Origin of the sequence: Streptomyces tirandamycinicus, assembly GCF_003097515.1 — a bacterium.
GTDB classification, from domain to species: Bacteria; Actinomycetota; Actinomycetes; order Streptomycetales; family Streptomycetaceae; genus Streptomyces; species Streptomyces tirandamycinicus.
The window spans coordinates 1031841-1145188 of the sequence record NZ_CP029188.1 but is presented as its reverse complement, the minus strand read 5'-3'; the positions used below and the strand labels follow the sequence as shown (position 1 = coordinate 1145188).

Sequence of the window (113348 nt, the reverse complement as noted above, 5' to 3'; positions counted from 1 at the left end):
GACGTAGCGGACGACGTCGCCGAGGAGATAGCCCACCATCGGCGCCGGCCGCCAGATCGGCAGAGTGCGGAAGCGGTCGAAGACGCCCTTGTCGATGTCGGTGTTGATGGCGACTCCCGTGTACATCGTGATCATCACGACGCTCATCACCAGGATGCCGGGGAGCAGGAACTGGATGTACGCGTCGACCGACCCGGCCAGCGCCCCTCCGAAGAGGTAGGTGTACATCAGCACCATCATGATCGGGAACGCCGTGACGTCGAAGAGCTGTTCCGGCACATGCTTGATCTTCAGCATGGCGCGCCAGCCGAAGGTCATGGACGCGGAGAGGGCGCTCGGCCGTGCCGGGCGTTCCCTGGCGACGAGCAGGGCCGCCAGGGACTCCGTCCTGGGAGCGTTGCGGGTGAGGTCCTCGGCTTCCCGGGTGGTTGCGGTGCTCATGCGACGGCTTCCTTCTCCGTGTCGGGCGTGCGGTCGGTCAGGGCGAGGAAGACCTCGTCCAGGCTGGGCTGGCCCAGCGCGAAGTTGTCGACGGTGATGCCCTCGCGGGCCAGCTCGGCCAACGCCCGGGCGGCCTGCTCCGCGGCTCCGAGCTCCGTGCTGTGGCCGTTGACCCGGGCCGTCAGGGCGACCGGGTCCGTGTCGAGCTGGACCGTGGCGTTCAGCGCGACGGTGAGGACGCGTTCGGCGTCCGGGCGCCGTGCGGGATCGCGCAGCCGCACATGGACGGCTCCGGCACCGACGGACGCCTTCAGCTCGCCCTTGGTGCCCTCGGCGATCACCCGGCCGTGGTCGATGACGGCGATCCGGGACGCCAGCTGGTCGGCTTCGTCCAGGTACTGCGTGGTCAGCAGGACCGTCGTGCCCTGCGCGACGACGGCCCGCACGATGTCCCAGACCTGGTTGCGGCTGCGCGGGTCGAGACCGGTGGTCGGCTCGTCCAGGAAGAGCAGGTCGGGAGTGTTGAGGATCGACGCGGCGATGTCGATGCGCCGCCGCATCCCCCCGGAGTAGTTCTTCACCTGGCGGTCGGCGGCCTCCGCCAGCCCGAACGCGTCGAGCAACTGCCCGGCCCGGACGCGCGCGGCCCGCTTCCCGTGGCCGAGGAGCCTGCCGAGCAGGAGCAGGTTCTCCGTGCCGGTCAGGTCCTCGTCCACCGAGGCGTACTGTCCGGTGAGGCTGACCCGGCCGCGTACCGTGTCGGCGTCCGCCAGCACGTCGCTGCCGAAGACCAGCGCCTCGCCGCCGTCCGGCCTGAGGAGGGTGGCCAGCATCTTCACCGTGGTCGTCTTTCCGGCGCCGTTCGGCCCCAGGAGGCCGTAGACGGTGCCGGCGGGCACACGGAGATCGACGCCGTCGACGGCCCGGTTGTCGCCGAACACCTTCACCAGGCCGTTCGTCTCGATGGCCAGATCTGTACTCATCGCGGGGTTCCTTCGGTTCCTTCGCTGCGGCGGCCGCGGTCGAGGTCACGGGCGTGGGCACGGTCGCGGTCCGCGGGGTGGTCTGGGGCTCTGGTGGCTCTGGTGGCTCTGGTGGCTCTGGGGAGGGGCAGGGGCGTGGGGTTGCGCGAGGTCGGATGACGGGGCGGGGCGGGAGCGTCCTGGACACCGTTCAGGAGATGTACGGGCGGGCGGTGCGGGCATCGCGGAGGGCGAGGCCCCACCAGGCGAGCTGGTCGAGCATCGGGCCCACGGACCTCTCCGGGTCCGGCCCGGACAGGTCCTCCAGGAGGTTGAGACCGACGCCGTTGCGCAAACTCACCGCATGCAGCTCGGTGAAGACGGTACGCAGCTGCTCGACCGCGTACAGTCCGCGCGAGCCGTGGCCGTAGCTCACGAAGGCGACGGGCTTGGCCCGCCATTCGTCGTAGGCGTAGTCGATGGCCTGCTTCAGCGAGGCCGGGAAGGAGCGGTTGTACTCGGGGGTGACGACGACGAACGCGTCCGCACGGGCCACCTCGTCGGTGAACTCCCTGATCCCGGTGGTGGCGCGGTCCGGGTAGTGCGCCGGGAAGTCGTAGTCGATCAGGTCGACGAGGGACAGCCGCAGATCGTCACGCGATGCGGCCCGCTCGGCGAACCAACGGCCCACGGTCTCGCCGCAGCGCCCCTCACGGGTGCTGCCGATGATGACGGCGACGCGCAGCGGCGCCTCCGCCTCACGTATCTCGCGCCCCCGGTCCTGCCGGTCGGGTGCCCGGTCCGCCCGGTCCTCCCGGTCGGGTGCGCGGCCCCGGTCCTCCCGGGCCTCCCGGGCCTCCGGGACCGCCCGATCCGGGCCGCTGCCGCGGTACCGATGCCGGTCGTGCACGAGGCACCTCCTCCCGTCCGCCTCCGGTGACCGGCCGTCTCCCCGGTCCCACCCCACAGGCGCGAGACCGCGAGGCGCGGCCGCCAGATCGGATCTGGCGGCCGCCTCGCGAGGTGCCTCATGAGCGGGGACGTCACTCCTCGTGGACGTAGAAGGTGTAGAACATCACGCAGAACGTCGCCGCCGCGATGATCACGGACAGCACCACCGCGGTGAGGATGCTGTCGCCGGACAGGCTGTTGAGGTAGCCGACCGAACCGCCGACGAGCACCGCGTAGGCCACCGCGCGCAGTTCCCGCGGGAGGCTGTGCTGGTAGCGGCCCAGGGCGTAGCAGAGTCCGGCGAGCACCAGGCAGGAGACGATCCCGATAGCGAACTGCGCGCCCGCGGACTCTCCGGACATCCGGGCGATGAAGGACGTGTAGAGGCCGTAGATCACGCCGATCACGACCGGCAGCACGATGCCCAGGGTGGTGCCGTGGTGCCGCTCGGGCACCGACGCGTGGGCCATGACAGAGCTCCTTCCGCTCCGTACCCCCGGCTCCCCTTCCACCAGCGGACACCCCGGCGGCGGGTGCGGCAAGTGGATCAGACGGGGGGAGACGGGGGTACGGAGCGGGAGAGCCACGCACCGCGCCGGGGGCCGCCTCGCCGTCCCGGCAGAGCCACGCACCGCGCCGCGCGCACCGCCGCGCCGTCCCGGAGAACGCCGCCGCGCCGTCCCTGGGGAACCGGGGGACCCGCCGCGCCGGGCGAGCCGCCGGGCCCGGCACCGCCGAGCGGGGCCGTAACCCGAACGGACCCGCCGGCATGCCGCGGCGGGCCGTGCGCCCCACGATTGCGCCATGAGCCAACACACTGCACGGAGCGCGTCGGGGACCGGCCCGGACACCGGCTGGGCGGCGGGTGGCACCCTGTTCGCCGGCGTCCTGATGCTGGTCATCGGTGTCATCAGCATCCTGGAGGGGATCGCCGGCATCGTCGAGGACGAGGTCTACCTCCGGGTCGGCGGCTACGTCTTCTCCTGGAACCTCACGGCCTGGGGCTGGATCCATCTGGTCCTGGGGGTCCTGGTGGCGGTCACCGGCTGGGGCATCCTCAGGGGCATGGAATGGTCGCGCTACCTGGGTGTCGCCCTGGCGTCGCTCAACATCATCGTCCAGTTCCTGTTCCTGCCCTACCAGCCGGTGTGGGCGCTCTTCTCGATGGCCGTCTCGGTGTTCGTCATCTGGGCGCTGGTGTCCACGGAGTCGCACCGCCCCGCCTGATCCGGCCCGCCTGATCCGGGCCGCCGGGGAGGCGGGCCGCCTGATCCGCCCCGGCCCCGGCCTCGCGTGACCCGGCGCTGTGGTCTGCCGGCCCCCTTCACCCGCCGGGCCACCGTTCACCCGCCGGGCCACCGTCCGACCCGGTCAGGCCCCGCGCGGGGCGCCCCGCCTCGTCCCCGCGCGGAACCGGTCCCGAGGGCCGGTACCTCAGCCGCCGTTCGCCATCAGCTCGAACTCGAACGGATCGTGCGAAGAGAAGATCCGCACAAGGCGGGGATGGGCCCGGCGCAGGCTCCTCAGCCGCTCGAGCTGGCCCAGCCTCATCTCGTGGTCGTCGGCGACGAGCCGCTGGTGGAGTGCGAGCGGCCGGGGGCAGCGCGGGCGGCGCAGGTCGATCTCGCCGTGGAAGAAGTAGGCGTCGCCCGCGTGGAGCAGCCAGCGGTCCGGCTCCTGGACGGCGACCGCGCTGTGGCCGCGGGTGTGTCCGGGCAGCGGCACCAGCAGGATGTCGGGGGCGCGCAGCACCCGGGAGGCGGGGAAGCCCATCCAGCCCGAGTCGGCGTGGTCGTGGACGACCCAGTCGACGCCGTGCGCCCACTGGGCGGGCAGGTAGCGGCTCGCCTCGAGCCGGGTGTCGCGCCGCATCGCCGCGCGGTACTCGTCGGCCATCACATGGACGCGGGCGTGCGGGAAGTCCGCGAGACCTCCGGCCCGGTCCAGGTCGAGATGGGTGATAACGATGTCCCGTACGTCGTAGGGGTCGTAGCCCAGTGCCCGGACCTGGTGGACGGCCGTACGGGACAGGTCCAGTTCCGGCCGCATGGTGCGGCGGAACAGGGTGCCCAGCCGCCGCGGATCGGAGACCTCGGCGGCGCCCAGACCGGTGTCGACGAGCACGAGCCCGCTCCCGGTCGCGATCAGCAGGCAGTGCGCCACGAGCGGCGCGCCGCCCAGGGGGCGCATCGGCCCGCAGTCGAGGTGGTGGATGGTGATGGCCGAGCGCCGCTGACGGGCCGGGGTCGTACGCACAGGCATCTGTGCCTCCTGCTCACAGGGGGACACCCGGCGCGGGGCGGCCGGGCTGGGAGAGGATGGTGGCCGTGCTGTTGTGCTCGGCGGACCGTCCGCTCGTGGCTCCCGGTCCCGGAAGGCGCTCGTACGGACGGCCGCGTCGTGTGCGGCCGTCCGTCTGTCATCTCGCCCTGCCTCCACAGCAGTTGCGCCACTTACACCGTAAGTACGAGACAGGAGAGAAGCACTTACGCTGTATGTCGTCAAGCGTTACCGCACGTAGCCACCCGAAATGAGGAGCCGTCGCTCATGGCCCGAGGAGCACGACCCGAAGTACCCGGCCCTCGCGAGCCCTTGAGCCGGGACCGGATCATCGGGGCGGCACTGGTGATCATCGACGAGGAGGGCGTGGAGGCACTGTCGATGCGCCGCATCGCGGCCCGCCTCGGCGTCCAGGCCATGTCGCTCTACAACCATGTGCGCGGCAAGGACGACATCCTGGACGGGGTGACCGAGTTCATCACCGACGACATGCGGATGCCGCGCCGGATGGCGGGTGGCTGGGAGGAGGGCATCCGCGACCTCTCGTACGGCTTCCGCAGGGCGTCCCTGCGCCACCCGCGGGCCTGCGAACTGGTGCTGATGCGGCAGCTGTCGACCCCCACCGCCCTCGCACCGGTGGACACGATGATCGCGATGATGCTCGACCACGGCTTCGACGAGGAGGTGGCCGTGCATGTGCTGCGCCTGTTCATCTCCTTCCAGGTCGGCACCCTCCTGCAGGAGGTCCGCAGCGGGCCCGGGTCCGGCCGCGAGACCCGGAACCCGGAGGAGCGGCTGGCAGCCCGCGCCGCGTACTTCGCCGGCTCCGGCTTCCCCGCCGTGGCCAAGGTCGCACCGATCCTCGCCGTGAACGACCACGAGGCCGAGTTCGCGTTCGGTGTCGAGCTGCTCATCTCGGCACTGCGCGGACTGGCCCCGGTGGCGCGAGACTGACGCGGCCCCGGCCGGTGGGCCCCGCCGGGCCGCGCGGCCCAACCCGCCCCACCGGCCGGGGCCCCCACCGCACCGGGTGGCCGAACCCGCACACCGGACGGGGCCCCGCCGGGCCGAGTGGCCGAACCCGCCCCGGGGGCGCACCCTGGTGCGTATGAGATCGAGCCATGGCATACGGAACGCCGTCATGGCCGCCGCGACCGCCGTCGCGCTCGCGGCAGGGATGACCGGCTGTACGAACGACAGTGGCGAGACACCGAAGTCGGTGGCCTCCGAAGCGGGTGCGGCCGTCCAGTCGGCAACCGCAGCGGCGGCCTCCGAGATAGCCAAGATCAAGGGCGGTCTGGACGCCAAGTCCGATGTGAAGGCCGGCCCGACGGAGGCCGAGAACAACCGCCTCTTCAACGAGATCACCGCGACGAACCCCACGGACAAGGCCGTCGACTACACGGTCCTGGTCAACTGGAAGGACAGCAGCGGGAATCTGCTCGACGCGACCGTCGTGTCGATCGACGCGGTCCCCCCCGGCGGCACCAAGTCGGCGAAGGCGCAGACCCATCGGGACCTCTCCGGCACGCCCCCGGCCGAGATCGGGCAGGCGATCCGGCACTGAGCACCCCTCCCGGCGGCACTGAGCACCCTTCATGGCGGCGCCGATCACCGCCGGTCCCGCCGACCGTCGCCGGCGGGACCGGCGGCTATCGGCTGGGCATGCAGATCGGCTGGGCGTGCAGATCGACCACTCACTGCCGGTGAGCGATGATCCCGGCGTGGGCGGCGCCCGGTCCCCCGGCCTCCGGCGGGCGGACCACCGCGCCCCGATCGTCGGCCTCGAACCGCACCAGGGGTGACCGTGAAGGAGCGAGTAGGGCTGGTCCCGCCGGCATGGCTGGTGTCCGGACTGCGCCCGCAGCGCACACCGGTGAACTGGGCGGCGGTCGCCCGCGCCTCCGTCGCCCTGTCGGCTCCCCTCGCCGTGGGCTTCGCCCTGGACCGGCCGGCGTTCGGGGCGCTGGTGTCGATCGGCGCCCTCTCCGGGGTCATCGGCGACACCGCCGACGCCTACCGGATGCGCCTTCTCAACATCGCCGTACCCCAGGTCTTCGGGGCCGTCGGAGTCACGCTCGGCACGCTCGTGTACGCCCGCGGATGGCTCACCGTCGCCGTCCTCACACTGGTGGCCCTCGTCTCCGGAATGGTCTCGTCGATCGGCGCCGTGGCCTCGGCCTCCGGACTGCTGCTGCTGCTCAACGCGGTCATCGGGTCGGGACTGCCGCTGCCCCGGCCCTGGTGGGCGCCCGCGCTGCTGCTGGGCATCGGCGGCCTGCTCGTCCTCGCCCTCGCACTGCTCGGCTGGCCGCTGCGCGGCGGCGCGCCCGAGCGGTCGGCGGTGGCCCGCGCCTACCGGGCGGTCGCCGACCTGCTGGACGCGGCCGGCGCCGGCACGTTCGGCGAGCGCCGGCAGGCCGTCACCCAGTGCCTCAACGACTCCTACGACCTGATCCTCGCCCGCCGCACCCGCGACCACGTCCGCAATCCCACGCTGGTCAGGCTGCTGGCCCAGCTCAACGCCCTGATCCCGGTCGTCGAGGCCGCCTTCGCCGCCGACCAGCGCGGCCGCCCGCTCCCCCCGGACGTCGCCGCGCAGGTCCGGGTGCTCGCCGACGCGGTCGAACGCGGCTCCGCGGGCCCGTACCGGCCGGACCTGGCACCCCCCGCCACACCCACCGAGCGTGCGGTCGACCACGCCCTGCGGCATGCGGCGACCGTCGTCCTGGAGCAGGACCCCGACCCCCACAACGTGGACGACCGACTCGGCCGGCCCGCCGCGCTGGGGGTCAGAGTGCGCCGCACGGCACGCGAGGTGCTGTTCTCCGAGGCGTCATGGCGCTACGGACTGCGCCTCGCGCTCTGCATCGGCCTCGCCCAGGCGCTGGTCTCGGTCGTGGAGCTGGACCGGTCCTACTGGGTCCCCCTCACCGTCACCTTCGTCCTGAAGCCCGACTTCGGCTCGGTCTTCTCCCGCGCGGTGGCGCGCGGACTGGGCACGGTGGCGGGCCTGGTGGTCGCGGCGGCGGTCCTGGCCGAGGTGCCGCGCGGCTGGTGGGACGTGCCCGTGATGTTCGTCCTCGGCGGGCTCATCCCCGCGTTCTCGGCGAAGGGCTACGCGTTCCAGACGGCGGCGATCACCCCGGTGATCCTGCTGCTGTCCGACCTGCTCAGTCGTGAGGGGATCGGCCTGGTCGGGGCACGTCTGGTGGACAGCCTGATCGGCTGCGCGATCGTGCTGGTCGCCGGGTACCTGCTCTGGCCGGAGAGCTGGCACAGCCGCATCGGGGACCGCCTCGCGGACTCGGTCGACCACGCCGCGCGGCATGTGGCGCTGGCCTTCCGCACCGACGCCGACCAGGCCGAGAAGGCACGGTCCCGGCGCCGCCTCTACCGGGATCTCTCGGCCGTGCGCTCGGAGTTCCAGCGGGCGCTCACCGAGCCGCCGCCCGCGGGCACCCGGGCGGCCGCGTGGTGGCCGCTCGTCGTCGCGGTCGAACGGATCGCGGACGCCACGACCGCGGCCAAGGTCCGCGTCGACCACGGCGCCGCGCCGCCCACCCGGGGCGAAGTCGACGAGGTCGTAGGGCAGTTGCACGAACTCGCCGGGGACATCCGCTCCCGGGAGAAACCCGCCGGGATGCGTGCGGAGCCGGAGGGCGACGAGCGGAGCGTCCTCGAACCGCTCCGCCAGGAGGTGACGGCGGCCCGGACGATCGCTTCCCCGTCCACCGTGTCCGGCACGCCACCCGGGCAGTGACGTGGCGGGCCGCGATGTGGTGGGTTTTGACCGGGCGGGCCGCGAAGTGGCGGGCCGCGACCTGGCGGGGCTTGACCGGGCGGGGCTTGACCGGGCGGGCCGTGACGTGGCGGGTGGTGGCCGCCCGGGCGACGCCGCCCCCGTCAGCGGGGCGACGCGCGGCCGTGAAGGCGCTCCATCTCCCTGCGGTCGCGCTTCGTCGGCCGGCCCGCGCCCCGGTCCCGCACGCCCGTCGGGGCGGTGAGTTCACGCGGCGGGGGCGGCGGGCTGTTGTCCACGTAGCACTGCGCGGCGGCGGGCGCCCCGACGCGCTTGCGGATGATCCGGGAGACCACCACGATCCGCTCCCGGCCCGCGTGGAAGAGACGGACCTCGTCCCCGGCCTTCAGCGCGTGCGCGGGTTTGACGCGCTCGCCATTGATCCGGACATGACCCGCACGGCAAGCCGCCGCCGCCTGTGAGCGGGTCTTGGTCAGCCGCACGGACCAGATCCACACGTCGACCCGCACGGTCCCATCAGCGGCCCCGGGGGGCCCAGCGTCATCCGCCATACCACCGAGGGTACGGGGGGCGACTACGATGCGCTCCGTCCCCCGTCGCGGAATCGCCCGTTCAGCGCGGCTGACGCCCCTGATCCGTCGCCATATGCCCTGCCACACAAGGACATCCGATGAGCAGCAACACCGGCAGAGGGCTCCAGCCCAACGTCCTCGGTACGTTCGACACCATCGTGATGGCGGTCGCCGGGAGCGCCCCCGCCTACTCGCTCGCCGCGACCACCGCCGTCCTGGTGGGCTCCGTGGGACTGGCCGGTCCCGCCGCACTGCTGTACTGCGCGATACCCATGCTCGGCATCGTCCTGGCGTTCGGCCGTCTCGGCCGGATCGACGTCAGCGCCGGAGCCAGCTACTCCTGGGTGGGCCGCACGCTCCACCCGTTCCTCGGCTTCCTCTCCGGCTGGGCCCTGGTCGTCTCCGCGACGATCTTCATGGTGGCCGGCTCGCTGCCGGCCGGTGCGATGACCCTCGCGCTCTTCGACCCGGGCCTGGCCGACGACACCGCGCTCGCGGCGCTGGTCGGCGCCGGCTGGTTCCTGGTGATGCTGCTGGTGGTCCTCGGCGGGGCGCGCCTGACCGTGCGGGCTCAGTTGCTGATGACCGGCGTCGAGGTGCTGCTGCTGGTGCTGTTCCTGCTGGCCGCCCTGCTGCACAAGGGCGCCGCGACCGCCTTCGACTGGTCCTGGCTGGGCTTCTCGCATTTCGACGGCGCCTCGGGCTTCGCCTCGGGCGCGCTCATCGCGGCGTTCTACTACTGGGGCTGGGACGTCACCAGCAACCTCAGCGAGGAGACGCGCAACAGCCGCCGGACGGCCGGCGTCGCCGCCCTGGTCGGCGTCGGCGTGGTGCTGCTGCTCTTCGTGGCGTTCACGGTCGCCGTCAACGTCATCCTCACGTCGGAGCAGATCCAGGCGGGCAGCGGCAACATCCTCGGCGTGCTGGGCGACGAGATCTGGCCCGGCGTCGGCGGCAAGCTGCTGATCGTCGCCGTGATGCTGTCGACCGTCGCCACCCTGGAGACCACCCTGATCCAGGTCACCCGCTCGCTGTTCGCGATGGGCCGGGACCGCACGATGCCCGCCGCGCTCGGCACCGTGCACCGGCGCTGGAACACCCCCTGGGTCGCGATCGCCGTGGTGGGCGCCGCGGCGGTGGCGATGCTCTTCGCCGCGACCGCGCTGGGATCGGTCGGGGACGTCCTCTCCGACGCCGTCAACGCGATCTCCCTCCAGATCACGGTGTACTACGGCCTCGCGGGCATCGCCGCCGTCGTCGCGTACCGCAGGATGGTGCTGACGTCGGTGAAGGACTTCGTGCTCGGCGGTGCCTGGCCGCTGCTCGGCTCGGCCTTCATGTTCTGGATCTTCTTCGAGTCGCTGGGCGGACTGAGCACCGCGTCGATCGCGATCGGCCTCGGCGGACTGGCGGCCGGGGTGGTCCCGATGGTCTGGTACTGGCGGCAGGGCAGCGCGTACTACCGGCCGGCGACGCTGGACGCGGCACGGGCCATCGAGGCGGAGGCGGCGTACTCCGGTGCCGCCTCCGCCCGGCACGACGGTCCCCGGGACGCCATGGCGACGGACTTCTGACCGCGGCAGGCGGGGAAGGGCACGACAGGACAGGGCAGCGCAGGGCACAGCAGCACAGGGCCGGCACCGGGCACTGGGAGAGGCAGGGAGGGACATGGTTGCCGCTCGCCGCCGTTTCGAGCCGGTCTTCGACCCGGACTCCGGGGACCGCGCGCTGACGGAGGCCCGCCACGACATCGTGATCGGGCGGTGGCAGGGGGTACGCGACCTGCTGCACGCCACCGGGCGGGACTGGCCCCGCCGCACCCACCGGCTGCGGCAGCTCTCCCACGCCGCGGCGGGCTCCTCCGCCGTGGAGGCGTGGTGGGCGGCCGAACCGGGGAACCCCGACGCGGCCGTGCTGCGCGCCGCGACCGCGGTGGTCCGGGTCTTCGAGGACGCCATCGCGCTGGGCCGGGGCACGGCCGTGGACCGGGACCGGATCGACGTGGCGGTGATGGCCTGCTTCGGAGCCGCCGAGGCCGCGCCCGCCGACCCCATGCCCTGGGTGTCGCTGCTGACGGTGGCCCGGCTCTACGACGGCGGTGTCGGACGGCGTCAGCTGCGGTCCTGGTGGGACGAGTTGCGGCGGCGCGACCCCGACAACATCGAGGGCCATGTGCAGTTGCTGCGCTACTGGTCGGCACGGTGGCACGGCACGCACGGCTCGATGTACGACATCGCCCGCGACGCGGCGGGCGCCGCCCCGGCCGGCTCCCCGCTGCCGGTGCTCGTGCAGATCGCCCGGGTGGAGGAGTTCCGCTACGTGGCGGAGGGGTCCCGGGGCCGGGCGCCGGTCCGCGACTTCGGCCAGCACTGGAAGCACGAACTGGCGGTGACCGAGGTGCGGCGCACCTGGGAGCGGTGGATCGGCGGCCGGCCGCAGGGCCCCGTCCACCCCGAGGAGGTGGCCGAGCTGAACTATCTCACGCACGCCGCCTGTTACGCGGGCGAGACGGACGTCGCGCGCGGGCTGTTCGCGCTGCTGGGCGCGAGGGCGGCGCGGGTCCCCTGGTCGTACACGGGCGATCCCGCCGAGCAGTTCGTCCGGTTCCGCGCGGCGGCCGAACCGGACTGACGCCCCGGCACCGCGCGGAGTGCCGCCGCGGACGGGCCCGGCCTCCCCCGTGGGCCCGGCGGGAGCGGCCGGGCCCACGGGGCTCACCGGGGCGGCTGGTCCGGAGGCCGCGCCCCGCCCCGCCGGCCTGACCATCGAAGGCGGACCGGGCTTCTCGACCTCGGACGCGTTCTAGTCGACGCGTTCCATTCGACGCGTTCTCTTGGACGCGTTCCCGTGGACGCGTTCCCGTGGACGCGTTCCCGTGGACGCGTTCTACGTGCGCATCAGACGCCGATGTCGCGGCCGTCCTTGCGGTAGACGGCGACGACCGACGGGCGCACCAGCCGGCCCGGTCCGTCGGGCCAGGTCGAGGCCGGCTTCTCGACGGTCGCCCCGTCGACCTCGCCCGGGTGCTGGACCGCGACGACGACCCGGCGGTCCTGGATGATCGGGCCGCAGGTCTCGGCGCCCTTCGGGACCGTGAGGAACTGCTTCAGCTCACCCCGGCGATCACCGGTCGTCGCGACGCCGAACAGGCCGTCGTGCGAGCCGAGCTGGGCGCCGTCGGTGGAGATCCACAGGTTGCCGTACGGGTCGAAGGCCACGTTGTCCGGGCAGGAGATCGGGCTGACCCTGTCCTTCGGGTATCCGGCGAAGTACGTGGCCGGGTCCTCCGGGTCGCCCGCGACCAGGAACAGCCGCCAGGCGAAGCCGTCGGACGACGGGTCGTCCCAGTGCTCGGCGAGCTCCAGGATCTGGCCGTGCTTGTTGAGGTTGCGCGGGTTGGCCTCGTCCGCACCGGGCTTGCCGGCCTTGCCCCGGTCGGTGTTGTTCGTCAGCGCGACGTACACGCGGCCCGTGCGCGGGCTCGGCTCGACGTCCTCGGGGCGGTCCATCTTCGTCGCGCCGACCTTGTCGCCGGCGAGGCGGGTGAAGACGTACACCTCCTCGGCGGTCATGCCGGGGACGTGCGAGACGTCCCCGGTGGCCAGCGGGATCCACACGCCGCTGCCGTCGAACTCGCCGTCGTTCGGGAGCTTGCCGGTGCCGTCGATGTCCTGGGGCGAGTCGCCGGTGAGCTTGGCGACGTACAGCGTGCCCTCGTCCAGCAGCGTCAGGTTGTGCTCGCGGGCGGCACGGCTGTCGCCCTTCTTCATCCGCTTCGACGAGACGAACTTGTAGAAGTAGTCGAAGCGCTCGTCGTCGCCCATGTAGACGACCGGGCGGCCGTCACGGGTCAGCCGGGGCTGCGCGGCCTCGTGCTTGAAGCGGCCGAGTGCCGTGCGCTTGCGGGGCGTCGAGTCCGGGTCGTACGGGTCGAGCTCGACGACCCAGCCGAAGCGGTGCGACTCGTTGGGCTCCTGGGCGGCGTCGAAGCGCTTGTCGAAACGCTCCCACTTGCGCTCGGTGGCACCGGTGCTCAGGCCGTAGCGCTTGTCGGTGGCGCTGGAGCCGTTGGCGAAGTACTGGTTGAAGTTCTCCTCGCCGTGCAGCGTGGTGCCCCAGGGGGTCGTGCCGCCGGCGCAGTTGTTGAGCGTGCCGAGGACCTTGGTGCCGGACGGGTCGGCGGACGTCTTCAGCAGGTCGCTCCCGGCGGCGGGGCCCGTGAGGCGGAACTCGCTCGTGGCCGTCAGACGGCGGTTGAGCCAGTGGCGGCTGACCGGGGTGAGCTTGCCGCTCCTGCGCTCCTCCTGGACGACGACCACGGAGAGGCCGTGCGCGGCCCAGCCGATCTCGACCTGCTCGCGGGTCGGGTTGGCGGCGTCGTAGCCCTTGAACATCAGCTGCTCGTCGGTGTACTCGTGGTTGGCCACGAGCACCTGGCGGCCGTGCTCGCGCAGCGGCAGCAGGCTGAGGAAGTCGTTGTTGTAGCCGAACTGCCCGGCCTGCGCCTCGGCCGTCTGCCGGTCGGCGTCGAAGGCGGGCGCGCCGCGCAGGATCGGCTCGCCCCAGCGGATCACCACGTTCTGGGCGTAGCCCTCGGGAACGGTCACCGTGTCGGCGGTGTTGGGCGCGACCGGAGCGAAGCGCAGGCCGCGGGCGCCGTCGCCCTTGCCGCCCCCGTGCCCGCCGTGGCGTGCGTCACCGGCCGCGGGCACCGCGGCGGCCTGCGCGGAGGGCGCGTTCTGAGTGAGCGCGGCACCGCCCGCGGCGGAGGCGACGGTCACGACGGCCGCGGTCCGCATCATCGAACGCCGCGACAGCGTCCCGGCGATGATGTCACCGGCGTACTCGTTGCCGCTGGTGTTCGGCACCTCGTGGAAGCAGGCGTCACCGCAGCGGTACCGGCAGGTCAGAGCGGAACGACCGCCTGCGTGGTTCGAGCTCAGGAGCGGCAGGATTCTGCGCACGTCTTCTCCCTGTCACCTCGGCGCACCCTGCGCCGACATCGTGTCGGAATGTCTCCGGCCGCGACGGTAGGGGTACATGTGTGCAGGGCGGCGGACGAGAGGTGAACGGGGGATGAATCGGGAGCGACCGGGGCGCTCTTGACGCGGGAGGGGCTTGCTGCTGCACGGAAGAGGCGGCCGCTAACCTTACGTGTCCGCGCTGGCCGGAGCTGCGGCGTTGCCACAGTCAGACCGGGTATTGCCGGAAAATGCGGACATTGATCGCACCCAATTCACGCGAAAGGCCTCGCCCATGGGCATTCGGAGCTTGCTGCGAAAGGTGTTTGGACGCGAGCGCATGGAGTCGTCCTCACCGGCCTCCACGACGACCCCTACCGCCCCCGCCTCCGTCCCGCCCCAGGCCGAGGCCCCCACCCCGCAGGACCGTGCGGCGGACCTGGTGGCGGCGGCGTTCGACGCTCCCCCGGGCACCCGCCCGACGATCCCCCCGGCCCGGACACCGTCCAGGCCGGACGCGGACGCGGCGGGCGAGAAGGCTGCGGGCGCGGAGAAGACGGACGGGAGGGGGACGGACGCGGAGAAGACAGACGCGGACGCCCCGGAGACCACGGACGCGAAGACGCCGGACGCGGAAACGGCGGAAGCGAAGGGAGCCGAAGCACCCGTCGCCGAAGCACCCGCGGCCGGCTCGGAGACCAAGCCTGCCGCCGAGGCCGCCGAGGCCCCGGTCGGCGCGGAGCCGCAAGCCGCCGAGAGCGCCACCGCGGAGGCGACCACCGACGCCACGGTGCCGACCGCCCCCGCGCCCACCGAGTCCGGGGCAGCCGCGCCCACCGAGTCCGGGGCAGCGCGGCCCGAGCCGACCGGGCAGGTGGACGCCGAGGCGGACACCCCGGCGGCTGACCCGGCCCCGGTGACACCCGAGCCCGCCGCCGCGGCCACCCCCACCGAGCCCCCCACCGAGCCCCCCGCCGACCCGGACACCACCCGGCCCGAAGCCGTCGGCGGACCGCTCTCCACCGACCCGGCACCGGCGCCCGCCACGGAGGCCGACCCGGCACCGGCGTCCGCGTCCGCGTCCGCCACCGAGGCCACCGAGGCCACCGAGGCCACCGAGGCCACCGAGGCCACCGAGGCCACCGAGGCCCAGCCTGTCCCGGAACCGGCCACCGAGCCCCAGCCCGCCCCCGAACCGGCCGCCGTCGCGGCCGAGGCCACGGAGGCCACCCCGGCCACCGAGCCCCAGCCCGCCACCGGCCCCGCCGACGGCGAGCCCGCCCTCTCCCTCGCGCGCGTCAAGGCGCGGGCCGCGGGGCTGGTCGGGGCGTACAAGGCGGCCGGCACGGCGCTGAGCACGGCGGGGGCCACCGGGGCGCGGGCGAAGGTCTACCTCGTGCTGGACCGGTCCGGGTCGATGCGGCCCTACTACAAGGACGGCAGCGCACAGCAGCTCGGCGAGCAGACCCTCGCCCTCGCGGCGCACCTCGACGAGAACGCGTCCGTGCACGTCGTGTTCTTCTCGACGGACATCGACGGCAGCGGCGAGCTGACGCTCGCCGAGCACGAGGGCCGCGTCGACGAGCTGCACGCGGGCCTCGGGCACATGGGGCGGACCAGCTACCACCGGGCCGTCGAGGAGGTCGTCGCGCACTTCGAGAAGTCCGGCGCCGACGGTCCCGCGCTCGTCGTCTTCCAGACCGACGGCCCGCCCGACGCCAAGCAGCCGGCCAAGCAGGCGCTGTCCGACGCGGCCGGCAAGCCGATCTTCTGGCAGTTCGTGGCGTTCGGCGAGCACGAGGCCAAGGGCTTCGACTTCCTGCGCAAGCTCGACGCCGACGCCTCCGTGGAGAACGCCGCGTTCTTCCACGCCGGCCCCGATCCCCGGGAGCTCACCGACGAGGAGCTCTACGAGGGGCTGCTCGGCGCCTTCCCGAAGTGGCTGGACCGCCTCGGCGGCTGAGCACGGCGTCCCCGACCGGTGCGGCGAGAGCGCCGCACCGGTCGGGGACGGAGACCGCAGCGGCCCGCGGTCGACCGGGCACCCACCTGCGGAACGGTTCCCGCCGGGGGACGGTCCGGCCCGGTGGCCCGGCCGGCGGCCCGGCCCGGCGAGCGCGTTCCACGCGGGTGAGTCGATCTTCCGGCGGCCGTTAGGATTTCGACCATGGCGGCCACTGGATCCGAGAAGCAGGGGGCGAAGGCGTACTACGTCTCGACCCCCATCTACTACGTCAACGACGCTCCTCACCTGGGCCACGCCTACACGACCGTCGCAGGCGACGTGCTCACCCGCTGGCACCGCCAGCGCGGCGAGAAGGTGTGGTACCTCACCGGCACGGACGAGCACGGTCAGAAGATCATGCGCACCGCGGAGGCGAACGGCGTCAGCCCGCAGGAGTGGTGCGACAAGCTCGTGGAGGAGGCGTGGAAGCCCCTCTGGGAGCACCTGGAGATCGCGAACGACGACTTCATCCGCACGACCGAGCGCCGGCACACCGACCGCGTGCAGGAGTTCGTGCAGGACCTGTACGACAAGGGCGAGATCTACAAGGGCGGGTACGAGGGCCCGTACTGCGTGGGCTGCGAGGAGTACAAGCTCCCCGGCGAGCTGCTGGACGGCGAGGGGGAGTACGCCGGAGAGAAGCTGTGCCCCGTGCACAAGAAGCCGGTGGAGATCCTCAAGGAGGAGAACTACTTCTTCAAGCTCAGCGAGTACGGCCCGAAGCTGCTGGAGTTCTACGCGGCCAACCCCGGGTTCATCCAGCCCGAGTCCGCCCGCAACGAGGTCGTGAACTTCGTCAAGCAGGGCCTTCAGGACCTGTCGATCTCCCGGTCGACGTTCGACTGGGGCATCCCGATCCCGTGGGACGAGAAGCACGTCATCTACGTGTGGGTCGACGCCCTGCTCAACTACGCTACGGCGGTCGGCTACAACGAGAACCCGGCGAAGTTCGAGGACACGTTCCCGGCGGACGTCCACCTCGTCGGCAAGGACATCCTCCGCTTCCACGCGATCATCTGGCCCGCGATGCTGATGGCGCAGGGGCTCCCGGTGCCCGGGAGGATCGCCGCGAACGGCTGGCTGATGGTCGGCGGCGAGAAGATGTCGAAGTCGAACCTGACCGGCATCAAGCCGCAGGACCTCACCACGCACTTCGGCGTGGACGCGTACCGCTGGTACTTCCTGCGCGCGATCGCGTTCGGCCAGGACGGCTCCTTCTCGTGGGAGGACTTCTCCGCCCGCTACACCAGCGAGCTCGCCAACGACTACGGCAACCTGGCCTCCCGGGTCGCCGCGATGGTGGGCAAGTACTTCGGCGGGTCGCTGCCGGCGGTCGGCGCGAACGGGGAGGCCGAGAAGGCGGTCCAGGAGGGCCTGGCGAAGGCCGTGGCCGAGGCGGACCGCAGGATCGGGGAGGAGCTGGACTTCCAGGGCGGGATCCTGGCGGTCTTCGACTTCGTGAAGCAGGTCAACGGCTACATCACGGAGCAGGAGCCGTGGAAGGTCGCCAAGACCGCGTTCGACCAGGCCGCCGACGCGGCGGTCTCCGAGGAGGGCCGGGCCCGCCTCGCGACCATCCTCTACACGGCCGCGGAGTCGCTGCGGGCCGTGGCCGTGCTGCTGAACCCGGTCATGCCGGACACCTCGCGGAAGCTGTGGGACTCCCTGGGCGCCGAGGCGTCGCTCGGCGCTCTGGCGGACCAGCGGATCCAGGACGCGGCGGAGTGGGGCGCGCTGCCGGCCGGCTCGACGGTGACCAAGGGCGCGGTCCTCTTCCCGCGTCTCGAGGAGCCCGGCAAGGGCTGATCTTCCGCCCGTACGGCCTGACCGGCCCGTACGGATCGAGGGGCCCGGGAGCACCGGCCGGCCTGCTGTCCGAACCAGCAGGCCGGCCACGATCTCCCGGGCCTCTCGACGTATCCGCGTGTCCGCGTGCCCGGGTGTCCTCGCGTTCACGGGCCCGCACGCGGGCGTACCCACACGCCCCGCGTGTCCGCACGTTCACGTGCCCGCACGTCCGCGTACCCACACGCCCCGCGCGCCCGCGACCACGCCGCCCCCTGCCTCACCGCCACCGCCCCGCGGCGGTCAGCGCGCCAGCGACTCCCCGTCCCCCATCACGACCACCGGCCGCTTGCCCGGGTCCAGCCTGCGCAGCAGCTCCGCCATCCGGTCCAGGTCGAGCGAGATGCACCCCTGGGTGGGGCCGTCGTGGTCGACGTGGATCCAGACGCCGCCGCCCCGGTCCCAGCCCATGGGCCGCCGCTCGTCGAGCGGGGTCAGTCCGGACTCCCTGTTGTAGTTGATCGCCACCACGTAGTCGAAGGACCCCCTCAGGCTCTCGCCCCGGAAGCCGGTGCCGACGGCCACGAACTCCTCGGACTGGTGGTACGGGAGCCGGGTGCCCGGGTCGGGCAGCCGGCCGCCCGCGTCGGTGAGCCCGAAGACACCGATCGGCGTGCGGTGGTCCCCGGCCCAGTGCTCGTCGGTCCATCCCTTCAGGGCGTTGCGCGCCGGCCACGGCCCGGCGACGGCCCTCCAGCGGTTCTCCCCGTCGCGCTCGTACAGCGTCGCCGTGGACTCACTGGAGTTGGTGGACCTCCCCCTCACCAGGAGGGCCTGGCGGGTGCCGTCGGGAACGAGTTCGCCGGTCCTGGGCCCGAGACCGGGCAGTCCGGCGGGGCCCGCCCCTGAGCCTCTGCCGCCGCCTGCGCCTCCGCCTCTGCACCCGCCCCGGCCCCGGCCCCGTCGGTCCGCCGCGTCCACTACGGCTCGTTCACCGCCGTGCACCCGCTGGACCTGACCGTCCCCGAGGGCTCGTTCTTCGCCCTGCTCGGCGCCTCCGGCTGCGGCAAGACCACCACGCTGCGGATGATCGCCGGACTGGAGGACCCGACCACCGGCTCCGTCTTCCTCGGCGACCGGGACGTCACCGACCTCCCGCCGTACAAGCGCCCGGTCAACACCGTCTTCCAGAGCTACGCCCTCTTCCCCCACCTGACCATCCACGAGAACGTCGCCTTCGGGCTCCGCCGCCGCGGCCCGCGCGCGGCCGGCCGGCCCGGGGTGCGGGACACCGCCGAGCAGCCGGCCGGGGCGCCGGTCTCCGTGCGGCCGGGCGGCTCCGCCGGCCGGGGCGGGCGCTGGCGGACGGCTCATCCGCGGCGGCGGGACTGCCAGAACGCCGCCCCGCCCAGCGCGAGGACGGCCGCGACGCCCGCGAAGAGCCCCACCGAGGGGCCCTCGTCGGTGCCCTCGGCCGCCGTGGCCCCCTGCTCGGCAGCTTCCCCGGAACTTCCCCCGGGCCCTCCTTCGGGTCCTCCCCCGGGCCCCTGCCCGGTCGGCGGGGAGGAGGTGCCCGGCTCGGCGGGCACGTCCTGGTCCCCGGCCGACACCTGCTCGCCGCAGCCCGTCCTCGGGTAGCCGGAGATCGCGCACAGCAGCGCGCCCGCGTTGTAGCGGAGGGGCGCCGCCACCGCCGCCAGGGCCTCCGCGCTGGTCGCGTCCGACGGGACCGAGGCGCAGCCGGAGGCCCGCGCCGACGGGGGCTTCTCCCCGGCCGGGGCGTCCGCACCGGTGCCGAAGTCGATCACGACGGCGACCCGCTTGGCGCCGGGTCTCGCGGGTGTGTCCGCGCACAGCTCCGCGAAGGAGGGAGCGCTGCGCGGCTTCGCCGCGTCCTGCGAGTCCGCGCTGACGGAGAACCGGTATCCGTCCACCGTGCCGTCGGCGGGCCGTGCCGTGGCCGGTCCCTGGGTGGCGTAGGCCCAGCCGCTCCCGCCGGACTGCCAGAACGACCAGTACCGGTAACCGGCCGCCTGCGCCTGCCCGGCCAGGCCCGGCGCCGCGAGCACGGCGCCGAGCGCGAGGAGCAGCGCGGTCAGCCACCCGCGTGTCACTGCTGCCGCGGTCAGTCGCCCACGTGTCACTGCTGCTTGTTCTTCCTGCGGCCGCTGAGCAGGATCCCGATACCGGCACCCGCGGCGACGCCGGCCCCGACCATCCACCAGATCCCGGCGCTGTCGCCGCCCTTGCCCTCCTCGCCCGCGTCGCCCTGCGCCTTCGGGGCCGGCGGCGCGGTGGTGGAGACCGGCGCGGGACCGGTCGCGTTCAGCTGCCGGACGAGATCGGCGCCGCCGAAGTCCCTCGGGTCGTCGCCGTGGGCGTGCGCCGCGAGGATCAGCTGCGCGTACGCGGCCGGGCCGGCGTCCTTCGCCCACGCGGCGGAGTTCTTCGCCAGCCACTGGACCGACGCGTCCGCCTTGTCGCCGTGCCCGGCGGCGGAGAGCGCGACGACCGCGTCCGCGGTGTTGCCGAAGTCCGGCTGCGGGGCGGGGTCGGTGGCGCCCGGCATCGGCGGCGAGTCCAGGTGGCCGGTCTTCGCCAGCGCCCCGGCCAGGTACGCGGCGCCGTTGCGGGCCGACTGCTCGGCGGTGGCCTTCGCCGCCGCCTGGCAGGTGGCGGGGGAACCGTCCGGCTCGGTGCCGGTGACGACCAGGCCGTGGCCCAGCCCGGCGAGGACGGCGGCCGCGGTGGCGTCGCCGTTCGCGAGCAGCTTGCCGGACTGGTCGGGCTGGTACGCGAACGCGCCGCCGCCGGCCTTCTCCGCGCACGGCACGGCGAACGTGACGAGCGCGTCGAACGGGCTCTTGCCGCTCTTCGACCTGACCTGGCCGGGCCGCGCCTTGGCCGCGGCGAAGGCGCCGATCACGACGGACGTGGAGTTCGCGTCGGACGGCATGCCGGGGTTGTAGCTCCAGCCGCCGTCCTCGTTCTGCACGGACTTCAGCCATCCAAGGCCCTTGTCCACGGCGTCCCGGTGGCCGCCGAGGGCGTGCAGGGCCTGCACGGCGGCGGCGGTGGCGTTGGTGTCCAGCATGGTCTTCGCGTCGCACGCCCGGGACACGTCGGCACGGTAGGAGGCGAAGCCGCCGTTCGCGCACTGCTGGCCGGTCAGCCAGCCGACGGCCTGCTCGGCGGGCACGGTCTCGACGGCGTCCTGGGCGAGCAGGGCCAGCGACTGACGCCAGACACCGTCGTAGGTCGGGTCCTTCGTGCCGTACAGCCCGGCCGGGAGCGCGGCCGAGGGGGAGGGCGTGGGGGCGGCCGTCGCCGCCGGGGCAGCGGCCACGCAGAGCACGGCGGAAGCGGCGGTGAGCGCGGCTGCGCTGCGGCGTACGGGCATGGCGGGCTGGGCCTCTCCTGCGGGGAGCCGGGCACGGGCACCCTGAGGCACCGGGCTCCGGCTCCGTATTCCTCGACGGTGCCTGCCAGCGGGCGGTCCCCGATGGCACGAGCCGGTCACCGCCGGTACGGGGCGTTCCGACTCACCGCCCACGAAGGCGGCTCACGGTTGCGGGTCAGTGCCGGATTCGCGCCGGCTTTCCCCCGTACGGGTGTGATGACGACTCGCACACTCTACCGGCCTGTCACCCCGGCCCCTCGGGACGGGCGCCGGGGGCCGGGGCGGACGGGGAGGAGCCACCGGGCCGGGGCTGCTGACGGGTGCGCTCCGGCCCGCGCCCGGGGCCCGGAGGTGTGGGATGTCCGGCCTCCGGCCGCTGTCGGTGGTGGCCTGTTCAATGTGGCCCATGGAGACGGAGACGACGAGACGCGGGCTGTTCTGGGATGTGCAGGCGGGGCGGGTGCCACCGCCGCCTGCGGCGACGCTTCTCGGCTGGGAACTGGTGCAGGTGGATCCGGAGCGGGGGACGATCGAGGTGGCGTTCCACGCCGGTGATCAGTTCACGAACCCCGTGGGCGTGATCCAGGGCGGGTTCCTGGCCGCGATGCTCGACGACACCCTGGGGCCGGCGCTGGTCGCGTCGCTGCCGGAGAACCAGTTCGCTCCGACCCTCGATCTTCATGTCCAGTTCCTCCGTCCCGCCCGGCCCGGACGGCTCGTGGGACGGGGACGCGTGGTGCAGCGCGGGAAGGAGGTGTGCTTTCTCGCCGGTGAGCTCGTCGATCCCGAGGGAAAGCCCGTGGCCGTGGCGACGGCGACCGCGCGGATCCAGACCGTCCGTCAGTGATCGTGGTGGTGATCGTGGGAGTGATCGGGGGGATCGTGGGCGATCAGGGACCGGATGACGGGGCGTCGGTCGTGTGGTCGTGCAACCGTGCCGGACGGCGGCGGCCGTGGTGAGAACGCGTTGGGCGGCACGGACGGCGACGCATGCGAAGGTTCGGCCGCGGCGCGGGCCCGGGGCCGTCGGCCCGGCCGTCAGCCCGCCGCGGCGATGTACGTCATGGGGTCGCTGCCCGCCACCGCTTCCGCGCGCCCCAGTTTCACCAGGTGGCGCAGATGGGCCTCCGCCTCGGAGACGGCGATGGTGCGGGAGCCGTAGGGGATCTCGTCCCACGGCCGGTTCCACTCCATGCGTTCGGCCAGTTGCCACGGGGTGAGCGGTGCGGCGAGCAGGGCCAGCAGCCCGGTGAGCCGCTCCTCGTGGTGGGCGAGGAGTTCCCGGACCCGGGCCGGGGCGTCGGTGAAGGCGTGCTGGTGCGCGGGGAGGATCTCGGCCGCGCCGAGCCGCCCGACGCGTTCCAGGGAGTCGAGGTAGTCGCCGAGGGGGTCGGTGACCGTGGCGTCGTCGGGGTCCTCGTACAGCCCGATGTGCGGGCTGATGCCGGGCAGCAGATGGTCGCCGGAGAAGAGCCGGCCGCGGCCGGGGAGGTTCGCCGGATGGTCCTCCTCCAGATGCAGGCACACATGGCCGGGCGTGTGGCCGGGTGTCCAGACCGCGCGCAGCCGCCGCCCGGCCAGGTCCAGGAGCTCACCGGGGGCGATCTCGCGGTCGGGCAGGGCCGCCCGCAACCCGGGCAGGGTCCGCATCCGGCCGCTCTCGCGGGCCGCGAGCAGCGGGGCCAGATGCTCCTCCGGCGCACCGGCGGCGGCCAGCTTCCCGGTCAGGTAGCCCAGCCAGGACCCGGGCGGGGCGTCCCTGGTGCGGCGGACGACGGCGATGTCCGCCGCGTGCATCGCGATCCACGCCCCGGACGCCTCCCGGACCTTGCCGGAGAGCCCGTGGTGGTCGGGGTGATGGTGCGTGACGACCACGCCGTGGACGTCGGCCACCGCGAGGCCCAGCTCGCCGAGCCCGTCCGAGAGGGCCTTCCAGGACGCGGGGTCGTCCCATCCGGTGTCGACGAGGACGGGCCCGCGGCCGGTGTCGAGGACGTGGACCAGGGTGTTGCCCAGGGGGTTGTCCGGGATGGGGACCTCCAGGGACCAGACCCCGCCGCCGTGCTCCGTCACCCGTGTCATGGGTTCTCCGCCCTCCCGGTTGGGGGGCCCGTGAGGAGAACCCGTTCCCATGGTCGCCCAAGGCCACTTCTTTGCAAAGGCCCGGCCGGATGCCGGCTTCGTCCCTGCCGCGGCGCTACGGCCGTGGACTCCTCCGCCGATTGCTGTTATCAGTTCAGTCAGTCAACCATTCTGATAGACCGTCAGGTAGTGGCGGGGAGCCGGGCCGCGGGAGGCAGTCGTCATGACCGGATTCGTCGAGCACGGAAAACTCTTCATCGGCGGGGAGCTGGTGGATCCCCGCGGTACCGGCACCATCGAGGTGGTCTCGCCGCATACCGAGCAGGTCATCGGACGTGTCCCGCACGCCTCGCGGGCCGATGTGGACCTGGCGGTTTCGGCCGCCCGCGCCGCGTTCGACCACGGTCCCTGGCCGCGGAGTTCGCTGGAGGAGCGTCTCGAGGCGGTCGGCAGGATCAAGGACGCGATCGCCGTACGGCACGAGGAGATCGCGCGCTCGATCAGCTCGCAGAACGGGTCGCCGTACTCCTGGAGCGTCCTGGCCCAGGCGCTCGGCGCCATGATGGTCTGGGACGCGGCCCTCACCGTGGCCCGTGACTTCACGTATGAGGAACGGCGCGGCGGAGTCCTCGGTCCGCTGCTCGTCCGCCGTGAACCGGTGGGCGTGGTCGCGGCCGTGGCGCCCTGGAACGTCCCGCAGTTCGTCGCGGCCGCCAAGCTCGCACCGGCCCTGCTCGCGGGCTGCTCCGTGGTCCTGAAGCCCTCGCCCGAGACCCCGCTGGACGCCTACATCCTGGCCGACATCGCCCGTGAGGCGGGGCTGCCCGAGGGCGTGCTGTCGATCCTGCCCGCCGACCGCGAGGTCGGCGAGTACCTCGTGGGGCATCCCGGCGTCGACAAGGTCTCCTTCACCGGCTCGGTCGCGGCGGGCAGGCGCGTGATGGAGGTCGCCGCCCGCAACCTCACCCGCGTCACGCTGGAACTCGGCGGCAAGTCCGCGGCGGTGGTGCTGCCCGACGCCGATCCGGAGGCGGCCGTCCAGGGCATCGTCCCGACGGCGTGGATGAACAACGGCCAGGCGTGTGTGGCCCAGACCCGCATCCTCGTCCCGCGCGCCCGCTACGACGAGTACGCCGACGCCTTCGCCGCGGCGGCCGGGGCCCTGGTGACCGGCGACCCGATGGACCCGGCGACCCAGGTCGGCCCGCTCGTCGCGCGCCGCCAGCAGCAGAGGTCGCTCGGCTACATCGCGATCGGCCAGGCGGAGGGCGCCAAGGTCCTCGCCGGGGGCGGCCGCCCGGCGGGCCTGGACCGCGGCTGGTACGTCGAGCCGACGCTCTTCGGCGGCGTCGACAACGCCATGCGGATCGCGCGCGAGGAGATCTTCGGCCCCGTCGTCTGCCTGCTGCCGTACGGCGACGAGGAGGAGGCCGCGGCGATCGCGAACGACTCCGAGTACGGGCTCAGCGGCAGCGTGTGGACGGCCGACGTCGAGCACGGCGTCGACTTCGCGAGGCGGATCAGGACCGGTACGTACAGCGTCAACACCTTCAGCCTCGACATGCTTGGCCCGTTCGGCGGATACAAGAACTCCGGGCTGGGGCGGGAGTTCGGTCCCGAGGGATACGGTGAGTACTTCGAGCACAAAATGGTGCATTTGCCGTCGGGATACGGGAGCGAGACTGATGGGTGACCGCTGGCAGGTCGAGGTCGACCGGGGTGTGTGCATCGGATCGGGAATGTGTGTCAGCAGCGCGCCGGGCGGCTTCACGCTGGACACGGCCCGCCAGTCGCACCCCACCGAGCCGGAGACCGACGCGAACGACGACGTCCTCGCGGCGGCGGAGGGCTGCCCGGTCGAGGCCATCTCGATTCGGCGGTCCGGGGGCGGTGCGGTGGTGTTCCCGCCCGAGGAGCCCGGGGCGTAGGCGCCGCGGCCGGGTGGAGTCCGGCGGGAGGAGCGCCGGCCTCCGGCTGCCCGGTGCCGCGGGCGGACCGGATGCGCGGCGGAGGCTGAGCGGACCGGACATGCGGCGGGGGCTGAGCGGACGGCAAGCGCGGCCACGGTGGCGCGGCCGCGAAATGCGGCCACGCCGCCGTGGACGTCAGCCGGACCGCCGGACCCGCCCCGGGTCCGTGAGGTCGATCAGCCGGCAGACCGTCTCGATGTCGATCCGCACCTGGGCGATGGAGGCCCGGCCGGACAGCCAGGTGATCAGGGCCGAGTGCCAGGTGTGCTCGATGACCCGGACGGCCGAGAGCTGCTCCGGCGTCGGGTCCTCCAGGCCCATCGCGTCCAGGATGATCGCCGTGGTCTGCCGCGAGACCGTGTCCACCTCGGGGCTGACGCTGCGGTCGGCGAAGGTCAGCGCCCGGACCATCGCGTCCGCCAGATGCGGCTCGCGCTGCAGGGCGCGGAACGCCCGCATCAGGGTCTCGGCCACCCGCTGCGCCGCGCTGTCCGCGGCGGGCGGGCGTTTGCGCAGGGTGCCGTGCAGATGCTCGAGCTGGTCCTGCATCGTGGCCACGAGCAGGTGCACCTTGGAGGGGAAGTACCGGTACAGCGTGCCGAGGGCGACCCCCGCGGCCTCGGCTACCTCGCGCATCTGCACGGCGTCGAAGCCGCCCCGACCGGCCAGCTGGGCGGTGGCGTGCAGGATGCGCCGGCGCCTGGCCTCCTGGCGCTCCGTCAGGGGCAGGGCCGCCGGCACCGCCGGCCTGGCATCCGCGCTCATCTCTTCCGTCCCCGTCCCCGTCCCCGGCCCAGGGGCCCTTCCCGGCCCGCTGTCCGGATTCGTGCTGCGTTCCCGTTCCGGGAGCTGCGGAGGGCCCAGCATGGCAGGGCTCCGCGCCGTGGCGCGAATCACCTGTTCCAGGCCTTCCGGCAGCGCTACCTGCCGGTAGATTCGATGCTCCTTGAGCGATCAAGAACGATCGAGTGTGGAACTTGTTCTAGATTAGCGCGAGCGGTTACGCTCCGGCGAAAGTGGAGTGAGAAGGGGGCCGTAGGTGACCGCTGAGGCCATAGCGGCCGGGCCCCATGGGGGTGCGTCCGGCGCCGGTGACCGACCGCTGCGCATCGCGTTCCTCACCTACAAGGGCAACCCCTTCTGCGGGGGCCAGGGCGTCTACGTACGCCATCTGTCGCGCGAGCTGGCCCGCCTCGGCCACCGCGTCGAGGTGATCGGCGCCCAGCCCTTCCCGGTGCTCGACGAAGGCGTGCCGCTCACCGAGCTGCCCAGCCTCGACCTGTACCGGCAGCCCGACCCCTTCCGCACCCCCGGGCGCGGCGAGTACCGCGACTGGATCGACGGGCTGGAGGTCGCCACGATGTGGACGGGCGGCTTCCCCGAGCCGCTGACCTTCTCGCTGCGCGCACGGCGCCATCTGCTGGCGCGCCGGGGCGAGTTCGACGTCGTCCACGACAACCAGACCCTCGGCTACGGACTCCTCGGCGACCTCGGCGCACCGCTGGTCACCACCATCCACCACCCCATCACCGTCGACCGGCGGCTCGAACTCGACGCGGCGCAGGACTGGCGGCGGCGGCTGTCGGTGCGCCGCTGGTACGGCTTCACCCGGATGCAGAAGCGGGTCGCGCGCCGGCTGCCGACCGTCCTCACCGTCTCCGGCTCCTCCGAACAGGAGATCGTCGAGCACCTCGGTGTGCGGCCGGAGCGGCTGCGGGTCGTGCACATCGGCGCCGACACCGAACTCTTCTCGCCGGACCCGTCGGTCGCCGAGGTGCCCGGCCGGATCGTGACGACCTCCAGCGCCGACGTGCCGCTCAAGGGCCTGGTGTTCCTCGTCGAGGCGCTCGCCAAGCTCCGCACCGAGCGTCCGGACGCCCATCTGGTCGTCGTCGGCAAGCGCGCCGAGGACGGACCCGTGGCCCGGATGATCGAGCGGTACGGGCTCACCGAAGCCGTGCGGTTCGTGAAGGGCATCTCCGACCGGGAGCTGGTGGACCTCGTGCGCGGCGCCCAGGTGGCCTGTGTGCCGTCGCTGTACGAGGGGTTCTCGCTGCCGGCCGCCGAGGCGATGGCCACCGGCACCCCGCTGGTCGCCACCACCGGCGGCGCCATCCCCGAGGTCACCGGCACCGACGGGGAGACCTGCCTCGCCGTGCCGCCCGGCGACGCCCACGCCCTCGCCGGGGCGCTCGGCCGGCTCCTCGGGGACGAAGCGCTGCGCCGCCGCATCGGCACCGCCGGACGGGACCGCGTGCTGTCCCGCTTCACCTGGACCCGCGCGGCCCAGGGCACGGCGGAGCTCTACCGCGAGGCCATCGCGGCACGCCCGGCGCCGGCCGGGGCCCGATGAGCACCCGGCGCTCCGCACCGCGGGCGAGGACCCGCTCCGCGGGTGCGGACGGCGGGTCCGCACCCCCCGCAAGGCGCGCCCCCGGCGAGGGCGCCGTGACCCACCCGGAAGGGCAGACCTCGTGCTGACCGTCGACTTCTCCCGCTTTCCGCTCGCCCCGGGCGACCGCGTACTCGATCTCGGCTGCGGTGCCGGACGGCACGCGTTCGAGTGCTACCGGCGCGGAGCCCGGGTCGTGGCCCTCGACCGGAACGCCGAGGAGATCCGCGAGGTCGCCACCTGGTTCGCGGCGATGAAGGAGGCCGGCGAGGCACCCGAGGGCGCGAGCGCCACCGCGATGGAGGGCGACGCGCTCAACCTGCCCTTCCCCGACGAGTCGTTCGACGTCGTCATCATCTCCGAGGTGATGGAGCACATCCCGGACGACAAGGGCGTCCTCGCCGAGATGGTCCGGGTGCTCAGGCCCGGCGGCCGGATCGCGGTCACCGTGCCCCGCTACGGCCCCGAGAAGATCTGCTGGGCGCTGTCCGACGCGTACCACGAGGTCGAGGGCGGCCACATCCGCATCTACAAGGCCGACGAACTCCTCGGCAGGATCCGCGAGGCGGGCCTCAGGCCGTACGGCAGCCACCACGCCCACGCGCTGCACTCGCCGTACTGGTGGCTGAAGTGCGCGTTCGGCGTGGACAACGACAAGGCGCTGCCGGTGCGCGCGTACCACAAGCTCCTGGTCTGGGACATCATGAAGAAGCCCCTGCTCACCCGGGTCGCCGAGCAGGCGCTGAACCCGCTCGTCGGCAAGAGCTTCGTGGTGTACGCGACCAAGCCGCACCTGCCGAAGGCCGACGCGTGACCGTGCCCTGGCGCCGTCAGGGGCGTACCGAGCACCTCGTCCTGCCCGGCGTCCTCACCGCCGAGCAGGCCGCCGAGACCGTCGCCGGCATCCTCGCCGTCCAGCGCGAGGACGGGGCGATCCCCTGGTTCCGCGGGCACCACCTGGACCCCTGGGACCACACCGAGGCCGCCATGGCGCTGGACGCGGCGGGCGAGCACGACGCCGCGGCCCGCGCCTACGAGTGGCTGGCACGCCATCAGAACGAGGACGGCTCCTGGTACGCCGCGTACCACGACGGCGAGGCCGACCGGCCCACCGACCGGGGGCGGGAGACCAACTTCTGCGCCTATCCGGCCGTCGGCGTCTGGCACCACTACCTGGCCACCGGCGACGACGTGTTCCTGGACCGGATGTGGCCGTCCGTCCACGCGGCGATCGAGTTCGTACTCCGGCTCCAGCGGCCCGGCGGCCAGATCGGCTGGAAGCGCGAGGCCCCGGAGGACGGCGGCGCGGCGGTCGACGACGCCCTGCTGACCGGGAGTTCGTCCGTCTACCACGCGCTGCGCTGCGCCCTCGCCATCGCCGAGGAGCGCGAGGAGCCGCAGCCCGACTGGGAGCTGGCGGCCGGAGCCCTCGGGCACGCCGTCCGCCGCCACCCGGAGCGCTTCCTCGACAAGTCGCGCTACTCGATGGACTGGTACTACCCGGTCCTCGGCGGCGCCGTCACCGGCGACGAGGCCAAGGCCAGGATCGACGCGCGCTGGGACGCGTTCGTGGTCCCCGGACTCGGGGTGCGGTGCGTGCTGCCCAACCCGTGGGTGACCGGCGGGGAGAGCTGCGAACTGGCGCTGGCGCTCTGGGCGATGGGGGAGTCGGACCGGGCGCTGGAGATCCTCCAGTCCATCGGGCACCTGCGCGCCGAGGCCGGGATGTACTGGACCGGTTACGTCTTCGAGGGCGAGCGCGCCGTGTGGCCGGAGGAGCTGACCACCTGGACGGCGGGTTCGCTGCTGCTCGCGGTGGCCGCCCTGGGGGGCGACGAGGCGACCACCGCGGTGTTCGGCGGGGAGCGGCTGCCGCGCGGCCTCGAACCGGAGTGCTGCCGGTAGACCGGAGTACCGCCGGTAGACCGGAGTGCTGCCGGCTTGACCGCCGCCGGCCGCGCGGGGGAGAGGGTCAGCCGTGGCGGCGCAGCCGGCCCGCCACGGCGTGTCCGACGAAGAGGTACACGAGCGCGGCGAGACCGTAGCCCGCCACGACCCGGGCCCACGCCTCGTCGAAGGTGAACAGATCATGCGACCAGCCGGCGAGCCAGCCGGCCACGTCCCGGATCAGGATGACCAGGTCGTTGGCGCGGTTCGCGTCCAGCAGGTACATCAGGATCCACAGGCCGATGATGACGGCCATCACGTCGGCGACCACCATGATGATCGTCGCCACCTGGTTGCTGCCACTTCTGCGGGGAGACATGGCATCCGGATTGCCGTTCTCCGTTGAACCAAACCCGGGATGTCTCCCGGGTGCTGCGGGGGCGGCAGAGGGGCGCGGGCCACCGGCGACAGGACCGGACGCCGGGCGTCCGCTGAGGGGACGGGCCATGGGCGGTTGGCCGCCACCCTGTTTGTGCGTGGCGGAAGCGGCAACTCGGACGACATGACCAACTCACGCGCGAACAACAACGGCAGCGGCACGGCGACCCGTGCCACCAAGGCGACCAAGGCGACCGCCGCCAAGGCCAAGGAGTCCTCGGCGGAGACGGCGCAGAGCACCGCTTCGAAGGCGGAATCGGCGAGCGGCGCGGCCGGGCGGGCCGCCGAGGCGGCGGGCAGTGGCGCCGCACGCGCGGCGGCCACGGCGGGCTCCGTGGCCTCGACCGCGCTCAAGGGGGCCGGTTCGGCCGCCGGGCACGTGGCGTCCGCCGCCACGACCGCCTGGACGGTTCTCAAGGCCCGCAAGCTCGTCGCGGCGGGTGCCACGGCGGGCGCCACGGTCCTGGGCGCGGTCTCCTACCTGGCGGGCCGGCGCTCCGAGCGCAGCGGTCACGGCCCGGTCACCCGGCTGACCGGCGGGCGTCTCTAGGGGCTTGCGGGGAAGCGGCACCCCCCCCCCGCACGCCCTTGGGCGGTGGCCGGAGAGTCCCGCCACCGCGAAGGTCCGCCCCGCCCGGCCGAACGGACACGCCGGCCGAACGGACACGCCGGTCGAACGGCGGACGAGCCCATGCCGTCCAGGGTGCCCGCCGGCTCCGAACCCGAGTTCTCCCCGCGTCGAGGGGACGGCGCCGTCCGTTCGCCCGGCGACCTTCCGTCACCACCGGGAGCGAGCGGGCCTGACGGCCGGCATCGGTCGCCGAGGGGGCCGCCCGCCGCCCGCGACGGCCACCGCCCCGGGACGAGGCGGCTGTCGAGGGCGACCGGGGGACCGGACGATGCGGCGATGCGCGGGTCAGCGGGTCCTGAAGCGGCGGTGAAGGTTTCGGGCCACGTACACCCCCGGGCCGCCGAAGCCGACGATGTCCACGCGTCCGTCTCCGGTGAGGTCGGCGAGGAAGCGGGGGTGGCGGTCGACCCGCCAGGCGCCGGCGGCGTCGCCGTACCCGAACCCGCGGCACACCAGTTGGGCCTGCTCGAACCTGCCGTCGCCGAGGTGGTGCGACACCCAGACGCCTTCGTCGCCGAAGCCGACGATGTCCGGGGTGCCGTCGCCGGTGACGTCGGCGAGGAGGCGCAGGTGCTTCCGGCCCGTCCACCCCTGGGCGAGTCCGAAGTCGTTCAGGACGAGTCGCGACGGTTCGAACGTGCCGTCGCCGCGCCCCCGGGAGAGGACGACACCCTGCGGGCCGAACCCGATGAGGTCCACCGCTCCACCGTCGGTGGTCGCGAGCAGGAACCTGGGGTGCTCCCCGGCCGTACTCCACCCCTGGTCGACCCCGAAGTCGTCGAGGACGTACAAGGGTTCGGCGAATGTGCCGTCCTCGTCCTGGAGCGAGACCCAGACGCCGTCGTCGTGGCAGCCGACGATGTCGACGCGCCCGTCCCCGGTGGTGTCGACGAGGAAGCGGGGATGGGTGCCGGCGAGCCAGCCTCCCGCCTTCTCGCCGTGGCCGAACGCCCTGAGAACCGGCTCGTCGTCGAGCGGTGCGAACTCGCCCCGCTCGTTCTGGAGTGACACCCGGACGCCGTCGTCGTGGCAGCCGACGATGTCGACGCGCCCGTCCCCGGTGGTGTCGACGAGGAAGCGGGGATGGGTGCCGGCGAGCCAGCCACCCGCCTTCTCGCCGTGGCCGAAGGCCTTGAGGACCAGCTTGCCGCCCGCGGGTCCGAACGTCCCCGCGTCGCTCAGAACGGACACCCGGACACCGTCGGCGGCGAGTACGACGACATCGGGCCGGCCGTCGCCCGTCATGTCCTGGAGGGCCCACAGGTCCGCCGGACCCGAGGAGGGCGCGGACGGATGCAGGACGCGTTCGTCGTCGTCGAACGTCCCGTCGCCTCGGCCGGACGACGTCACGCACCCCCTCGCGGGTGTGAGGGCCACGATGTCCGCCCGCCCCGCTCCCGTGGCGTCGGCGAGGAACCGCGCGCCCGGCCCCGCCCAGCGGCCCGGCTGCCCGCCGGGGGAGCGGTCGGCCCCGTCGCTCTTCCACCCGCCGGCGTCCTGGTCGCTCCCGAAGCGCTTGAGGACCAGCAGCATGTCGCTGAAGGAGGGTGCCGCGCCGGGCGCCGGGCGCAGCGCGGCCGAGCGGGCCGGTCTCCACGACCGGCGGCCGTTCCAGTGGCTCAGCGGTGCCCAGCGCAGCACGGGGTCGCTGGTGCGCTCGGGCTCGGCCGGGACGAGGCGCCAGCGCTGGCTCGCCGCACCGTCGTCGTACTCGCGCAGGACGACCCGGGTGTCGTCCGGGCCGGGGTCGGCGAGGTCGAGGACGGCACCGTCGGCCACGCCCTCGACGGTGTAGAGGCCCGCTTCGCCGTCGACGGGGACGAGGTGCCACTGCTGGCCCTTCCTGCCGGCGGCGGCGTCCCACAGGCGGACGCCGCGGTCCGGGGCGGCGGGGTTGTCGAGCACCTTGCCGCCCGCCGCGTGGCGGATCACCAGGGCCTGTTCGCCCTGTGCGGTCCGCACGGGGGTGAGCCGCCACTGCTCCGGGTTCGGGCCGGGGGAGTCGCGGACGACGAGCGTCCCGCTCGCGTGCGGCGCGGCCCCGACGGTCAGGGACTTCCCCGTGGCGGCGTTGACGATCTCCAGCTTCATGTCTTCCGTGGGCACGGGCATGGTGGTGCCTCTTCCAGGCGGTTGGGGCGTTGACTGGGGACGGGTGCGGCGCGGCTTCGGCCGCGGGTCAGGTGAAGAGGTGGTGGTACGGGACGTCCCACTCGTTGGGCAGCCGGGGGTAGAACGTGTTGATGACCGTCCCGGTGAAGTCCCCGCCCCAGTTGTAGGTGACGCGGACCTCGCTGCTGGCCGTCACCGTGTGGTCCTTGAACCCGAGGATGGCGTCGGGGTGGGTGATCGGCACGAAGGTGATCCCGCCCCACGGCGTCACCGTGACGATCCAGAGCTGGGTGTCCTCGGGGGCGCCGTTCTTCCCGCGCCATTTGTCGCCGACCTTGTCGGGCAGGCCCACCTGGACGGTGTCGGCCGTGCTCCTGGGCGCGTCCTGGTGGACGGTGATCCGCCTGCGCTGCGGCTTCGGCGCGCCGTCGTCGCCGCGGCCGGCGTCGGTCGCGCCCGCGGCGGCCGGCTTGGGCGTCACCTGGCCGGCGGCGCTCTCGACGAAGTACAGCGGCCGCTGCCCGAAGAAGCCTGCGGGGGTGATGTACCAGAGGTGGCCCTGTGCCTCCTTGGTGGCCGGGTCGAGGACCGTGGACAGCTGGACCCCCTTGTCGTGACCGGCCTCCTTCAGCTCCACGGGCCGCAGGAAGCCGCCGTTGAAGGCGTGGACGAGCATGACCGGCCGATTCTCGGTCAGCGCCGCCACGATCGCGTTGTCGTAGCTGTTCACCGCCACGGGGCCGCCGACCACCAGATTCGTCATCGTGGTGCGTTCTTGGGTGTACATCGCGGAGACCTCACCTGTTCTGGATGGGGAGAACGACGTGTGGGACATTCGGTGCCGTCGTCTTTCAGGCGTGACGACGGGAATTCGATGTGCTCTCGATCGAAACGCCTGGACGGCTGAAGGGAAACTGCTGCGTCCACGGCGACTTCCGGGGTGCGGAGCTCTTGCGCGGCGATATCGGGAAGTCCTCGGCCGATTGGCCGACAGTTCCTCAAGGTACCTTCTGGACAAGCCAGTTGGGCATTGCGGGAAGCTCAATCACCCGATTGAGGGTGATGGCCGAGGGCGTCTTCCCGGAGAATTGATCCCGTGCTAGTTTCGCTTTTCGGATCGCGTACGGATTCCATTCCTGTTTTCCCTTCGCCGAGCACGGTTCGACCGGAATCATTCGAGGACGGGTCATGCCTTCCACCGCGTACATCCTGGAGCGCGCCAAGCGCCGGCCGCTGACGAAGAAGAACCTTCGGGAACTCGACATCGAGCACACCTGGAAGTCCATCCTGAACCACCCCAACCTGGTCTACGTCGACGACTACGGTGCGCAGCACAAACCCGTCGGGTTCTCCGTGAACAAGTCGAGTTTCGGCAGCTTTCCCGGGTCCGCGTCCCAACTGGGCTGGATCGCCTACATGAACCTCGGGGAGCCACTGATCGAGGAGCGCGGCGACATCGGCCGGCCGTCGCCCGACACGTTCTCCTCGCGCTCCTACGTCAACCGCGGCCAGAGCCCGATGAACTTCACCGACTCGGTCGACTTCACGGTGTCGAACGGGGTGACGTGGTCGCTGCACGGGGAGGCGAAGCTCACCTTCGGCGGCAGCGTCAGCGCGCAACTCCAGCTGCAACTGCAGAACCAGCTCCGCATGGACCTCCAGTCCCAGTTGCAGACGCAGCTCCGCAACGACATGACGAACAAGAACACGACCACCGTGACCAACAAGAACAGCAAGGACAACATCGGGGTCGACAACGCCACCGCCACCGACACGGCCACGACGAACTCGGCGGGGAACTCGGCGGCGAACACGGTGACGAACTCGGTGGGGTTCACGACCCAGGGCAGCGCCACCGGGACCGGGACGCTCAACGCCTCGTTGCTGCTGGGCATCTCGGCCTCCGTCGGCGGCTCCCTGACCACCAGCTGGGCCTCGAAGTCGCAGATCTCCGGCGAGGTCCCGGCGAACTCCCGGGTGCAGACCGTCGTCACGCAGCGGCGTACCCGCAAGCAGTTCGTCTACGAGATCCCGGTGACGTTCTCCGGACTGATCGCGGTGAAGTACGACGTGCCGGTGGCGGTCCTGTCTCCCCCGCAGCCCGGGAACTACCCCGGTCTCGACCAGCTGGTCGCCCGTGACATCGGCGACATCGACCTGGCCGGCGGCGACTTCCGCATGAAGGGACTGGCCGAGGTCGTCTCCGCCCTGGAGGTCGACCACACGATGTTCGACGTCGAGAGCCTGACCGACGACCCGCGAGCGCTCTCCAAGCAGCCTTGAGCGGCGCGCGGCGCCCCCACCACCACCCCCAGGGAGGACGACCATGGTGTTCGACAACGTCTTCGGCTTCGCGGGCACAAGCGCGGGGCTCTTCTCCGTGACCACCGACGGCTCCAAACCGCAACCCGGCGCCGGCGTCGACTTCGAGGACGCCGACGACGACACATACGACGACACGAGCACCAGCCTGTTCGACAGCGCCATCCACGGGGCCTCCTCCCGCGCGAAGGTCGTGCAGGAGCAGTCGCCCGAGGCGCGGGCCGTCCTGGGCTTCCTCGGCTCCTTCATCCGGACCGCCCAGGCGTCGGCCGACGAACAGGCCCGGTACGCCCGGGATCCCGGCTCGGTGTCCCAGGCGGCGGCCGGCGGCATGCGGGAGTCGAGCACCACGGTCACGGAGCACAGCGGCCTGCAGAAGGACGCGGACCTGGAGAACCGGCCGAGTCGGAGCGACTTCACCAAGCCCCCCAAGGCACCGGAGCCGCCCAAGGCACCCAGGCCGACCGCCGAGGACCCAGCCGCCTCCGGCTGACCGCACAGGGCGCGAAGGGGTCAGGGGCGAGGCCGCCCCTGACCCCTTCACGCGTCACTCGGGCAGCAACTGCCACTGCCGGCCCCGGTGGTCGCCGTCCGCCCCGCCCTGCATGATCGCCGTGCTGGCGTTGGTGTCGACGAGCAGGAGCAGACCGCTGCTCCGGTTCGCGATCTCGAACACCCGCGGTGTGTCGTCCGCGGAGCCCACCGGGATCAGCCTCCACTGCTGATGGCGTGCGCCAGGACCCTCGTAGGTCCGCTGCGCGACCGCCGCCCCGGCCGCCTGCTGTGCTCCGGCGACCTCCAGGGCCTTGCCACTGCGCACGTTCTCGATCCGGTACAGGATGTCGCCGTCGTCCTGGCCCGCCGCCACCAGCCGCCACCGTTGGTGATCCCTGGACGCGGCGAGCGACTGGTGGATCACGGCCCCGTCCCTGGTGGACTCGCGCCAGACCCCCATCCGGAGCCTGCTGCGGACATTGGCCCAGCAGACCACCGTGCCCGAGTCGGGCAGCGCGGCCAGCTTCGCCGACGCGACCCTCCGCACCCGGTTGTTGACGTGGTCGGCGATATAGAGGGTGTCGACGCAGTCCACGGCGAGACCGAACGGGTTGTGCAGCTGGGCCGATGCCGCGGGGCCGCCGTCGCCTGCGAAGCCCGCGGCGCCGGTGCCGGCGACGGTGCTGATCGTGCCGTCGGCTGTGATCTTGCGGATGCGGTGGTTGCCGTGGTCGGCGATGTAGAGGTTGCCGGTGCTGTCCACCGTCACGGACAGCGGGGTGTGCAGTCGGGCGGCGGTGGCGGGGCCGGCGTCGCCGCCGAAGCCCGCGCTGCCGGTGCCGGCGACGGTGCTGATCTTCCCGTCGGCCGTGATCCTCCGGACCCGGTGGTTGCCGCAGTCGGCGACGCAGAGGCCGTCCTCGCCGTCCACCGCCACCGCGTACGGGCCGTGCAGCTGGGCCGATGCCGCGGGGCCGCCGTCGCCTGCGAAGCCTGCGGCGCCGGTGCCGGCGACGGTGCTGATCGTGCCGTCGGCTGTGATCTTGCGGATGCGGTGGTTGCCGTGGTCGGCGATGTAGAGGTTGCCGGTGCTGTCCACCGTCACGGACAGCGGGGTGTGGAGCCGGGCGGCGGTGGCGGGGCCGCCGTCGCCGCCGAAGCCCGCGGCGCCGGTGCCGGCGACGGTGCTGATCCTCCCGTCGGCCGTGACCTTCCGGATCCGGTGGTTGTTGCCGTCGGCGATGTAGACGGCGTCGGCGCCGTCCACCGCCAGCCCACGCGGGTAGTTCAGCTGGGCCGAGACAGCCGGGCCGCCGTCCCCGCCGAAACCGGCGGCGCCGGTGCCGGCGACGGTGCCGATCCTCCCGTCGGACGTGATCTTCCGGACCCGGTGGCTGTAGTCGGCGACATAGAGGGAACCGGCGCCGTCCACCACGACCCCCGACGGACGGTTCAACTGGGCCGAGACGGCCGGACCAAGGTCCCCATGGGGTCCCGCGACCCCGGTCCCCGCCACCGTGCTGATCGGCGGGACGGAGTTCTCACCCTCTGCGGCTTCCGCCCGGGCAGTGCTCATCGTGATCCCTTCATCGTGTGAACCGCCCACCACAGACGGTTGTCGGAGGACCGCCGGGCCCGGCCCGGTGCCGTACCGCCCGCATCGGCGACGGCCGGCATGGTCCTCCCGGTGGGACAGCGAACGTCTTCGGCGTTCACACACGAAGCGGCCGTGGCGCCGGAGAGGTGCGCTGCTCCCATGCTGGAGGCCGGGCGGCCCCCCGTCCCGGCCCGCGGCGGGCAAACCCATCCATCAAGTGGTCGGGAAGCACGCCCCACCACGCAGGTGCATGGTCGGAACGCTGCGGCACACGACGGGCGGACGGTCTGCGACCGGGCGCCCGGCCTGCGCGCCCGCGTACGGACCCGAGAGCAGCCCGGCGGCACGTCGCGCCTGCTGTCTCCCCTACCCCGGGTACCCCGGGCCCGTCCCCGCCCCGTCCCCGTCCCGTCCTCGTACCCGTCAGGCGGTTCCGGTCACGGCCCCTGGCCGTTCAGCTCGGCCAGGACCCTCAGTGTGCGGAGGTCCGGCGCCATGACCAGCAGGTCGGTGACCGGGCCCGCGCGCCATGCCTCCAGCCGCTCGGCGATGCGCTCCCGCGGCCCGACGAGCGATATCTCGTCGGCGAAGGAGTCCGGTACGGCGAGCACCGCCTCCTCGCGGCGGCCCTCGGCGAACAGCCGCTGGATGCGCCGGGCCTCGGGCTCGTAGCCCATGCGCGCCATCAGATCGGCGTGGAAGTTGCGGGCGGCGTGCCCCATGCCGCCGATGTAGAAGCCCAGCATCGCCTTGACCGGGAGCAGCCCCTCGGCGACGTCGTCGCAGACCCGGGCGCGGGCCATCGGCGCGACCATGAACCCGGCCGGCAGCTCGGCGAGCGACGACGCGTACACCTCGGTCCGCAGCGGCGACCAGTACAGCGGCAGCCAGCCGTCCGCGATCCGGGTCGTCTGGGCGATGTTCTTCGGCCCCTCGGCCCCCAGCAGCAGCGGCAGCCGGGCCCGCAGCGGGTGAGTGATCGGCTTGAGGGCCCTGCCGAGGCCGGTGCCGTCCTCCCCGGTGTACGGGAGGGTGTGGAAGCGCCCGGCGAGCTCCACCGGGCCCTCGCGGCGCAGGACCTGGCGTACGACGTCCACGTACTCCCGGGTCGCCGTCAGCGGGCTCCCCGGAAACGGGCGTCCGTACCAGCCCTCGACGACCTGCGGTCCCGACAGGCCGAGCCCCAGGAGCATCCGCCCGCCCGAGAGGTGGTCGAGGGTGAGCGCGTGCATGGCCGTGGCGGTGGGGGTCCTGGCCGCCATCTGTGCCACCGCGGTACCGAGCCGGATCCGCTTCGTCCGCGCGGCGATCCAGGTGAGCGGGGTGAACGCGTCCGAGCCCCAGGCCTCGGCCGTCCACACGGAGTCGTAGCCGAGCCGCTCCGCCTCCACGGCCAGTTCGGCCTGTGCGGGGTCCGGACGGCGCCCCCAGTAGCCGAGTGCGAGTCCGAGCCGCATGACCCCAGCCCCTCTCCGACATCGCTGACGATGCGTCAGTTTCGGTGCGTGGGCGACTGTACGGCAGCGGCCCCCCGCCCGGAAGGGCGAGGGGCCGCGCTGCGCGCCGGACGGCCGGAGTCAGCCGCGCTGGATACCGCTGGTGTCCTGCAGTACGCCGCGCCGGCCGTCCTGGGTCTGCGCCACCAGGGCCGGGCCGCGCTGGTCGACCGCGAGGTACCAGGTGCCGGGCGCCAGTTCGGCGATCGGCGCCGGGGAGCCGTCCTCCGCGTACAGCGGCCGGGCCACCGGCACCGCGAACCAGAACGGCGAGAACTCCTGCGCCGGGCCGCCGCCCTGCGGCCGGGCCTGCTGGCCCCCGTAGGGCTGCTGCTGACCGTGCTGGCCGTACGGCTGCTGCTGGGCGCCGGGGTACCCGTAACCGCCCTGCGGCTGGGCGCCGTAGGGCTGCGGGGACTGCGGCCTGGGCGCGCCGATCAGAGGGGCCTTGAGCGCGGGGACCAGCGGGGTGGCGATCGCACCGGCGGCCAGCAGCAGGGTGCCGAGCAGGCCGAGGATCGCCCCGGCGCCGGCGTTGCCCGCGATGTCGATGACCGTCCAGACGATCGTCCAGAGCGCGAAGATGCTCAGGGCCACGCCGAACTGCGCGACGTCCAGGCCCACGACCTTGCGCCCCGGCATGGCGCGCCCGGCGACGACCAGCCCCGCGGCGATGATCCCGCCGAGATAGACGGACATCACCGTGCCCAGCGAGTCCCAGGCGTTCGGCACCGGACAGTCGACGCCGCTCGGGCAGTCGACGCTGAGGAAGTCGAGGAACGAGGCGATGAACAGCACCACCGCTGCTCCGATCACCACGCCATCGCCTCGAGTGAGGGAGCGGATGTTCACGTGTAGTCCTTAGTCGGTTGCGTCTCGTCGTGGCGGTCGTCGACGCCGCCGGTCGGCGGTGCACGGCGCGGAAGCTCGGGGGTGGCCCCATCGTACGGGTGCCCGTGCGGACCGGCGTGCGACCCCCGTCGCAGGCGGGAGACGAATCTATCGCCTGCCCGGTCTACCCCCGGAGGTAGGTGCTGATGCCTTCGGCGATCCCCTGGGCCGCCTGCTGACGCCATCGCGAACTCTTCAGCAGGGCCGCGTCCTTCGCGTCGCGCATGTTCCCGCACTCGACGAACACCTTGGGGACGGTCGACAGATTCAATCCGCCGAGGTCGCCTCGCTCGTGCAACCCGGTCCCGCCGCCGACGTATTCGGCGGGCGCGCTGCCCGTGGCCCGCACGAACTGCCCGGCGATGCGCTCGGCCAGTTCACGTGACGGGCCGACGATCTTCGCGGTGTCGGCGGCACCGCGCTCGACCGGCGCGGGGTGGATCACATGGAAGCCGCGGTTGCCGCTGCCCGATCCGTCGGCGTGGATGGACACCGCCGCGTCGGCGGCGGCCCTGTTGCCGATGCGGGCCCGCTCGTCCACGCAGGGACCGAACGGCCGGTCGTCGTCCTGGGTGAACCGCACCGTCGCACCCTGCTTCTCCAGCAGGGTGCGAAGACGACGTGCGACATCGAGGTTGAATGCGGCCTCGGTGTAACCGTCGTCGGTGGCCGTGCCCGTGGTGTCGCACTCCTTGCGGTTCGTGCCGATGTCCACGAGCCGGCTGATCTCGCGGGGGTGGCGGAAGTTCCCGGGGTTGTGGCCCGGGTCGATCACCACGACCTTCCCCGCGAGCGGCCCCCCGCCGGGGCCGGCCGGCTTGGCGTCCCGGGACGGCGCCGGAACGTCCCGGCCCGCGGGGGCCCCGTCCCCGCCTGCCGTGGGGGAGGGACCGGAGGCCGCGGTGGACGGGGTGGCGTCGGCCCCCTCCGGGCCGCCGGGCGCGGGAGCGGCGCCGGGACCGCCCGAACCGCCGCAGCCGGCGAGCGTCAGTGCCGCCAGAGCCATCACGGCCGGCAGTACCGTCAGCGCGGCGGTCGTCGGTCCGGCTCCGCCGTGGTCCCGGGCACGCGGCGCGAGGCGGTGGGGCCGGTGCTGCGGGGCGGGCTGCGGGTTCAGGTCGTACGGCACGTCGCGATGCTAGGGGATGACCGGGCGGTACCTCAGATCCCGCCACCGGTGCGCCGCAGCACCCGCAGGGAGCCGGTGGCCGGCACCTCGGTGAAGGCGCCGCAGGCCAGCGCCCTGAGGTAGATCCGGTAGGGCGCCTGACCGGTCCACTCGTCCACCGGGTCCGGGAACACGTCGTGGATCACCAGCAGGCCGCCCTCGGCCACGTGCGGGGCCCAGCCCTCGTAGTCGTTCACGGCGTGCTCGTCGGTGTGCCCGCCGTCGACGAAGACCAGGCCCACCGGGCGGCCCCACACCTTCGCCACCTGCGGCGACCGCCCCACCACGGCGATCACGTGGTCCTCCAGTCCCGCCGCGTGCAGGGTGCGGCGGAAGGCGGGGAGGGTGTCCATCCGCCCGACCTCGGGATCGACCAGCTCCGGGTCGTGGTACTCCCAGCCCGGCTGCTGCTCCTCGCTGCCGCGGTGGTGGTCCACGGTGACCGCCACGGTCCCGGCCTCGCGGGCGGCGTCCGCCAGCAGGATCGTGGACCGCCCGCAGTACGTCCCCACCTCCAGCAGCGGCAGTCCGAGCCTCCCGGCCTCCACGGCGGCCGCGTACAGCGCGAGGCCCTCCTCGACGGGCATGAAGCCCTTGGCGGCCTCGAAAGCGGCGAGGGTCTCCGGCTTGGGGGCGGCGGGCATGCGTTCCTCCGGCGGGCTGCGCGCGAGCGGGCTACTGGGCGGTCACATGGTAGGCGCGGGCGGTGGGTGCCGGCGGGTGCGGGTGGTGGGTGAGGCGGCTGCGGTGGTCGGCGGTGTCGGGCTCGGGTGGTGGGTGAGGCGGCTGCGGTGGTGGGCGGTGGCGGGTGCGGGTGGTGCGCGATGCGGCTGCGGTGGTGGGCGGTGGCGGGTGCGGGTGGTGCGCGATGCGGCTGCGGTGGTGGGCGGTGGCGGGTGCGGGTGGTGCGCGATGCGGCTGCGGTGGTGCGCGCCGCGGCTGCCGTGCCGGATCGGGTCCGGCGCCGACGGGTGCTCCGCCCGGATTGGGGACACGATGGACACACGCACGAGAGCTGCCCGGCGACCGCCCGGGACGACGACTGCTGCGGAGGCGCCATGGACACCTGGGCGACGTGGACCACTCAGGGGATCATCGCCGGCACCGGCGGGGTTCTGACCACGGAGGGTGGTCCCATCACGGGCGACGTGACCGTCCACACCACCTGGATCGACGGCCTGGCGCAGGTGACCGTCCAGCACACCGGGGCGACCGACTGGTACGCCGTGCAGGGCAGCCCCGTGCCCGCCGACGACGAGGACGTGGGGCGGGCCGTGCACCAGGCGGCGGTGGAAGCGGTCAAGGAGGGCGGCGGCAGGGCGTTCTCGTTCCCGGTCTGAGGCGCGCTCCCCGTGCCGCTCCGGGCGGGCAGCTGCGGACGGGCGCGAAAGACGCCGGACTCGGCGGCCACGGGGGCGGTGGGACGACTGCGGCGGCGTTCGCTGAGCCTTCGGCGTCCCTCGACACTCGAGGGGGCGTTCGCATGTGTCACCGGGCATCCCGGTGCTTCGGCCACCCGCGATCACGGTGCGGAAGGCGAACGCGACGAGCAGCGCGACGGCGACCAGGAGCCCGCTCGCCCACAGCGGCCCGAGGTTCCCGACCGCGGTACCCAGGGTGGTTGCGGCGACGAGGGGGCGGACGGCGGCGCCGACGTCGAGTGCCACGGTCGCATACGACCCGGCCATGGCGGGGGCTTCCGCGGCCTCGCACAGGACCCGTGCGATCAGCGTGCTACCCGGCGCGAACGACAGGGCGCCCCTCTGATATGCGGGGCTCGTCGTCAACGCCAGTACGACGATCCCGCAGTGATGAGTGGCGGTCCGTCAGCAGGATTCGAAGCTGGGGACAGCCGGACCGATGTTGCCGTCTTCGTCCATGAACTCGAGCCGTTCCATGAACGCCGTGATGAACTCGGTGAACGAGCCGTCGAAGGTCGCGCATCCCTCTTCGTGAGCCATGGTGACGATCGTCCAGCGGTCTGGATCCGGGTTGCAGGGCAGGAAGAAGTGCTCGTCGCCGCCATAGTCGTAGCCCCAGGAGATCAAGCCGCCCGGCTCGGGGTGGAACGGGTGCGGGAAGTCGTCCGGGCGGCGTTCGCGCGAGCCGGCGAAGCTCTCGTGGATGCGGCGCATGCGCTCCAGCAGCGGGCTGGAGCCGTGGGGGTGGAAGACCACAAGCTCTTCGGCAATCACGCCGGTGCCGTAGGTGTCCAGGAATGCCTTGAAGTCGCTCGGCATGGGTGACCCCACATAGCTCTCGACCTCGGTCCAATCGTCGGGTGACCACCGACGTGGCAACGGCATGCCGAGTAGCTGCTTCAACGCTTCGAGTGCTGCCATGTGCCTCACCTGCTCGATCACCCTGATTGAACGGGGCAAACCTAACGGGATCAACCTGTCCAGTGGACGGAGGGGTGGCTCCCCGGCCCGCCGGAGAGGCAGAGTCAGCCGGCCTGCTCGTCGAGGCGGGCCGGCAAGCCGTCGGAGATCGGCCACAGGACACTTCCCGTCCCGCGCGGCCGGTGCGATTCAGCGGCTCTTCTGACCTTCCGTCAGATTGAAACGTGTTCTACTATCCCGCTCCGTGGGGCTGCCGCCGCCGCGTCGCGGTCCTTCCGCTCCACGGGGAGGGGAAGCATCGCGGCGGCCACTCACGACCAGCGCGCTCTCGCGGACCCCGGGTACCGCCGGCGCGCGCTCCGTACCGCCAAGGGCCCGACGTGGTCGCCGGGCGCCCGCACGCCTGCGCCACCCCGGCGGCGACCCGGGTGCCCGGCCGGGACCGACCCGGGCCTCTCGGGCCTCCCGCGGCGGCCTGGCAGGGGCCGTCCGGCCCGGGAACCGACCTGCCGGGGCCGTCCCGCCCGGGTCGGGCCCTCCGGGGAGGGGTCGCGCCCGGAGGGGGCCCGCTCCGGGGCCGGCCGTATCGAGACCGGCCGTATCGAGACCGAAGGAGTTCCTCCGGTGAAGAGCTACATCGTCGGCGTCGGGATGACGAAGTTCGAGAAACCCGAGTCAAGGGACTGGCGCTACCCGGACATGGCGAAGGAGGCCGGCGCCGCGGCCCTCGCCGACGCCGGCATCCCGTACGAACTCGTCCAGCAGGTCCCGGTCGGCTACTGCTTCCAGCCCTCCACGGCCGGGCAGCGCGCCGTGTACGAACTCGGCCTCACCGGAGTGCCCGTCTACAACGTCAGCAACAACTGCGCCACCGGCTCCACGGCGCTGATGATGGCGCGGCAGTTCGTCGAGGGCGGGCTGAGCGACTGCGTACTGGCCCTGGGCTTCGAGCAGATGAAGAAGGGGGCGCTCGGCGGGGGAGCGGACGGCGGGGACTTCGCCGCCTCACCCGTGGCCCGGCACTACGGGATCATGGCCGCCGCCCACGGCTTCGAGCGGACCCCGCCCACCGCCCAGATCTTCGGCAACGCGGCCCGCGAGCACATGGAGCGCCACGGCACCACCGAGCGGCAGCTCGCCGCCGTGGCCGCCAAGAACCACCGGCACTCCGCCGCCAACCCGTACGCCCAGTTCCGCGAGGTGTACGAGGTGGACGAGATCCTCGCCGACCGGACCGTCCACCGGCCGCTCACCCGCCTGCAGTGCTCGCCGACCTCCGACGGCGCCGCCGCGGCCGTCGTCGCCTCCGAACGGTTCGTCGTCGCACACGGCCTCCACGACAGGGCCGTCGAGATCGCCGGGCAGGCGATGGCCACCGACACCGCCGAGTCCTTCGCCTCGGGCTCCTGCGTCGACGTCGTCGGCGTGCCCATGTCCCGGGCCGCGGCCCGCCGGGCGTTCGAGGCGTCCGGTCTCGGCGTCGAGGACGTCGACGTCGTCGAGCTGCACGACTGCTTCTCGATCAACGAGTTGCTGACGTACGAGGCGCTCGGCATGTGCCCGCACGGCGGGTCCGGCAAGCTCGTGGAGTCCGGGGCGACGACGTACGGGGGCCGGTGGGTGGTCAACCCGTCGGGCGGGCTGATCTCCAAGGGCCACCCGCTGGGCGCGACGGGCCTCGCCCAGGTCGCCGAACTCACCTGGCAGCTCCGCGGCGAGGCGGGTCCGCGCCAGGTCCCCGGCGCGCGCACCGGGCTCGCGCACAACATCGGGCTGGGGGGCGCGGCGGTGGTGACGGTGCTGCGGAAGGGGTGAGGGGCCGCACGGCCGGGGCCGGTGCGGCGCCCGGCTGGTGCCGGCGCCGGTGCGGAGAGCGGGCGCCGAGGCGCACCCGTGGTGAGCGCGAGCGGTACCGGGGCGGGCACGGCACGGCGCGCACCGGACGCGTGGCGGTCCTAGGACCAGGGGCCCGGGTCCCGTCCGTCGAAATCAGGATGTACGGACGAACAGGTGCCTGGGAGTATGACGCTCATGACCCACGTCCAGCGCGCTCCCGTCGGCACCCCGGATCTCGCCCTGCCGGCCACGGGGCGCACCGGCGGTGCCGGGCAGCGCATGTGGGCGGTGATGCTGGCGGCCTGCGCCGGGCAGTTCCTCGTGGTGCTGGACATATCGGTCGTCAACACCGCGCTGCCGTCGATACGGGCCGACCTGGGGCTGAGCGCCGCCGGGCTGCAGTGGGTCGTCAACGCGTACTCCATCGTCCTCGCCGGGTTCATGCTCCTCGGCGGACGGGCGGGCGATCTCTACGGGCGCAAACGCATGTTCCTGGTGGGGCTCGGGGCGTTCACCGTCGCGTCGCTGGCGGGCGGACTCGCGCAGGAGGGCTGGCAACTGCTCGCCGCGCGCGCCGGCCAGGGTCTGGGCGCGGCCGTCCTCGCCCCCTCGACGCTGACGCTGCTGACCTCCGCCGTGCCGGAGGGCCCTGCCCGGGCCCGGGCCATCGCCACCTGGACCGCGGTCGGGGCTGGTGGCGGCGCGGCGGGCGGACTCGTCGGAGGCGTGCTCACCGAGGCCCTGTCCTGGCGCTGGACCCTGCTGGTCAACGTGCCCATCGGTGCGGCCGTCGTCGTCCTCGGCGCGTGGTGGCTCGCCGAGAGCCGCGCGGGGGAGCGGCGCCGGCTGGACCTGCCGGGTGCGGTGCTCGTCACGGCGGGTCTCGCGACGCTCGCCTACGGCATCGTGCAGACCGAGCGGGACGGCTGGACCGATCCCGCGACCCTGCTGCCACTGGGCGCCGGGCTGGCGCTGCTCGGGGCGTTCGTCGCGGTGGAGGCCCGTACGGCGGCGCCCCTCATGCCGCTGAAGCTGTTCCGGATGCGGGCGGTGGCGGCGGCGAACGCGGCGATGTTCACGTGCGGCGCCGCCATGTTCTGCATGTGGTACTTCATGACGCTCTACGCCCAGAACGTTCTGCACTACAGCCCGCTGGCCGCCGGGCTCGCCCTCATGCCCAGCTCGCTCGCGGTCGTCCTCGGCGCCAAGGTCGCCCCCCGGCTGATGCGCGTCTCCGGCGCGCGCCGGGTCGCCGTGCTGGGAGTGCTGGTGTCCGCGGCCGGTTTCGGCTGGCAGTCCACCATGGACGCGCACGGCTCGTACGTCACCGGGATCATGCTCCCCGGCATCGTGATGATGGCGGGCGCGGGGCTGGCGGGGACGCCGCTCGCCTCCCTGGCCACCTCGGGCGCCGCACCGGGCGACGCCGGCCTCGTCTCCGGCCTGGTCAACACCTCGCGGGTGATGGGCGGGGCGCTCGGCCTCTCCGTCCTCGCGACGGTGGCGGCGGCCCGTACCGGGGGCTCGATGGCCCCCGAGGCACTGACGGCCGGGTACGCCCTGGCCTTCAGGACCGGTACGGCAATCCTGTTCGGCTGTGTGCTGATGATGCTGCTGTGGCTGCCGAAGGACCGTGAGCGCCGGGCCTGAGCACGTCCGGCGGGTGCGGGTGCGGGCGCGCGTGTGTCGGTGTGAGTTCGTGTGCGGGCGTCGGTGTGGGTGGGCGTGCGGGTACGGGTGGTACGCCCGTCAGGGATCGGTGCGGGCTGCGCGGTGGCCGTACGGGGTCAGCCCGGAGCGCTCCCCTCCCGCCGAGCGGCCCGCACGTCCGGCGGACTCGGTTCCGTGCGCGCTGCCGCCGCCGCGAGGGCCGGATCGACGACCGTCTCCCCGCGCAGTACCCGGCGAATGGAGTCCGCCAGTTCCTCCACCGGGCCGTCCTTGACGAGGAATCCCGCCGCCCCGGCCTCCATCGCCCGCCGCAGCGCCCCGGGCCTCGCGTACGTGGTCAGGATCAGCACCCGGCAGTCGGGCACCTCGTCCCGGAGGAGCGCCGCCGCTTCCGGCCCGCCGAGGCCGGGCAGTTCGCAGTCCAGCAGCGCCACATCGGGCCGGGTGACGAGCGCCGAGTCGATGATGGCGTCACTCGCGGCCACCTGCGCGACGACCGTCATGTCCGCTTCCAGCCCGAGCAGCAGCGCGAGGCCGCCGCTCGTCCCCTGCTCCTCCGCGAGCAGAACCCGTACGGACTTTCCGGACCGCCGAGGGTGGGGCTTTTCGTCCATCGCATCAGGATATGGCCGAAGTGTCGTTCCAGCGCCGGGTGCGGGGGTTTCAGGTCCGGATGGGCGCCGGTGCCGACGGCGGGGTGGCGTGCCGGGGTGGCGTGCCGAGGCGCGGTGCCGATGGCGGGGCCGCGTACCGGGGCCGCCGCCCGGGCGGTGCTCGTGGCCGCCCCGGTGGTCCCGGGTGGCGGCCCCCGGATGCCCCGGCGGCCCACCGGACACACTGATCTGACGTTCCGTCAGTAGCCTTCCCAAGCGGTGGGCGGTGCGTTATACATAGGGTCAACCGGCCTAGAACGCGTTCTAGAACGGGCTCGTCGAACGGCCGGCCCCGTACGGCCTCGGTGCGGCCGACGGTGCGGACGGCCGCACCGAGGTCTTCCACTCCCTCCGGGAGCCAAGGAACCAAGGAGCAGCATCGCCATGCCCATCGACGCCGCCAAGGCGATCGCCGCGGAGTCCCGCAGTGCCGAGATCAGCTGGGACCACAAGGACGTCCAGCTCTACCACCTCGGGCTCGGCGCCGGCGTGCCGGCCACCGACCCCGACGAACTGCGCTACACCCTCGAGTCACGGCTGCATGTGCTGCCCAGCTTCGCCACCGTCGCGGGAGCGGGCATGGGCGTGGTCGGCGGGCTCTCCGCCCCGGGCATCGACATCGACCTCGCCGCGGTGCTGCACGGCGGGCAGTCGGTCACCCTCCACCGGCCCATCCCCGTCAGCGGCCGGGCCACCAGCACCTCCCGTGTCGCCGCCGTCTACGACAAGGGCAAGGCCGCGGTCCTCGTACTGCGCTCCGAGGCTGCCGACGGGGACGGTCCCCTCTGGACGAGTGACGCGCAGATCTTCGTCCGCGGGGAGGGCGGCTTCGGCGGCGAACGCGGCCCCTCCGTCGGCACCGGGCAGCCGGACCGCGCACCCGACCGGACCGTGAAGCGTCCGGTCCGCGAGGACCAGGCGCTGCTCTACCGGCTCTCCGGAGACTGGAACCCGCTGCACGCCGACCCGGAGTTCGCGAAGCTCGCGGGCTTCGACCGGCCCATCCTGCACGGCCTGTGCACGTACGGCATGACGCTCAAGGCGATCGTCGACACGCTCCTCGGCGGGGACGTCACCCGCGTCCGCGCGTACGGCACCCGCTTCGCCGGAGTGGTGTTCCCCGGAGAGACCCTGCGCATCCGCATGTGGGCCGGAGAGGGGCGCGTCCAGGCGGCGGTGACGGCCGTGGAGCGGGACGACGCACCCGTGCTCGCGGACACCGTGGTCGACCACGCCTGATGGCGGTGTGCCGTGCAGGCGTGCCGGTGCAGGCGTGCCGGTACAACGGACCGGCACGCCTGCACCGGCGGACCAGACCGCCCGGCGGACCGTCCTGCCGGACGCCCAGGCGCGCAGGCGCCCCAGGCACCCGGACACCCGGCCTGACCCGCCGGGCGGGCGGCCAGCGGGCACATCCGGCGGCCGCCCGGCCCGCCGCGCCCGGCCCCGCCGTGCACCCCTGAGCCCGTGAACGAACGAGGCCCCGACCCGAAGCCCGACTCCCGAAGGGGAAGCACCTCATGCGCGCTGCCGTACTGCACGAGATCGGCCAGGACAAGCTCGACGTCCTCGACGACGTCGAGGCGGTGGGCTTCGGCCCGGGCAAGGTGAGGATCCGGGTCAGGGCGACCGGACTGTGCCATTCGGACATCTCCGCGATGAGCGGGGTGCTGCCGCAGCCCGCGCCGTTCGTCCCCGGCCACGAGGGCGCCGGGGAGGTGCTCGACGTCGGCGACGGCGTGACCGCCGTCGGTCAGGGCGACCGGGTTCTGCTGTGCTGGCTGCCCGCCTGCCGCAGCTGCCCGGCCTGCCGGCGCGGTCAGACCCAGCTCTGCCTCGCCGGGTTCATGAGCGCGGGCACGCCCAACTTCAGGCGCCCCGGCGGCGATGTGTTCGGCTTCGCCGGGACCGGCACCTTCGTGGAGGAGGTCGTCGTCGACGCGGGCTGCGCGGTCCCCATCCCCGACGACGTCCCGTACGAGATCGCGGCGCTCATCGGCTGCGGTGTCACCACCGGGCTCGGCGCGGCCATCAACACCGCTAGGGTGGAGCCCGGTTCGTCGGTCGCCGTCATCGGTTGCGGCGGCGTGGGCATCTCCACGATCCAGGGCGCCCGGGTACGGGGCGCCGCGCAGATCGTCGCCGTCGACCCGGTCGCCTCACGGCGGGAGGCGGCACTGGGGTTCGGCGCCACCGAGGCCGTCGCGCCCGACGCGCTCGCTGACGCCAGGCAGCGGATCACCGGCGGGGAGGGTTTCGACTACGTCTTCGAGGTCGTCGGCAAGTCGGCCACCGCGAGGACGGCGTACGAGACGACCCGGCGCGGCGGGACCCTGTGCATCGTCGGTGCCGGGGCGATGGACGACTTCCTCCAGCTCAACATGTTCGAGCTGTTCTTCGACGAGAAGCGCATCCTGCCGTCGATGTACGGCGGCGGCGATGTGCTCCGCTCCTACGAACGGGCCATCGCGCTGTGGCGCGCCGGCCGGATCGACCTGGAGTCGCTCATCACGCACCGGGTTCGGCTCGCGGAGATCAACGAGGCCCTGACCCAGATGCGCACGGGTGAGGCGCTGCGCACCTGCATCGAGATCTGAGGGGGACCGCGATGTCACTCCCACTCCGCGGCCTGTCCGCGATCGTCACGGGCGCGGGCCGCGGTCTCGGCCGGGCCGAGGCGCTGGAACTCGCCCGGCTCGGCGCGGCGGTCGTCGTCAACGACTACGGGCAGCCGGGCCGCGACGGTTCGGGAGACGCGTCCACCGCCCCCGCCGAGCGGGTCGCGGAGGAGATCCGGGCGGCGGGCGGCCGGGCGGTCGCCCACACCGGCGACGTCTCGGACTTCGAGGTGGCCCGATCCCTCGTCGCGCTCGCCACCTGCACCTATGGCAGGCTCGACATCCTGGTGAACAACGCGGGCATCCTCCGGGACCGGATGATCTTCTCGATGAGCGAGGACGAGTGGGACTCGGTGATCCGGGTCCACCTCAAGGGACACTTCAACACCACCCACTTCGCCGCGGCGCACTGGCGCGAACGCGCCAAGGCGTCGGGCGGCCCGGTCCACGGCCGGGTCGTCAACACCTCCTCCGAGGCCTTCCTCGCCGGCTCGGCCGGACAGCCCAACTACGCCGCCGCCAAGGGCGGCATCGTCGGCCTGACCACCTCCACGGCGCTGGCCCTGCGGAAGTACGGAGTCACCGCCAACGCGATCTGCCCGCGAGCCCGTACCCGCATGACCGAGGACGTCTTCGCCGGGTTCGCCGAACCGGCCCCCGGCGAACTCGACCCGCTCGCCCCGGAACACGTCGCCCCACTCGTCGGATACCTGGCCTCCCCGGCCGCGTCCCGCATCACCGGCCAGCTACTCGTCGTCCACGGCGGCATGGTCGCGGTCGTCGAACGCCCGCGGGTCGCGGCGCAGTTCGACTCGGCCGAGGAGGCCTTCTCGTACCGCGAACTGGACCGACTCCTCGGCCCGTACTACGCGCACCGGGCGCCGGACGAGACCTTCGCGGCGACGGAGGTGCTGTCGCTGAAGCGGGGGGCGTAGCCCCTCCTCCGTACCCCCTGGGCCTCATCTGGGCTCCTCTGGGCCTCCCCGGACCCCGTCCCGCGACGGTCCGTCCGGTCCGTCCGGTCCGTCCGCCCGGCCGGAGGCCGCGCGCATGCCTGAGGGCCGCCACGGAAGCCCCGTGGCGGCCCTCACGCATCCGATGTGCCTCGCGGTGCCTTGCTGCTACGCCGCCTCGTTCTTCGCCGGGCGGCGGTGGCGGCCGTGCGCCGGAGACGTCGTGTCCTCCGAAGCAGCGGCACCGCCCCGGTGCTTGCCGGAGCCGACGGCCTCGGCCTGGTTCGCGGCCGCTCCCTGCGGACGCGCCTGGGTCGTGTCGGTTCGGGCCTCAGACATGTGGGAATTCACCCCGTTGTTCCATCGCCGATCTGGTGTCACCGGGGTAGCCGTCACCGTCGTCACCATGCGGACGGTGCGACCGTGTATCCCCCGGCCGCAGAGTCTAACCGCGTGCCACGCGCCCCGTGAGAGGCGCCTGCTGCAACGGCACGGGTCTGCGAAGGGCAGGACGTCCCGCCTCTCCGCACGGTTCCCCACCTGCGCATTCCGGTTGTTCCGACGCCGTGGCAGACGGCGCTGGAAGAGGGTCGCCGGGAGGCTCCAGCCGGGCCATCCCGCACGGCACCTCCTCCGTCGCGCACGGCAGTCGCAGCACTCCCTCCCGGGTCCACAGCCCTGAACCCGCCAGCCATCCGTCGGGTGCGGGGAGGTGGTGAAGACGCCGCCCGGCCGGCCGCCAGACCCCCACCCAGGTGCCCGCCGCCGCGTCGATCCGCAGCGCCACCGCACAACTCTCCGGTATCAGCACCTGCCCCGGCTGGATCGCGAACGGCGTCACCGCCGCGTCGGGCAGCCGCAGGCACTCGGGGAAGCGGACCGGACGCAGGCTCCCGAGCACCCCCCAGCCCAGCCGGTCGTGGCCCGCCGCGTCCGAGCGGATCATCAGCAGTCCGCTCTCCGCGTCGGCGAGCAGCAACCGGTCGTTGCTGCTCTCGGTGATCTGCAGCAGTGGTGTCACCTCGCCGCCCCGCTCCAGATCGACCACCACCGCCTTGGTGACCCCGTCCCGCTCGCGGTCCAGCGCCAGCATCCGGCCTGTGCGGTCCAGCCACACCCCGCCCGAGCAGCGGCCGGGCACCACCGCCACCCGCTCCGGCCCGAACGCCCCGCCCGCCACCAGCCACAGGGACGTCGAGTTCGCGTCCGTAGCCAGGGCGTAGGCGCAGGTCCCGTCCGGCGACGGCGGGAGCAGCCGCAGCTCGGCCGACTCCACGCAGCCCAGCGGCAGTTCGCCCGTACCCGGACCCGCCGGGTAGAGCAGGGAGAACGAGCGGAGCCCGGCCACCCGCCGGTGGACCAGCACCCGGCCGTCGGCGAGCGGCGCCACCTCGGTGTCCGGTTCCTCGGGCTGGTCGAGCGGCAGCGGCACCGCGTACGGCTCCGGGCCGTCGAGCGTCCACCGCTCGGCGAGCAGGGCGTCTCCCCGTCCCGCGAGGCGCGCCGCATAGCTGCCGCCCGCGCCGACCGTGAGCGCCGCCCGCGGGGTGGGCCGTAGGGCCTCGTACTCCGCGGCTTCCTCGATGGCACACGCTGTCATCAGGTGGTCACCTCCGGCCATCGAAGCTAGTTTTCGTACTTCCAGCCGAACACCGCGAGCCGTTTCACTTCACACATAAGGGTGGCCGAATCCGGATTTGGCTGAGAGGGCACTGGCGCTTGTGCTGCACGGGACTGCACGGGTCGCGCATGCGCCGCCGCGCCGCCGGAAGGCGCAGCGGGCTCCCGGGCATTGCCCGCGGCGCGACCGGCTTCCGGTCTCCCTCCGGCGGCTCCCTCTGCCTCCGGCGGCTTCCTGTGCTCCCTCGGGCGGCTCCCCTGCTCCCCTCCGTGTCCTTCCGTGCCTCTCTGTATCCCTCCGTGTCCCTCCGTGTCCCTCCGCTGGCTCCCGTGCCCTTCGGCGCCCGGCACATCCCGGGCACCCGGCGCCGGACGGCGGGGCAGGGAGGGCAGGTAGCCTTGCCTCCGTGCCCCGCCTGTCTGAAGTCATCGCCGAGCTCGACGCCCTCTGGCCCCCCGAGCGGGCCGAGGAATGGGACGCCGTCGGCACGGTCTGCGGTGATCCCGGCGCCGAGATCACCCGCGTTCTCTTCGCCGTGGACCCCGTCCAGGAGATCGCCGAGGAGGCCGTGGCCCTCGGCGCGGACCTGATCGTCGCCCACCACCCGCTCTATCTGCGCGGTACGACGACCGTCGCCGCCTCCCACTTCAAGGGCCGGGTCGTCCACACCCTCATCAGGCACGACATCGCGCTGCATGTCGCGCACACCAACGCCGACACCGCCGACCCGGGCGTCTCCGACGCCCTCGCCGGCGCGCTCGACCTCCGCGTCACCGGGCCGCTCGTGCCCGAGAACGGCCTGGGCCGGATCTGCGAACTGGACCACCCCGAGACGCTGCGCGAGTTCGCGGCCCGCGCCGCGGCGCGGCTGCCCGCCACCGCGCAGGGCATCCGCGTCGCCGGGGACCCGGATGCCACCGTCCGCCGTGTCGCCGTCAGCGGCGGCTCCGGCGACGGCCTCTTCGCGGCGGCCCGGGCCGCCGGCGTTGACGCCTTCCTCACCGCCGACCTGCGGCACCACCCGGTGTCCGAGGCCGTCCAGCAGGCACCGATCGGCCTGGTCGACGCCGCCCACTGGGCCACCGAGTGGCCCTGGTGCGAACAGGCGGCCGCCCAGCTCGACGAGATCTCCGACCGCCACGGCTGGAACCTGCGGGTCCATGTCTCGAAGGCGGTCACCGACCCCTGGTCCTCCCACCACACCTCTGGAGCCCCCAACTGAACGCCGCGCCCGCCGACCAGATCCGACTCCTCGACGTCCAGGCACTGGACGTACGTCTGTCGCAGCTCGCGCACAGGCGCAAAGCGCTGCCCGAGCACGCCGAGCTGGAGTCGCTGAACAAGGACCTCTCGCAGCTGCGCGACCTGCTCGTCGCCGCGCAGACGGAGGAGAGCGACTGCGCCCGCGAGCAGACCAAGGCCGAGCAGGACGTCGACCAGGTCCGCCAGCGCTCCGCGCGGGACCAGCAGCGCCTCGACTCCGGCGCCGTCACCTCCCCCAAGGACCTCGAGAACCTCCAGAAGGAGATCGCCTCGCTCGCCAAGCGCCAGGGGGATCTGGAGGACGTCGTCCTCGAGGTCATGGAGCGCCGTGAGTCCGCACAGGAGCGCGTGGCCGAACTGAGCGGGCGGGTCTCCTCGGTACAGGCGAAGGTCGACGACGCGACCGCCCGCCGGGACGCCGCGTACGAGGAGCTCGACGGCGAGTCCGCGTCAGTCGGCAAGGAGCGCGAGGTCGTCGCCGGCTCCGTGCCCGCCGACCTGATGAAGCTGTACGAGAAGCTCCGCGAGCAGCAGGGCGGGGTGGGCGCGGCCCGGCTGTACCAGCGCCGCTGCGAGGGCTGCCACATCGAGCTCAACATCACCGAGCTGAACGAGGTCCGCGCCGCCGCCCGCGACGCCGTGGTGCGCTGCGAGAACTGCCGCCGCATCCTGGTCCGCACGCCGGAGTCCGGACTCTGATGCGCGAGCTGGTCGTCGAGGCCGACGGCGGTTCCCGGGGAAACCCCGGACCGGCGGGCTACGGGGCGGTCGTCCGCGACGCGGCGAGCGGGGAACCCCTCGTGGAACGGGCCGAGTACATCGGCGTCGCCACGAACAACGTCGCCGAGTACCGGGGCCTCATCGCCGGTCTGAAGGCGGCCCGGGAACTCGACCCGGACGCACGGGTCCACGCCCGGATGGACTCCAAGCTCGTCGTGGAGCAGATGTCGGGCCGCTGGAAGATCAAGCACCCGGACATGAAGCCGCTGGCGGCGGAGGCCGCGCGGATTTTCCCGTCCGGGCAGGTCACATACGAGTGGATTCCGCGTGAGCGCAACAAGCACGCGGACCGGCTGGCCAACGAGGCCATGGACGCGGGACGGCGCGGCGAGCGGTGGGAGCCGTCGGCGTCCTCGGCGGCGCTGTCGTCCTCCGCCGAGGACGTCCGGGCGGCCCGGGTCGTCGGCGACGCGGCGGCGGGCGCGGCGAAGGCGCGTGCGGCACTGAACTCGCGCGCCGGGACGGCGGACGGGTCCGGGGCGGCGGCGGCTTCGCGTGCGTCCGGTGGCGCTGCGGTGTCCAGTGGTGCCGGGGTGTCCGGTGGTACCTCGGTATCCGGTGGTACCTCGGTATCCGGTGGTGCTGGAGTGTCCGGTGGTGCGGCCGCGCAGGGAACACTGCCCAAGAGCACCGAGGTGGAGGGCGCCGGCTGGGGCCCGGACCTCGGGCCGCCCGCGACGTTCGTCCTGCTGCGGCACGGTGAGACGGCGCTGACCCCGGAGAAGCGATTCTCCGGTACCGGTGACCACGAGCTGTCCGAGGTGGGCCGACGCCAGGCCGAGGCCGTGGCGGCGGCGCTGGCCACGCGCGGCACGATCCAGGCGATCGTCTCCTCACCGCTCAAGCGCTGCCGCCAGACCGCGGAGGCGGTCGCGGCCCGGCTCGGGCTCGACGTACGGATCGACGACGGGCTGCGGGAAACGGACTTCGGCGCGTGGGAGGGCCTGACGTTCGGGGAGGTCCGGGAGCGGTACGGCGACGACCTCGACGCCTGGCTGGCGTCGCCCAAGGCGGCGCCCACCGGCGGCGGGGAGAGTTTCGCCACGGTCGCGAAGCGCGTCGCGGCCACGCGGGACCGGCTGGTGCGCGAGTACCGGGGACGCACGGTTCTCGTGGTCACCCATGTCACCCCGATCAAGACCCTGGTGCGCCTGGCCATCGGCGCGCCCCCGGAGTCCCTGTTCCGGATGGAGCTCTCGGCGGCGTCGGTGTCGGCGGTGGCGTACTACGCGGACGGCAACGCGTCGCTGCGGCTGCTGAACGACACGGGCCACCTGCGCTAACGCCGGCCCGGCCTCGCGCTGGGCGCGGCGCTGACCGGGCCCTCACGTCGCCGGGCCCGGCGCCGACCTCGGGCTGCGCCTGGCGCCTGCCGTGCCCCCTTGCGCCCCGACGGTGGGAGCGCCGGGCGCCGGGCGCCGAGTTGTATCTGGCCTGCGACGCCGTCCCTGGCCTGCGACCGAGGACGGCCGCCGGTCCAGGACGGCCACGGCCCAGGACGGCCACCGGTCCAAGACCGCCACCGGCGATCCCGGTCAGTGGAACTCCGTCAGTGGATCTCGGTCACCACCACGTCGAGCGCCCACGCCTTCCCCGGCCTTCCCGGTGCCTCCGCCTCGACCGCGTAGCCGAGGTCGCGCAGCGCCTCCACCAGCTCGCCCGGCCCCTTCGGCGCGGCGCCCGCCTCCAGCAGGCTGCGCACGATGCGCCCCTTGGTCGCCTTGTTGAAGTGGGACACCACGGAACGCTTCTCGACGCCGTCGACGATCTGCGAGTGCAGCACCCGTACGGTCGCCGTACGGCCGGCGACCTCGCCCTTCGGACGCCAGGCGGCCGCGTACGCCGACGACCGCAGATCCAGGACCAGCCCGCTTCCGGCCGCCTCGGGCAGCGCGGACGCCATCGGTGCCCGCCAGTACGCGGCCAGTGCCCCGAGCCCGGGCAGCTTGACGCCCATCGAGCAGCGGTACGAGGGGATCCGGTCGTCGATGCGGACCGCCCCCCAGAGGCCCGAGAACACCAGCAGCGACTTCCGGGCCCGGCGGCGCGCGGAGGCGTCGAGGGTGGCCAGGCCGAGCGCGTCGTACAGCACGCCCGTGTAGATCTCGCCCGCCGGGCGTGTCCCGGCCGTGCGCAGCCCGGCGTTCTTCGCGACCTCGTCGCGCAGGCCCTCACTGAGCCCGAGTACGTCCCGGGCCTTCTCCTCGTCCCCCCGGCACAGTTCCACGAGCTCGTCCAGCACTGCCGCGCGCGCCCCTGCCAGGGCGGGCAGGGACAGTGCCTCCGGCTTGAGCGGCGCCCCGCGTCCCGAAGCGGCCTTGCCCTCGGACGGCGGCAACAGCACGAGCACGGCGTTTCTCCTCTGCGTACGTACGTGGAACCGGGGATGCGGCCCCGCACCAGCGTAATCGCCCGCATCGGCACGCCGCGTGCCCCGGCCGTGCCCCGGCCTCGCCCTGGCCGCTCACGACGCCGGCCGACCGCGAGGCGGTGAGAGCGCTCCTCGTGCCCGCGTGACGGCCTGGAGCAGTGAACGGGCGTCGTCGGCGTGGCAGCGCACGGTGTGCACCCGGCGCGTCCCGCCCAGCAGCCCCACCGACTCGACGGGTTCCGACAGCGTGAGGGTGAGCGACGTCTGCGATCCGACCGCCAGGTTCAGCACACCGTCCTCCTTGCCGTCGTGCGTGAACAGCAGTTCGTAGGAGACGGACGCGATCCGCTCCAGCGGGATCCGCACATCGACGTGGGCGGCCTGGCGCAGCCGCAGCGTGTGCTCGGACAGCGTGTGGGGGCGGGTCGCGGACGCCGCGTGCAGACCGACGACGAAGAGGACGGTGTAGACGTCGAGGACGAGGACGACGGCGTGCAGCACCGGCCAGGGGTTGAGCAGGTACGACATCGCCACGGTCTCGACGACGCAGACGAAACCGAGGCCGAGGAGGAGCCCGGCCTGGTCCCGGGCGTGCCCGAATGCCTGCTCGCCCGGCCCGGCACCGGAGCGCCGCCGGGCCGCCCAGAGCAGCAGGCTCCACATGAGCCGCAGTTCGTGCCCGGCCAGCCGCAGCACCGGCCGGGGGACCAGCTCGCGCACCGCCTCGCGCGGTGTCCGCCCCTCCCGCAGCCACAGCCGCAGGAAGACGGCGGCCTCCGCCGTCAGCAGGAGCAGGACGGCCGCCTCGGCGGCGGCGAGCACCGGCGCGGGCGGTCGCAGCCCCGCCATCAGGCAGACCAGCAGCGCCAGTTCACCGGGTACCACGAGACACGCGACGCCTCTGAGCAGCCGCCTCGGCCGCATCATCCCCACCAGCCGCGTCACCCGCGTCACCGGGCCCGCTCCGCGACCAGGCGCAACGCGCGGCGCACGGCCTCGGCCTGGGCCGGGGGGAACTCGGCGAAGAAGGCGTCCAGGAACGTGCTCCCGCCTTCCCCTGCCGGTGCGCCGTTCTTCGCGAGCTCAGCCACGACCTCGTCGGGTATGCAGTCCGCCAGCGCCCGGGCCGCCTCCTCGACCCGGGGTTCGCGGGCAACCCCGCCCCCGTCCCCGCCCCCGTCCGCGAGCGCGTCGAGCAGCCCGTACACCTCGTACACGCGCTCCACCGCCCCCGGAGCCTCGGTCATCCGACGCATCACGCCGAGCAGCCGGTCGCGGTCCCCTGGCGGTACGACCGTGTCCAGCAGGGCGAGCACCTCGCGCTCCCTCGCCGCAGAAGCGGACTCGGGCCGTCCGGCGGCCTCCCGGGCCAGACCGCCCAGCAGCTCCGCCAGCTCCGGCGACACCGGGCCTTCGGCGGGCAGCCGCCCGGCGCGCGCCTGCTCCAGCACCGCACCCAGCCGTGCGCGCCGTTCGGCGAGCAGCGCCTGCTGCACGGCGAGATCGTCGTCCAGTTCCTCCAGGACCTCCACCAGCTCCCGACCCTCGTCGTCGGCGAGCACGTCCCCGACCTCCTCGAGACCGAGCCCGAGCTCCGTCAGCCGCCGGATGCGCGCCAGCAGCACGGCGTCGCGCACCGAGTAGTCCCGGTAGCCGTTGGCCCGGCGAACGGGCTCGGGCAGCAGGCCCTGATGGTGGTAGTGCCGCACGGCACGGGGCGTGACCCCGACGAGTGCGGCGATCTCTCCGATCCGCATGGCCTCAGTAGAAACCGTGACGCTGCGGCAGGGTCAAGGGGAAGCCGGCGGGTCCGTCTCGGCGGTCGGGCAGGCGGACCGCGGCGGTGCCCCGGTCGGTGACAGAACGCCCACGGGGTCCGGCCGGAGACCGGCGCCGGCACGCGCACGCTCCGGGTAGCATGGTCATCACGGCAGACGAGCCGGGCGGACGGCCGCGTGAGGCCCCTCTGGGGCGCCTCCCGAGGAACGTCCGGGCTCCACAGGGCAGGGTGGTGGGTAACGCCCACCCGGGGTGACCCGCGGGACAGTGCCACAGAGAACAGACCGCCGGGGACCTCGGTCCCCGGTAAGGGTGAAACGGTGGTGTAAGAGACCACCAGCGCCTGAGGTGACTCAGGCGGCTCGGTAAACCCCACCCGGAGCAAGGTCAAGAGGGGTCGCCGCCCGAAAGGGACGGCGGCCCTGCGCGGACGATCGAGGGCTGCCCGCCCGAGTCCGCGGGTAGACCGCAGGAGGCCGGTGGCAACACCGGTCCTAGATGGATGGCCGTCTCCCCGGCGACCGCGAGGTCATCGGGTGACAGAACCCGGCGTACAGCCCGACTCGTCTGCCGCTTAGGCCCCGAACAGCTTTTTAGCTGTTCAGAGGCTTCTTTTCGTGGAATGCAGGCTCCGGCTTGAATCCGTTCCGTGCGGATCCGACCCCCGGTTCACGGCTGGGTCCAACTCGCGCACACCCGGCGCAAGGACGGCACGACTCAGGCGGAGGTGCTCGTCGACTTCGGCCGGGAGGACCGCCCGGACGTCGGGGCACGGCGCCGCCTGGTCGCCTCGATCAACCGCTACCTCGGTACGGAGGACGACCCCGTCGCCCCGCTGGGCACCGAGACGGGCCCACTGACCGTGGAGTCCTCCTGGCTGCTCGGGGGTTGAGGGTGGGTGGCGGCGAGGCAGTGCCGGATGGCATGAGCGGAGGGTCGCATGAGCGGCCCAGCCGATGGCCTCGCTTCCGGTCGCGTCCTGGACCTTCCCTGCTGCGTTCGGCCTCGCGTCGGCATCCAGGCCCGGCCCAGGATCGGCTTCGGCGTCGGGGAACGCAGCGCGTTCGACGGCGGGGAAGGAGGTGGCGAGCATGCAGGCGGTCACGCGTCGGCCACCGAGGGTGGTGCTCCGCCTGTCGCTGTCCACCAGTTCCCGCAGGTGACTTGATCGTCGGGACAGCTGATGTAGCGCCAGGCTCCCGGCGGCGACTGCTGCGGTCGTCCCAATGGCCCAAGTGGTGGGGCGGGACTTCTTGGGGGAGTGAGCTGATCGCTTGGACATGGCGTTCCGTGCCTCGAATCGGCGGCCGCTCATAGATCCCCGAGGGCCCTCTTGGTCTCCTCGTATGCTCCGAACTGTCCGTTGACGCAGTCTTCTTTGAGTCCGCTCGGTGGCTTGAACCCGTCGCCTCGTCCTTTCCCCCATGGGTCGAGGATGCGGCTGGACTGCTCACGGAACGTCTTGTCGCCATTACGTGTGGTCGGCATCAGAGTCCTTGTCCACATGGTGTCGATGTAGCCCGCCGCATCGGATGCGTACGACGGGACACCTGCGGGTGATTTGGAGCGCAGCAACTGCACCATGCGCTTGTCCCACTCGACAGCCTCATCCTCGTGCAAGGCGCTCGTCACGTCCTCGGCGATTGCGTCCAGAACGCCCAGTGCGCGGGCGTTGCCTGCTGGACGGGCGCTGAGCGCGGCGCCGTCGGCCGTAGGGGAGATGGAGGCCAGATTCTCCGCGGCGTAGTGGCCTTCTGCTGCGCGTACCTCTGCGTACGCCTCCGGTGTCTGAGACAGGGCCCGTAGGACACGCACCAGTACCTCGTGATCAACCGCAATGTGGACGCCGGACTCATCCCGCCAGGGCTTCCCATCCGAGATGTGCGTGACGTATTCGGCGTCAAGTTGGGCGAGGATCTCGTGGGTCTCCGGCGTGTAGTCCGCGATCATTTCCGCCATCGGCAGATGCAGTGAGGCATCGAGCGACTTCTTGCCCGATTCCTCCAAGACGTCACTGGTCGCCTGCAGAATGTCGATCACGGCCTGTGCCTGAGCTACCGAATGGTCCTCTGCGGTTCCGCCTTTCACCGCGCGCTTCAGGGCTCGGGCGAGAGCGTCGCACGACGGAGCTTGGGACGCAGAGCCCAGAAGGTCTTCGATCTTTGCGTTCCGGGCGAGTGCCGAGCATTCGACGGCCTCGCCGTTACCGGCGTTGTGCTGCCAGAGCCATATGCCAGTCCCGCCGCCGGCGAGGACCAAGATGCCGATGGCCAGTGCGACAGCTCTTCTGGGGCGTGACGACCGTGGGTTTGCCGTCGGAGCATGCGGTTGTGTGGTCATGAGACTCTCGATTACGGGTAGTCGTGGTCAGTTCGGTGCGTCGCTGAGATACCCCTGGGCAGTGACAACGCCTCGGGTATGCCCGGTAAGGATCTTGTCTGTCAGTCCCTGGACCTTGTCCCGCCCGTCCTCGGTTTCCAGGTCATAGCGTTCACCACCCCAGCCGTGAACCAACACCTGCATCTGGCGGTTGACGTCCAGGTAGCGGTCGTTGATTGCTTCGGTGGCCTTGCCGTCGGCATCGGCCTTGAGGTCGTTGCCCCATACCCAGGCAAGCGTGTCGACTCCCCGCTGTAGCGCGTCACCGACCACAATGGACCCCCCGGCAGTGGGGATCGCCGCTGGGGTCACCATTCCGCCGATTACGTGGTAGGCCACTTTGGACTTCCAGTCCGCATCGCTGTATGCGCCGGAGCGCTCGTCGTTGAGGACATCTTCACGAATCGCAGTGAGCGCCCCCAGGGCTGCGCCCGACTTGGAGAGCGGGTTGCTCTCCGAATAGCCGCGGGAATCCTCAGGCAGTTTGTCGAGTTCTGCGTTGATGAAGCGGTTTTCGGCCTTGTTGAGGGTGCCGAACGCGTCGGGGTCATCCGAGACACCTCGCATCACATGGACCAACGCATCGGCCGGGGTTGCCAAATGGGCTCGCCCCTTGTCGTCGACGAAGTAGCCATCCTTCATATTCACCGCGTACTCGCCGTCGAGACCGCCGAGTATTTCGTGGCTGTCCGGTGTGTACTGGGCTATGGCCTGTGCGATCGGCACCTGAAGGTTCTCGTGCACCTCAGTGGAGGGGCCCTGGTCAAGCGTGGCAAGGATTCCGTTCATGACCCGGGCCTGCTCTGGGGTGTGGGTGTAGGCCGGCAGCGGATCCTGCCCTGCGGGGAGGGGGACGTTCCCGGTTGCCGCTGCCTGCAATGCGGCTCCCAAACCGGTGCGACTGAAAGGATCGTCCATGTCGGTGCCGGTGGCCATGAGGATCTTGGGCCACTCCCGGGCCCCGTCACCGGTACCGGCGAGGTAGTGCAGGTGATCGGCGCCGCCCTTGACTTCGTCCCCGTCCCTTTCCGGGTTGCCCTCGCCTCCTTTGACGTCAGGGTCGAAGAAGGCTGTCGCAGCGTCCGGGTTCTCGCTCATGATGGCGAGGAGGCCGTCCAGGGCGTCCGACTTGATCCCGTCGTGTCCGCCACCGATCGTGTTGAAGATGCCCTTGTGCTCGTTCTCCGCCTTGATCATGTCGTCGCCGAGTTCGTAGAGGAACTGGTCGTCGAACTTGGCGCCGGCGTGGCTCATCACGCTGACCAGGGACTGGTATCCGTACAGGGGGTTGGTGTTGCTCCCGTAGTTCTTGGTGCCCGCCTTCTCCAGCTCGGCGGTGAATTCCCGGTAGAATTCGGCGTCCGCGTCGTCGCTCTTCTTCCACGCCTCGAAGGCTTTCGATCCGGGCGTGAGCTGAGCGACGCTCTTGGCGATGCGGGTGGCGTTGGCAATCGTGTTCGCCAGGCCCTTCTGCAGGTCCTGGTACTGGCCCTTGAGCTTCTTGTCCGGGCTCTGAGCGCCGTCGTTGAGCTTGTTGCCGAGCTGGACGGCTCCGTCGGCGCCGAGGCTGTTGAGGAAGGTCTGGGAGAAGTCCTTGTTGCCGCCGTTGTCGCGGAAGGCACGCTGGAGCTCGGCGCGGTCGGCGGCGGAGACGTTCTCGCCGCTGTTGATGCGGGTGGCGATGTCGGCGGCGTGGTCCGCCTCGTACTCCTCGATGTCCTTCTTGGTGTCGGCTTCGGCGTTGAAGCCGTAACCGTCCACGGGGTTGCCGTCGATGACGACCGTTTCGAGTGCGATCTTGACGCCCACGTCGGCGTCGTCGAATGCCTTGACCGCGCCTGCGATCGCCTGGTGCCACTCGCCTTCGCGGGTGCGCACGGTCGATTCGAAGTCGGGGTCGTGCCGGGCGGCGTAGAGAGCCTTGGCGTCGAGCTTGTCGTAGTCATAGGCGACATGGCCCTGTTCGGAGACCTTCATGCCCGCCTTGACGGCGTCCCCTACGACGGACCTGAGCCGGCCGCGCAGGTCGGTGAACTGGGTGTGGGCCTCGCGGAGCACGGCGGCAAGGGCTTTGGCTTCCTTCTGAGCTGCCTGGTACTCACGCAGCGTGGCGTCGAAACGGACGTTCGCGGCGGTGGCGGCGAATCCGCGCCAGGTCTCGCCGAGGGATATCCTGTGCACGTCGCGTTCATAGGCGTCTTCCAGCTTCTTGAACTCGCCCGCCATGTCGTCCCACTTGTCCGCCGCGCTGGTCAGTGTGGACAAGTCAGTGGTCATCGCTTCGTGATACGTCGGCATGCTCTCCCCCGTAGAGATGTTGGCGCGGTGCGGTGAGATCAGTAGCTGTCGAGGTTGGACGGCAGGCGGACCTGGTTGGCGATGCCGACGTCGTTGTTCCGAAACAGAATGTGGGTGCTGCGCAGCGCGTTCTTGTCCCCGCCCAGCCGGTCCATCAGCGCCTTGACCTGCTTCTCCCATGTGTCATGGGCCTTCTTCAACGCGCCGGAGGTGTCCCAGCCTGTGCCGTCCTTGCCGTTGAACTCCTTGACCGCCGCGTTCGTCTGCTCCTCGGCGACACAGCCGGCCTTCCTGGTGTCCGGCTCCAGATGCTGCTCGATCGCGTTCGCGGCGGCCTTCTTCCGCGCGGGCGTCGACGCCAGGTCAGGTGCTCCGGCACGCCCAGTGCCGGGATCCACCTGATTGAGCCGCATCTGCTCGCCGGCCCGAGTCTTGGACTGTTCCCCTTCGTCCCATGCCATCGCCGTGCTCCCTTCCCTGGCTGCGGTGTCTGAGAATGATCGTGCTCTGGGTCAGGAGGCCCGCCTGCGGCGGACGGTGATGACGGTGACCGCTCCGACGAGGAGCACCGCGGCACCCAGGCCGGTCGGCAGTGGCCACGATGACTGGGACGCTTCGGCTTCGGTCGGCGAGCTGTCCGCGGCCGGCCATCGGAAGCCGGTCTCCTTGCTCGCGTCCTTCGACGTATCGGGCTTCCCGGCGGCCCCTGAGCTCGGGCGCTCGGCATACGGATCGCGATGGACGTCGTCGTGTTGTTCGACTTCGGCGTCGACCGCGCTCATCCGGTCGCGGATCTGCCGGCCGGTGCTGTCGAGGCCGGTCTGCGAGACCTGGACGGCCGGCCCCATGCCCCTCGGTCTGCGCGCAGAAGACCTTCGACAGCTTCTTCAGCTCCTCGTGCCCCGTCTCGTGGACGCCGTACACGAACTCCGCTTCCGCGAAGTTCCCGGTCCCGAACCGGCCGCCCTCTAACCGGTCCTCCGCCGTGCGCACCGCGGTGGCCTCCGAATCTCCAGCTCTCGCAGCAGGTCATCGACACGTTGCTTGAACCAGGCCATGGCCTGCGCCTCGACCTGGAGCGCCTGCGCCGGGCTCACGCCGTAAAGCGAGTCAACCCCCGCCCCGTATCCGGAACCGCCGTCCGCCGCCGCCGGCCACCGTTTCCTCCCGTGAATGGCTAACGCTGGACGATCACCCTATCCGCCGCCACCGACACCACAAGGCCCGGGTGGTCGTTCGGAAGTGCCCGAGGCTGGGGGCTCGATGCGGGTGCTGCAGTTCCGGCGGGTCGCCGTGGCGCGGGGCGGCCGCGCAGACTCCCGCGAGCCTCTTGGCGTGACTGCCCGCCATAGGGCGCTGTGCAAGCTGAAGTTGCCGTGGTCGGATACTGCATGACCGAGTCCCGCTGCTGTTCGGCGCGGCTGCGGCCCGGTGCATCGCCCGCGTAGCCCTGACACGGCACAGCCGGGTGGCATGGGCCTCCTGGTCATTGCGCAGCTCCAGCAGCGGTTCGACGGTCGACGGGCGGTCGTGCAGCAGCGCCTGTACGCGCCTGGAGCGTTGCGGTGGCGGCGGCCAGGCACAGGGCGCCGGACAGGGCGAGTGCCGGAGTTGCCGTCGGCCATCGAGCGGCTGAGACGTTCCGCGTCGACATCGGGCCCCGTCTGTCATCGGGCCTTCGCCGGGGAGGCGGACCGGCTCGGGCCCACCGGGGCCCGGCAGCGGCCGGCCCGGGGGCGGGCAGGGGAGTCGGCTGCCCCGGCAACCGGAGGGGCTGAGCGAGTCGGTGCGGATGCCGTGACGGTGCGACCGGGACCACGAGCACGCGAGGGAGCCGACCTGTTCCGGCGGGGTCCGGTGTGTGGCGAGTGGCTTGTGAGCGCTGCGCTCCGGGAGAACGGGAATCCGTCATTCTGATCGGACGTCAGCCGTAGGCTGTCGTCGGATGACAAGGGGAGACGATGACTGACGATCGCAAGACGACGGTGCCCGTCTGGACGCTGGCGACCGCTGACGTCCGAGTGCCGGGGCTGACCGCGGGCGAGTCGATGACGGCCGAGCGCCTGACCGAACTGCGCGGAGCGCTGGCCGTCCTGGCCGACGAGCCGATCGTCACGCTGGAGGCGCATCCGCTGCCCGAAAAGATCGACCGCGGCCGTGGCATCCCGCTCGACGCCGCGAGTCCCTTGGCGCACCACCTGTCGCAGTTCATCACGCAGTCGGCGCGCACCTCCCTCACGGCGGCCAGGGCGACCGGTTCCGGCGAGGTCCTGTACCGCATGGTGGTCCCGGCGAAGGTCGCCGCCCGGTTCGGTCAGGGCCTCGTCTGCTCGATGGCGGCGAAGGGGGTGGCCGGTGGCATCCGCGGCCCAGTGGTGAACTCGGCGGGCGGGATCGTCGGCCAGGCGACGTTCGTACCGGTCGGAAAGGCGGCTGCGGCGGGCACGGTCGGCGGGGCCGGTGCCACCGCCGGTGCCGCTGCCGCCGGCGGCGCGGCGCTCACCGTGACCGCTCCGCTGGTGCTCATGGCCGTCGCGGTGGGGGTGAGCGCGCACGCCGACCAGAAGCGCCGGCAGGCCGTCGAGCACATCACGGAACTCCTGGAGCAGCTCCAGGAGGACAAGCTCGACGACGAGCGCAGCGCACTCGACGGCTGCCGAGCCGCCATCGACAAGGCCACGGCCATCCTGCTCGATCAGGGCAGACTCGGTGTCTCGCTGGGACTCGACTCGGCGGTGCACACCATCGACACGGCGCTGAGCAAGGTCGAGATACGCCTGGGCCGGTGGCGGAGCGCGCTCGACGGAGTGCCCGAGGGTGAGGCCGTCGAACTCGGCACGCTGACCAAGTCGTTCCCCGGCGTCGACGAACAGGCGGCAGGTTCCGTGCCCACCTCGAACTCGCCACCCTGGCCATCGCGCTGAAGCGGCGGGTCATCGTCCTCCAGGCCGTCGAGCATGCCCAGAGCGACCCGGGCAACGTGTTCGAGAACTTCGTACGCGTACTCAAGCGGGACCAACGGCAGCTCGACGAACTGGAGTCGGGTATCGCCGGTGTCCTGGTGCGCCTTTCGGCACTGGAGCTGGCCCACCCGAGCGGTCTGCTGCCCGTCTTCACGCCCGGTGAGGTAGATCGCCTGATGAGTGCGGCACACCGGATCCATCGGCTGGGCGACGGTGTCGCGGTCAGCGGTCGCCCGAGTGACGTGGCGATCGAGATCGCCCGCGACCGGGCCGGCTCGGTGGTCGTGTTCCCCGCGCTGGCCGCGTAGGGGGCGGGCGCGCCAACCTCACGTGGCGCGTGGCGCGTGGCGGATGACGGGTGACGGGTGACGCGAGAGCCGGGCGGGGCCGGGGTGGCCTGCTGCGCGTGTTCAGCGGTCGGCGCTGCCGGGTGGGACGACCCATTCGGTGGGCTGGCCGGTGAGGGAGGCGATCATGTCGAAGTCGCCGTCGTAGTGGAGGACCGTTCGCCGGTTCAGTTCCGCCGTGGCGGCGATCAGCAGGTCGGGCAGGGACAGGGCCCGATGGAAGCCCGCGTTGAGGGCATGACGCTGGATCTCCAGAGCGCGGTTGAAGGCGTCGTCGTCGGTTCCGAGGTAGTCGAAGGCGTGGAGCCAGGTGCTGATCCGTGTCGCTTCCGAGCTGTCCCGTGCGGAGTGGACCATCTCGAACTCGGTGGGGCGGCACACGGCGAGGAGGTAGCGCTCGTGCAGAGGCCGCAGTACCTCCTTGACGCGCGGCTTCGTCCAGCGGGCGAGGGCGGACTTGTCGATCAGATAGCGGTCCTGCATCAGGCGGCTCGGCCTCCGTCGCGGTCGCCGTCGCGCTTCAGGGAGCCGTCCGCGTTGCGGGGGCCGGTCTTCTCGACGATCTCGCCGAAGTCGAACTCGCCGGCGTCCATGGCGTCGAAACCCTCCTGCCGCAGATGCCTCTTGACGGCGTCTTCCATGGCGAGGCGGACGGCCTTGGCCTTCGTCTTGGTCCCGAAGATGCGCATGGCCTCGGCAACCATGTCCTCGTCGAGGTCGATGACGGTTCTGGCCATCTGAGCGATCCCTTCGGAGACGATTCCGGCAGCGAAACGATACCACTACCTGATCCTGGAAGATATCGTTTGGAGCGGGCGTCCCGTCGCGGAAGGGTGCCGCGGCGGTCGAGGTGACCTGGCGCGCGGGCTGCTCTCTCCCTGGGTGACGGCAGTCGCCGCCCATCGTGTGGAGCACTGCCTGGACGGTCGAAAGCAGGGGTCGGCCCGGGGGACGGCAACCGCGTGAAGACGCCAGGGGATGGGGCGAGTTGGGGCGCGGGATGGTTCATGGTGACGGTGTGGCGTCCGAGCGGGCCCGTTGCGGACTCCGGACCCCGTACGGGGAGTCAGCGTACGGGCACGGGGAGTGGACGGTACGCGTGCCCTCTCGTCACGCTCAGTGTTGAACGTGGTGCGGGCCTGAGCGGCCGGAGAGGGAGGTGCGGCGGATGGACATCGTCGAAGCGGAGGGGGCCGCGGCGACGGGCGTCGTCGCCCGTACGGTCGCGGCGGGGGAGGGGGAGCGGGAACCCCATCCTTCGGACAGTCTGCGTACGTTCGGCGCGGTCGTCCAGGCGCTGCGCGAGCACGCGGGCCTCAGCCGGGGAGACCTCGCCGCCGTGGTCCGGTACTCCAAGCACACGGTCGAGTCGGTGGAGTTGGGCCGCCGGATGCCGGACGAGTCGTTCGTCGAGCGTGCGGAGGAGGTGCTCGGGAACACCGGGGCGCTGCGCAGGGCCGCGCGCCATCTGAGCAGGGGCGAGGTGGGACTCGCTGCGTGGTTCCGGCGGTGGGCGCGGCTGGAGCGGGAGGCGGTGAGTCTGTGTACGTATGAGTGCAGGCTGGTGCCCGGGCTGCTGCAGTCGGAGGCGTACGCCCGGGCGGTGTTCGAGGGCACGATCCCGCTGCGGACGGATGCGGAGCTGGAGACGCAGCTCACGGCCCGGATGGAGCGACAGAAGATGATGCGGGAGCGGCCGACCGTACCGTTCAGCTTCATCGTCGAGGAGCATGTGTTCCGGCGGCGGTTCGGGGACGCGGAGGCGATGCGAGGGCTGGTGGACCATGTCCTGGAGCGCAGCGCCCCGCGCAATGTGACCCTCCAGGTGGTGCCGTTGGGGGCGGGGTTGCATGCGTGTCTGGACGGGCCGGTGCAGGTTCTGGAGACCTCGGAGGGTCGGCGGCTCGGCTACTCCGAGGGGCAGAAGAACGGCCGGCTCATCTCCGACGTGAAAGAGGTGCGTGTGCTCTGCCAACGCTATGAAACACTGCGCTCGCAGGCCCTGAGCCCGAAGGATTCCCGGGACCTGCTGGAGCGACTGCGAGGAGAGCTATGAGCAACGGAACCGCGGAACTCGCCTGGTTCAAGTCCAGCTACAGCGGCAGCGAGGGCGACAGCTGTGTGGAGATCGCGATAGCCGAACAGGCCGTTCATGTACGGGACTCCAAGGACCCGGCCTGCCCGCCCTTCGCCGTGGGCCGCGAGGGCTGGGCGCCCTTCGTGAGGTTCGTGTCGGGAGCCTCGGGGGCGTAACCGACTGCAGCGCGGTTGACGAGGCGGTCGCCGAGCGTTCCTTGACGGTCCGGTCGGCGGGCAGCGCGTCGCGCGGGTTCCGGGCGGAGAACGGCGGACATCCGATCAGCAGCTCGCAACCGGATGCAGCCGAGTGCGTAGAGGTCGGCCGAAGCGGAGACGTGCTCGGCCCGGAACTGCTCGGGCCGGTCCGGCTTCGCAGCCGGGTCTTGACCGCGAGCTCACGGTGCGGGGAGTCCGGGGCGGCCTGGAGGTCGTCGGCGCGGTGCACCTCGCCCATGTTCCCGCGCCCCACGACTCCCGATCCGGAACCGTCCGCCGACCGTCACCGGGTCCACGCCCATCGTCTCTCGGCACCACGTGAGGACAACACGTGAGGACAACACGTGAGGGCAACGCGCGAGGGCTCTTTCCGTGCAGGTGTCACTACCTTGTACGCGATGGGTGGATCGGGAGCGCGTGCATGTTGACGCTGTCAACACCTCGTCCGCGTTCCCTGCCCCGTCGGCCTGCGTCAGCCCGCTCGGCCGGGCCCGAAAACCCACCGGAGAGGGGCTGCCCGGTTTCGATACGATGCGTGTGGCCTGCAGCGTCGGCCCGTCGCTGCGTACGACGCACCAGCGCGGCCGAATGGTCGCCTCGGCTGCCGCCTCCCGACCCGGGCCCGCCGCGACACCGTCACCGGCGCCGTACGTACGAAATGGAGCATCCGAGGATGGCTCGACATCTGGTCACCAGCGCGCTTCCCTACATCAACGGGATCAAGCACCTGGGCAACATGGTCGGGTCGATGCTTCCGGCGGACGTGTACTCCCGGTACCTCCGCCAGCGCGGTCACGACGTCCTCTACATCTGCGCCACCGACGAGCACGGCACGCCGGCCGAACTGGCCGCGAAGGAGGCCGGGCTGTCGGTCGCCGAGTTCTGCGCGCAGGCGCACGACGCGCAGAAGGCCGTGTACGACGGGTTCGAGCTGGCCTTCGACTACTTCGGGCGCAGCTCGTCGCGGCAGAACGTCGAGATCACCCAGCACTTCGCGCGCAGGCTCAACGAGAACGGCTTCATCGAGGAGCGCGCGATCAGCCAGGTGTACTCGCCCGCCGACGGCCGTTTCCTGCCGGACCGGTACGTCGAGGGCACCTGTCCGCACTGCGGCTACGACAAGGCCCGCGGCGACCAGTGCGAGAACTGCACCCGCGTCCTCGATCCGACCGACCTGATCGAACCGCGGTCGGCGATCAGCGGCTCCACGGAGCTGGAGGTGCGCGAGACCAAGCACCTCTTCCTGCTGCAGTCCAGGCTCCAGCACGAGGTCGAGGCGTGGATCGACGCCGTCGGCGAGGAGTGGCCGCATCTGTCGACGGCCATCGCCCGCAAGTGGCTGACCGAGGGCCTGCAGGACCGCTCGATCACCCGCGACCTGGACTGGGGCGTCCCGGTCCCCGCCGACACCTGGCCGGAGCTCGCGGCCGAGGGCAAGGTCTTCTACGTCTGGTTCGACGCCCCGATCGAGTACATCGGTGCGACGAAGGAGTGGGCGGACGCCGCCGGTGACGGCGAGCTCCGCGACTGGAAGTCCTGGTGGTACGAGGCCGACGACACCGTCCGCTACACCCAGTTCATGGCCAAGGACAACGTCCCCTTCCACACGGTGATGTTCCCCGCCACCGAGCTCGGCGTGCGCGAGCCGTGGAAGAAGGTCGACATCGTCAAGGGCTTCAACTGGCTCACCTACTACGGCGGCAAGTTCTCCACCTCCCAGAGGCGCGGCGTCTTCACGGACGCCGCCCTGGAGGTCCTGCCCGCCGACTACTGGCGCTACTTCCTGATCGCCAACGCCCCCGAGTCCGACGACTCCTCCTTCACCTGGGAGCACTTCACCGCCACCGTCAACAAGGACCTGGCCGACACCCTCGGCAACTTCGTCAACCGGGTGCTGTCCTTCTCCCGGAAGCGGTTCGGCGACGAGGTCCCGGCCGGCCGGGAGGCGGGCGCGGCGGAGGCCGGGCTGGGCGAGGAGATCGCACGACTGCTCGCCGAGTACCAGGAGCACATGGAGGCCCTCCAGTTCCGCAAGGCCGCGGCCGCGCTGCGCGCCCTGTGGTCCGCCGGCAACTCCTACCTGGAGGAGAAGGCCCCCTGGCTGGAGATCAAGGCCGACCCCGACGGCGCCGCGCTGACCCTGCGCACGGCGATGAACCTGATCCATCTGTACGCGGTCGTCTCCGAGCCGTTCATCCCCGCCACGGCGGCCGCCATGCGGAGTGCCTTCGCGCTGGAGGGCGACACGGCGACCTGGGTGACCGCCGAGCGGGCCAGGGCGCTGGACGCGGTCCCCGCCGGGACCCCGTTCACCGTCCCGCCGGTGCTCTTCGCGAAGATCACGGACGAGGACGTGGAGTCCTACCGCGACCGCTTCGGCGGTGCGGAGACCGCCTGACCGTGCTCCTCGCAACCGTAACGCCCGCGTTCCCCATCGGGCGGCAGGGCGTCCGAGGTGCCGGTGCGGCCCGGCTCGCCCGCCGCTCCTGCCGCTCCCGCCGCTCACATCCGTTCCGGGTGGGAGCGGCCTCGGCCGGCGGTCCGTGCGCGGGAGCGCGCGTGCTCAGCCCAGCGCCCGGTCCAGGTTGAACGCCGCGCTGATCAGCGAGAGATGGGTGAACGCCTGCGGGAAGTTGCCGTTCTGCTCGCCCGTGCGGCCGATCTCCTCCGCGTACAGGCCGAGATGGTTGGCGTAGGTGAGCATCTTCTCGAACGCCAACCGCGCCTCGTCCGGGCGTCCGGCGCGGACCAGGGCCTCGACGTACCAGAAGGAGCAGATCGAGAACGTGCCCTCGGCGCCGCGCACTCCGTCCGGGCTGGCCTGCGGGTCGTAGCGGTAGACCAGGGAGTCCGAGACCAGTTCCTCGCCGAGGGCGTCCAGGGTCGTGAGCCACTTCGGGTCGGTCGGAGAGATGAACTTCGCCAGCGGCATCATCAGCACGGCGGCGTCCAGGACGCTGTCGTCCTCGTGCTGGACGAAGGCGTGGCGCTCGGCCGACCAGCCGCGCTCCATGATCCGCCGGTAGATGCCGTCGCGCACGCCGCCCCAGCGCACCATGTCGGCGGGCAGTCCCCGGCGCCGGGCGATGCGCATGGCGCGTTCGATCGCCACCCAGCACATCAGCCGCGAGTAGAGGAAGTTCTTGCGTCCGCCGCGCGTCTCCCAGATGCCCTCGTCGGGCTGGTCCCAGTGCTCGCAGACCCACTCGACGATGCCGCAGACACGGTCCCACTGGTCGCTGGAGATGGGCTCGCCCCACTTGTCGTACAGGTAGATCGAGTCGATGAGCGCGCCGTAGATGTCGAGTTGAAGCTGGTCCACCGCGTCGTTTCCCACCCGGACGGGGCTGGAGCCCAGGTATCCCTCGAGGTGGTTCAGTTCGCGCTCGGCCAGTTCACGGCGGCCGTCGATGCCGTACATGATCTGCAGGGGGCCGCCGTCGCCGCACGAGATGCAGACGTACTCGGTGAGGAACCGCATGAACGCCTGCGCCTCGTCGGTGAAGCCCAGCCGGAGCAGGGCGTAGACGCAGAACGCCGCGTCGCGGATCCAGACGTAGCGGTAGTCCCAGTTGCGCTCGCCGCCGATCTGCTCGGGCAGGCTGGTGGTGGGCGCCGCCACGATCGCGCCGGTGGGGGCGTAGGTGAGCAGCTTGAGGGTCAGGGCGGAGCGGTGCACCATCTCGCGCCAGCGCCCGCGGTAGCGCGACTTGGACAGCCAGCGCCGCCAGTAGTGCACCGTCGCCGCGAACGACTCCTCGGCCGTGGCGGTGGGGCAGGCCTGCGGGACGACGCCGCCGCCGAGCCGGTCCAGCGCGAAGACGGCGGTCTCCCCCTCGTGCAGTTTGAACAGCGACCACACGTCGCGCCCGTCGGTCTCGACCGGCACGCTGGAAGTGAGCGAGAGACTCGCCGCGGGCGACTCGAACACCGGGTACCCGCCCTCCATGCGGATGGTGTGGGGCTGGGCCCCGTAGTCGAAGCGCGGCGCGACCAGGGCCCGGAACGGCAGCGATCCGCGGACGCACACCACCCGGCGGATCAGCCGGTGCCGGTCGGCCTCGCGCGAGTCGTCGGTGATCGGCATGAAGTCCTGGATCTCGCCGACGCCGTCCTCCGCGAAGAAGCGCGTGATGAGCACATTGGTGTCGGGGAAGTAGAACTGCTTGGTCCGGGCCGGGACGTCCGGTGCCAGTTCGAAGCGGCCGCCCTTCTCGGCGTCGAGGATCGACGCGAAGACGCTGGGTGCGTCGAAGCGGCCGCAGCAGTACCAGTCGATGGTGCCGTTGGTCCCGACCAGGGCGGCACTGCGCAGGTCGCCGATCAGCCCGTGCTCGGAGATCGGCAGGTACCGGGGGGTGCCGGCGCCGCCGGGAGCGCCCGCTCCACCGGTGGCTTGGTACGCCGGAGACTCAGCAGTCACGGGTCGTCCTCCCTGCCTCTCGGCACATGCGCCCGTACCTCGTATTCAGCGCATTTCATCGCATTTCATACTAGGCCGCCTGGGGGAGCCGGGCGGCGGGAGAGCGGGGGAGAGCCGGGGAGGGCCGGGAATGGGGGGCCGGGGAGGGCCGGGAGTGCGGGGAGTGCGGGGAGGGGGTGGGCAGGAGTGGGGGCTGCGTGGCGCCGGGCCTCCGGCCCCGGCGGGTGGTGTCACCGCCGGTGCAGTGACGGTGTCACCGCCGGTGGCGAGGCGGTGACACCGTGCTGTCCGCCGGCCGTCGGGCCGGCGGGGCGGTCCGTGCGTCAGAACACGAACGGGCCGGGGTTCTGCGGAGAGGTGGCGTTGCAGGTCGCGCTGATGCCGAACACCACGACCGTGAGGGACTTGGCCTCGAGGCTGTCACCCGCGGCGACCGTGCCCTTCAGCGGGCCGGTGGACACCGCGCCCCCGGCCGGTATCGACGGGTTGGCTCTGCCGGTGAACGTCGTCGTGCCAGAGCCGTTCTTCGTCAGGGTGAGGGTCGACCTGACGGAGTTGGCGGAGAGGGGGAAGGGCGACTTGATGGCCGAGGTGGACAGGCTGATCGTGGCCGCGGTGCCGTTCTGGGTGGCCGTGAGGGTGGCCGAGCCCGATCCGAACGCGCCGCATTCGAACGACACGGTCGCCGTCGTGGGCTCGACCGCCGCGGCCGCCGGGGCCAGGGCGAGCGCGCCGGCGGCCGTCGCGGCGAGCAGGGCCGTACCCGTACCGAGTCTTCGGTGCTTCATCTGGGTCCCGCCTTCGTGTGTGGGGGTCACGGGATGGCGTCGCCGACCGCCGCTGCCCGCGTGGGCACCGTCCTCCGGCTCACGGGGACTGATGGGCCGTCAGGGACGGTTGTCATTGGTGCAGCAACTCCCGCAGAAGGCAAGCGTGTCGACCGAGATTGTTGACATGGGTGGGTCAGTTTTGGCCGCCTGGGAGGGTGGGGCGACCGCCCGATCGCCCGATCGCCCGACCGCCTGATCGCCTGATCGCCTGATCGCCCGGCGGCCTTGCGCCTGGCGGCCTTGCGCCCGGCCGCCCGGCTTCACGGCTCCGGGAGGAACGCCGCGCGAAGCCCTCCTCAGCCCCGGCCGATGTACGGCATCGCCGTGGCCATCACCGTCGCGAACTGCACGTTCGCCTCCAGGGGCAGCTCCGCCATGTGGAGTACCGTCCGGGCCACGTCGTCCGCGTCCATCACCGGCTCGGGGGCGGTGCGCCCGTCGGCCTGGAGGACGCCCGTCTCCATCCGGGCCGTCATCTGCGTGGCCGCGTTGCCGATGTCGATCTGGCCGCAGGCGATGCGGTAGGGACGGCCGTCCAGGGACAGGGACTTGGTCAGGCCGGTGACGGCGTGCTTCGTCGCCGTGTACGCCACCGAGTGCGGACGCGGCGCGTGCGCGGAGATGGAGCCGTTGTTGATGATGCGGCCGCCCTGCGGGTCCTGGTCCTTCATCACCCGGAACGCTGCCTGGGCGCACAGGAACGACCCCGTCAGGTTGACGTCCACGACATGGCGCCACGCCTCGTGGGGGAGGTCCTCCAGGTGCACCCCGCCGGGCCCGAAGGTGCCCGCGTTGTTGAACAGCAGGTCCACCCGCCCGAACCGTTCCCGCGCCGCCGCGAAGAGCGCCGTGACGTCGTCCGGGGACGTGACGTCCGTCGGGACGCGGAGGACGTCCGCCCCGGCAGTCAGTGAAGCCGTCTCCTCCAGTGCCTCCGCCCGCCGGCCCGCCAGTGCCAGCGACCAGCCCGCGCCCGCGAGCGCCAGGGCGACGCTGCGCCCGATGCCCGATCCGGCGCCCGTGACCACCGCACTTCTCCGTTCTGCGTTCATGGCGCCGCAGCGTACGGCAGAGCGGCCGCCACGGTTCTCATCCGTCCGACACGCGGATGTTGTGTACCGGACAATCCACGGATGCCGGGCCCGGCTCCAATGCGGAGTGACAACGTCCGCAAGGGGAGGGCCAGATGACGACCGCACACCCGCACTCGTCGGACGAACTCCGCGCCGTCGCCCGGCACCTGGGCCGCCGCCGCTTCATGACCGCCACCGGAGCCGCCGCCGCGCTCGCCTTCGCCGTGAACCTGCCGGCGGCGGGCACCGCGGCCGCCGCCGAACTCGACGCGCGGAAGATCACCGAGGACCCGTTCACGCTCGGCGTGGCGTCCGGAGACCCGCTGCCCGGTTCCGTACTGCTGTGGACCCGGCTCGCGCCCCGCCCGTACGAGCCCGGCGGCGGACTGCCCGCCTCCCGGATCCCGGTCCGCTGGGAGATCGCCCACGACGCCCGCTTCACCCGCGTCGCCCGCCGCGGACAGACCACCGCCCACCCCGAGTTCGACCACACGGTCCACGTCGACGTCACCGGGCTCGACCCCGACCGCGTCTACCACTACCGGTTCCGCGCGGGCCGCTGGACCAGCCCCGCCGGACGCACCCGCACCGCGCCCCGCCCCGGGGCCCGGATCTCCGAGCTCAGGCTCGCCGCCGTCTCCTGCCAGGCGTACCACGACGGGTACTACACCGCGTACCGGCACCTCGCGGACGAGGACCTGGACGTCGTCTTCCACCTCGGCGACTACCTCTACGAGTACCCCGTCAACGCCGTCGGCGGCGCCCGCAACCTCACCGACCGGCGCCTGCCCGCCCACTTCGACCGCGAGACCGTCACCCTGGAGGACTACCGGCTGCGCTACGCGCTCTACCGCAGCGACCCCGACCTCGCCGCCGCACACGCCGCCCACCCCTTCGCTGTCACCTGGGACGACCACGAGACCGAGAACAACTACGCGGGGGACACGCCCGAGAACGACGTCCCGCCGGAGGAGTTCCTGCTGCGCCGCGCCGCCGCGTACCGCGCGTACTGGGAGAACCAGCCGCTGCGCGGGCCCCAGCGGCCGTCCGGCCCGGACATGCGGCTCTACCGCCGGCTGCGCTTCGGCCGGCTCGCCCAGTTCGACGTCCTCGACACCCGCCAGTACCGCTCGGACCAGGCGTACGGCGACGGCTGGCAGACCCCCGGACCCGAGTCCGAGGACCCGGCGCGCACCATGACGGGCGAGGCGCAGGAGCGCTGGCTGCTCGACGGCTGGCGGACCTCGGACGCCCTCTGGAACGTCCTGCCTCAGCAGGTCGTCCTCGCCCAGCGGCGCAACGTCCCGGGGCCCGGCTTCAAGCTGTCGATGGACGCCTGGGACGGCTATCCGGCCTCCCGCAAACGGCTCCTCGACGGCGCCGAGGCCGCCGGGATCGACAACCTCGTCGTCCTCACCGGCGACGTCCACGTCGGCTACGCGTTCGACCTGAAGAAGGACTTCGGCGATCCGTCCTCGCGGACCGTCGGCGCGGAGTTCGTCGCCACCTCCGTCAGCAGCGGCAAGGACGGTGCCGAGAAGCCCGCCAACTGGGACAACCTCACCCGGGCCAACCCGCACCTGAGGTTCTACAACGGCCGCCGCGGCTACCTGAGGGTCACGCTCACCACCGAGCGGGCCCGGGCGGACTTCCGTACGGTCCCGGCGGTCACGACCCCCGGCGCACCGGTCACCACGGCCGCGTCCTTCGTCACCGAGGCGGGTGACCCCGGCGTCAGGCCGGCGTGAGGGGGCGGCTCGTGCCGGGGCGCGGGGGACGGGCCTGGCGCCTGGGGCTGGGCGGGCGCCTGGCTTGGGCGGGTCGTGCCGGGGGCGGGGACGGGCCCGGCGGAGGGGAGGTCTCGTCCACTCCGGACGAGCTGAGAGCATGTGGGGCGACGACCAGGACAGGAGCTGTCGATGCCGGAGAGCGGCCCCACCATCCCACAGCACATATCCCCCTCCGCGCCCACACAGGTTCCGCCGGCACAGGTTCCGGCACCGACCCGCTCTCCGACGCAGACGGCGCCGCCCGCCGCCGTCGCGGCCGCGCGCCGGGCCGGCCTGCTCGTCACCCTGGTCCTCGGCGGCCTCACCGCGCTTCCGCCGCTGTCGATGGACATGTACCTCCCGGCCCTCCCGGCGGTCACCGGCGACCTCCGCGCCCCGGCCGCGACCATCCAGCTCACCCTCACCGCCTGCCTCGCCGGAATGGCCCTGGGGCAGCTCGCCGTCGGCCCGATGAGCGACAGGTGGGGCCGCCGCCGGCCGCTGCTCGCGGGCATGGCGCTGTACGTGGCGGCCACCGCGGCCTGCGCCTTCGCGACCGGCGCCGAGACGCTGATCGTCTTCCGGCTGCTCCAGGGCCTGGCCGGGGCGGCCGGAATCGTCATCGCCCGGGCCGTGGTGCGCGACCTCTACGACGGCGTGGAGATGGCCCGCTTCTTCTCGACCCTGATGCTGGTCTCCGGGGTGGCCCCGATCGTGGCGCCGCTCATCGGCGCCCAGATCCTCCGGGTCACCGACTGGCGCGGTGTCTTCCACGTCCTCGCCGTCATCGGACTGCTCCTCACCCTCGTCGTGGCGAAGTGGCTCCACGAGACGCTGCCGCCGGAGCGGCGCCACGGCGGCGGCGTCGGCCACGCCCTTCGCACCATGCGCGCGCTGGCCGCCGACCGGGTGTTCACCGGGTACACGCTGGCGGGCGGTCTCGCGTTCGCCGCTCTCTTCGCCTACATCGCCGCCTCCCCGTTCGTGGTGCAGAGTCTCTTCGGCGCCTCGCCCCAGACGTTCGGCCTGCTCTTCGCCGTCAACTCGATCGGCCTGGTGGCGGTGGGCCAGATCAACGGAAAGCTGCTGGTGGGCCGGGTCAGCCTGGACAAGGTCCTGGGTGCCGGCCTCGCGGTGATCGCGCTGGCGGCGCTGGCACTGCTGCTGATGACGTCCGGCGTCTTCGGCGAGACCGGACTCCTCCCCGTGGCGGCCGGACTCTTCGTCCTGATGTCGGCGATGGGCGTCACCCTGCCGAACACCAACGCCCAGGCCCTGATGCGTGCCCCGCACGCCGCCGGATCGGCGTCGGCGCTGCTCGGCACGTCCTCCTTCCTGGTCGGGGCGATCGCCTCCCCGCTGGTCGGGATCGCGGGCGAGACCACGGCGGTGCCGATGGCCGTCGTCCAGCTGGTGTGCGCGCTGGGAGCGCTGGGGTGCTTCCTGGGGCTGTGCCGGCCGTGGCGTACGGGGAGTCAGGGGGCCGTGTCGACGCGGTCCTTGCGTGCGTAGCCGATCAGGTGCAGCCGGTCCCGCTGGTCCGTCCAGCGGAAGACGCCGACACCCGACGCCTCCGCGACAGGCAGCCGGACGCCGGGGGGAAGCGGCTCGGGCACGCCCGTCGCGAGGTCCACGACGTGGGGCGCCCCTCCTCCGGCGAGCGCCTCGGCCGGGCGGCGGGTGTCGGTCGCCCCGTAGGCCAGCCCCGCGTCCGTGACCGTCGTCAGTGCGAGCGGACGGGTGCCGTCCGGCTCCTCGAAGCAGCGGCCGGTGCGTTCCTCCAGGTCGAAGGCGAGGTTCCCGGCGACCAGGTAGCGCAGCCCGGGGGAGAGCGCGGCCTGCGGGTACGTCCCCGGCTCGATCGCCGGCTTGTGGCACTCGGCCGTGACCAGGGGCCTGCCGGACGCGGCGTCATGCACGGCCCACAGGTCACGGGTGGCAGCCGCCCTGGTGCCCTTCGCCTTCTGCCAGCGCACCAGCAGCCGCCCGGAGTCCAGGGACACCGGCACCCCGTTCGCCCGGTCCGCGCCGCTCGGTGCCACGTCCCTGCTGAACCAGCCGTCCCGCACCCAGAACTCCCGGGCCCCGCCCACCAGCAGGCCCTTCGCCGTCAGCCCGTGCACCGCCGTGAACTGCCGGCAGGTGGCGCAGCCCTTCGGGGGACGCAGGTCCTTCGGCGCGGCCACGGACACCTCGCCGCCGTCGGGGTCGACGACCGCGCTGCGGGTGCCGCCGTCGCCGATGAGGATGCCGGGCCCGGCCCCGGACACCGTCGGCGCACCGGTCCAGGGCACCTCCACCCGCTGCCGTGAGCCGTCTGCGGCGTCGTAGACGTCGAGGGAGACGAACGGGCCCGAGGGGGTGGCGGAGCCGCGCCCGGTCTTCCCGTACGACCAGACGACGAAGAACTGCCGGCCGTCCTTGGTGACGGACAGCAGCCGCGGGAAGTGCTCCGGACCGGCCAGCGCGGTGAAGGGCTCGCCCGACCAGCCGGGCCGGCCGATGCCGGTGCGCAGCGTGCGGAGCCGGAAGCGGTCGTCCGCCACCCGCTCCAGATAGGCGAGAAGCCCGGACCGGGCGGCCAGCGCGTAGTCGGGCGAGGCGTCGGACACCTCCCAGCCCCTGGCGGTGTCGTAGGCGGCGGGCACCGTGAGCCTGGTGGACGGGCCCGAGGCGGCCTTCTCCGGCCGCTTCGGCCGGTCGCCGCGATCCTCGTTGCGCCCGCCCCCTCCGCCGCAGGTGGCGAGCACGAGGATCATTGCCAGCGCGGCGACCCCGGCCACCACGGCCATGCGCACGATCCTCTGTCCCATGGTCCCCCCAGGACGTCTCATGGCCCTCCGATGAGCGCTGCCTTGCACAGCGGCCGCCAGATTAGCAACCGGGCGTGCACGCACAGTAGTTCGGCCGGATAGCAGTACCGGTCCGGGTGCCGGGTGCCGTTCCGGACCGCTTCCGGTCCCCATGGGCCGGGTTCCCGTCCCGGTTTCAGGGGCCGGGCCCCGCCCCTCGTCTCCGGCTCGTCCCCGCCTCGTCCCCGTCCCAGTGGCCGGGCCCCGTCCTCGTCCCCCTCGCCACCGCCTCCGCTCCCGTCTCCGTACCGCTCTCGCTCCCGTCCCCGCACCGGTCCCGCTCCCGCGCGGGCCCGGGCGGCGGAGGCGTGCCTAGAATTCGCCGGTGAACACGACCCTCCCCGACGCCCTCGCCGGTCTCCTCGACGGACTGCCGCAGGGCCGCGCCGCCCAGGCGGTGGAGCGCCTGATCGCCAGCTACCGGGGGGACACTCCGACCGACGCGCCGGTACTGCGCGACCGCGCGGACGTGGCCGCGTACGCCGCGTACCGGATGCCCGCGACCTTCGAGGCGGTACGGTCCGCGCTCGACGCGTTCCGGGCGGCGGCGCCCGGGTGGACGCCCGCGACGCACACCGACATCGGCGGCGGTACGGGCGCGGCGAGCTGGGCGGTCGCCGACGCCTGGCCGGAGGGGGAGCACCGGACCACGGTCCTGGACTGGGCGGAGCCCGCGCTGGAGCTCGGCCGCGAGCTGGCGGCGTCCGCGGACTCGCCGGCGCTGCGGGGCGCGCGATGGCGGCGGGCGCGGATCGGCGAGTCGATGGGCCTCGAAGCGGCGGACCTGGTCACGGTGTCGTACGTACTGAAGGAACTCGACGAGGGGACCCGGGCGGCGGTGGTGCGCCAGGCCGCGGCGGCGGGGCAGACGGTCCTGGTCGTGGAGCCGGGTACACCGGACGGTTACGAGCGGATCATCGCGGCGCGGGACCTGCTGGTGGGAGCGGGGCTGCGGGTGGCGGCGCCGTGCCCGCACAGCGGGATGTGCCCCATCGTGCGGGGCACGGACTGGTGCCATTTCGCGGCGCGGGTGAGCCGGTCGTCGCTCCACCGGCGGGTGAAGGGCGGGTCGCTGCCCTATGAGGACGAGAAGTTCAGCTACGTCGCCGCGACCCGGGCACCCGTGTCCCCGGCGGCCTCGCGGGTGACCCGCAAGCCGCAGATCCGCAAGGGCCAGGTCCTGCTGGACCTGTGCTCCTCCGACGGCGTTCTCCACCGTGCAACGGTCACCAAGCGCCAGGGCCCCGTCTACCGCGCGGCCCGTGACGCCTCCTGGGGCGAGGCCTGGCCTCCGTCGGACGGCGACGACGCCTGAGGGGTCCGAGGCCGACGGCGCCTGACGTGGTCCCCGGCCGACGACGTGACGCGTCCCGCGGCCGACGGCCCGACGCGGGCCGTGCCCTCCCAGGGCCACCATCCGGAGCGGACCGGAGCGGCCAGAGGAGACCGGAGCGGACCGGAGCCCCCAGAGCCCGGCGGGGGCGGCGGGGCGGCGGGGGCGGCGGACCGTCCCCGCCTCCGGGAGTCAGGCGCGCAGTTCCTGAGTGCAGCACTTCACGCTGCCGCCTCCCTTCAGCAGCTCTCCCGTGTCCATCCCGATCGGTTCGAAGCCGCGGGCCCGCAGGGGGTCGAAGAGCCCCAGGGCCGCTTGCGGCAGCAGGACGTGGCGACCGTCGCTGACCGCGTTGAGTCCGAAGGCCGCCGCGTCCGCCTCGCGGGCGATGAGGGCGTCGGGGAAGAGACGGGCGAGAACCGCGCGGCTGCCGGGGGAGAAGGCGCCGGGGTAGTACATGATCTCGTCCGTCTCGTCGTCGAGGACCGACAGAGCGGTGTCCAGGTGGTAGTACCGCGGATCCACCAGCTCGAGCCCGATCACCGGCCGCCCGAAGAACTCCTGCGCCTCGTCGTGCGACAGCGGGCTCGACCGGAAGCCCCGGCCCGCCAGCAGATACGTCGAGGTCACCGCGAAGTCGCCCTCGCCCTCGTTGATGTGCGCCGGCTCGTGGATCTTGGTGAAGCCGTTGGCGCGGAACCACTCGAGATGGGCGTCCGCCTCCGCGGTCCGCTCGGGGAAGGCGAAGCGCGCGCCGAGTACCCGGCCGTCGACGACGGTGGCGCCGTTCGCGGCGAAGACCATGTCCGGCAGGTCCTCGCGGGGGTCCAGCACTTCGACGGTGTGGCCGAGCGCGCGGTAGCGGTCGCGCAGGACCTCCCACTGGGTCATCGCCAGCGACAGGTCGACGGGCTTCCCCGGATCCATCCACGGGTTGATGGAGTACGTCACCTCGAAGTGCGTGGGTGGGCACATGAGGTAGCGGCGGGATCTGGCGTCACGAGGCAATGCGGGCTCCTCACGGACGACGGGGCGCACGGTTGTGCGTGAGGCCATGGTGCGGCCTGCCGCGCGTTCGCGCAGTGATCCGTTCGGGTGATTCATCAGACGTACGCCTGGTGTGAAGCAGGGCGACGCATCCCGTCGCGGCTCGGCGCCCTCCTCCCGTAGGTCCTCCCCGCCGTCGCCGTGCGGGCCGCCGAGCGCGAACACGACTCTCCCGCCCCCCGCCGGCCGTATCCCGGGCCGCCTCCCCCGCCCCCGCCGGCCCCCTCCGGCCGCCTCCCCGTCGGCCGCATTCTCGCTGCTGACCGGTCTCCCTCCCCGCCCCTGACCGGCGATTCGGCCACTCGATCGGGGGGTGCGGCCACCCGGTGCGTCCGATGGTGGGACGATGGCGGTAGTGCCGACGCGCGGCTGCACCCGCGCGAGCCGGGGCGAGCAGGGAGATGTGAGGGGATAGATGGGCGACGGTAACGGCCGCTACCGCGGCACGGAGAGCAGGCTGTCCTGGGAGGACCGGTTGCCGCAGTGGCTGCGCCGCCGCTCCCGGGAGGACGGCGCCGCGTCCGGCCGGGCCCGGGACCGTCTCGACCAGCTCCTGGCCACCGCCGCCGCGGGACTGCCGCTCGCTCCCGCCGCGTACCCCTCGGGATTCAGCTGCTCCTGCGAGCGCATCGGCTGCCCGACGCCCGCACGGCATCCCGTCTCGTTCGCCTGGCAGACCCAGTCCACGCACGACCCCGCGACCGTCGAGCGATGGGCGGAAGACCAGCCCGAGGCGAACTTCATCACCGCCACCGGCATGGTCCACGACGTTCTCGACGTACCGCTGGGCGCCGGCCGGGCCGCGCTGGATCGGCTGCTCGCGGACGGCACCGAGGTCGGCCCGCTCGCCGAGTCCGGCGAGGGGCGGATGCTGTTCTTCACCGCCACCCGTGGCACGCCCGAGGACGAGGACGAGTGGTGGCCCTGCGAACTCGACTGCCACCCCGGGACGATGGACGAGCATCCCGGGCTGCGCTGGCACAGTCGCGGCAGCTACGTCCTCGTACCGCCCTCGCGGCTCCCCGGTGATCTCGGGGTCGCCTGGGTGCGCGGTCCCGAGCATCCGCTGCCGGACCCGCTGACGCTGCTGGAGGCGCTGGCGGACGCGTGCACCAGGTACGCCGAGGAGAACGGGACGCACGACCCGGACCACCACTCGGTGTCCTGGCCGTTGAGCCGGTGAGCCGTTGACTCGGTGAGCCGATCAGTAGGTGAACCGGTCAGTCGTCGAGTCGTTGAGCCGGTCCGCCCTTGAGTCGCCAGTAGGTGAACCGCTGAGCCGCTGAGGGCCGCCGGGTTTCCCGGCCGCCGGGTTCCCGACGGGCGCGGTGCCTCGGAGCACCGCGGCGGCCGTGCCACCGCGGTGCTACGAGCCGCGCGCCGCCGTCACGCCCTGCAGCCGGCTCAGGATCCGTACCGGCGGGCCGGCGGCCCCCTTCGGCGCCACCGCGACCGCCTGGCTGGAGATCCACTCCTTGGTGAGGGTGCTCCTCACCTCGCCGGTCATGAGCGCCTTCACGTCCTGGCTCACCTTGGGCCGGTAGCCCTGGGCGGCCGTCTGCCGGTCGAAGTAGCGCAGCGCGAAGAACACCAGCGCCCCGCCGTCCTCCGTGGCCAGCCCGAGGGGCGCGAAGTCCCCGGTGTCCAGAGCCTGGTCGACGTACTGCGTGCTGAGCCCCGCCCGTCTGCCGTTCTGCTCGCGCACCTGCCGCCATCCGCTCGTGTGCGCGCCGTCGGCGAAGTGCTGCGGCTTTCCGGTCCGCAGGTACGAGGCGTAGTCCTCGCTGAGGTCCCGCGGGGCGACTGCCGTACCGCCGGAGTCCGGGGCCACCGGCACGGCCCAACCCTCCTGGTCGGTGCGGAACTTCGGCACCTCGGCCGGAGAGAGGATCGCCAGATACGCGGCCTCCCACAGCTGCTTGTTGCTGTTCTTGACGAACACCATCAGCCACCGGCTGTCCCGGTCGCCCGAGTCGACGTCCCGGTTGCTGTCGGCGTCCACCACGAAGTAGCGCGGCCAGCCCGCCTTCCTGGGGATGTGGTACGTCGTGTCGCTGAGCTCCAGCGGACGGTGCCGGGGGTTGCCGCCGGGTGCGGAGATGCTGCGGGCCTTCAGCCCGGCCTGGTTGATCGCGCCCAGGGCACCGGTGACCCGGCCGGCGTCGAGCGACGGGTCATAGGCCTTGTCCGCCGCGTTGTACGCGTCGGTGAAGTCCCGGAGGGCCTGCTCGGCCTCCGCCCTCGTCGCCGAGGGCACGACCTCCAGCTCGCCGTGCACCGTCACGCACCCGCCCGCGGTCAGCGACAGCACCGTCACCGCCGCGAGTCCCGCCGCCGCCCGACCCAGCCTGCTCATGGGTTGCCTTCTGTTCCTCGCCGCCCCGCACTGACCGTCCGAACCCTACCGGGGCGTGGAACAGCGCGAGTGCCGGGACCGGATACCGCGCCGGCACCCTGGCCCGGAGGGCGGCCGGGGCCGACCGGAAGCCGCCGCTCCCGCCACCGGGCCGCTGGACGCGGGCCTGCCTGTCCCTGTCGTACGGGGATGCTTCAATGCCCGGGTGACACACGACGGACCCCGCGGCCTCGACGTACTGCGCGTCTTCTGCTCCGGCGACGGACGACACGGCAACCCTCTCGGGGTCGTCCGCGACGGGCGGCCGTACCCCGACCAGAGGTCCCGCCAGGAGCTGGCGGCCCGACTGGGCTTCAGCGAGACCGTGTTCGTCGACGATCCCGAGCGCGGTGTCGTCGACATCCACACCCCCGGGGTGCGTCTGCCGTTCGCCGGGCACCCCCTCGTCGGGGTGGCCTGGCTGCTGGACCTGGAAACGGTGAACCCTCCCGCGGGAGAGGTGTGGGCGCGCTCGGACGGCGAGTTCACCTGGATCACCGCACGCGCCGAGTGGGCGCCGCCGCGCACCCTGCGGCGGTACGGCTCGGCGGCCGAGGTCGAGGCGCTCGAGGTGCCGCCGCCCGGCGAATGGACGTACGCCTGGGCGTGGGAGGACGAGGCCGCCGGCCGGGTCCGGGCCCGCGCCTTCCCGGGCAGGGGCGACGGTATCGACGAGGACGAGGCCACCGGCGCGGCGGCGCTGCTGCTCACCGAACGGCTCGGCCGCGCGCTGAACATCATTCAGGGCCGTGGCTCCCAGCTCCTGACGGCTCCGGGCCCGGACGGGCTGATCGAACTCGGCGGCCGGGTACGGCTCGAGGGCCACTGAAGGATCGCGGCCGGCCGGTCGACCGACCGGCACGGGCCGTCACCGGCCGGCGACCGCGCCGCCGGTTGTCGTGGTGTGCCGGGTGTCGTCGCACCGCGTCCCGTTCGCGGCGTCCCGCCCGCCGCGTCCCGTCCGTCGCGTCCCGTTCGCCGCGTCCCGTCCGCCGCGTCCCGTCCGCCGCGTCACGGGCGTCGCGCCGCGTCCGTCGCGTCACGCCGCGCTGAGCGGGAACTCCCGGCCCAGCTCGCGGAACACCGCACCGTTGAAGTCGAAGGCGCGGCGGCACTCCTCGATGATGCGCTGCCTCTCCAGGTCGTCCGCGTTCACCGCGTCCAGCAGTTCCCGGTAACCCCGCTTGAACGCGGCCGGGTTGGTGATCTGCTCGAAGACGTAGAAGCGGACGCCGTCGCCCTTGCGGGCGAAGCCCCAGGTGCGTTCGGCCTTGTCTCGGATGATCTGGCCGCCGGAGAGGTCCCCGAGGTAGCGCGTGTAGTGATGGGCCACATAGCCCGCGGGCCAGGTGCGGGCGCACTCCTCGACCCGGTCCGCGTACGCGGCTGTGGCGGGCAGCGGGCGGAGGCCGTCGCGCCAGTCCGGGCCGCGCAGATGCGCCAGGTCCCGCTCCAGCTCGGCCGTGCGGAACAGCTCCGGCCGAATGAACGGCCCGGCGACCGGGTCGCCCTCGAGCGCGCCCGCCGAGCCCTCCAGCGCCCGGTACACGAACCACAGCTGCTCCGTGTAGCGCGCGTAGGCCTCGACCGTCAGCCGGCCGCCGAGCAGATCGCTCATGAAGGTCGACGTCTCCGCCTCGGTGTGCTGTTGGTGCGACGCGACACGGATCAGGGTCGAGAAGGGCGTGTCCAGCGTGTCCAAGGCGGGCCTCCGGGGGACCGATGGGGACGGGAACCAGGAGGATCCTCTTACTTAGGCTTACCTAAGTCAACTGGTTCCCGACGGCCTGTCGGTAAGACGCTACCCGGAAATCGACTCAGGGCAACGTCAGGATGTCGGCCCCGGTGTGCGTCACCACCAGCGTGTGCTCGAACTGCGCGGTCCGCTTCCGGTCCTTCGTGACCACGGTCCAGCCGTCGTCCCACATGTCGTACTCGTGCGTTCCCAGCGTGAGCATCGGCTCGATGGTGAACGTCATGCCGGGCTGCATCACCGTGGTCGCGTGCGGGCTGTCGTAGTGCGGGACGATCAGCCCGGAGTGGAACGCGGAGTTGATGCCGTGGCCGGTGAAGTCGCGGACGACGCCGTAGCCGAACCGCTTCGCGTACGACTCGATGACCCGCCCGATGACGTTGATCTGGCGGCCGGGCCGGACCGCCTTGATCGCGCGGTTCAGGGACTCCCGCGTCCGCTCGACCAGCAGCCTCGACTCCTCGTCCACGTCGCCGCACAGATAGGTCGCGTTGTTGTCGCCGTGCACGCCGCCGATGTACGCGGTGACGTCGAGGTTCACGATGTCGCCGTCCCGCAGCACCGTGGAGTCGGGGATGCCGTGGCAGATCACCTCGTTGACCGAGGAGCACAGCGACTTCGGGAAGCCCCGGTAGCCGAGCGTCGACGGGTAGGCCCCGTGGTCGCACATGAACTCGTGCGCCACCCGGTCGAGTTCGTCCGTGGTCACCCCGGGGGCGATCAGCTTCGCGGCCTCCGCCATCGCCCGCGCGGCGATACGGCCCGCGACCCGCATCCTCTCGATCGTCTCGGCGTCCTGGATCTCCGGCCCGTCGTACGGTTTGGGCGCGGGCCTCCCGACGTACTCGGGACGCCGGATGTTTCCGGGTACGGAACGGGTGGGAGAGAGCTTCCCCGGTACGAGCAGCGACTGGCCAGACATGCCAGCGAGTCTAACCGGGGGTTCGGGGCGCTCCGGGGCGCCGCAAGCCGTCCGGGGGAGCCGGGAGGGGAGGCGTCCCCGGGCGAAGAAGAAGGGCGTCGTCCCCGGGCGAAGGGGAAGACGTCGGGGCAGCATGGGTCAGAGGAAGGAGCCGACGATGGCCCTGTTCAAGAAGCGCACGGTGGGCAAACCGGGCGAGTGGTACTACTGCCTGGAGCACAAGAAGGTCGAGGAGGGGCCGGAGTGCCCGGCGAAGGACCGTTTCGGCCCGTACGCCACCCGCGAGGAGGCCACGCACGCCATGGAGCTCGCGCGGGAGCGGAACCTGGAGTGGGAGAACGATCCGCGGTGGCACGACGCACCGCGCGGCGGGGACAGTACCGGCTGACCGCGTGGCGGGGACGGCACCGGCTGACCGCGTGGCGGTACGCCGCCCGAGGGGGCGCCGCCGGCTGAGCGCGCGCCGCTGCCGCCGCCGCCGGAGACCACCCGCCGCGCACCGGACGGGGCCGCACCGCCGAGCCGTCACCCGGTGCACCGGACGGGCCGCACCGCCGGGCCGGCCGACGTCCCTCGCGCTGCGACCGGGGGCCGTCCCCCTCAGAGCGCCGCCTCCGCCGCCGTCCCCTCCTTCTGGGCACGGCGGCGCAGGGCGTCCTCGTCCGTCGCCGCGTCGTAGCCGACGAGCTTCGGCAGCGCCGCCGTCAGCAGACCCACCGACGCCACACACAGCAGCCCGCCGCTCCAGAACGCCGCCCGGGTGCCCGTCCAGCCGGCCACCGCGCCCGCCCGCACCTGGCCCAGTTGCGGACCGACGCTGTACGACAGCACCTCGATGCCCGCGAGGCGGCCGCGCAGCGCCTCCGGGATCGTCTGGTTCCAGATGGTGGCGCGGCCGAGTCCGCTGAGCAGGTCGCCGGCGCCCGCGAAGGCGAGGCAGAGCAGCACCAGCCAGATGTTCGTGAACCAGCCGGCCGCGGCGATCGCGAGCCCCCACCCGGCGGCGCCGAACACCACGAACAGGCCGTGCCGGCGCACCCGCGAGGTCCAGCCGCTGGTCAGGCTGAGCAGCAGCGAGCCGACCGAGCCCGCCGCGTACATCAGCCCCAGCGACCACTCGGCGTCGAGTTCGTCGGCGAGGAACGGGAAGATCGTGTTGGGGAACGCGAAGAGCATCGCGGCCAGGTCCACGGCGTAGGTGCCGAGCAGCACCGGCCGGCTCCACGCGTACCGGGCGCCCTCCGCGATGCCCCGCAGCGACGGCTTCTCCGCGTCGTGCGCGGGTGGGGCGGGAGACAGCCGGGAGCACAGCGCCACGGAGACCAGGAAGCCGACGGCCGTCGTGGTGTACGCCGTCGCGTGCCCCGCGTACGCCACCACCAGCCCGGCCAGCGCGGGCCCGGCGATGGCGCCGAGCTGCCAGCGCAGCGCGTTGAGCGCGGCCGCGGCGGTCTGCTGGTCGTGCGGCACGATCCGGGCCATCAGCGAGTCGAGGGCGGGCCGCTGCAGTCCGGCGAGGGCGGAGACACCGGCCGCGACGACGTAGAGCGGCCACAGCGCGGGCGTCGGCAGCAGCGCGTTGACCAGCAGGATCACGGCCATCACGGCCATGCCGCCCTCGGTGATCACCAGCATCCTGCGCCGGTCCACCGCGTCGGCCAGGGCTCCTCCGTACAGCCCGAACACGACCAGCGGCACGAGCTCCACGGCGCCCATGATCCCGACCGCGAGCGGTGAGCCCGTCAGGTCCTTGATCTGCAGCGGCAGGGCCACCATCGCCATGAAGCTGCTGAAGAACGTGATGAGCCCCTGCACCCACAGCAGGCGGAAGTCCCGCGAGGAGCGCCAGGGGGAGAGGTCCGGGAGCAGCGCCCCGCGCAGTCGTGATGCCACGACCGGCCATGGTCGGCGGGCGGGACGGGGCGCGGCAAGCGGATTTCACCACCGCGCCGGCGGCGGTGCCGTCAGTTGGTCGGCCAGCCGGGCGAGGCGGTCGCGGAAGCGTCCGCGGCCGCGAGGGCCGGACGGCGGTGGGACGTTCTCGCCCGCGGCCGCGCTCACCAGGTGCTGCACCGTGTCCAGGTCGACCTCCGCAGTCCCGGGCACCGTCAGCGTCTCGTGCGCCAGGCCGAGCACCTCCGGATCGCCGGCGTCCAGCGACAGCACCGTCGCCCCGGAGCGCCGGGCCTCGTGGACGCGTTCCAGCAGCGCGGCGTCCGGCCGTTGCGGCGCCACCAGCAGCAGCGTCTGCCCGCGCCCGGCCGCCGCCACCCGGCCGAGCCCCACGGAGAGATGCGCCGGGTCCCCGGGCCGCACCCGGTGCCGTACCAGGGTGGGGGCCAGCTCGGGCTGCCCCGACCAGGCAGCCTCGTCCACGAGGTGCGCGGCCAGGTGCCACGGCTCGTACTCGGCCGTTCCCACCAGCAGCAGCCCGCCGCCCTGCGGGACGACGGAGGAGCGCAGCGTCCCCGCGAACCCGCGGGCCGCCGCGGGCCACTCGGTCCCGGCGAGGACCTCTCGCAGCAGTGCGACGCGTACGGCATCCATGGGCGGGCATCCTGTCCCCTCGAACGCGGTCTCGGGCAGCGGTTCCGCCGCGGTTCACCCGTACGGGGCCGCCCGCCCTCCTACCTGCGAGTAAGGTCGGATCATGACTTCTCAAGACAACGCCAGCGCCCCGAAGCCCGCCGCCAGGGACCCGTGGGAGCTCCCCGACGTCTCCGGGCTGGTCGTCGGCGTCCTCGGCGGTACGGGGGACCAGGGGCGCGGCCTCGCCTACCGGCTCGCCCGCGCGGGGCAGAAGGTGGTCATCGGTTCCCGGGCCGCCGAGCGCGCCGAGCGTGCCGCCGCCGAACTGGGCCTCGGCATCGAGGGCGCCGAGAACGCCGAGTGCGCGCGACGCAGCGATGTCGTGATCGTGGCCGTGCCCTGGGACGGGCACGCCAAGACCCTGGAGGCGCTGCGCTCCGAGCTCGCCGGGAAGCTGGTCGTCGACTGCGTCAACCCCCTCGGCTTCGACAAGAAGGGCGCCTACGCGCTGAAGCCGGCCGAGGGCAGCGCAGCCGAGCAGGCCGCGGCCCTGCTCCCGGAGTCCCGGGTCACCGCCGCGTTCCACCATCTGTCCGCGGTGCTGCTCCAGGACGAGTCGGTGGAGGAGATCGACACGGATGTGATGGTGCTGGGCGAGAACCGGGCCGACACGGACCTGGTGCAGGCTCTCGCGGGCCGCATCCCCGGGATGCGCGGGGTCTTCTCCGGCCGGCTGCGCAACGCCCACCAGGTCGAGTCGCTGGTCGCCAACCTGATCTCGGCGAACCGGCGTTACAAGGCGCACGCGGGCCTGCGCGTCACCGACGTCTGAGCCTCCGCACCGAACCGGGAACGCGGCCGCGCCCGATTCGGTGCCCGGCCGGCGCCGGGGTCACCCGCGTCCGCCGGCGGGCCGAGGGCTTCCGGCCGAGGACCCGGCCCCGGCCGTCCGGGTGCCGCGTACCCGGCGCCGTACGGGCATGGGGGACACTGGTCCGGAAGACCCGTGACCGGACAGGAGCCGACCCCCATGCCCCGCCTCGCCCTCTACGCCGTGATCATCTGCGTCCTCGCCGTGGCCGCGGCGGTCGTCTCGTTCGTCGAAGGCAGCTGGCTGGGGATCGTCTGGGTGCTGATGGCCGGAGTGTCCTCGAACATGGCGATCTACTACATCCGCCGCGGCCGGGCACGGACGACGCCCACCCCCTGACCCGCGCCCCACCGGCCCGCCGGGGGCGAGGCGCCGCCGCCTACCGGTTGAGCAGCGCCGTGCACTGCGGGTACTGCTCGGTCCAGAAGCGGTACAGGTCCTGGCCGCAGGCGACCTCCGCCCGGGACACCCCCAGTCCGTCCATCACGGCGAAGATCCCGTCGAAGAACGCACGGTTCACCTCGGGGATGAAGATGACGGCGAAGACCGCCAGCAGCCCGAACGGCGCGAACGGCTCGACCTGGCGCCGGAAGCGGTACGACAGCCAGGGCTCGATCACCCCGTACCCGTCCAGGCCGGGAACCGGCAGGAAGTTCAGAATCGCGGCGGTGACCTGGAGCAGTGCCAGGAAGGCCAGGGCGAACCGGAACCCGAGGGGCACTCCGTCGAGCGCGCCGAGCCAGAAAGGCGCCGTGCAGACGACCGCGAACAGGACGTTCGTCAGCGGGCCCGCGGCGGAGATCAGGCTGTGCTTCCAGCGGCCCCTGATCCGATGCCGCTCGATGAAGACCGCGCCGCCCGGCAGGCCGATGCCGCCCATGATCACGAAGAGCACGGGCAGCACGATGCTCAGCACCGCGTGCGTGTACTTCAGCGGGTTGAGCGTGAGGTAGCCCTTGGCGCCGACCGTGAGATCGCCGCCGTGCAGGGCGGTGCGGGCATGCGCGTACTCGTGCAGACAGAGCGACACGATCCACGCCCCCGTCACGAACAGGAACACCGCGACGCCCGGGCTGCTCGCGAAGCCCGTCCAGACCGCCCAGCCCGTCACCGCGGTGATCGCGGCGATGCCGAGGAAGACGGGCGAGATCCTCCGGTCGCTGGTGCGGGTGGTGGCCGAGGTCATCGAGGTCGCTCCCGGGGGGTGATCGGCGGGTACCGCGGAACGCGTACGTGGTCGGCGGGTACCGCACGGCTGCTGCGGGACCGGCCGTCCGGGACGGCCGGATCCGCATGCCGACCGTACAGGCGGCACGGCCGTAACGTCCCGGGCGGGGCAGGGCTTCCACGGCCGGCGAGCGCCGCCGGCCCTGTCGTTCCGGGACCCGTCAGACGCGCGGAGAAGAGTTCCGGCACATGCGCGCAGAGGGATCCGGCAGATGCGCGGCGAATTGGAGCTCACCTCGCTCGGGTCCGCGCGGCTTATTCCGTTGCCGAACAGTCCGGCATGGGCTTGGCTGGTCGGCCACGAGCGGCCGAACTCCCTCAAGCAAGAGACGCCGTCGCGCGGACATCGACGGCGGCCCTGCCGTTCCGGGAGTCACGGTGAACGGAAGCGCCCGCCGGCCCGGCGGACGAGGAGAGGGGTCCCGACATGCTGGGAGTGCAGAACCCGTTGGCCTATGCCCTGGGCGCGCTGCTGATCATTCTGCTGCCGGGACCGAGCTCCCTGTTCACGCTGTCGGTCGCCGCACGGCTGGGGGTGAGGGCCGGCTACCGCGCCGCGGCGGGAGTGTTCCTGGGCGAGACCCTGCTCATGGTGGCGACGGCCGCCGGGCTCGCTTCGCTGCTCCAGGCCAACGAGCTCCTGTTCGCCGTCGTGAAGTACGCCGGCGCCGGCTACCTGACCTGGATCGCGGTGGGCATGATCCGGGGGGCGTGGGCGATGTGGCGGCGTGGTGACGAGAAGCCCGCGGCGCATACCGCAGCCACCCCTGCCCCGTCGTCACGCGGGGGACTGTTCCGGCGCTCGCTGGCGATCACCGTGCTGAACCCGAAGGCGATCCTGTTCTTCATCTCGTTCTTCGTGCAGTTCGTCGATCCCGGGTACGCGTACCCGGCGCTGTCCTTCGCGCTGCTCGGGCTCGTCTACCAGGCCATCAGCGTGGTGTACGTGACCGCGCTGATCCTGGGCGGCACGTACCTCGCCACGCAGTTCCGCCGCCGTCGGAAGCTGTCCGCGGGTCTCACGACGGGGGCGGGAGCACTGTTCCTGGGCTTCGCGGCGAAGCTGGCCACCACGGGCGGCTGAGCACGCCGGCGGCGCCCGGGTCTTCCCCGGGCGGCCCCCGAAGATTCCCCGGCGGCTCCCGAACCTTTCCCGGCGGCTCCCGGGCCGCCCTCGGCGGCCCGCAGGACCCGCCCGCGCCGGGAAGGCGGCAGCCCGCCGACGGGGGAAGATCGGCGGGCTGCCGTGGTGCCGCAGTGGCTCATGAGGTGTGTGTGGTGCCGGTACGGGTGCCGGTGCCCGGCCGACCGGCCACCGGCGCCCGGACGCGGTCAGTGGAAGGTGTGCTCCTCGGTCGGGAACGCACCGCCGACGACATCCGTGGCGAACGCCTTCGCCGCGTCGCCGAGCGTCTGCCGCAGATTCGCGTACTGCCTGGTGAAGCGCGGCACCTTGCCGCCCGTCAGACCGGCCATGTCCGTCCACACGAGGACCTGGGCGTCCGTGGCGGGGCCGGCGCCGATGCCGATGGTCGGGATGTGCAGCGACCGGGTGACCTCGGCCGCCAGTTCGGCGGGTACCAGTTCGAGGACCACGGCGAAGGCGCCCGCGTCCTGCGCCGCCTTGGCGTCGTGCAGCAGCCGGTGCGCGGCCTCGTCGCCGCGGCCCTGCACCCGGTAGCCCATCGTGTTGACCGACTGCGGGGTCAGGCCCAGGTGGGACATGACCGGGATGCCCGCCTGCACCAGCATCTCGGTCTGCGGCAGGGAGCGCTCCCCGCCCTCCAGCTTGACGGCGCCGACCCCGGCCTCCTTGACCAGCCGGGTGGCCGATCGCAGAGCCTGGACGGGCCCTTCCTGGTACGAGCCGAAGGGGAGGTCGCCGACGATCAGGGCGCGCTTGGTGCCCCGTACGACGGCCGCGGACAGCATCGCCATCTCGTCCAGGGTGACGGGAACGGTCGTGTCGTAGCCGAGGTGGCAGTTGCCCATCGAGTCCCCGACCAGCATCACCGGGATGCCGGCCTCGTCGAAGACGGACGCCGTCATGGCGTCGTAGGCGGTGAGCATGGGCCACTTCTCGCCGCGCTCCTTGGCGGCGGCGATGTCGTGGACGGAGATGCGGCGAGTGCCCTTGCCGCCGTACAGCGCCTTGCCGCTGCTGTCGGCGGGCTGCGACCGGGCAGCCTGAAGCGTCATGGTGGATCGGCTCCTTCGTCATCTCGAGGCGCCCTTACGGCGTCCCCGGACCGCGTCCATGGTGGCATCCCCGCGCCCGCCGCGTGAAGTGGCCCCGGGCACACTGCCGCAAGGTTGGCCGGTCCGACACCAACGGCCCAGCATTTCTATACGAGACGGTGCCGTATAGAAATACGCTGCGATCATGTCCACATCTCCGGGCGCACCCTCCGCCCCACCCCGGGTGCCGGAAGCCGTTCACCGGCGCCGCTGGCTCATTCTGGCCGTGCTGATGTTCACCGTGCTCATCATGGTGCTGGACCACTCGGTCCTGAACGTCGCGGTCAAGACCATCGCCTCCCCCGCGCCCGTGGGCATCGGCGCCACGCAGGGGGAGCTGGAGTGGGCCATCAACTCCTACACCCTGGTCTTCGCCGCCCTGCTGTTCACGGCCGGACTGATCGGTGACCGCGCGGGCCGCAGGAAGACCCTGCTCTTCGGCATGGCGGTGTTCGGCGCGGGCTCGGCGCTCGCCGCGTTCTCCGGCTCGTCCACCGAGCTGATCGCCTACCGCGCGGTGATGGGCCTGGGAGCCGCGTTCGTGATGCCGGCGACGCTCGCCGTCCTGATGAACGTCTTCGAACGGGACGAGCAGCCCAAGGCCATCGGCATCTGGGCGGGCGGGGTGGGCATCGCCATCGCCCTCGGCCCGCTCACCGGCGGGCTGCTGCTCGAGCACTTCTGGTGGGGCTCGATCTTCCTGGTGAACGTGCCGGTGGTGATCGTCGGCTTCGTCGCGATGGCCCTGCTGATCCCCGACTCCCGGGACCCCGACCCCGGCCGGATCGACCCCGTCGGCGTGCTGCTGTCGATCGTCGGCCTGGTCCTCCTGGTCTACGGGATCATCCACGGCGGGGAACTCGCCTCGCTGTCCGACCGGTCCGTGCTGCTGCCCCTGGTCGGCGGACTGGTGGTGCTGGCGGTCTTCGTGGTGTACGAGCATCGCGTCGACCACCCGGCCCTGGACTTCTCGTACTTCAGGAACCCCGCGTTCTCCGCCGCGATCACCGCGACCGCGCTGGCCTTCCTCTCGATGATGGGCGTCGCGTTCTTCTCCGTGTTCTACCTCCAGAGCGTGCTCGGCCACAGCCCGCTCCAGGCCGGTCTGCTGGTCCTGCCGCTCGCGGTCGCCCAGTCGCTGTTCGCGCCCCGTGCCCGGCTGGCCGTCGCCCGGTTCGGGGCCAAGGCGACCTGCACGGCCGGAATGATGATGATCGCGACCGGGCTCGCCTGCTTCGCCTTCTTCGACGCCTCGACCCCGCTGTGGGCGCTGGAGCTCGCGTTCTTCGTCCAGGGCGCCGGGATGGGGCACGTCATGTCGCCCGTCACGGTCACCGTCATGCAGGCCCTGCCGAGGGAGAAGGCGGGCGTGGCCTCCGCGATCAACAACACCTTCCGGCAGATCGGCGGTGCGCTGGGCGTGGCCGTGCTCGGCTCGCTGCTGTCCGCCGCGTACCGGGGCGGGATCGAGAGCACCCTGGAGCGGGCCCCCGGCGTCCCGGACGAGGCCAAGCACGCGGCGGGCGAGTCGCTGGAGGCGACGCTGGCCGTCGCCGAACGGCTCGGCCCGGCCGGACGGGTCCTGATCGCGCCCGCCCACGAGGCGTTCCTCGTCGCCATGCACCTGGCCGCGCTGTGCGCGGCGACGGTCACGCTCGTCGGCGCCGTGGTGGTGGCGACGTACCTGCCCGGCCGCCGGAAGCCCGGTGACGGCCCGCCGCCGGTGCCGGACGAGCGCCGGACGGCGGGGGTGGCCGGGGGATGACCGGAGTCCGCGACAATCGGGGTACCCGTCCGGGGGCGGACCGTGGGACGGGCCGGGTGACGGGGCGAGCGGCGGACCGTGGGACGGGTCGCAGGCCCTACGTCGGTACACGGGGGAAGGCGCGGGGCGGAGTGGAGGCGGCTGTGGCGAGCGGGACCGGAGTGACACACGGCACGGGATCACCGGACCGCCCGGGTGCCGTGACCGCCCCCGGGGCCGGTACGGGTGCCGCGCGTCGCGGCAGGCCCCGGAGCGAGGCGGCGGAGAGGTCCATCCGCGAGGCGGTGGTGGCGCTGCTGGAGGAGGGGCTGCCGCTGGGCGACATCTCCATCGAGCGCATCGCCCGCACCGCGGGGGTCGGCAAGGCCACCATCTACCGGCGCTGGGCCGACAAGGAGGAGCTGTTCGTCGACGTCCTGCGGGACATCGAGCCGCCGGACCCCGACCTGCCCGGCACCTCCGCCCGCGACGACCTCGTCGTGATGCTGGAGTCGGTCCGTCTCCGCGGACTCGCCCAGCGCTCGTCGGCGCTGCTGCACAACGTCCGCGCCCAGATGAAGAGCCACCCCAGACTGTGGGACGCGTACGTCGCGACCGTGATCGACCCGCGCCGGGCGATGGTGCTGGAGATCCTTCGCCGGGGTGTCGCCCGCGGCGAGATCCGCGACGACCTGGACATCGACCTGCTCAACGATCTGATCGTCGGCCCGATGCTGGTGCGCGCGGTGATGCGGCCCGACGCCCCGCTGCCCGGCGATCTCGCGGAGCGCATGGTCACGGCCGTACTGGAGGGCCTCGGTCCGCCCTCGGCCTGAATAGCTCGCCGGTGTGCCGCGGCGCGTGCCCGCTTCCGCCCTGCAGCGCCCTGCCGGTGTGCCGGGGATGCGTGCCCGCTCCCGGTCTGAACGCCCCGCCGGTGTGCCGCGGGTGGGTGCCCGCTCCCGGCGGCCAATATGCGCGTTCTGTCACAGCCGCCCCGCCGAGGGCCTTGATCGGAACTCGTCGCCGATGCCGTCCGTCCTCGAACCCGTACGGCGGAAACACCCCCCGCATCGCCTAGGGTCGTGGCGGGCAGGGTGTGCACGGCAAGGCAGTGAGGACTACGCACATGCGGCAGGCATACATGACGGAGACGGAACACGGCAGCGCGGAGGACCCCCGCTCCGGTTCCCGGATCCGGGCCCTGCTCCATTCCTGGCGAGGCGATCCCGGCATCTGGCGGCGCGGCTTCGTCGTCGCGGCCGTCGCGGTGGCCACCGGCCTGCTGATGATCCTGCACGCGCAGATCCCCAACCGGGTCGGCAACGTGGGCAGCCTCACCGAGACGTTCCTGCCCTGGCTGGGGCTTCTGGTCCCGGTGCTGCTGGTCCTCGCGCTCCTGCGGCGCTCCGCGACCGCGCTCGTCGCGCTGACCGTCCCCGCGATCGTGTGGCTGAACCTCTTCGGCGGACTCCTCTCGGACAAGGCGGGCGGCGACGGGGAACTCACCGTCGCCACGCACAACGTGAACGCCGAGAACGCCGACCCGGCGGGCACCGCCCGCAAGGTCGCGGACTCGGGTGCCGACGTCGTCGCCCTGGAGGAGCTGACCGGCGACGCGGTCCCGGCGTACGAGAAGGCACTGGCGCCCCGGTACCGCTACCACTCCGTCCAGGGCACGGTCGGCCTGTGGAGCAAGTACCCGATGAGCGACACCCGGCCCGTCGACATCCGGCTCGGCTGGGTCCGCGCCATGCGCTCCACCGTCGCCACCCCGTCCGGCGACGTCTCGGTGTACGTGGCACACCTGCCGTCGGTGCGGGTCAAGCTGAACGCGGGCTTCACCGCGAGCCAGCGGGACACCAGCGCCGACGCGCTCGGCGAGGCGATCGCCCGCGATCCGGTGGGCAGGGTCGTGCTCCTCGGCGACCTCAACGGCACGATGAACGACCGCTCCCTGAACGCGGTCACCTCGCAGATGCGCTCCACGCAGGGCGCCGCGGGCGACGGCTTCGGATTCAGCTGGCCGGCGTCGTTCCCGATGGCCAGGATCGACCAGATCATGGTGAAGGGGGTCGAGCCGGTCTCGTCCTGGACGCTGCCGCGCACGGCCAGCGACCATCTGCCCATAGCGGCCAGCGTACGGTTCTGACCGCCGGGCCCCCGGGTCCACGCCGGGCCTCCCGCCGGACCCCCGGCCTGCAGCCGGTTGCCGGGAGGCCCGGACCGGCCGGGGGCCCGGACCCGCCAGGGGGCCCGGACCGGTCAGGGTGGCCCGGACCGGCCGGGGAGGCCCGCTCGCCGTGCACGGCCGTGGACGGTCGCGGACGGTCGTGGACGGCCGTGCGTCAGCGGGCCGTCGTCTCGCGCCAGCGATTCGTGATCGGCAGCCGGCGGTCCTTGCCGAAGCCCTTCGCGGAGATCTTCGTGCCCGGCGGGTACTGGCGCCGCTTGTACTCGGCGGTGTCGACGAGCCGTAGCACCCTCGCCACCAGCTCCTCGTCGTGGCCCGCCGCCACGATCGCGTCCTTGCCCTGGTCGCGGTCGACGTACAGCGCCAGGATCCGGTCGAGCACGTCGTAGTCGGGGAGGGAGTCGGTGTCCACCTGTCCCGGCCGCAGCTCGGCGCTCGGCGGCTTGGCGATCGAGTTCTCGGGGATCGGGGGGATGCGGCCGCGCTCCTCGGCAGCCCGGTTGCGCCACCTCGCCAGCCGGAACACCGAGGACTTGTAGACGTCCTTGATCGGCCCGTAGGCCCCGACGGAGTCGCCGTACAGCGTCGAGTAGCCGACCGCCAGTTCGGACTTGTTGCCCGGTGCGAGCACGATGTGCCCCTCCTGGTTGGAGACGGCCATCAGGGTGGTGCCGCGCAGCCGCGACTGGAGGTTCTCCTCCGCCAGGCCGGTCAGCGAGAGCGACCCCATGAAGGCGTCGAACATCGGCTCGATCGGCACGGTGCGGAAGTTCAGCCCGGTGCGGCGGGCGAGCTCGGCCGCGTCCTCCCGGGAGTGGTCCGAGGAGTACCGGGACGGCATGGAGATGCCGTACACGTTCTCCGCCCCCAGCGCGTCGCAGGCGATCGCGGCGACCAGTGCGGAATCGATACCTCCGGAGAGGCCGATGACGACCGAGCGGAAGCCGTTCTTGGCGACGTACGCGCGCAGGCCGACGACCAGCGCCGAGTACACCTCCTCCTCGTCGTCGAGGCGCTGTGCGTAGCCGCCCGTCAGCTCCCGCTCGTACGGCGGGAGCGGCTCCTCGGAGAGGACGACCCGGTCGATGACCAGCCCGTCGTCCACCAGGCCCGTCGGGGCGTCGGCGGACGCGGCCGGCAGGTCCAGGTCCAGGATCACGCTGCCCTCGGCGAACTGCGGAGCGCGCGCCACGACCTCGCCGTTCCGGTCGACGACGATCGAGTCGCCGTCGAAGACGAGTTCGTCCTGGCCGCCCATCATCGCGAGGTACGCGGTGGTGCAGCCGGCCTCCTGGGCGCGCTTGCGGACCAGCTCCAGGCGGGTGTCGTCCTTGTCCTGCTCGTACGGCGAGGCGTTGACCGAGAGCAGCAGCCCGGCCCCCGCGGAGCGCGCGGCGGGGACCCGGCCGCCGTCCTGCCAGAGGTCCTCGCAGATGGCGAGCGCGACATCGACGCCGTGCACGCGGACGACGGGCATGGTGCCGCCCGGCACGAAGTACCGGAACTCGTCGAAGACCCCGTAGTTGGGCAGGTGGTGCTTGGCGAACGTCAGCGCCACCCGGCCGCCGTGCAGCACGGCCGCCGCGTTCTGCGGGGCGCCGGCGGGCTGGCCGTAGCGGGGCTGCGCCTTCTCGGAGCGGTCGAGATAGCCGACGACGACCGGGATCTCCCCGAAGCCCTCGTCGGCGAGACGTGCGGCGAGCGCGTGGAGGGCGGCCCGCGACGCCTCGACGAAGGACGACCGCAGGGCCAGGTCCTCGACGGGGTAACCGGTCAGCGCCATCTCGGGGAACGCGATGAGGTGCGCGCCCTGGGCGGCGGCGTGCCGGGTCCAGTGCACGATCGACTCGGCGTTGCCGGCGAGATCGCCGACGGTCGAGTCGATCTGATTCATGGCGAGGCGAAGTTGAGGCACGTGCCCAGTGTAATCGTCTCTCTGACGCGATGTCCCGGTGGTGTGTCCCGCGCCACTCACCGGAACCGGGACCCGCCCCCTCACCCGGCCCCTCCCCGGCCCGTCCCCTCACCCGCCCCCTCACCCGGCCCGTCCCCTCACCCGCCCCCTCACCCGGCCCCTCCCCGGCCCGTCGTGTGGCGTGAGGCCCCGCCCGGCCCGCCGTGCGCCGGGAGACGCCGCCCCGGCTGTCCCCCGGCTGAGCCCCGTCCCCCGCTGAGCCCCGGCCCGGGGTGGGCCCGGGGGATTCAGTCCTTGTACGTCAGCGTCGTCATCATCCCGGACTCCGAGTGGTAGATGTTGTGGCAGTGGAACATCCACAGGCCGGGGTTGTCCGCGTCGAAGTCCGCCACCAGTTTGCGGTGCGGCAGCAGGATCGCCGTGTCCTTGCGGGCGCCGAGGGAGTCGATGCCGGCCAGGGCGAAGGTGTGGCCGTGCAGGTGCATGGGGTGCCACATGTCCGTGGCGTTGATGACCACCAGCCGCACCCGCTCGCCGTACTCGATCCGGTGCAAGGTCTCCGGGTCGTACGGCCGCCGGTCGAACGCCCAGTCGTAGCGCTTCATGCCACCGGTCAGCGTGAACCGGATGAGACGGTCCGGGCGGCGCCGGTCCAGCGCCACCTGCTCCTTCGGCCGCAGGTACGCGGACGACTGCAGCACCCTGCGGTCCAGCTCCGACGGGCGGGTGGACGGCTTGGGCGTCGCCCCGCCGCCCGTGCGCAGCACGGCCATCGCCGAGCCCCTCTTGCCCTCCGCGAGCGCCGTGAACGGGAACACCCCGTCCTTCGCGGTGACCAGGACGTCGTACCGCTCGGCCATGCCCAGCAGCAGTGCGTCGGTCTTGTACGGGTGGACGGGGAAGCCGTCCGAGTGGACGACGGTCATCTCGTGGCCGCCGAGCGCGACCCGGAAGGCGGTCTCGGCGCCGGCGTTGATGATGCGCAGCCGGATGCGGTCGCCCGGCTTGGCCTTGAACTCCGTCGGATGGTCCGCCGTACGCCCGTTGATCAGGTAGTACGGGTAGGCGACGTCGCCCGCGTGGCCGCCGAGCAGTTTGCTCGTGGCGTCGGTCGTCAGCCGGTTCGGTCCCCTGCCGCCGGCCGGCCCGGGCGATCCGTGGCCCGCGTCCGGCTCGTGCGCACTGGCCGGCCCGTACCCGGCGTCGACTCCGCCGGTGGGCCGGGGCCGCGGACGTCCGTCGCGCTCGCCGTCGCCGCTGCCGTCGTCGGCATCGGCGTTCTCGTGCTCCCGCCCGCGCTCCCGGTCCCGCTCCTCGTCTCCGCCGCCGTGGCCGCGATCGTGCCCGTTGCCGTGCCCCATGGCCGGCTTGCCCTTGAGGAGCTGCGCCAGCACGTCGTCGGGCGTGGACCCGTCCACGCCGTCGACCCAGTCGTCCAGGACGATGACCCACTCATGGTCGTAGAGGAGCGGCTCCCTCGGGTCCTCCACGATCAGCGGGGCGTACATGCCGCGGTCGATCTGCACGCCGTAGTGGGGGTGGAACCAGTGGGTGCCGGCGTGCGGCACGGTGAAGCGGTAGGCGAAGGTCCCGCCCGGTTTGATCGCCGGCTGCGTCACGTCCGGTACACCGTCCATCTCGTTCTCGATGGCGATGCCGTGCCAGTGCACGGTGGTGGGCGCCGGCAGATGGTTGGCCAGGGTGAGTGCGAGGGTGTCGCCCTCGTTGATCCGCACCTCCTTCCCCGGCAGCCGGCCGTCGTACGTCCAGGTCCGGAACGTGCGCCCGCGGCCGATGTCGACCGTGCCGGGCGTGGCCGTGAACGTACTCGTGCGGAGCGGGCCCACACTGCCCTCCGCCGCCGGGCCGCCGACCTTCCCGCCGTCGGTGGGGTGGGAACCCTGGGCGGGTGCGCCCGCGGCGCCACGGCCGCGGTCGTCCGACCCTCCGCCGGAGCAGGCGGCGAGCAGCCCCGACCCGACGGCGGCGATCCCCGCGCCGAGCACGGCGCGGCGGGTGGGGGAGGTCTGACGAGTGTGCTCCTGACTGGACATGGCCCTCCGGTTGGTCGAACATGCGCGTACCGCCCCGCTGGGGACGGGCCCCGGGTGGGGCTGAACGCAGCACGACCTAGCATGGGGCACGATGCCCGAAACATCCGGTACATCCAGATCTGTCGCGATGCTCATCGCGCTCGGCGCCCTGCTGTACACCACGTGGGTGCTCGAACTGCTCCTGGCCACGGGCCTCGACCCGGTCCAGGCGTACGTCAGCGAACTCTCCGCCGCGGACCAGCCCTTCGGCGGTCTGTTCCGGGCCACGGACCTCGCCGCCGGCCTGTTCGTCCTCGCCGGGGCGGCCACCGCGCTGCTGACGCCGCCCCGGCGGCCGTGGTGCGTCACCGGCTGGACCGCCCTCGCGGTCTTCGGCCTGGCGACCGCCGTCGACTCACGGCTGCCGCTCAGTTGCGCGCCCACCGACGACCCGGAGTGCGCGGCCCGGGAGACCGCGGGACTGGTCCCGGCCACGCACGCCGCGCACGCCTACAGCTCCACCCTCGCCATGGCGGGCGCGCTCGCCGGCATGGCCGCGCTCACGGTCGCCGCGCGCCGCTACCGCCGGTGGCCCGCACTGGCCCGGTTCGGCCCGGCGCTCCTCGCCGTCGAACTCGCCGCCACCGTCTGGACGCTGACCGCCGTCGCCGCCTTCGAGGCCGGCCGCGGCATCTGGTGGCTCGGCGCCGGGCAGCGACTCCAGGTGCTGACGGTGGCAGGGTGGCTGGCGGTACTCGCGCTGTCCGTGGCGCGGGAGAACACCGGACCGCCGGGCGCGGGACGGCCGGGAACGAGGGGGACGGCGTGACGTTCGTACGCATCGGCGGAGTGCCGCACCACGTGGTCGTCGAGGGCAGCGGACCCGTCTGCGTCCTCAGCGCGGGCCTCGCCATGAGCTGGTTCGACTGGGATCCGGTCGTGCCCCTGCTGGCCCCGTACCGCACCGTCGTCCGGTTCGACCGGCCCGGGCACGGGCTCAGCGGCCCCGCCGCGGTGCGCCCGTCCGCCGCGGGCGAGGCGCATCGCATCGCCCGGCTCCTCGACGCCCTCGGGCTCGGCGGACCGCCCGCCACCGTCGTCGGGCACTCCATCGCCGGCTTCCACGCGGAGGCCTTCGCCCGCCTCCACCCCGCCCGCACCGCCGGTCTCGTCCTCGTCGACGCCAGCATCGAGGAGGGCGCCAGGGCACCCGCCGCACCGGCCGTCCGCACGGCCGTGGCGCACGGGATCGGCACGGCCCTCACGGCCGTCGGAGCACCCGCCGCGGTCGGCCCGGCCGCCCGCCGCGCCCTGGTCCGGCTGTCCCGCGAGCACGGCGGCGATCCCGCCCCCGCCGCGCTCGTGCGCCGCTGCTACGGCACCTCGCGCGTGCTCCGGGGCGCGCTCCTGGAGAACACCCACTACCGCGCGGTCGCCGCCGAACTGCTCGCGCTACGTGCACGGTTCCCGCTTCCGCACGGCGTGCCCGTGACCGTGCTGGCCGCGGCGGACGGCCGGGGCCGGCGCTCCACCGGGCGCTGGCTGGAACGGCAGCGCGCGCTGGCCCGGGAACTCGGCGACGCGCACTTCGAGGCCGTCGCCCCGTCGGGGCACCTGATGATGCTGGACCGCCCGGACGCGGTGGCCCGGGCGGTCCTGAAGCCGTGACGGGAGCGTGACCGCCGCCCGCGCGGTCGCCGCCCGTCCGACGCCGCAGCGGACACGGTGCGGGGTACACGGTGTGGGGACACACGGGGCAGGGGCACATGGCGCAGGGGCACACGGGATGCGGCACACGGTGTGGGGGCACATGGGGCAGCGGCACGCGGCGCGGCGGCACATGGCACCCGCGCACACGTGGCGGCGGCACCCATGCGTCGTCACTTCGGAGTGACGCCCCGTCAACTCCCCTCGGGAAGACGCCGCGTCAGCTCCGTGCGTACACCTGCTCGACCCACTGGGCGAGCTGGTCCTCCGACAGGTGCTGCGCCAGATCGGCCTCACTGATCATGCCTACGAGGCGCTTGTTCTCGATCACGGGGAGCCGGCGGATCTGGTGCTCCTGCATCTCGTGCAGGACGTCGCCCACGTCGGCGCCGGAGTCGATCCAGCGCGGGGTGCCGCGGGCCATGTCGCCCGCCGTGATCTTCGACGGGTCGTGGCCCATGGCCACACAGCCGACCACGATGTCGCGGTCGGTCAGTATCCCGCACAGCCGTTCGTCGGCGTCGGCGATGGGCAGCGCGCCCACATTCAGCTCGCGCATCAACTGCGCGGCACGGTCGAGAGTTTCGTGCGCCGGGATCCACTGGGCCCCGGGGTGCATGATGTCCTTGGCGGTGGTCATGGGTTTCGTACCTCCTGGGCGTGGCGCGTGTCTGTAGTCAGCCGATGTCACGCCCGCCGTCCTGCGCGGGTGGAGAGGACCGGCCGACGGTCCGCCGGCGCCGCGCACCACGTGCCGGGATCTGCCCCGGCCGGGAACGCGGGGACTTCTTCGGCGCGCACGTCGGGCGCGCAGCGCGGCGGCGAGCCCGGTCGGCAGGTCCCGGCGGACGCCGAGGAAGCCGTCTTCGACCTTACCGCCGACGCCGTGGCCGCGCCCGACGGAACCGACCGGCTCCGAGGAGGGCGCCGGCTCCTCCCGCGGGGCGCCCGCTTCGTCCCTCTGACCTGGGGCGGACTGCACGTGTGGTCTGGGGCGGACTTCATGTGAGCGGCACGTTCGCGTGTCGCCCGGCCCCGGTTCCCGCTGCGCCCCGCAGTCCGGCGGCCTCCCGCCGGAGCCGGCGGGTGGGGGACCGCCTGCCCGCCGGCGGACCGACCGGCAGCAGCACCCTCCCGGCCCGCGCGGCCCCGCCCCGCCACGGCAGCGCCGCGTTGCCCCGGCCCGGGGACATCGCCCCGGTCCGTACCGTGGGCGGGGACATCCCTGCACGGCCGAGTGGATGACCTCCGCGTAGTCGACCTGCTTCTCCGTCAGGTTCCCCTCGGGGTTCTGCGCGAGCAACTGGGCAAGGATCAGCAGGCTGTTGAGCGGGGTGCGCAGCTCGTGGCTCATGTTGGCGAGGAACTCGGACTTGTACATCGACGTACGGGAGAGCTGCTTGGCCCGCTCCTCGAGCTCCTGCCGGGCCTGCTCGATCTCCAGGTTCTTGCGCTCGATGTCGCGGTTGCGGTCGGCCAGCAGGGCGGCCTTCTCGGCGAGTTCCGCGTTGGGCCCCGGCCCGACCGGCGGGCGCGACGGGCGCGCCCGCCGGGGGCCGTCAGGACCGGGGCGCCGCCCCCCGCTTCTTCAGCAGGTCCGCCATCAGGCCGATCTCGGACTGCTGGGCGTCGACCATTCCCTGGGCCAGCGCCTTCTCCTGCGGCACGGCGCACAAGTCCGCGCAGCCCTCCGCCATGGTGACGCCGCCCTTGTGGTGGTCGGTCATCAGCTGCAGGAACAGCACCTCGGCCGCCCTGCCGTCCGCCTTCGCCAGCCGGTCCAGCTCCGCCCGGGTGGCCATGCCCGGCATCAGCGCCCCGGTGCCGGGCCGCTGCCCGCCCGCGCCTGCGGGCGTGCCACCGGCGTCGTTGCCCGCGTCGCCCCCGTCGCCGTTCCCGGGCGCGTCGCCCCCGTGACCGCCGTCGCCATGGCCACCGGCACCATGCCCGCCCTTCCCGTGGGCCCCCTCCATCCAGGCCATCGGCGCGGCACCGGTATCCACCTTCGGCAGCCCCCACAGATCCAGCCAGCCCAGCAGCATGCCGCGCTGGTTGGCCTGGGTGTTGGCGATGTCGTAGGCGAGCCGCCGCACCTCCTCGTCGCCGGTGCGGTCCCGGACGATGAAGGACATCTCCACCGCCTGCTGGTGGTGGACGGCCATGTCGCGGGCGAAACCCGCGTCGGCCGAGTCAGCCGCCGGGGTGGCGCGCGTCCCCGCGCCACCCCCGTGCCCGTCCGGGCCACCGCCTGAGTGCCCGTCGCCGCCACCGGCGGACGCGACCGTCGCCGCGCCCGCGAACAGCAGCGCCAGCACCACGGCCGCGATCGAGAACCAGTGCGTACGCGTCAGAGTGAGCGTCACGCGCCCAGTCCGCCCGTGCACGCGGCACCCGGCTCGGGCGTCTGCGGACCCTGCACGTACTTGGTGAAGAACTGGTCCACCCGCGGGTCGTCCGCGCCGGCGACGGTCACCTGCTTGCCCCAGGCGCTGAGCATGATGGGCCCGGCCTGGTCCTTCACCGGGCTCATCATCGAGTACGAGGTCCTGCCGACCTTGTCCTTGAGCTTCTCCACGTCCGCGGCCGGGGCCTGGTCGTTGTACGTGACCCACACGGCGCCGTGCTCCAGCGAGTGCACGGCGTTCACCTCGGGGATCGGCTTGTCGTAGACGTCGCGGTCGCAGTTCATCCACGCCTGGTGGTGGTCACCGCCGACCGGCGGCTTCATGGGGTACGTCACCGCCGTGGTGACGTGGTTGCGTCCGAGCTTCTTCGCGTCCCAGGACTTCTCGTCCTTGATCGGGGCCTTGGCGGCGGCCTCGGTCTGCGCCTTCTCCTCGGACTTCTCGTTCAGCACGTAGGCGCCGAAGCCGACGAGCCCTGCCACCAGGACCGCGCTGAGCGAGATGGTGATGACGCGGTTGCGGCGGTCGCGGGCCCGTTCGGCGCGGCGCATCTCCTCTATGCGGGCGCGGCGGTCGTTCGTCGAGTTCGTCTTGTTCGTCCTGCTCGTCACTCTGCTTCGTCCTTCTTCTGCGTCGGGGGTGCGGGGTGTGCACGTGTCCAGCACGCCGTGTGCCGTGACGGCACGGACGGCGCCGGAGCGGTCCTCCCGGGGGGCGGGGGCCGAACAGCGGCTCCCTCGGCCCGCAGGGCCGGGAGGGACCCTCGACGCTAGGTCCGCAGCACCTGAAGGGCGTGCAGGTCCGGGGCGCGGGGGAGTGCACCGGTGCGCGGCGGGCCGCCCGCGACGCGGTCCGGCACGGCGCCGCGCGGGAGCCCGGCCGCGGCCGGCGGCGCGTCCTGGGTCTGGGCGGTGAGGACGGCGGGCCCGAGGTGCGGGTAGATCGCGCAGTCGCCGCGGTCGTACGGGCAGCTGTACGCGGTGGCCGACTCGGCCGGCGCGACCGTCCGGGTGGTTCCGACGGCGTGCCCGCCGGCCGGGGACGAGGAGACCGCGGACCCACCGTTCCCCCGGTGGGTGCCGTGGTCGCGTGCGGCCCCGGGGCCGGTGTCGGCCTGTCCCAGGCAGACGAAGAGCGCGGCGAGGAGCGTCGCCACGGCACTCAGCAGAGCCGTGGGACGCGCGGCGTGCGCGGTGCGGGCGTTCCGCATGCCCCCCATGGGGGCAGATGGTAACGGCGGGTGCGTGCTCGACGTCATACGGGGTGCGTAATCTGGGCGAAACCCCGGGTCGTGATACTGAAGCTCCTCTCTACGCCCTGGCGGTGGTGCACAGGCCGTCTGAACTGCAAGGATGTGGCTATGGACAAGCAGCAGGAATTCGTGCTCCGCACGCTCGAGGAGCGCGACATCCGGTTCGTACGCCTGTGGTTCACCGATGTGCTCGGCTTCCTGAAGTCGGTCGCGGTGGCGCCCGCCGAGCTCGAGCAGGCCTTTGACGAGGGCATCGGGTTCGACGGCTCCGCGATCGAGGGCTTCGCACGTGTCTACGAGTCGGACATGATCGCCAAGCCCGACCCGGGGACCTTCCAGATCCTGCCGTGGCGTGCGGAGGCCCCCGGCACGGCACGGATGTTCTGCGACATCCTCATGCCCGACGGCTCGCCGTCCTTCGCCGACCCGCGCTTCGTCCTGAAGCGGATCCTGGCGAAGACCTCGGACCTGGGCTTCACCTTCTACACCCACCCCGAGATCGAGTTCTTCCTGCTGAAGGACCGGCCGCTGGACGGCTCCCGCCCGACCCCCGCGGACAACTCGGGGTACTTCGACCACACCCCGCAGAACGTGGGCATGGACTTCCGCCGCCAGGCCATCACGATGCTGGAGTCCATGGGCATCTCGGTCGAGTTCAGCCACCACGAAGGCGCGCCGGGCCAGCAGGAGATCGACCTCCGGTACGCGGACGCCCTGTCCACCGCGGACAACATCATGACCTTCCGCCTGGTCATGAAGCAGGTCGCGCTGGAGCAGGGGGTGCAGGCGACGTTCATGCCGAAGCCGTTCTCCGAGCACCCCGGATCCGGCATGCACACGCACCTCTCCCTCTTCGAGGGCGACCGGAACGCGTTCTACGAGTCGGGAGCCGAGTACCAGCTCTCCAAGGTGGGACGTTCCTTCATCGCCGGTCTGCTCAGGCACGCCGCCGAGATCTCGGCCGTCACCAACCAGTGGGTCAACTCCTACAAGCGCATCTGGGGCGGCTCGGCCCGCACCGCCGGGTCCGGCGGCGAGGCCCCCTCGTACATCTGCTGGGGCCACAACAACCGCTCGGCCCTGATCCGCGTCCCGATGTACAAGCCCGGCAAGACCGGTTCCTCCCGTATCGAGGTCCGCTCCCTCGACTCCGGCGCCAACCCCTACCTCGCCTACGCGGTCCTGCTCGCCGCGGGCCTCAAGGGCATCGAGGAGGGCTACGAACTCCCGGCCGGCGCGGACGACGACGTCTGGGCCCTCTCGGACTCCGAGCGCCGCGCGATGGGTATCGAGCCCCTCCCGCAGAACCTCGGCGAGGCGATCATGCTGATGGAGCGCAGCGAACTCGTCGCGGAGACGCTCGGCGAGCATGTCTTCGACTTCTTCCTCCGCAACAAGAAGTCCGAGTGGGAGGAGTACCGCTCCGAGGTCACCGCGTTCGAGCTGCGGAAGAACCTGCCGGTGCTGTAGGCGCAGGCCGGGCGATGGTGCCGCCGCTGAATTGGATTCCGGGCCGACGGTCACCGGCCGCCGGCCCGGAGCCCGGTTCAGCGGCCGTTCAGCGCCGATCCCGTGTCATCCCCTGCACCGGGCCGCCAGCGGGATCGGGGCCTCCTGGACGATCCAGCCGTTGCCGTCCGGGTCCCGGAAGAACATGAAGGAGTTCCACGGTTCGCCCCTGCCCGCGGCCCAGCCCGAGGGGGAGACGTGCTGGACCGCGCTGACCTCGACGCCGCGGGCGAGCAGCTCGTCGTGGGCCGACCGGATGTCGGGGACGCAGAGTTGGAGGCCCTGGATCACGCCGGGGGGCATCGTCGTCTGGCCCGGTGCCGGGGGCATGCCCTGGCCGATGACGATCGAGCAGGTGGACCCCGGAGGCGTCAGCTGGAGGATGCGGATTCCGTCGGAGATACGGGTGTCGTGGTCGACGGTGAAGCCGCACTTGTCGGCGTAGAAGGTCTTCGCCCGCTCCACGTCGGAGACGGGGACGACGATCACTTCCAGGGTCCATTCCATGGGCAGCGCCCCCGTGGCTCGTGCGGACCGCGCGGGGGTGGTTCCCCCACACATCAGTCTGCGCCCGGCAGGAGGGCAGCCGCGACGCGGTGGCCGGCCGCGGTAGCCCTGGCCCGGTCCATGCCGGTGACGGGGCCGATTCCCGCGTGGGCCCCACCGGCGGCATCCCGGGACGGAGCCCCGCCGCGCGGCGCACCGGCGGGGTGCCCGAGTGCCCGAGTGCCGCCGCCGCCCCGGCGGACGGGTCAGCGTTCGGCCAGTGGGGCCGGGGCCTCCTGGACGATCCAGCCGTTGCCGTCCGGGTCCTGGAAGAACATGAAGGAGTTCCAGGGCTCCGCGCCCTTGCCGTCCGCCCAGCCGGAGGGTCCCACGTGCCGCACCGGGCCCACCACGACACCGCGCTCCACGAGTTCCTTGCGGGCCGCCTCGATGTCGGTGACGCAGATCTGCAGACCCTGCAGCGAGCCGGGCGCCATCCGTGGCTGTCCCGGGGACTCCGGCAGCCCTGACTCCAGGACGATCGAGCAGCGTGAACCGGGCGGGGTGATCTGGACGAGGCGGGCTCCCTCGAACGGCGACATGTCCAGATCGGCGGTGAACCCGCACCGGTCCACGTAGAAGTCCTTGGCCCGGTCGACATCGGTCACCGGGATGGCGACCACTTCGAGGGTCCATTCCATGGTTCGGTCTCTCCTCGTCGGGTTCATCGGGTTGGTCGGTGGTCGGTGGTCGGTGGTCGGTTGGTTGGTTGGTCGGTCGGTCCGGTAACCGGGTCCGGCCGTTCGTCTCAGGCCCCGGCCGAAGCCGAAGCCGAAGCCGAAGGCCGAAGACCGCGGCCGGTGCCGCCTCGCACCCACTCGGCGCGGTCTCCCCCTCGTGCCGAAGGACCTTGCCCGGAACGCGAAGTGCCACTCCGGACCGTACTTCTCCCGCCGTGGCCGGGCCAGCCGGGCGAGCCGGGTCCTCCCTTCCGGCACCCGGACTGCCGCACGACGGCCTCACTCCCGACGACCGGGGCACGCCGCTCCCGGTCGCGGCTGACGCCGGTCGAACGCCGGCATGGGCGGCTCCGTCCCGTCCCGGTCCGCGGACCTCCTCCCGTCGAAGTACCGACTCCGCGCGCCCCCGGAACTCATCGCCGCAGCGGGGCCTGTTCCCGCGGCGCAGGCCCGGCCGGCCGCGGGTGGTCCGACGGCGTCCAGCGCAGCGCGCCGTCCAGGCCGATCGCGGCGATGCCGCCGGGGAGTCCGGCGGGCGCCCCGGCGAGGAGGAAGCCGCCTTCGGTCCAGCCTGCCCGGGCCCCGGGGGCGGCCCCCGGCACCGGACGGGAGCCCGGCGCCGGACGGGACTCCGCCGGCAGACGTGTCGTCGCGAGTACGCCCGTACGGGACCGGACGGCCAGCAGACCGCCGCCCGCGCCGACGGGACCGAAGCCCGCCACACCGGTCGAGGCCACGGGGAGGACGGCCGGGACGTACATCCCCGCCGCGGCCGCGGCCGCGGCCGTGCCCGCAGCCGTGTCCATGCCTGCGGCTGGGGCCGGGACCGAGCCCGGGGCCGGGACCGCGCCCGTCCCAGCACCCGCGCCCGTCCCCGTGACGGGGACCGTCCCCGTACCCGCGACCGTGCCCGGTACGCCGGAGTCCCGGCCCCGGAAGTGGGCCTCGCGTACCTCGCCCGTCACCGGGGTCCGGTACCAGAGCCGGACGCCGTCGCCCAGGGCGTCGGCCGTCGCGCTCAGCGCCAGCGTCGTCGCCGGAAGGCCGGTCCGCAGTGGACCCGCCCACGGGCCGCCGGGCCCGGTCCGCGTCCAGGCCAGTACCGACGACGGCGTGGGGACGAGGACGGTGTGCCGGCCGTGCGCGTCCGTGGCCGCCACCGGGTCGCCGCGCAGATCCGTGCCGCCCAGCGGTGCCCAGGCCCCCCAGCGGCCACCGGGCAGCCCGGTCCGGGCGTTCAGCCGGTGGCCGGAGTCCCGGACGAACACGGTGATCCGGCCGGCCCGGTCCACGACCGCCGCCGGAGCGCTGACGTCCGACGTACCACTGTCGTCGTCGCGTTCGGGCGTGCCCAGCGAGACCCACGGCGCGAAGTCCCCGCCCGGGGCGCGCTGCACGCTGAGCACCACGTCCCGGCGGTAGTCGGCGGCGCGTCCGCCGAGCGTCGTACGGGTGCCGAGCACGGCGATCCGCCCGCCGGGCAGGCGCAGCGAGGTCACCCCGCCGTCGATGCCGCCCCCGCCCGTCAGCCGCGGCCCGGTCCACCCGGCGGCGGCGCCCGGGCGGTGCCAGACGGCGAGCCGCCGGTCGAGCACGGAGAACGCCCACGCGGTGCCGTCCGGCCCGGGCTGCGCCCAGGACGTCGACTCGCCGCGGCTGTGGCGGATCGTCTGCGCCCAGCCGTGGCCGGCGGGCCGTGCCGCCACCTTGCGGTCGCCGCAGCCGGCCGGGTCGCCGCAGTGGTCGGCGCCGTCCGTCCACGCGTACGTCTTCAGGGTGCGCAGTTTCGCCGCGGCGTCGGCGGGCGTCAGCGTGCGGGGCAGCCGTCCGGTGGAGTAGCCGAGGTAGGTCTGGACGCCGAACGCGGGGTGCCCGGGTGCGGCCGCGTACCGGGCGAGCGCGGCCTGTGCGAACCGGGCGCCGTACAGATGGTCCTGGTGGTCGGTGTAGCCGCCCTTCGCGGTGCGTCCCGGAGTGGGGTCCTGGATGCGGACGAACGTCGGCCGGAACCGCTCCAGCAGCCCGGCGACGGTCCGGACGACCTGCTCCCTGGTGTACGCGAAGTCCTTGCGTACGGGCGTCCCGGAGGACAGCCGGGAGGAGAGGGCGCCGACCCGGCCGTCCCACAGCCCGTGGAGGCTGTGGGGCCGGTCGCCGTCGATGCTGCCGGCCTCGCGGAGCTGGACCCAGACCAGGCTGATCCAGGGTTTGGCGCGGAGGGTGTCGAGCTCGGCCGTGCCGCCGCCCCGGGTGGGTACGGCGGTGCGCGACCAGGGGCTGGTCCGGTCGCCGGTGGCCATCTCGGCGTAGGCCGCGCGTATGCCGTTCTGGCGGGCCTCGGCGTAGGCGGCCTTGTCGGCGGCCGGGGGACTCGGGTCGTCCCGCCGGGCGTTGACGCCGTCGGCTTCGCCGGCCGTCAGGTACACCGACGTCAGACTCCGGCCGGTGGCCAGGGACTGGGCGGTGTCCGGGTTCATGAAGAACAGGTCGTCGTCGGGGTGGGCGACGATCTGGACCACCCGCTCGCCGGTGGTCGTGACGACGGGCTCCACGGCCGGTCCGATCGGTCCGGCAGGTCCCGCCGGGGGAGCGGTCCGTGCCTCCTGGCGGTCCGCGGCGGCGCCGGGTCCGGTCACCAGGGTGCCGAGGGCGCCCAGCAGCACCGCGGCGGCCAGCCCGGCCGGCAGGCCCCGCCGGGCCGGGTGGACGGACCGGACGGTACGGGCGGGCCGGGTGGCGCGGGCGGTACGGGCGGACCGGGTGGTACGGGCGGACCGGGCGGTGCGGCCCAGGAGTCGCGGGAAACCCAAGAGCCCTGGGAGGCCCAGGAGTCCCTGGGGGTCCGGGAGGTCCGCCGGGCGATGGCCGCGTCCGGACCCCGGGCCGGGCAGGCTCCCCGGACCGGGCAGGCTCCGCAGGCCGGGTCCGTCCCCGCCGCCGGAGCGGGACGCGCCGGCGCCCGGGGACACCTCGGTGCGGTGGGACGTGGGAGCGCTTTGTGACGTGGGAGCGCTCTGTGACTCGGGAGCATTCTGCGACGCCCCGGCGCCCGGGGACGCTTCGGCGTGGGAGGCCGCCGCACGGCGGCTGCGGCGGTGGGGCCGGCTGGGCATGACGGGCGGGTGCCTTCGTGGTCGAGTGGGCCGGTCGCCGCCCCGGGCGGGTGCCCGCGGGGTACCGGTGTCCGGCAGGCGTGCGCGCGCCCGCCGGGCACCGGGGCCGGCGGGCGCGCGCAGTCCTTGGCGGACCTGTCCGTGCCGCCCGGGCACGCGCGGCACCCGGACACGACGGAAGACGGAGATTCCAGGAATACGGGTTGACCCGCCCCAAC

The 113348-nt window shown here is 72.8% G+C and carries 98 protein-coding genes, 1 other RNA gene and 5 pseudogenes (1 of these 104 only partly in view); 48 read left to right on the top strand and 56 right to left on the bottom strand.

The window, feature by feature from the left end; all coding sequences use genetic code 11:
* The 4 genes from DDW44_RS04960 to DDW44_RS04945 all read right to left on the bottom strand — a co-directional run.
* Positions 1-441, bottom strand: partial view of an ABC transporter permease gene (locus tag DDW44_RS04960; RefSeq protein WP_017948125.1) — the 5' portion only. The gene continues 414 nt to the left of window position 1, outside the view; 441 of the gene's 855 nt are visible here — the first part of the coding sequence; its start codon is at positions 439-441; the stop codon falls past the left edge of the window.
* Positions 438-1424: a daunorubicin resistance protein DrrA family ABC transporter ATP-binding protein gene (locus DDW44_RS04955; protein ID WP_017948126.1), complete on the bottom strand. Its 987-nt coding sequence runs from the start codon at positions 1422-1424 to the stop codon at positions 438-440. Before DDW44_RS04955 ends, DDW44_RS04960 begins: the two co-directional genes overlap by 4 nt.
* A 190-nt stretch (positions 1425-1614) precedes the next feature.
* Positions 1615-2313 carry an NADPH-dependent FMN reductase gene (locus DDW44_RS04950; protein ID WP_279634796.1) on the bottom strand — a complete coding sequence of 233 codons (699 nt, stop codon included), beginning with the start codon at positions 2311-2313 and terminating at the stop codon, positions 1615-1617.
* Between the two features lie 133 nt (positions 2314-2446).
* The gene (locus DDW44_RS04945) at positions 2447-2824 is read right to left on the bottom strand and encodes a hypothetical protein (RefSeq protein ID WP_017948128.1); all 378 of its coding nucleotides are present in this window, start codon (positions 2822-2824) and stop codon (positions 2447-2449) included.
* Positions 2825-3158: 334 nt separating this feature from the next.
* Here DDW44_RS04945 and DDW44_RS04940 point away from each other — a divergent pair, with 334 nt between their 5' ends.
* The gene (locus DDW44_RS04940; protein WP_108905649.1) at positions 3159-3581 is read left to right on the top strand and encodes a DUF7144 family membrane protein; all 423 of its coding nucleotides are present in this window, start codon (positions 3159-3161) and stop codon (positions 3579-3581) included.
* Between the two features lie 207 nt (positions 3582-3788).
* Here DDW44_RS04940 and DDW44_RS04935 read toward each other — a convergent pair whose 3' ends face one another.
* Positions 3789-4616, bottom strand: a complete 828-nt coding sequence (locus tag DDW44_RS04935; protein WP_108905648.1) for an MBL fold metallo-hydrolase — start codon at positions 4614-4616, stop codon at positions 3789-3791.
* 285 nt (positions 4617-4901) lie between these two features.
* On the opposite strand from DDW44_RS04935, the gene DDW44_RS04930 reads away from it, so the two are divergent.
* The 3 genes from DDW44_RS04930 (at position 4902) to DDW44_RS04915 (ending at position 8397) form a co-directional block, all read left to right on the top strand.
* The gene (locus DDW44_RS04930; RefSeq protein ID WP_240800763.1) at positions 4902-5588 is read left to right on the top strand and encodes a TetR/AcrR family transcriptional regulator C-terminal domain-containing protein; all 687 of its coding nucleotides are present in this window, start codon (positions 4902-4904) and stop codon (positions 5586-5588) included.
* A gap of 154 nt (positions 5589-5742) precedes the next feature.
* Positions 5743-6201 carry a hypothetical protein gene (locus tag DDW44_RS04925; protein ID WP_240800764.1) on the top strand — a complete coding sequence of 153 codons (459 nt, stop codon included), beginning with the start codon at positions 5743-5745 and terminating at the stop codon, positions 6199-6201.
* A gap of 279 nt (positions 6202-6480) precedes the next feature.
* Complete coding sequence (locus DDW44_RS04915) at positions 6481-8397, top strand: FUSC family protein (protein ID WP_108905646.1); 1917 nt, start codon at positions 6481-6483, stop codon at positions 8395-8397.
* 143 nt (positions 8398-8540) lie between these two features.
* On the opposite strand, the gene DDW44_RS04910 is transcribed toward DDW44_RS04915, so the two are convergent.
* The gene (locus tag DDW44_RS04910; RefSeq protein WP_208647935.1) at positions 8541-8948 is read right to left on the bottom strand and encodes an RNA-binding S4 domain-containing protein; all 408 of its coding nucleotides are present in this window, start codon (positions 8946-8948) and stop codon (positions 8541-8543) included.
* 119 nt (positions 8949-9067) lie between these two features.
* Here DDW44_RS04910 and DDW44_RS04905 point away from each other — a divergent pair, with 119 nt between their 5' ends.
* Together DDW44_RS04905 and DDW44_RS04900 are read left to right on the top strand one after the other, a co-directional pair.
* Positions 9068-10543 carry an APC family permease gene (locus DDW44_RS04905; RefSeq protein ID WP_108905644.1) on the top strand — a complete coding sequence of 492 codons (1476 nt, stop codon included), beginning with the start codon at positions 9068-9070 and terminating at the stop codon, positions 10541-10543.
* Between the two features lie 94 nt (positions 10544-10637).
* Positions 10638-11600: a hypothetical protein gene (locus tag DDW44_RS04900; RefSeq protein ID WP_017948137.1), complete on the top strand. Its 963-nt coding sequence runs from the start codon at positions 10638-10640 to the stop codon at positions 11598-11600.
* Positions 11601-11866: 266 nt separating this feature from the next.
* Here the strand turns inward: DDW44_RS04900 and DDW44_RS04895 are convergent, their stop codons facing one another.
* Positions 11867-13933, bottom strand: a complete 2067-nt coding sequence (locus tag DDW44_RS04895; RefSeq protein ID WP_017948138.1) for a PhoX family protein — start codon at positions 13931-13933, stop codon at positions 11867-11869.
* Positions 13934-14270: 337 nt separating this feature from the next.
* On the opposite strand from DDW44_RS04895, the gene DDW44_RS04890 reads away from it, so the two are divergent.
* The gene (locus DDW44_RS04890) at positions 14271-15893 is read left to right on the top strand and encodes a VWA domain-containing protein (protein WP_108905643.1); all 1623 of its coding nucleotides are present in this window, start codon (positions 14271-14273) and stop codon (positions 15891-15893) included.
* Between the two features lie 204 nt (positions 15894-16097).
* Positions 16098-17741 (top strand): methionine--tRNA ligase, encoded by a 1644-nt coding sequence (gene metG, locus DDW44_RS04885; RefSeq protein ID WP_108905642.1) that lies wholly within the window; start codon positions 16098-16100, stop codon positions 17739-17741.
* Between the two features lie 282 nt (positions 17742-18023).
* On the opposite strand, the gene DDW44_RS04880 is transcribed toward metG (DDW44_RS04885), so the two are convergent.
* Positions 18024-18725 (bottom strand): L,D-transpeptidase family protein, encoded by a 702-nt coding sequence (locus DDW44_RS04880; protein WP_425275689.1) that lies wholly within the window; start codon positions 18723-18725, stop codon positions 18024-18026.
* Between DDW44_RS04880 and DDW44_RS04875 the strand changes: the two are divergent.
* Positions 18702-18977, top strand: a pseudogene (locus DDW44_RS04875) (ABC transporter ATP-binding protein); the annotation flags it as partial. The gene DDW44_RS04880 and the pseudogene DDW44_RS04875 overlap by 24 nt on opposite strands.
* Before the next feature lie 113 nt (positions 18978-19090).
* Here DDW44_RS04875 and DDW44_RS04870 read toward each other — a convergent pair.
* Positions 19091-19834, bottom strand: coding sequence for an SCO2322 family protein (locus tag DDW44_RS04870; RefSeq protein ID WP_108905641.1), 744 nt, complete (start codon positions 19832-19834; stop codon positions 19091-19093).
* A 26-nt stretch (positions 19835-19860) separates the two neighbouring features.
* A complete protein-coding gene (locus DDW44_RS04865; protein WP_108905640.1) occupies positions 19861-21120 on the bottom strand; it encodes an SCO2321 family membrane protein in 1260 nt (419 codons plus the stop codon).
* A gap of 406 nt (positions 21121-21526) precedes the next feature.
* Between DDW44_RS04865 and DDW44_RS04860 the strand changes: the two genes are divergently transcribed.
* Complete coding sequence (locus tag DDW44_RS04860; protein WP_017945149.1) at positions 21527-21967, top strand: PaaI family thioesterase; 441 nt, start codon at positions 21527-21529, stop codon at positions 21965-21967.
* A 191-nt stretch (positions 21968-22158) separates the two neighbouring features.
* Here DDW44_RS04860 and DDW44_RS04855 read toward each other — a convergent pair whose 3' ends face one another.
* Positions 22159-23202 carry a Strvi_7410 family MBL fold metallo-hydrolase gene (locus tag DDW44_RS04855; protein ID WP_108905639.1) on the bottom strand — a complete coding sequence of 348 codons (1044 nt, stop codon included), beginning with the start codon at positions 23200-23202 and terminating at the stop codon, positions 22159-22161.
* 223 nt (positions 23203-23425) lie between these two features.
* Here DDW44_RS04855 and DDW44_RS04850 point away from each other — a divergent pair, with 223 nt between their 5' ends.
* Together DDW44_RS04850 and DDW44_RS04845 are read left to right on the top strand one after the other, a co-directional pair.
* On the top strand, positions 23426-24895 hold the full coding sequence (locus DDW44_RS04850; RefSeq protein WP_108905638.1) for an aldehyde dehydrogenase: 1470 nt from the start codon (positions 23426-23428) through the stop codon (positions 24893-24895).
* Entirely contained in the window at positions 24888-25130 is a 243-nt protein-coding gene (locus DDW44_RS04845; protein WP_108905637.1) for a ferredoxin, read from the top strand. Before DDW44_RS04850 ends, DDW44_RS04845 begins: the two co-directional genes overlap by 8 nt.
* Before the next feature lie 177 nt (positions 25131-25307).
* Here the strand turns inward: DDW44_RS04845 and DDW44_RS04840 are convergent, their stop codons facing one another.
* On the bottom strand, positions 25308-25937 hold the full coding sequence (locus tag DDW44_RS04840) for a TetR family transcriptional regulator (RefSeq protein ID WP_017945153.1): 630 nt from the start codon (positions 25935-25937) through the stop codon (positions 25308-25310).
* Positions 25938-26211: 274 nt separating this feature from the next.
* Between DDW44_RS04840 and DDW44_RS04835 the strand changes: the two genes are divergently transcribed.
* The 3 genes from DDW44_RS04835 to DDW44_RS04825 all read left to right on the top strand — a co-directional run bounded on the left by DDW44_RS04835 (position 26212) and on the right by DDW44_RS04825 (position 29469).
* Positions 26212-27525: a glycosyltransferase family 4 protein gene (locus DDW44_RS04835; RefSeq protein WP_017945154.1), complete on the top strand. Its 1314-nt coding sequence runs from the start codon at positions 26212-26214 to the stop codon at positions 27523-27525.
* Positions 27526-27646: 121 nt separating this feature from the next.
* On the top strand, positions 27647-28378 hold the full coding sequence (locus tag DDW44_RS04830; protein ID WP_017945155.1) for a class I SAM-dependent methyltransferase: 732 nt from the start codon (positions 27647-27649) through the stop codon (positions 28376-28378).
* Positions 28375-29469: a prenyltransferase/squalene oxidase repeat-containing protein gene (locus tag DDW44_RS04825; RefSeq protein WP_108905636.1), complete on the top strand. Its 1095-nt coding sequence runs from the start codon at positions 28375-28377 to the stop codon at positions 29467-29469. Before DDW44_RS04830 ends, DDW44_RS04825 begins: the two co-directional genes overlap by 4 nt.
* A gap of 67 nt (positions 29470-29536) precedes the next feature.
* Here the strand turns inward: DDW44_RS04825 and DDW44_RS04820 are convergent, their stop codons facing one another.
* Positions 29537-29830, bottom strand: coding sequence for a hypothetical protein (locus DDW44_RS04820; RefSeq protein ID WP_018892294.1), 294 nt, complete (start codon positions 29828-29830; stop codon positions 29537-29539).
* Between the two features lie 183 nt (positions 29831-30013).
* Here DDW44_RS04820 and DDW44_RS04815 point away from each other — a divergent pair, with 183 nt between their 5' ends.
* Positions 30014-30439: a hypothetical protein gene (locus tag DDW44_RS04815; protein ID WP_017945158.1), complete on the top strand. Its 426-nt coding sequence runs from the start codon at positions 30014-30016 to the stop codon at positions 30437-30439.
* Positions 30440-30805: 366 nt separating this feature from the next.
* Here DDW44_RS04815 and DDW44_RS04810 read toward each other — a convergent pair whose 3' ends face one another.
* Both DDW44_RS04810 and DDW44_RS04805 read right to left on the bottom strand, forming a co-directional pair.
* Positions 30806-32632, bottom strand: coding sequence for an FG-GAP-like repeat-containing protein (locus DDW44_RS04810; RefSeq protein ID WP_108905635.1), 1827 nt, complete (start codon positions 32630-32632; stop codon positions 30806-30808).
* A gap of 67 nt (positions 32633-32699) precedes the next feature.
* Positions 32700-33419, bottom strand: a complete 720-nt coding sequence (locus DDW44_RS04805; protein WP_108905634.1) for a hypothetical protein — start codon at positions 33417-33419, stop codon at positions 32700-32702.
* Between the two features lie 401 nt (positions 33420-33820).
* On the opposite strand from DDW44_RS04805, the gene DDW44_RS04800 reads away from it, so the two are divergent.
* Together DDW44_RS04800 and DDW44_RS04795 are read left to right on the top strand one after the other, a co-directional pair.
* Positions 33821-34915: a hypothetical protein gene (locus DDW44_RS04800; RefSeq protein ID WP_017945162.1), complete on the top strand. Its 1095-nt coding sequence runs from the start codon at positions 33821-33823 to the stop codon at positions 34913-34915.
* Positions 34916-34958: 43 nt separating this feature from the next.
* Positions 34959-35447: a hypothetical protein gene (locus tag DDW44_RS04795; RefSeq protein ID WP_108905633.1), complete on the top strand. Its 489-nt coding sequence runs from the start codon at positions 34959-34961 to the stop codon at positions 35445-35447.
* Positions 35448-35501: 54 nt separating this feature from the next.
* Here the strand turns inward: DDW44_RS04795 and DDW44_RS04790 are convergent, their stop codons facing one another.
* The 5 genes from DDW44_RS04790 to DDW44_RS04770 all read right to left on the bottom strand — a co-directional run bounded on the left by DDW44_RS04790 (position 35502) and on the right by DDW44_RS04770 (position 41245).
* Positions 35502-37025: an NHL domain-containing protein gene (locus DDW44_RS04790; RefSeq protein ID WP_108905632.1), complete on the bottom strand. Its 1524-nt coding sequence runs from the start codon at positions 37023-37025 to the stop codon at positions 35502-35504.
* Positions 37026-37483: 458 nt separating this feature from the next.
* A complete protein-coding gene (locus tag DDW44_RS04785; RefSeq protein ID WP_108905631.1) occupies positions 37484-38503 on the bottom strand; it encodes an LLM class F420-dependent oxidoreductase in 1020 nt (339 codons plus the stop codon).
* Positions 38504-38623: 120 nt separating this feature from the next.
* Positions 38624-39394, bottom strand: coding sequence for a DUF5336 domain-containing protein (locus tag DDW44_RS04780; RefSeq protein WP_240800772.1), 771 nt, complete (start codon positions 39392-39394; stop codon positions 38624-38626).
* A gap of 163 nt (positions 39395-39557) precedes the next feature.
* Entirely contained in the window at positions 39558-40562 is a 1005-nt protein-coding gene (locus DDW44_RS04775; protein WP_108905630.1) for an N-acetylmuramoyl-L-alanine amidase, read from the bottom strand.
* A gap of 32 nt (positions 40563-40594) precedes the next feature.
* Positions 40595-41245, bottom strand: coding sequence for a class I SAM-dependent methyltransferase (locus DDW44_RS04770; protein WP_017945168.1), 651 nt, complete (start codon positions 41243-41245; stop codon positions 40595-40597).
* A 414-nt stretch (positions 41246-41659) separates the two neighbouring features.
* Between DDW44_RS04770 and DDW44_RS04765 the strand changes: the two genes are divergently transcribed.
* Positions 41660-41941: a hypothetical protein gene (locus DDW44_RS04765; protein WP_017945169.1), complete on the top strand. Its 282-nt coding sequence runs from the start codon at positions 41660-41662 to the stop codon at positions 41939-41941.
* Between the two features lie 147 nt (positions 41942-42088).
* On the opposite strand, the pseudogene DDW44_RS04755 reads toward DDW44_RS04765, so the two are convergent.
* Together DDW44_RS04755 and DDW44_RS04750 are read right to left on the bottom strand one after the other, a co-directional pair.
* Positions 42089-42370: pseudogene (locus DDW44_RS04755) on the bottom strand (Cmx/CmrA family chloramphenicol efflux MFS transporter); the annotation flags it as partial.
* Positions 42371-42427: 57 nt separating this feature from the next.
* Positions 42428-42943, bottom strand: a complete 516-nt coding sequence (locus DDW44_RS04750) for an SMI1/KNR4 family protein (protein WP_146206992.1) — start codon at positions 42941-42943, stop codon at positions 42428-42430.
* 624 nt (positions 42944-43567) lie between these two features.
* Between DDW44_RS04750 and DDW44_RS04745 the strand changes: the two genes are divergently transcribed.
* Both DDW44_RS04745 and DDW44_RS04740 read left to right on the top strand, forming a co-directional pair.
* The gene (locus tag DDW44_RS04745) at positions 43568-44758 is read left to right on the top strand and encodes a thiolase C-terminal domain-containing protein (protein ID WP_108905628.1); all 1191 of its coding nucleotides are present in this window, start codon (positions 43568-43570) and stop codon (positions 44756-44758) included.
* 207 nt (positions 44759-44965) lie between these two features.
* Positions 44966-46429, top strand: a complete 1464-nt coding sequence (locus tag DDW44_RS04740) for an MFS transporter (RefSeq protein WP_108905627.1) — start codon at positions 44966-44968, stop codon at positions 46427-46429.
* Between the two features lie 170 nt (positions 46430-46599).
* Here the strand turns inward: DDW44_RS04740 and DDW44_RS04735 are convergent.
* Positions 46600-47064 (bottom strand): annotated as a pseudogene (locus DDW44_RS04735) (response regulator); the annotation flags it as partial.
* Between the two features lie 423 nt (positions 47065-47487).
* On the opposite strand from DDW44_RS04735, the gene DDW44_RS04730 reads away from it, so the two are divergent.
* The 3 genes from DDW44_RS04730 to DDW44_RS04720 all read left to right on the top strand — a co-directional run bounded on the left by DDW44_RS04730 (position 47488) and on the right by DDW44_RS04720 (position 50656).
* Positions 47488-48342 (top strand): MaoC/PaaZ C-terminal domain-containing protein, encoded by an 855-nt coding sequence (locus DDW44_RS04730; protein ID WP_108905625.1) that lies wholly within the window; start codon positions 47488-47490, stop codon positions 48340-48342.
* A gap of 281 nt (positions 48343-48623) precedes the next feature.
* The gene (locus DDW44_RS04725) at positions 48624-49700 is read left to right on the top strand and encodes a Zn-dependent alcohol dehydrogenase (protein WP_108905624.1); all 1077 of its coding nucleotides are present in this window, start codon (positions 48624-48626) and stop codon (positions 49698-49700) included.
* Positions 49701-49711: 11 nt separating this feature from the next.
* Complete coding sequence (locus DDW44_RS04720; RefSeq protein ID WP_108905623.1) at positions 49712-50656, top strand: 3-oxoacyl-ACP reductase; 945 nt, start codon at positions 49712-49714, stop codon at positions 50654-50656.
* A gap of 186 nt (positions 50657-50842) precedes the next feature.
* On the opposite strand, the gene DDW44_RS31955 is transcribed toward DDW44_RS04720, so the two are convergent.
* Positions 50843-51013 (bottom strand): hypothetical protein, encoded by a 171-nt coding sequence (locus DDW44_RS31955; protein WP_017945181.1) that lies wholly within the window; start codon positions 51011-51013, stop codon positions 50843-50845.
* 106 nt (positions 51014-51119) lie between these two features.
* A complete protein-coding gene (locus tag DDW44_RS04715) occupies positions 51120-52274 on the bottom strand; it encodes a hypothetical protein (RefSeq protein ID WP_240800773.1) in 1155 nt (384 codons plus the stop codon).
* 427 nt (positions 52275-52701) lie between these two features.
* Between DDW44_RS04715 and DDW44_RS04710 the strand changes: the two genes are divergently transcribed.
* Genes DDW44_RS04710 through DDW44_RS04700 form a run of 3 tightly spaced genes read left to right on the top strand, consistent with a single transcriptional unit; the run spans position 52702 to position 55621 of the window.
* Positions 52702-53517, top strand: coding sequence for a Nif3-like dinuclear metal center hexameric protein (locus tag DDW44_RS04710; RefSeq protein WP_108905621.1), 816 nt, complete (start codon positions 52702-52704; stop codon positions 53515-53517).
* Positions 53514-54257, top strand: coding sequence for a zinc ribbon domain-containing protein (locus DDW44_RS04705; RefSeq protein ID WP_206307389.1), 744 nt, complete (start codon positions 53514-53516; stop codon positions 54255-54257). The genes DDW44_RS04710 and DDW44_RS04705 overlap by 4 nt, the downstream gene beginning before the upstream one ends.
* Positions 54257-55621: a bifunctional RNase H/acid phosphatase gene (locus DDW44_RS04700; protein ID WP_108905620.1), complete on the top strand. Its 1365-nt coding sequence runs from the start codon at positions 54257-54259 to the stop codon at positions 55619-55621. Before DDW44_RS04705 ends, DDW44_RS04700 begins: the two co-directional genes overlap by 1 nt.
* Before the next feature lie 266 nt (positions 55622-55887).
* On the opposite strand, the gene yaaA is transcribed toward DDW44_RS04700, so the two are convergent.
* From yaaA to DDW44_RS04685, 3 genes are all read right to left on the bottom strand, one after another.
* A complete protein-coding gene (gene yaaA, locus DDW44_RS04695) occupies positions 55888-56688 on the bottom strand; it encodes a peroxide stress protein YaaA (protein ID WP_017945186.1) in 801 nt (266 codons plus the stop codon).
* A 114-nt stretch (positions 56689-56802) separates the two neighbouring features.
* A complete protein-coding gene (locus tag DDW44_RS04690) occupies positions 56803-57663 on the bottom strand; it encodes a hypothetical protein (protein ID WP_108905619.1) in 861 nt (286 codons plus the stop codon).
* Positions 57660-58466 (bottom strand): MerR family transcriptional regulator, encoded by an 807-nt coding sequence (locus tag DDW44_RS04685; protein WP_108905618.1) that lies wholly within the window; start codon positions 58464-58466, stop codon positions 57660-57662. Before DDW44_RS04685 ends, DDW44_RS04690 begins: the two co-directional genes overlap by 4 nt.
* Before the next feature lie 178 nt (positions 58467-58644).
* Between DDW44_RS04685 and rnpB the strand changes: the two genes are divergently transcribed.
* Together rnpB and DDW44_RS04675 are read left to right on the top strand one after the other, a co-directional pair.
* Positions 58645-59058: RNase P RNA component class A (rnpB, locus tag DDW44_RS04680), an RNA gene on the top strand.
* Between the two features lie 79 nt (positions 59059-59137).
* A complete protein-coding gene (locus tag DDW44_RS04675; protein WP_108905617.1) occupies positions 59138-59380 on the top strand; it encodes a hypothetical protein in 243 nt (80 codons plus the stop codon).
* Positions 59381-59799: 419 nt separating this feature from the next.
* Here DDW44_RS04675 and DDW44_RS04670 read toward each other — a convergent pair whose 3' ends face one another.
* The 4 genes from DDW44_RS04670 to DDW44_RS32345 all read right to left on the bottom strand — a co-directional run bounded on the left by DDW44_RS04670 (position 59800) and on the right by DDW44_RS32345 (position 64013).
* Entirely contained in the window at positions 59800-60528 is a 729-nt protein-coding gene (locus DDW44_RS04670) for a hypothetical protein (RefSeq protein ID WP_108905616.1), read from the bottom strand.
* 327 nt (positions 60529-60855) lie between these two features.
* Entirely contained in the window at positions 60856-63144 is a 2289-nt protein-coding gene (locus DDW44_RS04665; protein WP_244223962.1) for a hypothetical protein, read from the bottom strand.
* 59 nt (positions 63145-63203) lie between these two features.
* Positions 63204-63626, bottom strand: coding sequence for a hypothetical protein (locus DDW44_RS04660; protein WP_108905614.1), 423 nt, complete (start codon positions 63624-63626; stop codon positions 63204-63206).
* A 51-nt stretch (positions 63627-63677) separates the two neighbouring features.
* Positions 63678-64013, bottom strand: coding sequence for a hypothetical protein (locus DDW44_RS32345; RefSeq protein ID WP_208647934.1), 336 nt, complete (start codon positions 64011-64013; stop codon positions 63678-63680).
* Between the two features lie 1113 nt (positions 64014-65126).
* Here DDW44_RS32345 and DDW44_RS04650 point away from each other — a divergent pair.
* A pseudogene (locus DDW44_RS04650) lies at positions 65127-66436 on the top strand (hypothetical protein).
* A gap of 102 nt (positions 66437-66538) precedes the next feature.
* Here DDW44_RS04650 and DDW44_RS04645 read toward each other — a convergent pair.
* A complete protein-coding gene (locus DDW44_RS04645; RefSeq protein WP_108905613.1) occupies positions 66539-66958 on the bottom strand; it encodes a PIN domain nuclease in 420 nt (139 codons plus the stop codon).
* A complete protein-coding gene (locus DDW44_RS04640) occupies positions 66958-67212 on the bottom strand; it encodes a type II toxin-antitoxin system VapB family antitoxin (RefSeq protein ID WP_027731064.1) in 255 nt (84 codons plus the stop codon). The genes DDW44_RS04645 and DDW44_RS04640 overlap by 1 nt, the downstream gene beginning before the upstream one ends.
* A gap of 431 nt (positions 67213-67643) precedes the next feature.
* On the opposite strand from DDW44_RS04640, the gene DDW44_RS04635 reads away from it, so the two are divergent.
* From DDW44_RS04635 to metG (DDW44_RS04625), 3 genes are all read left to right on the top strand, one after another.
* The gene (locus DDW44_RS04635) at positions 67644-68531 is read left to right on the top strand and encodes a helix-turn-helix domain-containing protein (protein ID WP_108905612.1); all 888 of its coding nucleotides are present in this window, start codon (positions 67644-67646) and stop codon (positions 68529-68531) included.
* Positions 68528-68728 (top strand): DUF397 domain-containing protein, encoded by a 201-nt coding sequence (locus DDW44_RS04630; RefSeq protein ID WP_108905611.1) that lies wholly within the window; start codon positions 68528-68530, stop codon positions 68726-68728. Before DDW44_RS04635 ends, DDW44_RS04630 begins: the two co-directional genes overlap by 4 nt.
* A 715-nt stretch (positions 68729-69443) precedes the next feature.
* Positions 69444-71168: a methionine--tRNA ligase gene (gene metG / locus DDW44_RS04625; protein ID WP_108905610.1), complete on the top strand. Its 1725-nt coding sequence runs from the start codon at positions 69444-69446 to the stop codon at positions 71166-71168.
* A 165-nt stretch (positions 71169-71333) separates the two neighbouring features.
* On the opposite strand, the gene DDW44_RS04620 is transcribed toward metG (DDW44_RS04625), so the two are convergent.
* The 3 genes from DDW44_RS04620 to DDW44_RS04610 form a co-directional block, all read right to left on the bottom strand.
* A complete protein-coding gene (locus DDW44_RS04620; protein WP_018892163.1) occupies positions 71334-73193 on the bottom strand; it encodes a glycoside hydrolase family 15 protein in 1860 nt (619 codons plus the stop codon).
* A gap of 323 nt (positions 73194-73516) precedes the next feature.
* A complete protein-coding gene (locus DDW44_RS04615; RefSeq protein ID WP_108905609.1) occupies positions 73517-73981 on the bottom strand; it encodes a hypothetical protein in 465 nt (154 codons plus the stop codon).
* A gap of 338 nt (positions 73982-74319) precedes the next feature.
* On the bottom strand, positions 74320-75075 hold the full coding sequence (locus DDW44_RS04610) for an SDR family oxidoreductase (protein WP_166802858.1): 756 nt from the start codon (positions 75073-75075) through the stop codon (positions 74320-74322).
* Positions 75076-75209: 134 nt separating this feature from the next.
* On the opposite strand from DDW44_RS04610, the gene DDW44_RS04605 reads away from it, so the two are divergent.
* Both DDW44_RS04605 and DDW44_RS04600 read left to right on the top strand, forming a co-directional pair.
* The gene (locus DDW44_RS04605; RefSeq protein ID WP_108905608.1) at positions 75210-76844 is read left to right on the top strand and encodes an alkaline phosphatase D family protein; all 1635 of its coding nucleotides are present in this window, start codon (positions 75210-75212) and stop codon (positions 76842-76844) included.
* Positions 76845-77015: 171 nt separating this feature from the next.
* Positions 77016-78377, top strand: coding sequence for a multidrug effflux MFS transporter (locus DDW44_RS04600; protein WP_108905607.1), 1362 nt, complete (start codon positions 77016-77018; stop codon positions 78375-78377).
* Here the strand turns inward: DDW44_RS04600 and DDW44_RS04595 are convergent.
* The gene (locus DDW44_RS04595; protein ID WP_108905606.1) at positions 78341-79657 is read right to left on the bottom strand and encodes a hypothetical protein; all 1317 of its coding nucleotides are present in this window, start codon (positions 79655-79657) and stop codon (positions 78341-78343) included. The two genes, DDW44_RS04600 and DDW44_RS04595, sit on opposite strands and share 37 nt — an antisense overlap.
* Positions 79658-80042: 385 nt before the next feature.
* Between DDW44_RS04595 and DDW44_RS04590 the strand changes: the two genes are divergently transcribed.
* Entirely contained in the window at positions 80043-81032 is a 990-nt protein-coding gene (locus DDW44_RS04590; RefSeq protein ID WP_108905605.1) for a small ribosomal subunit Rsm22 family protein, read from the top strand.
* A 210-nt stretch (positions 81033-81242) separates the two neighbouring features.
* Here the strand turns inward: DDW44_RS04590 and ddaH are convergent, their stop codons facing one another.
* On the bottom strand, positions 81243-82106 hold the full coding sequence (gene ddaH, locus DDW44_RS04585; RefSeq protein WP_341867059.1) for a dimethylargininase: 864 nt from the start codon (positions 82104-82106) through the stop codon (positions 81243-81245).
* Between the two features lie 406 nt (positions 82107-82512).
* Between ddaH and DDW44_RS04580 the strand changes: the two genes are divergently transcribed.
* The gene (locus tag DDW44_RS04580) at positions 82513-83280 is read left to right on the top strand and encodes a bifunctional DNA primase/polymerase (RefSeq protein WP_108905603.1); all 768 of its coding nucleotides are present in this window, start codon (positions 82513-82515) and stop codon (positions 83278-83280) included.
* 183 nt (positions 83281-83463) lie between these two features.
* Here DDW44_RS04580 and DDW44_RS04575 read toward each other — a convergent pair whose 3' ends face one another.
* Complete coding sequence (locus DDW44_RS04575; protein WP_027731052.1) at positions 83464-84453, bottom strand: SCO2278 family lipoprotein; 990 nt, start codon at positions 84451-84453, stop codon at positions 83464-83466.
* A 205-nt stretch (positions 84454-84658) separates the two neighbouring features.
* On the opposite strand from DDW44_RS04575, the gene DDW44_RS04570 reads away from it, so the two are divergent.
* Positions 84659-85321 carry a PhzF family phenazine biosynthesis protein gene (locus DDW44_RS04570; RefSeq protein WP_018892171.1) on the top strand — a complete coding sequence of 221 codons (663 nt, stop codon included), beginning with the start codon at positions 84659-84661 and terminating at the stop codon, positions 85319-85321.
* Between the two features lie 210 nt (positions 85322-85531).
* Here DDW44_RS04570 and DDW44_RS04565 read toward each other — a convergent pair whose 3' ends face one another.
* A complete protein-coding gene (locus DDW44_RS04565; RefSeq protein WP_108908725.1) occupies positions 85532-86185 on the bottom strand; it encodes a biliverdin-producing heme oxygenase in 654 nt (217 codons plus the stop codon).
* A 124-nt stretch (positions 86186-86309) separates the two neighbouring features.
* Entirely contained in the window at positions 86310-87167 is an 858-nt protein-coding gene (map, locus tag DDW44_RS04560) for a type I methionyl aminopeptidase (RefSeq protein WP_018892173.1), read from the bottom strand.
* 157 nt (positions 87168-87324) lie between these two features.
* On the opposite strand from map, the gene DDW44_RS04555 reads away from it, so the two are divergent.
* Entirely contained in the window at positions 87325-87555 is a 231-nt protein-coding gene (locus tag DDW44_RS04555) for a hypothetical protein (protein WP_017945217.1), read from the top strand.
* A gap of 212 nt (positions 87556-87767) precedes the next feature.
* Here the strand turns inward: DDW44_RS04555 and DDW44_RS04550 are convergent, their stop codons facing one another.
* Entirely contained in the window at positions 87768-89060 is a 1293-nt protein-coding gene (locus tag DDW44_RS04550; protein ID WP_108905602.1) for an MFS transporter, read from the bottom strand.
* A gap of 45 nt (positions 89061-89105) precedes the next feature.
* Positions 89106-89714: a hypothetical protein gene (locus DDW44_RS04545; protein WP_018892175.1), complete on the bottom strand. Its 609-nt coding sequence runs from the start codon at positions 89712-89714 to the stop codon at positions 89106-89108.
* A 103-nt stretch (positions 89715-89817) separates the two neighbouring features.
* Between DDW44_RS04545 and npdG the strand changes: the two genes are divergently transcribed.
* Both npdG and DDW44_RS04535 read left to right on the top strand, forming a co-directional pair.
* Entirely contained in the window at positions 89818-90528 is a 711-nt protein-coding gene (npdG, locus tag DDW44_RS04540; protein WP_017945220.1) for an NADPH-dependent F420 reductase, read from the top strand.
* Positions 90529-90726: 198 nt separating this feature from the next.
* Positions 90727-90906 (top strand): hypothetical protein, encoded by a 180-nt coding sequence (locus DDW44_RS04535; RefSeq protein WP_108905601.1) that lies wholly within the window; start codon positions 90727-90729, stop codon positions 90904-90906.
* Between the two features lie 40 nt (positions 90907-90946).
* On the opposite strand, the gene DDW44_RS04530 is transcribed toward DDW44_RS04535, so the two are convergent.
* Positions 90947-91753: a site-2 protease family protein gene (locus tag DDW44_RS04530; protein WP_108905600.1), complete on the bottom strand. Its 807-nt coding sequence runs from the start codon at positions 91751-91753 to the stop codon at positions 90947-90949.
* Positions 91754-92221: 468 nt separating this feature from the next.
* Here DDW44_RS04530 and leuE point away from each other — a divergent pair, with 468 nt between their 5' ends.
* Positions 92222-92878, top strand: coding sequence for a leucine efflux protein LeuE (leuE, locus tag DDW44_RS04525; protein ID WP_108905599.1), 657 nt, complete (start codon positions 92222-92224; stop codon positions 92876-92878).
* A 248-nt stretch (positions 92879-93126) separates the two neighbouring features.
* Here the strand turns inward: leuE and panB are convergent, their stop codons facing one another.
* On the bottom strand, positions 93127-93993 hold the full coding sequence (panB, locus tag DDW44_RS04520) for a 3-methyl-2-oxobutanoate hydroxymethyltransferase (protein ID WP_108905598.1): 867 nt from the start codon (positions 93991-93993) through the stop codon (positions 93127-93129).
* A gap of 184 nt (positions 93994-94177) precedes the next feature.
* On the opposite strand from panB, the gene DDW44_RS04515 reads away from it, so the two are divergent.
* The 3 genes from DDW44_RS04515 to DDW44_RS04505 all read left to right on the top strand — a co-directional run bounded on the left by DDW44_RS04515 (position 94178) and on the right by DDW44_RS04505 (position 97928).
* Positions 94178-95797: an MFS transporter gene (locus DDW44_RS04515; RefSeq protein WP_170813684.1), complete on the top strand. Its 1620-nt coding sequence runs from the start codon at positions 94178-94180 to the stop codon at positions 95795-95797.
* A gap of 200 nt (positions 95798-95997) precedes the next feature.
* The gene (locus tag DDW44_RS04510) at positions 95998-96612 is read left to right on the top strand and encodes a TetR/AcrR family transcriptional regulator (RefSeq protein WP_108905596.1); all 615 of its coding nucleotides are present in this window, start codon (positions 95998-96000) and stop codon (positions 96610-96612) included.
* A 293-nt stretch (positions 96613-96905) separates the two neighbouring features.
* A complete protein-coding gene (locus tag DDW44_RS04505) occupies positions 96906-97928 on the top strand; it encodes an endonuclease/exonuclease/phosphatase family protein (RefSeq protein WP_108905595.1) in 1023 nt (340 codons plus the stop codon).
* Positions 97929-98124: 196 nt separating this feature from the next.
* On the opposite strand, the gene DDW44_RS04500 is transcribed toward DDW44_RS04505, so the two are convergent.
* Positions 98125-99885, bottom strand: a complete 1761-nt coding sequence (locus DDW44_RS04500) for an NAD+ synthase (protein WP_026164862.1) — start codon at positions 99883-99885, stop codon at positions 98125-98127.
* Positions 99886-100172: 287 nt separating this feature from the next.
* Positions 100173-101939 carry a multicopper oxidase family protein gene (locus DDW44_RS04495; protein WP_108905594.1) on the bottom strand — a complete coding sequence of 589 codons (1767 nt, stop codon included), beginning with the start codon at positions 101937-101939 and terminating at the stop codon, positions 100173-100175.
* Positions 101940-102030: 91 nt separating this feature from the next.
* On the opposite strand from DDW44_RS04495, the gene DDW44_RS04490 reads away from it, so the two are divergent.
* Together DDW44_RS04490 and DDW44_RS04485 are read left to right on the top strand one after the other, a co-directional pair.
* Positions 102031-102747 (top strand): DUF998 domain-containing protein, encoded by a 717-nt coding sequence (locus DDW44_RS04490; RefSeq protein WP_108905593.1) that lies wholly within the window; start codon positions 102031-102033, stop codon positions 102745-102747.
* Positions 102744-103586, top strand: a complete 843-nt coding sequence (locus DDW44_RS04485) for an alpha/beta fold hydrolase (protein WP_027731040.1) — start codon at positions 102744-102746, stop codon at positions 103584-103586. The genes DDW44_RS04490 and DDW44_RS04485 overlap by 4 nt, the downstream gene beginning before the upstream one ends.
* A gap of 259 nt (positions 103587-103845) precedes the next feature.
* On the opposite strand, the gene DDW44_RS32565 is transcribed toward DDW44_RS04485, so the two are convergent.
* The 5 genes and pseudogenes from DDW44_RS32565 to DDW44_RS04465 form a co-directional block, all read right to left on the bottom strand.
* Positions 103846-104265 (bottom strand): CBS domain-containing protein, encoded by a 420-nt coding sequence (locus DDW44_RS32565; protein ID WP_134407431.1) that lies wholly within the window; start codon positions 104263-104265, stop codon positions 103846-103848.
* A 597-nt stretch (positions 104266-104862) separates the two neighbouring features.
* Positions 104863-105006, bottom strand: a pseudogene (locus DDW44_RS33475) (histidine kinase dimerization/phospho-acceptor domain-containing protein); the annotation flags it as partial.
* Between the two features lie 178 nt (positions 105007-105184).
* Positions 105185-105988 (bottom strand): DUF305 domain-containing protein, encoded by an 804-nt coding sequence (locus DDW44_RS04475; protein ID WP_108905591.1) that lies wholly within the window; start codon positions 105986-105988, stop codon positions 105185-105187.
* A complete protein-coding gene (locus DDW44_RS04470) occupies positions 105985-106641 on the bottom strand; it encodes a DUF3105 domain-containing protein (protein WP_017945235.1) in 657 nt (218 codons plus the stop codon). The genes DDW44_RS04475 and DDW44_RS04470 overlap by 4 nt, the downstream gene beginning before the upstream one ends.
* A 158-nt stretch (positions 106642-106799) precedes the next feature.
* Positions 106800-107249: a hypothetical protein gene (locus DDW44_RS04465; protein WP_108905590.1), complete on the bottom strand. Its 450-nt coding sequence runs from the start codon at positions 107247-107249 to the stop codon at positions 106800-106802.
* A 141-nt stretch (positions 107250-107390) separates the two neighbouring features.
* Here DDW44_RS04465 and DDW44_RS04460 point away from each other — a divergent pair, with 141 nt between their 5' ends.
* A complete protein-coding gene (locus DDW44_RS04460) occupies positions 107391-108752 on the top strand; it encodes a glutamine synthetase family protein (protein WP_017945237.1) in 1362 nt (453 codons plus the stop codon).
* 105 nt (positions 108753-108857) lie between these two features.
* On the opposite strand, the gene DDW44_RS04455 is transcribed toward DDW44_RS04460, so the two are convergent.
* From DDW44_RS04455 to DDW44_RS04445, 3 genes are all read right to left on the bottom strand, one after another.
* Positions 108858-109298: a VOC family protein gene (locus DDW44_RS04455; RefSeq protein ID WP_108905589.1), complete on the bottom strand. Its 441-nt coding sequence runs from the start codon at positions 109296-109298 to the stop codon at positions 108858-108860.
* Between the two features lie 245 nt (positions 109299-109543).
* Positions 109544-109978, bottom strand: coding sequence for a VOC family protein (locus tag DDW44_RS04450; protein WP_017945239.1), 435 nt, complete (start codon positions 109976-109978; stop codon positions 109544-109546).
* 452 nt (positions 109979-110430) lie between these two features.
* Entirely contained in the window at positions 110431-112827 is a 2397-nt protein-coding gene (locus DDW44_RS04445; protein WP_244223961.1) for a PIG-L family deacetylase, read from the bottom strand.
* Positions 112828-113348: the final 521 nt, after the last annotated feature.

Bases quoted from the DNA above. Each gene is read 5' to 3' on its own strand.
- DDW44_RS04955 (WP_017948126.1), bottom strand. From the start codon at position 1,424: ATGAGTACAGATCTGGCCATCGAGACGAACGGCCTGGTGAAGGTGTTC.
- DDW44_RS04945 (WP_017948128.1), bottom strand. From the start codon at position 2,824: ATGGCCCACGCGTCGGTGCCCGAGCGGCACCACGGCACCACCCTGGGC.
- DDW44_RS04940 (WP_108905649.1), top strand. From the start codon at position 3,159: ATGAGCCAACACACTGCACGGAGCGCGTCGGGGACCGGCCCGGACACC.
- DDW44_RS04935 (WP_108905648.1), bottom strand. From the start codon at position 4,616: ATGCCTGTGCGTACGACCCCGGCCCGTCAGCGGCGCTCGGCCATCACC.
- DDW44_RS04930 (WP_240800763.1), top strand. From the start codon at position 4,902: ATGGCCCGAGGAGCACGACCCGAAGTACCCGGCCCTCGCGAGCCCTTG.
- DDW44_RS04925 (WP_240800764.1), top strand. From the start codon at position 5,743: ATGAGATCGAGCCATGGCATACGGAACGCCGTCATGGCCGCCGCGACC.
- DDW44_RS04910 (WP_208647935.1), bottom strand. From the start codon at position 8,948: ATGGCGGATGACGCTGGGCCCCCCGGGGCCGCTGATGGGACCGTGCGG.
- DDW44_RS04905 (WP_108905644.1), top strand. From the start codon at position 9,068: ATGAGCAGCAACACCGGCAGAGGGCTCCAGCCCAACGTCCTCGGTACG.
- DDW44_RS04900 (WP_017948137.1), top strand. From the start codon at position 10,638: ATGGTTGCCGCTCGCCGCCGTTTCGAGCCGGTCTTCGACCCGGACTCC.
- DDW44_RS04890 (WP_108905643.1), top strand. From the start codon at position 14,271: ATGGAGTCGTCCTCACCGGCCTCCACGACGACCCCTACCGCCCCCGCC.
- metG (WP_108905642.1), top strand. From the start codon at position 16,098: ATGGCGGCCACTGGATCCGAGAAGCAGGGGGCGAAGGCGTACTACGTC.
- DDW44_RS04865 (WP_108905640.1), bottom strand. From the start codon at position 21,120: ATGCCCGTACGCCGCAGCGCAGCCGCGCTCACCGCCGCTTCCGCCGTG.
- DDW44_RS04860 (WP_017945149.1), top strand. From the start codon at position 21,527: ATGGAGACGGAGACGACGAGACGCGGGCTGTTCTGGGATGTGCAGGCG.
- DDW44_RS04855 (WP_108905639.1), bottom strand. From the start codon at position 23,202: ATGACACGGGTGACGGAGCACGGCGGCGGGGTCTGGTCCCTGGAGGTC.
- DDW44_RS04850 (WP_108905638.1), top strand. From the start codon at position 23,426: ATGACCGGATTCGTCGAGCACGGAAAACTCTTCATCGGCGGGGAGCTG.
- DDW44_RS04845 (WP_108905637.1), top strand. From the start codon at position 24,888: ATGGGTGACCGCTGGCAGGTCGAGGTCGACCGGGGTGTGTGCATCGGA.
- DDW44_RS04840 (WP_017945153.1), bottom strand. From the start codon at position 25,937: ATGAGCGCGGATGCCAGGCCGGCGGTGCCGGCGGCCCTGCCCCTGACG.
- DDW44_RS04820 (WP_018892294.1), bottom strand. From the start codon at position 29,830: ATGTCTCCCCGCAGAAGTGGCAGCAACCAGGTGGCGACGATCATCATG.
- DDW44_RS04815 (WP_017945158.1), top strand. From the start codon at position 30,014: ATGACCAACTCACGCGCGAACAACAACGGCAGCGGCACGGCGACCCGT.
- DDW44_RS04810 (WP_108905635.1), bottom strand. From the start codon at position 32,632: ATGCCCGTGCCCACGGAAGACATGAAGCTGGAGATCGTCAACGCCGCC.
- DDW44_RS04805 (WP_108905634.1), bottom strand. From the start codon at position 33,419: ATGTACACCCAAGAACGCACCACGATGACGAATCTGGTGGTCGGCGGC.
- DDW44_RS04800 (WP_017945162.1), top strand. From the start codon at position 33,821: ATGCCTTCCACCGCGTACATCCTGGAGCGCGCCAAGCGCCGGCCGCTG.
- DDW44_RS04795 (WP_108905633.1), top strand. From the start codon at position 34,959: ATGGTGTTCGACAACGTCTTCGGCTTCGCGGGCACAAGCGCGGGGCTC.
- DDW44_RS04790 (WP_108905632.1), bottom strand. From the start codon at position 37,025: ATGAGCACTGCCCGGGCGGAAGCCGCAGAGGGTGAGAACTCCGTCCCG.
- DDW44_RS04785 (WP_108905631.1), bottom strand. From the start codon at position 38,503: ATGCGGCTCGGACTCGCACTCGGCTACTGGGGGCGCCGTCCGGACCCC.
- DDW44_RS04770 (WP_017945168.1), bottom strand. From the start codon at position 41,245: ATGCCCGCCGCCCCCAAGCCGGAGACCCTCGCCGCTTTCGAGGCCGCC.
- DDW44_RS04765 (WP_017945169.1), top strand. From the start codon at position 41,660: ATGGACACCTGGGCGACGTGGACCACTCAGGGGATCATCGCCGGCACC.
- DDW44_RS04750 (WP_146206992.1), bottom strand. From the start codon at position 42,943: ATGGCAGCACTCGAAGCGTTGAAGCAGCTACTCGGCATGCCGTTGCCA.
- DDW44_RS04740 (WP_108905627.1), top strand. From the start codon at position 44,966: ATGACGCTCATGACCCACGTCCAGCGCGCTCCCGTCGGCACCCCGGAT.
- DDW44_RS04730 (WP_108905625.1), top strand. From the start codon at position 47,488: ATGCCCATCGACGCCGCCAAGGCGATCGCCGCGGAGTCCCGCAGTGCC.
- DDW44_RS04725 (WP_108905624.1), top strand. From the start codon at position 48,624: ATGCGCGCTGCCGTACTGCACGAGATCGGCCAGGACAAGCTCGACGTC.
- DDW44_RS04720 (WP_108905623.1), top strand. From the start codon at position 49,712: ATGTCACTCCCACTCCGCGGCCTGTCCGCGATCGTCACGGGCGCGGGC.
- DDW44_RS31955 (WP_017945181.1), bottom strand. From the start codon at position 51,013: ATGTCTGAGGCCCGAACCGACACGACCCAGGCGCGTCCGCAGGGAGCG.
- DDW44_RS04715 (WP_240800773.1), bottom strand. From the start codon at position 52,274: ATGACAGCGTGTGCCATCGAGGAAGCCGCGGAGTACGAGGCCCTACGG.
- DDW44_RS04700 (WP_108905620.1), top strand. From the start codon at position 54,257: ATGCGCGAGCTGGTCGTCGAGGCCGACGGCGGTTCCCGGGGAAACCCC.
- DDW44_RS04685 (WP_108905618.1), bottom strand. From the start codon at position 58,466: ATGCGGATCGGAGAGATCGCCGCACTCGTCGGGGTCACGCCCCGTGCC.
- DDW44_RS04665 (WP_244223962.1), bottom strand. From the start codon at position 63,144: ATGACCACTGACTTGTCCACACTGACCAGCGCGGCGGACAAGTGGGAC.
- DDW44_RS04660 (WP_108905614.1), bottom strand. From the start codon at position 63,626: ATGGCATGGGACGAAGGGGAACAGTCCAAGACTCGGGCCGGCGAGCAG.
- DDW44_RS32345 (WP_208647934.1), bottom strand. From the start codon at position 64,013: ATGGGGCCGGCCGTCCAGGTCTCGCAGACCGGCCTCGACAGCACCGGC.
- DDW44_RS04645 (WP_108905613.1), bottom strand. From the start codon at position 66,958: ATGCAGGACCGCTATCTGATCGACAAGTCCGCCCTCGCCCGCTGGACG.
- DDW44_RS04640 (WP_027731064.1), bottom strand. From the start codon at position 67,212: ATGGCCAGAACCGTCATCGACCTCGACGAGGACATGGTTGCCGAGGCC.
- DDW44_RS04635 (WP_108905612.1), top strand. From the start codon at position 67,644: ATGGACATCGTCGAAGCGGAGGGGGCCGCGGCGACGGGCGTCGTCGCC.
- DDW44_RS04630 (WP_108905611.1), top strand. From the start codon at position 68,528: ATGAGCAACGGAACCGCGGAACTCGCCTGGTTCAAGTCCAGCTACAGC.
- metG (WP_108905610.1), top strand. From the start codon at position 69,444: ATGGCTCGACATCTGGTCACCAGCGCGCTTCCCTACATCAACGGGATC.
- DDW44_RS04615 (WP_108905609.1), bottom strand. From the start codon at position 73,981: ATGAAGCACCGAAGACTCGGTACGGGTACGGCCCTGCTCGCCGCGACG.
- DDW44_RS04610 (WP_166802858.1), bottom strand. From the start codon at position 75,075: ATGAACGCAGAACGGAGAAGTGCGGTGGTCACGGGCGCCGGATCGGGC.
- DDW44_RS04605 (WP_108905608.1), top strand. From the start codon at position 75,210: ATGACGACCGCACACCCGCACTCGTCGGACGAACTCCGCGCCGTCGCC.
- DDW44_RS04600 (WP_108905607.1), top strand. From the start codon at position 77,016: ATGCCGGAGAGCGGCCCCACCATCCCACAGCACATATCCCCCTCCGCG.
- DDW44_RS04595 (WP_108905606.1), bottom strand. From the start codon at position 79,657: ATGGCCGTGGTGGCCGGGGTCGCCGCGCTGGCAATGATCCTCGTGCTC.
- ddaH (WP_341867059.1), bottom strand. From the start codon at position 82,106: ATGGCCTCACGCACAACCGTGCGCCCCGTCGTCCGTGAGGAGCCCGCA.
- DDW44_RS04580 (WP_108905603.1), top strand. From the start codon at position 82,513: ATGGGCGACGGTAACGGCCGCTACCGCGGCACGGAGAGCAGGCTGTCC.
- DDW44_RS04575 (WP_027731052.1), bottom strand. From the start codon at position 84,453: ATGAGCAGGCTGGGTCGGGCGGCGGCGGGACTCGCGGCGGTGACGGTG.
- map (WP_018892173.1), bottom strand. From the start codon at position 87,167: ATGTCTGGCCAGTCGCTGCTCGTACCGGGGAAGCTCTCTCCCACCCGT.
- DDW44_RS04555 (WP_017945217.1), top strand. From the start codon at position 87,325: ATGGCCCTGTTCAAGAAGCGCACGGTGGGCAAACCGGGCGAGTGGTAC.
- DDW44_RS04545 (WP_018892175.1), bottom strand. From the start codon at position 89,714: ATGGATGCCGTACGCGTCGCACTGCTGCGAGAGGTCCTCGCCGGGACC.
- npdG (WP_017945220.1), top strand. From the start codon at position 89,818: ATGACTTCTCAAGACAACGCCAGCGCCCCGAAGCCCGCCGCCAGGGAC.
- DDW44_RS04535 (WP_108905601.1), top strand. From the start codon at position 90,727: ATGCCCCGCCTCGCCCTCTACGCCGTGATCATCTGCGTCCTCGCCGTG.
- DDW44_RS04530 (WP_108905600.1), bottom strand. From the start codon at position 91,753: ATGACCTCGGCCACCACCCGCACCAGCGACCGGAGGATCTCGCCCGTC.
- leuE (WP_108905599.1), top strand. From the start codon at position 92,222: ATGCTGGGAGTGCAGAACCCGTTGGCCTATGCCCTGGGCGCGCTGCTG.
- panB (WP_108905598.1), bottom strand. From the start codon at position 93,993: ATGACGCTTCAGGCTGCCCGGTCGCAGCCCGCCGACAGCAGCGGCAAG.
- DDW44_RS04515 (WP_170813684.1), top strand. From the start codon at position 94,178: ATGTCCACATCTCCGGGCGCACCCTCCGCCCCACCCCGGGTGCCGGAA.
- DDW44_RS04505 (WP_108905595.1), top strand. From the start codon at position 96,906: ATGCGGCAGGCATACATGACGGAGACGGAACACGGCAGCGCGGAGGAC.
- DDW44_RS04495 (WP_108905594.1), bottom strand. From the start codon at position 101,939: ATGTCCAGTCAGGAGCACACTCGTCAGACCTCCCCCACCCGCCGCGCC.
- DDW44_RS04490 (WP_108905593.1), top strand. From the start codon at position 102,031: ATGCCCGAAACATCCGGTACATCCAGATCTGTCGCGATGCTCATCGCG.
- DDW44_RS32565 (WP_134407431.1), bottom strand. From the start codon at position 104,265: ATGACCACCGCCAAGGACATCATGCACCCCGGGGCCCAGTGGATCCCG.
- DDW44_RS04465 (WP_108905590.1), bottom strand. From the start codon at position 107,249: ATGGGGGGCATGCGGAACGCCCGCACCGCGCACGCCGCGCGTCCCACG.
- DDW44_RS04460 (WP_017945237.1), top strand. From the start codon at position 107,391: ATGGACAAGCAGCAGGAATTCGTGCTCCGCACGCTCGAGGAGCGCGAC.
- DDW44_RS04455 (WP_108905589.1), bottom strand. From the start codon at position 109,298: ATGGAATGGACCCTGGAAGTGATCGTCGTCCCCGTCTCCGACGTGGAG.
- DDW44_RS04450 (WP_017945239.1), bottom strand. From the start codon at position 109,978: ATGGAATGGACCCTCGAAGTGGTCGCCATCCCGGTGACCGATGTCGAC.